The organism is Cypionkella sp. (assembly GCF_030652235.1).
Classification (GTDB): domain Bacteria; phylum Pseudomonadota; class Alphaproteobacteria; order Rhodobacterales; family Rhodobacteraceae; genus Cypionkella.
Genome location: NZ_JAUSBA010000042.1, coordinates 1 through 108,589, shown reverse-complemented (window position 1 = coordinate 108,589; position 108,589 = coordinate 1). Strand labels below are relative to the sequence as shown.

Genomic DNA, 108,589 nt, shown 5'->3' with positions numbered 1-108,589 from the left:
AATCGAGAACATGTTTGGCAAGCTGAAGGATTGGCGGCGCATCCACACCCGCTACGACCGCTGCGCCCACACCTTCATGTCAGCTATCGCCATCGCGGCCATCGTCATCTTCTGGATATGATCAATGAGTCCAGAGCCTAGTTGAGTATTTTATAATTCTACCCATTGACCTTGCAAACTCTGAGAGAAAGCCCTCCCAGGAATTTCGTAGTTCTTCCGAGTTCTGTGCAATGCCGATCTTACTCACAAATTCTTCTGCCAGTTTAATATGGCGCTTTATTTCAGCGTGAGCTCTGAGTTTGTCCATTTCTGCCTGTCCTACACCAACCGCTCAACCTCTTTCGCAGCCCGCACGAAATCCGCGAACAGCGGGTGCGGGGCGAACGGTTTGCTTTTCAGTTCCGGGTGGAACTGCACGCCGATAAACCATGGGTGGTCTTTGACCTCGACGATCTCGGGCAGGCGGCCATCCGGGCTCATGCCGGAGAAGATCAGGCCGCATTTTTCCAACTCGGTGATGTATTTGGCATCGACCTCGTAGCGGTGGCGGTGGCGTTCCTCAATCGTGGTGGTGCCGTAGATTTGGGCGACGTGGCTGCCGGGGGTGAGGGCGGCGGTGTAGGCGCCCAGCCGCATGGTGCCGCCTTTGTCGTCGGTGGTTTTGCGGGCGACGACGTGGTTGCCTTGGATCCACTCTTTCAGGTGGTAGACGACGGGGGTGAAGCGTTTGGCCCCAGCCTCGTGGTCGAATTCTTCCGATCCGGCGTTGGTGACGCCTGCGAGGTTGCGGGCGGATTCGATCACCGCCATTTGCATCCCCAAACAGATGCCGAGATAGGGGATTTTCTTTTCGCGCGCGAACTGGGCGGCTTTGATTTTGCCTTCAGTGCCGCGCTCGCCAAAGCCACCCGGAACAAGGATGGCGTGGAAGTTTTCAAGATAGGGGGCCGGGTCTTCGCGTTCAAAGATTTCGGCGTCGATCCATTCGGCTTTGACGCGGGTGCGGTTGGCCATGCCGCCGTGGGTGAGGGCCTCGGCGATCGACTTATAGGCGTCTTCCAGCTGGGTGTATTTGCCGACAATGGCAACCCGGACCTCGCCTTCGGCATGGGTCAGACGGTCCATCACGTCGATCCAGCGGGCAAGGTTGGGCTTGGGGGCGGGGGTGATGCCGAACGCATCCAGCACGGCTTGGTCCAGGCCCGCGCGGTGGTAGGCGAGCGGGGCCTCGTAGATGGTTTTCAGATCATAGGCCGGAATGACGTGTTCTTTGCGGACATTGCAGAACAGCGAGATCTTTTCCAGCTCGCGGTCGGGGATCGGGTGTTCGGAGCGGCAGACCAGCACGTCGGGGGCAAGACCGATGCTCTGCAGTTCTTTGACCGAGTGTTGGGTGGGTTTGGTTTTCAGCTCTCCGCTGGCCGCGAGGTAGGGCAGCAGGGTGAGGTGCATCAGGATCGACTGTCCGCGCGGGCGTTCGTGGATGAACTGGCGGATGGATTCGAAGAAAGGCAGGCCCTCGATATCGCCAACGGTACCGCCAATTTCGCACAGCATGAAATCAACTTCTTCGTCGCCGATGCGCAGGAAATCTTTGATCTCATTGGTGACATGCGGGATGACTTGGATGGTTTTGCCGAGGTAGTCGCCGCGGCGATCTATCTCGAGCACGGGGGAGTAGATGCGCCCTGACGAGATGCTGTCGGTCTGGCGGGCGGAGACCCCGGTGAAGCGCTCATAATGGCCCAGATCAAGGTCGGTTTCGGCGCCGTCATCGGTGACGAAAACTTCGCCATGTTCAAACGGGCTCATCGTGCCGGGGTCGACGTTCAGGTAGGGGTCGAGTTTGCGCAATCTTACGGTGTAGCCGCGGGCTTGCAGCAGTGCGCCAAGGGCGGCGGAGGCGAGGCCCTTGCCAAGCGAGGACACCACGCCGCCGGTGATGAAGATATAGCGTGCCATGTGGGGGCCCCCGTGAATTTGGTTAAAACGGCTCTGATTCGCAGCGTTGGAATCAGAGCATCACGGGAGTTGAGCAATAGCTTAAGCAAAGCGAGAGCGCAACCCGACCGCTAGATGCTGTCGGTTGGCGGTGTTGCGCTGCAACAGTTGGTGTTAGTTTGAGGCCGGAGCCGCAGGGGCTGTGGCATCCGGGGCTGCCGGAGGCGTTGTGGGTGCGGTGGCGGCCGGAGGCGCCGCGGGGCTGCCGTCATTCGACGGCGGCAGCAGATCACCACCCGCAGGCAATGCAGGGGCCGGGGTCTTCGCGGCGGGTTGTTCCGCGCCGATCTGGTCGATCACCGAAGCGGTCGAGGCAGAGCGCGAGGCCAGAATGGTCATGGTGATGGAGGTCACGATGAAGATCGCGGCCAGCACCCAAGTGACTTTGCCCAAGGCGGTGGCTGCCGCGCGGCCCGAAATTGCCCCGCCCGAGGAGCCCATGCCAAGCCCGCCACCTTCCGACCGTTGCAGCAGCACCACGCCGATCAACAGCAAAGCGAGGATGAGGTGGACGGTGAGAACGACGTTTTCCATGCGGGCCGGGCTTTCTAAGAGGTCGCGGCCTATCTAGGCGGATGCAGTCAGGCGTGCAAGCCCTTCGGGGCTTTTGGTCATCCTCTGTGCTTAAATATCCCAGCCGGAGGCACCTTAGGCTGGCAAAAGCAGCCTCCGGCGGGAGTATTTTTGCCAAGATGAATGGTTAAGGCAGCGCGTTATTCGGAAGCGGTGCAGACGGCGGAGAGTTTGTTGCCGTCGGGGTCGCGGACGTAGCAGCTGTAGAAGTTCGGGCTGTAGCGCAGGCCGGGGGGCCCTTCATCGCGGCCGCCGTGGGCGAGTGCGGCTTTATAGAACGCATCGACGGCGCTGCGCGTGGCGGCTGCGAAGGCGGGCATTGAGCCGTTGCCGATGGTGGCGGGGTTGCCGTCAAACGGTCGGTTGATCCAGACCAGCGGGTTTTCGGCAAGGGTAGGGCCATAGCCGATTTCGCCATCGTATTCGCCCATGAAATGCAGGCCGATGGGCGCAAGGGTGGCGTCGTAGAAGCGTTTGGCAGCGATAAGGTTGTTGGTGCCGAGGGTGATGTAGAGCAGCATTTGTCAGTTTCCTCGACGCCAGTTGCTTGTTTCAAAGGCGCTTGGCTTGAACATACTGCCCTTTTCCTTGTCTACCACGCAAAGATACATACTGCTGCTGCCGCCGAGGCTTGAGGGCGTAGCAATTTCGAACACGAGCATTCCATTTTTTGTCCAAGAGTCAGACATCGTGGTCGTCAGCAGTGTCAGAGCAGGGCTGTCTTTGTCACCAAATTCGCGCGCGATCCAAGCACGGCACGGGTCTCCAAATTCTTTGGCATCTGCTTCGCTTACCGTAGCTGCATTCAGCGCAGCTACGGCAGCAGCGCGTGCCTCGGCCTCTGTTTCGAATTGGTCCACTTTGGCTTGCAGGGCCGCCGCTTTTTCTGTGAGCTGGGTCTTTTCAGCTTCTAAAGCTGCAAGGGATTTTATTTTGTCATCCAGCAGGACTTCCAGAGCCGTGGATTTCTGACCTGTAGAGTATGCAGCAAACGCAAATGCCAGTGAGGTGACGGCAGAAATCGCGACGAGTGTATTTTTAAGCATTCATAGACCTTTAACTTGTCAGCGTTAGTGAGGTGAGTAGATTGGGTATTACTCCTGCACCTCATCCACCGTCGCCTGACCGGAGATGCGCTGGCGGATGATGCTCCATGACAAGCCGATGCCGAGCACCACCGAAAGCGCGAGGATGCCGAGCCAGAGGTTAAGCGAGGGGTTTTGCAGGGTGAAGATCTGATAGTCGATCAGCACCCAGACCAAGGCTGCTACGATGGCACCGACCAGCAGGATGCCGAAGGTGCCGATCGAGCGCAGGGTGGCGCCGATGTAGATCATGTAGCCGACACCGAGCAGCAGGCCGAGCAGGAGCGTAAGCGGCATTTGGGTCTGCCAGTTTGCCTCGGCCCAGCGGGTGAAGTTGATCTGTGTCGGGTTGTAGGTGGCAGACAGCAACAGAAATGCTCCAAGCCAGCGCAGGATAATGCCCATGGTTTCCCCCTTAATTTGGTCTTTGGTGGCGTATCTGCGGCGGCCTGTCCAGCGGCACACGTGATTTAGCGGTTTCATCGCGGCGCGTGTGTCGCTATAGATCGCGCGGTTTTTCCAAAACGCGAAGGATATGTCGTGGCCAATGTTGTCGTCGTCGGAGCCCAATGGGGTGACGAAGGTAAGGGGAAAATCGTCGACTGGCTCTCAGAGCGGGCCGATGTGATTGCGCGCTTTCAGGGCGGGCATAACGCCGGGCATACGTTGGTGATTGACGGCAAGGTTTATAAGCTGTCGCTGCTGCCCTCGGGGATTGTGCGCGGTGGTAAGCTGAGCGTGATCGGCAATGGTGTGGTGGTTGACCCCTGGCATCTGGTGACCGAGATCGACAAGCTGCGTGGGCAGGGCGTTGATATTAGCCCCGAAAACCTGATGGTTGCCGAGAATGCCTCGCTGATCCTGCCGATTCATGGCGAGTTGGATCGGGCGCGGGAAGGTCAGATGGGGGTCGCCAAGATCGGCACCACCGGGCGCGGGATTGGGCCGGCCTATGAGGATAAAGTGGGACGCAGGGCCATTCGGGTGGCCGATCTGGCCGATGAGTCGACGCTGGAAACCCGTGTGGATCGCTTGATGGGTCACCATGATGCGTTGCGTCGGGGCTTGGGGATTGCGCCGATTGACCGTGCTGCGCTGCTGGAAGCGCTGCGGGCGATTGCGCCGCAGATTTTGCCCTATGCAAAGCCGGTGTGGAAGGTTTTGACCGAGGCCCGCAAGGCCGGTAAGCGGATTTTGTTTGAGGGCGCGCAGGGCGCGTTGTTGGACATTGATTTCGGGACCTATCCGTTTGTGACGTCTTCGAATGTGATCGCGGGGCAGGCGGCGACGGGCACGGGGTTAGGGCCGACGGCGATTGATTTCGTGTTGGGCATCGTGAAGGCCTATACGACCAGGGTGGGCGAAGGCCCGTTCCCGGCTGAGCTGTTCGATGCCGATGGCGCGCGTTTGGGCGAGCGGGGCCATGAATTTGGCACCGTGACCGGGCGTAAGCGGCGTTGCGGCTGGTTTGATGCGGTGCTGGTGCGGCAGACTTGTGCGACCAGCGGCGTGTCGGGGATTGCTTTGACCAAATTGGATGTGTTGGATGGTTTTCCGGTGCTGAAGATTTGTGTGGGCTATGATCTGGACGGCGTGCGGCTGGATTATCTGCCGACCGCTGCCGATCAGCAGGCACGTTGCCAGCCTATCTACGAGGAAATGGAAGGTTGGAGCGAGAACACCGCAGGTGCTAGGTCTTGGGCGGATCTGCCGGGGGCTGCAATCAAGTATGTGCGGCGGATTGAAGAGTTGATCCAATGTCCGGTGGCGCTGTTGTCGACCAGCCCTGAGCGGGATGATACGATTCTGGTGACCGATCCCTTTGCGGATTGATCTTTCAGCTTAGTTTTCCACACGCCCCTTGCGACGAAGCAGGGGGCGTTTTGGTTTCAGGAGGGTGCGATGGCGCTGAGTTACAAGGCCCGAAAGCGGTGGTCTTTGCTGATCCTGTTGGTCGGGATGCCGATCTATGTCGTGGTGGCGGTCAATCTGATCGACAATATTGATCGCCTGCCGATTTGGGCCGAGGTTCCGGCCTACCTGCTGTTGGGTGTGGCGTGGATATTGCCGTTCAGATCGGTGTTTCTGGGCGTCGGGCAGCCCGATCCTGAGGCAAAACCGGTGCCTGATGCGCCAGTTGATCGCAAATCTTGATCAGAAATGAAAACAGCCGGAACATTCCCCAATGTTCCGGCTGTTTTGTGGGGCACGAGTGGCAGCCTCGGCCCTGTTCTCTTGACTTACGCGGTAAAGCGAAGCGCTTCCGCCAGCAAGGGCGAACGCTCGGTCATGGCAAATTGGCCACGCTTAATTTTCGCGATGCGACCTTGCCGCAGCAGGGTGCCGAAAGCGCGCAGACAGTCTTCGCGTTGGTGATCGGGCTTGTCGATCAGGGATTCCAGCTGACGCATCACCAAGGGGCGGCTGAAGTTCGGGCGGCCTAGTACCTGTGTGCAATAGACGGCTGAGGCTTCAAGAAGTTCGGTCAAGGAATGCGCGCCAAGTTTCTCGGCAAAATCGGTGAAGTTTTGGCCCTCGGCGAAGAAATTGCTGTCATCTTCGGCGGTGAGGATGTCTTCGTCGTCCAGATCGTCAGTTGCATCGCCGATCAGGCTATCTTCCTCGGGCATCGCTTGCATTGCAGCCATGCTGGCAGCACCGCTGACGCGGCGCGGGCGCACCGGCATCACCACGCGAGGGGTGGCCGGGGCTGAGGTGGGCTGGATCGCGGGAGTCACAAAGACGGCGGCGGTAGGCTTGGCGCGGTCGATTCGCTGTTCTGAGACCAGAACCAGCGGCGTCAGGCGTTCGGCGTTGGCGGCGGCGCGGGTCTCAATGCTGCTGTCGACGGGCTTGGGGCGGACAGCGCTTTCCAGATCATGGCGGTAGATGTCTTGGCGATCAGGCTGCGAATGGCCGGGACTGGCGGCTTTGATTTGGCGCTCAGCCTCGGTCGCGGCGACGGCGGCCTTCAGATGCGAGATCGCCGAGTGGCGGCGGCGGCTTTCTTCATCGTCCATCGCGGAATTGGTCGCGGCCATCAGGCGGGTGACCGCATCGTCATCCGATTCGGTTTCCAGCAGTTTGCGACCCTCGGCGTGATGGGTCGGCTGCGGTTGGGCTTCGGTTTCAGCTTCTGCGGGCGTTGTAGAAGCCAGCAAGGCTGCAACGGCGTCCGCTGCGGAGGTGATTTCGGGCAGGATTGCTGCGATTGGCGCGTCGGCCAGAGCGGCGGCGAGTTGATCGTCGTCGTCAAAACTGGTTTCCAGCGGGCGCGGCGTCAGTTGCCGCACGGGGCGGGTCGGGCGCACCGGGGCGGATGCCGCCGGGACCTCAGCCTCAAGGGCCGCGAGTTCGGCTTGTAGTGCTGCCTCGGCCTCGGGCGAGAGCAGCGAGGTTTGCGGCGCGGTTTGAGCAGGTTCGGCTTGAGGCGTTTCGGGCGCGCGCGGTGCATCGACGCGGCGGATTTTGATCACGCGGGCGCGGGCGCGCTGGATTTTTTCACCGGGTGCGCTGGCGGCTTCTGGGAAAGCGGCGGCTGCGGCCTGGGATTCTGGTTTCGGCTGGCTTTCAGGGGCTGCCGCGACTTTCGGGGTAGATTCCGGGGCTGCGGGCAGGCTGGCAAGCAGGATATCATCTTGCGCATCGACGTCTGCTGCGTCAACCGCTTCTGGCAGAGGATCTTCTGCCAAAGCTTCGGTAACCGCGGTCAGCGGCTCGGAAACAGACGCAACGGCATTGGTCTCAGGCTGGATTTGATCGTTTTCGGCGATCAGCGCGCCCAGCGTGGCCAACATGTCTTCATCGGCATAGGCCGCCGCTTCGGCAATCGGATCGTGTTCGGGCAACAGATCAGCGAGGATTTCGTTGTCATAATCTTCGGCGGCGGGCGCGTCTTGCACAGCCGCTGCAAAGTCTTCGGTCCTTGTGTCTTCGATCACAAGGTCTTCGATGGCGATCAGGCTTTCAGCGCTGGTCAGGCTCTCGGCTGCGGGCAGATCATCTGCGAAGGCGGCGGCAAGATCGGCAGAACTGTCGTTCTGCAAGGCAGGGTCTTCGTCATACCCGTCTTGGGCTGTGGGCAAAGCTGCGCTGGCGTCCGCTGCGGTGTAAAGGGGGACGTCATCAAGGGGGGCTGCGTCGGCGTTTGGCGCATTCAACGCGGCGAGATCGGCAAGATATTGTGGCTCGACTTTGGTCTCTGATGCATCTTGGTGATCAGATGTGTTGTTTTTCCCGATCAGATCGTCGGATTCGGCAACGTAGTGCGGCTCGGGTGCATCCGCTTCGACAGGTGTTTCCGAGTGAGATTCAGGCGCAGCCAAAGCGGCCATATTGGCCAGGATATCATCGGAGTGTTGATCTTCACTATAGCTGTCGTCGGCGATAGCGGCGGCTTCGGCGATGTGGTGAATGGTGGGTTCGGCAGCTATCGAAGCGGATTGGGCGGCGCGCAGACGGGACAGGCGTTCGGCGACGGATTCTCCATTGGCATCCACGTTCGCAGCGTGGGTGACGGCTGGGGCGGCAATCGGGGCGCCGCGCGCAGGCGCTACAGCATCACCCGCTCGCAGGATCACGCCATTGTCTTGGATTTTCGCCTCAACCCGGCGCTGAATTTCCCGCTCGGCAATGCGGTGCAGCATGGCGGCATCGGGAGTGGGCGGTTCAGCGCCAAAGTAGCGGTCTTCTGCGGCCAGATCACGGAAATATTCGGCGATCGCCTTCATGGTGTTGAAAGGCTCATCGAACCCTTCCAGCGTGCAGCTGAAAGTTCCATAAGATACGGTAAGAATTTTACTTGCACCGATCATCGGGATGCCGCCTTTACAAAGTTCACGTCGCCAACCTGCACTGCGATTTGTTCAATTCCGTGGACAGAACAGGGTAATTTGAAGGATTGATTGTGTTCACCGCACGGGGTTAGTGCCGCAATTAGAAGAACAGTATCGGGATTATGCAAGTGATTGTCGACTCTTTGCACGGGGTAACTTTGGCGGGCGGCGGGCCGTTCGACAAAGCGCAGCTTGCCCGTGCGCAGCGGTTTGCCCCAAGGATTGTTGGGGCCGATGGCGGCGCGGACCGGCTTTTGGCACTGGGGGTCGAGCCCGAGGCGGTGATTGGTGACTTCGATTCGATCAGTGCTGCAGCACAGGCGCGTCTGGCGGGACGTTTGTTTCCGATTGAGGAACAAATCACGACCGATTTCGACAAGGCTCTGCGCTCGATTCACGCGCCGTTCGTGCTGGGGATAGGATTCGCAGGGGCGCGGCTAGATCATAGTTTGGCGGTGCTGAACGCTTTGGTGCGCGCAGCCGATCAGCGCTGTCTGGTGCTGTCGCCGCAGGATGTGACCTTTCTGGCGCCTTTGCAGATGCGGTTGAATTTGCCATTGGGTTCGCGGTTTTCGCTGTTTCCTATGGCGCAGGTGACCGGGGAAAGCGAAGGCTTGCGCTGGCCGTTGCAGGGCTTGGATTTCGCGCCCGATGGCATGATCGGCACCTCGAATGAAGTGTCAGGCCCGGTGGAGTTGCGGTTCTCGGCGCAGAAGATGCTGGTGATCTTGCCAATCAAATCTCTGGCGGCAGCACTGAGCGGGCTTGGTGTAGCGTGATCCGCTCGCGGTGGATGATATACAGGCCCGAGGCGACGATGATCGCGATGCCCGCCCAAGTCAGCGCATTGGGGAAATCACCGAACACCAGATAGCCCAAGGCGACGGCGGTGACGATCTCCAGATAGTGCAGCGGCGCGAGGGTAGAGGCAGGGGCGCAGTTCAGCGCCACGGTCATGCACATATGGCTTGCCGCCGCCCAAAAGCCGACGCCGAACAACCACAGCCAGTTCAGACCCTGCGGCATCACCGGATCCAGTTCGATGATGCCCGTGCCATCGGCCCAAAGCATGATCGGCAGGCAGAGCAGGCTTCCGGCAATCGAGGTGTGTAACTGTTGGGTCACCGGATGCATCCTTGTGGCGATGGCTTGGGTGATCAGCATGTAGAAGGCAAAGCTGAATGCGGTGCCCAGTGGATAGAGCGCGGCAGTGCCGTAGTGCATGAGCGAGGGTTGGATCACCAGCAAAGCGCCGGCAAAGCCGACGATGGAGGCTGCGATGCGGCGCGGGCCGACCGGGTTGCCGAACAGGAAGTAGCCAAGGATCAGCAGGATGAACGGCTCGATGAACACGATGGCGAGGGCGTCGGCGATCGGCATCACCTGAACACCTGCGACAAAACCATAGGTCGAGGCGATCAGGAACACTGCGCGCAAGGTGATCAGGGCGGCGGTTTTGCCATTCATCTGCAAAGGCAGCCGCATCAGCAGGGCCACGGGCAGCATTAAAGCGCCTTGCACCAGAAAGCGGGCGGTGGTGATCTGGCCGATAGGGATCGCGGTGGTGGCGAGTTTTGAGGCGGTGTCGAGCAGCGGCGCCATCACACAAAAGGCCAGCATCAGCAGGATGCCACGAAGGATGCGATCATTGTTCATGGCGCATGGCTAGTCGGGCGGGCGGCAGGCGTCCTGTCTGAAAGCGACCTTGGATGCCGCTGTGGGTCTGGGAGTTGCTCTTTTGGAAATACTCAAAAACGTCCCGAACCCGACGCGCACGGCTTCAATTCCATCGCGGCGGCAGCCCCTTCATCCCGGCGCGAGCCGGGGGAAGGGAAAACCCTTGCCGCTTTGCGGCTCGACCAGATCACCCTCTCAGCAGTTCGGCACGTTGACCGCAAGGCCGCCGAGCGAGGTTTCCTTATACTTCTCATGCATGTCATTGCCGGTTTGGCGCATGGTTTCGATACAGACATCCAAGGACACGAGATGTTCGCCATCACCGCGCAGGGCCAGCGAGGCTGCCGAGACGGCTTTGATCGCACCCAGACCGTTGCGCTCGATGCAAGGGACTTGCACCAGCCCCGCGACCGGATCGCAGGTCATGCCAAGGTGATGCTCCAGCGCGATTTCGGCGGCGTTTTCAACTTGCATGACTGTACCGCCCAAAACAGCGGCGAGGGCGGCGGCGGCCATGGCGGCGGCAGAGCCTACTTCGGCTTGGCAACCACATTCCGCGCCGGAAATGCTAGCGTTGTGTTTGCAAAGCCCGCCGATGGCAGAGGCGGTCAGCAGGAATTCGGCGATTTTCGCGGTCGATGCGCCGGGGACGTGGTCGAGGTAGTAGCGCAGCACGGCAGGCAACACGCCAGCCGCGCCGTTGGTGGGCGCGGTGACGACTTGGCCACCTGCGGCATTTTCTTCGTTTACCGCCATCGCATAGAGGCTCATCCAGTCGTTGATGGTGTGGGGTGCGGTCATGTTCAAGCCGCGCTCGGCCAGCAGGGCATCATGGATGCCTTTGGCACGCCTGCGCACTTTCAACCCTCCGGGCAGGATGCCGGTGCCTTCCATGCCGCGCGAGATACAGTCGTTCATCACTTGCCACAGCCGGGCGATGCCGTGGTCGATCTCGGCCTTGCTGCGGAATTTCAGCTCGTTGGCGAGTTTCATTTGCGCGATGCTTAAGCCAGAGGCTTTCGCCATCGCCATCATTTCATCACCCGTCTCGAACGGGTAGGGGACATCGGCTTTGGTCTTGGATTTCCCCGCGCCTGCCTCTGTCAACTCTCCAGCGCTCAGAACGAAGCCACCACCAATGGAATAGTAGGTTTCCTGCAAGATCACGTCGCCTTGGGCGTCGGTGGCTTTCAGCACCATGCCATTGGCATGGCCGGGCAAAGCAGGGCCATAATCAAAAGTCAGATCGGCTTTCGGATTGAAGTGCAAAGGCGGTAGGCCGTCTGCGTGGATGGTGTTGGTCTCGGTGATTGCCGCGAGCACGGTGTCGGCTTTGGCTGCGTCATAGGTGGCGGGGTGAAAGCCTGCGAGGCCCAGTATGGTGGCGCGGTCGGTGGCATGGCCGATGCCGGTGAAGGCAAGCGAGCCGTGCAGCGAGGCTTTGACGCCGCCGAATTTGAACGGCGAGGCGCGCATCAGGTCCAGAAAGCGGGCGGCGGCGACCATCGGGCCCATGGTGTGCGACGAGGACGGGCCGACGCCGACTTTGAACATGTCGAAAACCGAGAGGAACATGAGGCTTGGGTCCGATCAATAAGGGTTCGAGAACATCGTGTTGCCCAAACCTTCGGCCTGCGCGCAAGTGATAGCGGCGGGGCGGGTTTCCAAGGCAAGCAGGATTTTATGCAAGGCGGGGTAGTCCTTGGCGGGGCAAGGCTCGGACAGCCAGCGCATCAGCACGGCGATGTAATAGCCAAGGATGGACGGCGAGGTTGAGAGCCAGTCAGGGGCCGCAACGGCAACCATATCTTCAAGGGTTTGCATCAGAGACTTCAGTGTGGCGCTGGCATGCGCCTTGGCGGCTTCGGCGTTTTCTTGGCCTGCGACGCGGTGCGGGTAGTAGTAGTTCATCGCCACTGGATGCAGGTTGCTGGAGGTGAAGAACAGCCATTTCAGGAATTGGCCGCGCTCGGGGGTGTTCGGGGCGGGCGCGAGTTTACCCGCGATCTCGGACAGGTGCAGCAGGATCGCGGCAGTCTCAAACATTGTGCCGTCGGGGGTTTCCAGCGCGGGGACTTTGCCCAGGGGTTGCAGTTTGCGGTAGCTGGCGCTGTCAAGCGCGCCGCCGTCCCGGTCGAGCGGGGCGATTTCATAGGGCAGGCCGAGTTCCTCTAGCACCAATCGGACGATCAGGGCTGCCGAGTCAGGGGTGTGGTGCAGGATATACATCGCGGGCTCCTCATTACGCGGCAGTATGGCGGAAGGTGGGAGGGATACCATGCGAAAACCGACACTATTTGGTGTGCAGCGGCGGAGGGGCGTTGGTTCTGCAGCAGCATGTTTGGCGGAAAGGTTCGCGGGGGTTTCACACCCCGCACCCCCGTGAAATATTTAAGCCAGTCTGAAAGCAAATTTTAGGTAAATTTTAGGGAACAGGAGGGGGCGCGCCTTGTCAGGGCTAGCCAAAGAAATCCCACAGCAGTTTCAAGTTCAGTGCGATGATCACCACTGCGATCAGGATGGCCAAGGCGACCAGCCAGCGCGGGGCGGCGAGCGCACCCATTTTGGCGCGGTTGGCGGTGAACATCACCAAAGGCACCACGGCGAAGGAGAGTTGCAGCGACAGCACCACTTGCGTCAGGATCAGCAGTTGGCCGGTGCCTGAGCTGCCGTAATAGAGCGTGACTCCGGCGGCGGGGACGATGGCGATGGCGCGGGTGATCAGGCGGCGCAACCATGGTGGCAGGCGGATTTGCAGGAAGCCTTCCATCACGGCTTGGCCTGCGAGGGTGGCGGTGACGGTGGAGTTCAACCCGCAGGCCAACAGGGCGATGGCAAAGAGGGAGGGCGCGATGCCAGAGCCGAGCAGCGGCCCCAGCAGTTGGTGGGCATCGCCCAGTTCGGCGACTTCGGTCTGGCCCGTGGTATGGAAGGCGGATGCGGCGAGGATCAGGATTGAGGCGTTGATCAGCAAAGCGAAAGTTAGAGCGACGGTCGAGTCGATGGTGGCGAATTTCAGCGCCTCACGTTTTTCCTCGATTGTGTCGCCGTAATTGCGGGTTTGCACGATGGCCGAGTGCAGATACAGGTTATGTGGCATGACGGTTGCACCAAGGATGCCAAGTGCGAGGTACAGCATTTCGGGGTTGCGCAGGATCTCGGTGGTGGGGGCGAAGCCCTTGATCACATCTGACCAGATCGGGTCAGCCATGGCGATTTGCAGGCCAAAGCAGACCGCGATCACGCCCAGAAGGGTGATGATGAAGGCCTCTAGCCAGCGAAAGCCCTTGGTTTGTAGCCACAGAATCAGGAACACGTCGAGCGCCGTGATCAGCACACCAAGTTCCAGCGGGATGCCGAACAGCAGGTTCAGGCCGATGGCGGTGCCGATCACCTCGGCGATGTCGGTGGCGATGATGGCGATTTCAGCCGCCAGCCAGAGCGGGATGCTGATGAAACGCGGGAAGGCGTCTCGGCAGGCTTGCGCAAGATCGCGGCCCGAAGCGATGGCAAGGCGAGCGCAGAGCGATTGCAGCACGACGGCCATCAGGTTGGAAACCAGCGCCACCACCAGCAGGGTGTAGCCGAATTTGGAACCACCCGCGAGCGAGGTCGCCCAGTTGCCGGGGTCCATATAGCCCACTGCCACCAGATAGCCCGGGCCAAGGAATGCGGCGAAGCGGCGCCATGTGCCTTTCGGCAGTTGTATCGAGCGATGGACATCGGCGAGGGCGGCATCGCCGCGCGGCTTCTTCCAGTCGGAGGTGAGATCAAACGGGGAGGACATGGCAGCTTTCTGATATTGAGAATTATTCGCAATTTAGCTTTGCGGATGCGTCTGTCAAGGGCCAAGTGATTCCCCTCTCGCTCCCTCGGCTTGCTTTGCCTATAAGGGCGCAACAGCCCAAGGACCCCGCCCCACCGGGCGCATCAGACTGAGGAAACCAGATGCCAGCCGATCTTTCCCCCATCGACAAAGCCAAGTTCGTCGCCGCCAAACGCGCGGTAGATTTCATTGAAAATGGCATGAAGGTGGGGTTGGGCACCGGATCGACCGCCGCGTGGATGGTGCGCTGTCTGGGCGAGCGGGTGCGCGAGGAGGGGTTGAAGATTGTGGGGGTGCCGACCTCGACCCGCACTGCCGAGTTGGCGCGGCAGGTTGGCATTCATGTCACCTCGCTGGATGAGGCGAAATGGCTAGACGTGACGATTGACGGCGCGGATGAGTTTGACCAGCAGTTGGCGCTGATCAAGGGCGGTGGGGCGGCTTTGTTGCAGGAAAAGATTGTGGCGACCGCGTCCGATCTGATGATCGTCATCGCGGATGCGGCGAAGGAAGTTCAGCAGTTGGGGGCGTTTCCACTGCCGATTGAGATCATTCCGTTTGGCTGGCAGACCTCGAAAGCCTTGGTCGAGGAAATGCTGGTGTCGATGGATGTGCTGGCGCGCGATGTAACCTTGCGGATGAATGGCGACCGGCCGTTGGTGACGGATGAGAGCAACTACATTCTGGACCTGCATCTGAAGCGGATCGGCAACCCGCGTCAGTTGGCACTGGTGTTGAACCAAATTCCGGGTGTGGTTGAAAACGGGCTGTTCATAGATATCTGTGACATTGTGATCATCGGCCACGGCGATGGCCGGGTGACGGTGCGGGATATCAACTCGGGGTCGGAAACGGATGATCTGATTATATTCGCACCGACGGATAATATCTTTGCTGATTTAGGGGAATAACGTGTTCGACTACGATCTTTTCGTCATCGGTGGTGGCTCTGGTGGGGTGCGGGCAGCGCGGATTGCGAGCACTGAGGGTGGTGCGAAGGTGGCGCTGGCCGAGGAAAGCCGGATGGGAGGCACCTGTGTGATCCGGGGCTGTGTGCCCAAGAAGCTGATGGTGTTTGCCTCGGAAATGCCCGAGGCGGTGGCGGATGCGCGGGCTTATGGCTGGGATGCTTCGGTGGGGGTGTTTGACTGGGGGCGGTTTCGCGGCGCGCTGGACGTTGAGTTGGATCGGCTGGAAGGCGCGTATCGCAGCACGCTTTTGAACGCGGGGGTGACAATTTATGATGCGCGCGCGGCGGTGGTCGATCCGCATCGGGTGCGGTTGGCCTCGGGAGAGGAATTCAGCGTCAAGCATATTCTGGTGGCCACCGGCGGGCGGCCCTTTGTGCCGGAGGTGCCGGGCGGTGAGTTGGCGGTGACCTCTAATGAGATGTTCCAACTGGAGGCTTTGCCGCAGCGGGCGTTGGTGGTGGGTGGCGGTTATATTGCTTCTGAGTTCGCCTGTATCCTGCGTGGTTTGGGCGTGCAGGTGACCATGATGTATCGCGGCGCTGCGATTTTGCGCGGTTTTGATGATGAGGCACGCGGGATGGTGGCGGGGGCGATGGTGGCGCGCGGGATTGATATTCATTGCGGTGTGGATGTGGCGCGGCTGGAAAAGGTGGCGGGCGGCATCTCAGTGCAGGGCACCGATGGTGCGGCGCGGGAATTTGATCTGGTGATGTATGCCACGGGCCGTAAGCCCAATTCCGGCGGGATGGGACTTGAGGCTTTGGGCGTTGGCATTGGCGCGCGCGGGCAGGTGTTGGTGGATGAGTGGAGCCAGACGGCAGTGCCCTCGATCTATGCAGTGGGGGATGTGACGGATCGGATCAATCTGACGCCAGTGGCGATCCGCGAGGGCCATGCGTTTGCCGATACGGTGTTTCGCGGCGTGCCGACCAAGGCCGATCACGAACTGGTTGCCTCGGCGGTGTTCACGCAGCCGGAATTGGGCTCGATTGGGTTGTCCGAGCAAGCGGCTGTTGGCCAGAATTCTGCTGAAGGTCGGGGCCCGATTGAGATATTCTCAGCCAGTTTCCGACCCATGCGCAGCTTGTTTGCGGGCCGGACAGAGGCTCGGGTGTTGATGAAACTGGTTGTGGATCAGGCCAGCCAGCGCGTTCTGGGCTGTCATATCGTCGGGCCGGGGGCGGGCGAGATGATCCAGCTTGCGGCGATTGCGATCAAGATGGGGGCGACCAAGGCCGATTTTGACCGCACGGTGGCGGTGCATCCGACGGTGTCGGAAGAACTGGTGACGATGCGAAAGCCGGTAAGAGTGGTCTGATGCGGCAATTTGCGCCGGGTATCTGCTTGATTTCCGCACCATTCATGCCCAATTCACCATCAAGGTAACAAATCGAAAGGTTAATCAATGGCGGGTAGTGGCGGCCCTTGGGGCGGAAATGGCGGTTCTGGTGGGGATGACCGGAATGGCCAGCGGCCAGAGGGCGACCGTCCGGGGCAGCGTCCGGGTGGGCGCAGACCGGGCGAGGGTCCGCAGATGCCGGAAATTGATGAGCTGATGAAGAAGGGCCAAGAACATCTGCGGGTGCTGATGGGCGGGCGCGGTGGTGGCAATGGTCGCGGGCCTGCGGGTGCGGGTGGACTTGGGCCGATGTTCAGCAAGCAGGGTATCGCGCTGGGCGTGATCGTGGCGCTGGGCGTCTGGGTCTGGTCCTCGGCTTATTCCGTCAAGCCTGAAGAACAAGCGGTGACACTGATGCTGGGCAAGTTCAGCGGTGTGACCGAAGAAGGTCTGCACTTTGCGCCTTGGCCGGTGATGACGGCTGAAATCGTTGAGGCGCGCAAGCAGCGCACCACCGATATTGGCAACGGCGTGGCGGGCGAATTGGACAATGGGCTGATGCTGACTCGCGATCAGAACATCGTCGATATTGAGTTTCAGGTGGTCTGGAACATCGCTGATCCATCGAAGTTCCTGTTCAACCTCGCCGACCCGGAAGACACTATTCGCGCGGTTTCCGAATCTGCGATGCGCGATATCATTGCGCGCTCGGAATTGTCGCCGGTGCTGAACCGCGATCGGGGCGTGATTGCTGCGGAAGTGACCTCGGCCATTCAGGGCACGCTGAACAGCTATGACGCCGGGATCAACGTGATCCGGGTGAACTTCGACAAGGCAGACCCGCCGCGCGAAGTCATCGACAGCTTCCGCAAAGTACAGGCGGCGCAGCAAGAGCGGGATCGGTTGGAAAAAGAAGCTGACGCCTATGCCAATACGATTGGCGCGGCCTCACGCGGGCAAGCGGCGCAGTTGTTGGAAGACGCGCGCGGTTATCAGGCGCAAGTGGTGAACAACGCCGAAGGTGAAGCCAGCCGCTTCTCGTCGATCTACGCCGAATACATCAAGGCCCCAGAAGTGACGCGCAAGCGGATGTATCTGGAAACGATGGAGAAAGTGCTGGGTGGCATGAACAAAGTGATCCTGGATGGCGTCTCTGGCGAAAACGGACAGGGTGTGTTGCCCTATCTGCCGCTGGAGGGTCTGGCGAAACCTGCAACCGCAACCGGAGGGTCGAACTGATGCGTGCGATCTATATTCTTCCCGGCCTGATCCTTGCAGGTGCCTTGCTGATGTCTTCGGTGTTCATCGTCGACGAGCGCGAAAAAGTGCTGGTCCTGCAGTTTGGTGAAGTGAAGCAAGTGGTGGACAAGCCAGGACTGGGCTTCAAAATCCCCTTCGTGCAGGAGGTTTACCGTTACGACGACCGCATCCTTGGCCTGCCGACGCAGCCTTTGGAAGTCACACCGCTGGATGATCGCCGTTTGGTGGTCGATGCGTTTGCGCGCTGGCGGATCGTTGATCTGGAAGCGTTCCGGCGTGCAGTTGGTTCGGGTGGCATTGAAGCTGCGCGCAGCAACCTTGACAAGATCATCAATGCCGAAATCCGTGAGGTTTTGGGCGGGGTGAACAGCCAGAAGGTATTGTCGGAAGATCGTACCTCGCTGATGAACCAGATCCGCGACAATTCGCGCGCCAAGGCGGCGGGGCTTGGGGTGGATGTGATTGACGTGCGATTGACGCGCACCGATCTGCCCGAACAAAACCTTGAAGCCACCTTTGCGCGGATGCGGGCAGAGCGGGATCGCGAAGCGGCGGATGAGATCGGCCGTGGTAACGAGGCCGCCCAGCGCGTGCGGGCTGCGGCGGAACGCTCTAAGGTTGAGATCGTCTCGCAGGCCAGCAAAGAGGCCGAAGTGATCCGCGGTGAGGCCGATGCCAAGCGCAACGCGATCTATGCTGAAGCCTTCGGCAAAGACCCCGAGTTCTTCGCCTTTACCCGGTCGCTGACCTCGTATGAGCGGGCGTTGCAGCCGGGGAATTCCTCGATGGTGATGCAGCCGGACAGCGAGTTCTTTGAGTATTTGCGCAGCGAGAAGCCTCCGGTTGCGGCCCCGGCTGCGCCTGCGGCACAGCCGTAGCGGGGACTGGGACTGATAAACTTGAAAGGGCTGGCGTCTGCGCTGGCCCTTTTTCATTGCGGCAAGGATTGGTGCAATGTGCCGATGCCGCTTGCACGCAGCTTCACGCAGGTGACAAATTCATTCACGTAGGGTTGAGGCGGCGCGATCTGGTTTGCATTGCGTATTTTGGCCCCTAAATGAATATGCGGATATGTTCCGATGCGGCGGGCGATGTGGATCGCGCCCCGCACTACGAAAAGGAGTTCGGACGTGCTTCAACTTATCAATGCCCGTAATGTTTTGAGTGGGCGCGCGCTGACTGTTCCAGCAATCGCCACTCCAAAGCGTCCCAGGTTGATGCTGGCCCTGGGTTTGGGTCTGTCGATGGCTTTGGCCGCTGGGCCTGCGCATCAGGCACTGGCGTTCGGCGCACCCGACAGCTTTGCCGATCTGGCCCAGCAAATCAGCCCCTCGGTCGTCAACATCACCACGTCTTCGATGATAGCCTCTGCCACCGATGGCGCGCCGATGGTGCCGCCGGGCTCGCCGTTTGAGGATTTCTTCAAAGATTTCATGGACCAGAACGGCCAAGGTGGCAACGAGCCGCAACGCTCGGAGGCTTTGGGGTCGGGCTTTGTGATCTCGGCGGACGGTTACATTGTGACCAACAACCACGTCATCGAGGGCGCGGATGACATTGAGATTGAGTTTTTCTCGGGCAAGAAACTGAAGGCCAAGCTTGTCGGTACGGATCTGAAGACCGATATCGCCTTACTGAAGGTCGAAAGCCCCGAGCCGCTGCCGTTCGTGGCGTTTGGCAATTCGGATGCGATGCGGGTCGGCGATTGGGTCATGGCGATGGGCAACCCGCTGGGGCAGGGCTTTTCGGTGTCTGCCGGGATCGTCTCGGCGCGTGGGCGTGAGCTGAGCGGCGCTTATGACGACTTTATCCAGACCGATGCCGCGATCAACAAGTGCAACTCGGGCGGACCGCTGTTCAATATGGAAGGCCAGGTTGTGGGGGTGAACACCGCCATTCTGTCGCCGACTGGCGGCTCGATTGGCATCGGCTTCTCGATGGGCTCGAACGTGGTGGCGCACGTGGTGGATCAGCTGAAAGAGTTCGGCGAAACCCGGCGCGGCTGGTTGGGTGTGCGGATTCAGGATGTAACGCCTGACGTGGCCGAAGCGATGGGATTGACCGAGGCCAAGGGTGCCTTAATCACCGATGTGCCGGATGGCCCGGCAAAGGCCAGCGGGATGCTGGCGGGCGACGTGATCTTGACCTTTAACGGCACGGAAATCACCGATGTGCGCAGCCTGACGCGGACGGTGGCGGATAGCCCGATTGGCGAGGAAGTGCCCGCCGTGGTGCTGCGCGATGGCAAGCAGCAGACCTTGCAGATCAAGCTGGGGCGCCGGGAAACCGATGAGGCTGGCAAGCCGGTGCCTGCGGCGCAGAAGGATACTCCGGTCGAGCCGCAAAAAGCCGAAGTGCTGGGGCTGACTTTGGTGCCAGTGGATGAACAGGTGGCCAAGGATCTGAAGCTGCCTGCCGGGGCGACCGGGCTTGCGGTGACGCATGTCGATGTTGCGTCTGAAGCGTCAGAGAAGGGGGTTAGTCCGGGCGACGTGATTGTCGAAGCCGGGCAGCAGAAGATCCTGAGCATCAGCGATCTGCAAGACCGTCTGTCAGAAGCCAAAGCGGCGGGGCGCAAGTCGATCTTGCTCTTGGTGCGGCGCGAGGGCGATCCGCGATTCGTCGCGCTGTCGGTCGAATAAGCGTTTGGGCTTTGAGAAGAACGGGCGGCGGGGAAACCTGCCGCCTTTTTATTTGCGCGGCAGCAAGCGGGTTTGCGCACGCGCGCCCAAGGCGAAGCCGGTGCTGGTGATCACAGCGCAGGTGGCGTAGCTGAGGCCCGCGACGGTCAGGATCGTCAGCGGGCGCTGGGTCAACATCTGCGCCGTCTCAGCCAGATTTTGCCCGATCCACAGCCGCAGCGCTATGCCGTGTAGCAGGAAGATGATCAAGGCGAGCAGGGCAAACCATGCACCATAGGCCAGCACGGGTTTGATCCCGGCGGGTGTTTGGTGACGGGTGACCCAAGTGCTGCCACAAGATCGCGCGGCGACCAGCAGCGGCAGCACGACGATCAGGGCGGTGCCAAAGCTGAGTTGGGCGCGGATCACCGCCTCGAACATGGTCAGCAAGGCGATGGTGACGGCGGCGGTCAGCACCAACACAAGCATGAAACGCAGGGAAAGCCGGGTCCGCATCGCTTAGCCAATCTCAAACAGCAGGCGGGTGCGGAACGACAGCATCCAGTCGGCGCGCTCGATGGCCATGGCGCGACCGGGGGCGGTCTGCATGGTATCGACCAGTTTCAGCAGTTTGGTCTCAATGTGGTCTAACGCGAAGGCGCGGTCGTCATGCGGGCGGTGCAGCGCCATCGGGTCTTCGGCATCAAACAGCCCGCCACCCATCGCGCCCGAAACATGAAACATCCGGGCGATGCCGATCGCGCCCAGAGCCTCCAGCCGGTCGGCGTCTTGCAGCACGCGGGCTTCGGCTGTTACGGGTGTGATTGCGGCAGAAAAGCTGTGCGCGGCGATGGCATGGCCGACGGCAGACAGTTTGGCCTCGGGGAAGCCATCCAAGCGCAGGAAATGGCCGGCGGCTTCAGCGGACAGCGTTGAAGCGCGGGCGCGCTCGGGGTGGGATTTCGGCAGGTTGACCAGATCATGGAAGATGCAAGCCGCCAGTAAGATGTCCAGATCGCAGGGTTCATCCATCGCGATCAGCTTGGCGCGCGCCCAGACGCGGCGCAGATGGCCCAGATCATGCGCGCCATCGGCAGGATGCGCGGACCATTGCCGGGCGACTTCGGCCTCGTAGCGGGATTGGGTGGCTGAATGGGTCATATTTTTGAGACATCCGTTGCGATGATGCCAAGCTCTTTGGCGGCGGAAAGCGAAAGTTCCGGGCTGTCGAGGCCGCGATCGGCTTGAAACTGCCGGACCGCTTCGGAGGTGGTTGCGTCCATCATTCCGGTGACCGGTGCTATATAGAGCCCACGCGCCTTCAAGGCGCGTTGTAGGGTGGCGACGAAGTTCACCGTCATGTCTTGCGGGCAGGGCGCGCGGAACCAGACCTCTTCATGATCTTGCAGCAGGCGCTGGTGGGTCTTGGTTTGATAGGTGGCGGGAGAGGTCACTTTTCCCAGCGCATCGCGTTGCTCATCCGTGACGACAAGCTGTTCGGTGGTGGTTTCAATCACGGCGGGGGTGGTGTCTTTTGCCCAGCACGTACCTTCAGACTGCGGTGGTTGCTGGCCTTCCTTCAGGCGCATCAATTCGATGCCAAGGTTACTTACGGCGGGTGCCGTTACCGAGACCTGCTGGGTACAGCCAGCCAAAATCAGAGCACAGCCAAAAATCAGACGAAAAATCATGCCATGCCCGTATTGCGCCCCGTTTGCTCCGGGCCCTGTTGGGGTCCAGCTTAACCGCAAATGGCGGCTGTGCAAAGATGCTTGGCCGCTGGGGCCTTGCAGGGGATCGGCGGGGGTGACGGAATTGCACCGAACTGTGACGGTGCTGCACTGGCAAAGGCTGTGACTTTGGCCTATGTCGGCGTCAGAGCCGTTGGGTATTAAGAAACAGGGAAAATAGCATGGCGAAGATCGTTTACGTCGAGTTTGGTGGCAAGGAACATGTGGTCAACGTCTCGAACGGCTTGACGGTGATGGAGGGCGCACGCGACAATGGCATCCCGGGTATTGAAGCCGATTGCGGCGGGGCCTGCGCTTGTTCAACCTGCCACGTCTATGTCGACCCGGCTTGGGTGGATAAGCTGCCCAAGAAGGACGCAATGGAAGAAGATATGCTGGATTTCGCATGGAATCCCGATCCGGTAACGTCGCGTCTGACCTGCCAGATCAAGGTCAGTGATGCGCTGGACGGTCTGCGCGTGCTGATGCCGCAAAAGCAGATCTGAGTATTTGCTCTTTTCGAAATACTCTCGGGGTTTGGGGGCGAGCCCCCAATTAAATTCGTCTTTCTATGAATTTCGACGTTCTGCTTAGAACGGATGCGCCCGGCCGTCCCAAGTCTCAAAACACCCGGTTGTCGCCAGTGAGAGGGCGGCAAAGCGGGCGGCGAGGCCCAGTGCGGATTGGGCTTCGGTGATATCCGCGCCCGCACCGCCCATCTCGGTCTGCACCCAGCCGGGGTGATAGATGCCCACCGCGATGCCCTGCGATTTCAGATCACTGGCAAGGTTACGGCCAAGGTTGAGCGCTGCGGCCTTTGACGCGCGGTAGATATAGCTGCCGCCGGGGGCTGTGGTATCGGACGCCATTTGCGACGAGATGATCGCGATTTTGCCGCCCGCGCGCCGCAAGGCAGGCAGCAGGGATTGTACGCTCAGAAACACCCCGACGACATTGGTGTTGAACCCCTCGGTCCAAAGCGCGGGCGCGTAACCGTCATCCAGCTGCTGGCCACGATCTGGATAGACCCCGGCGTTGCAGATCAAAAGATCAAGTGTCTCAATGCTTTGGCCGAGGGCGCGCTGGCCTGCGGGGTCGGTCACATCCAGCGTGAACAGCCCCGGCGTGGGCTTGCGGGCAGTGCCGATCACCACCGCACCTGCCGCTTGGTAATGCTGCAGCAGGGCGCGCCCGATGCCGCGGGTGGCCCCTGTGATCAAGGTGGTCATCAGTTGGCCTTTCTGGGTGGCATGAACGGCAAGGGCGCCACAGGCACGCCATCTTCGATCAAAGCCCGGGCCTCGGCGGGCTTGGCCTCGCCATAAATTGCGCGCTGGTCGATTTCACCGTCATGCATCCGGCGGGCTTCAGCGGCGAAGTTCAGCCCGACATATTCCGAGTTCGCCTCGACCTGTCGGCGCAACTCGGTCATGGCGGCTTCCAGCTCGGTGGTGGGTTCGCTGAGTTTGGGTTTGGCCCTGGCCTCGCCTGCGTTGCGGGCGGGGCGTACTGCCGGGGCCATCAGGGTTTTGTCAATGGCGCTATCGCCGCAGATCGGACAGTTGATCCGCCCCGCGCTCGCCAAGCTTTCATAACCTTCGGCAGACTGAAACCAGCTGTCAAAACCGTGGGAATTGCTGCATTGAAGGGAATAGCTGATCATGCTTGGGCCAAAACTGGGTAGGATTTTTACCTAAGCAGGCTGCGCCGCTTTTCAAGTGGTTGCAAGCGCTTGCTCGGCCCCAAGCTCGGGCAATTCGGCCAAAAGATTGGCGCTGAGCCCAAGTAGCAGCTGGCGCAATTCCGGCTCTATCACCATGCGGGCGGCTTTCTCGGCGGCAAACCATTTGCGCCGACGTTCCTTGCGTTCAGGGAATTTGTCGACAAGTTTCGAGACACGCAGCGCAAACACTTTGACCACACATTCGCTGCTGCGCTTTGAAGTCAGAAGTTTGACATAGTTGAACATCCCGATAGCAGTTTCGGCGATGTCACCGCGCACGCCGGCTTCTTCCCACGCCTCTTGCTGCGCCGCCTCGGACGCAGAGCGATTGTCCATTGGCCAACCCTTTGGGATCACCCAGCGCCCGGTGTCGCGGCTGGTGATCAACAACACCTCAACCTTGCTGCGGTGCATCCGCCAGCAGATCGCGCCGTATTGATCCGGGTGAACGGCAGCCTCGTCCAGAGGCGCTATGGGTTGGATCTGATTCATCTGCATCGGCCTTCAACGCGTACCTGATAAACTGCGGTTCTTCAGGGCCGCATTCAAGAGCACCTATCGCATATTGGTTAAGATTTGCATAGTATTGCAAAGGGTTGTTCAGTCAAAATCTGTTACAAAAGCGTTACAGTTCGGTAGCGGCGGGCAAAAGGGCGGAAATGGCAGTGACTGCCGCATTGTTCATCGGATCAGAGATTTATCGCGGTTCCAGCTATGGCGGTGGGCATCCGTTGCGGGTGCCAAGGGTGTCTACGGTGATGGATTTGGCGCGGGCTTTGGGGTGGCTGGAGGGCTGCTATCGGACCAGCCCATGTGCCAAGCCAGCGGCGCTTTTGGCGTTTCACACGGCGGAATATATCGCGGCCTTGAAAGCGGCAGAGGCGGGCGAGATCGCAGCTGCGGCGATGGCGCGGCATCACCTTGGCACCCTGTCCAATCCGGTCTTTCCGCAGATTTACCGCCGTCCGGCGACGGGGGCGGGCGGGGTGTTGCTGGCGTCGGAGTTGTTGGCTGCGGGTGGTGCGGTGCATGTGCCGGGCGGTGGCACCCATCACGGGCTGCCTGACCGTGCCAACGGGTTTTGCTATCTGAACGATCCGGTGCTGGCGATCATGGCGTTGCGGCGGATGGGGCTGCGGGTGGCCTATGTTGATCTGGACGCGCATCATTGCGATGGGGTGGAATTTGCCTTTGCGGGCGTGCCAGAGGTGCTGCTGATCTCGGTGCATGAGGAAGCGCGATGGCCGTTTACCGGAGCTTTGGGGGTGGCTGGGGGGAATTGCGTCAATCTGCCAGTGCCTGCGCAGTACAATGACTCTGAGGCGCGGCTGGTTCTGCAGGAGATGATTTTGCCGCGATTGCAGGCGTTTGGGCCGCAGGTGATCGTGCTGCAAGCCGGGGCGGATGCATTGCGGGAGGACCCGTTGTCGCGCTTGGCTTTGTCGAACAACTCTTACGTCGAGGCGTTGAGGGCGATCAGGCCGATGGCACCTCGGTTGATGCTGCTGGGGGGTGGCGGCTATAATCCGTGGTCGGTGGCGCGGTGCTGGACACTGCTCTGGGCGGAGTTGTCTGGGCGAGCGGTGCCCGATCTGTTGCCCGAGGCGGCGCAGTCGGTGTTGCGGGCTTTAAGTTGGGGTGGCGGCGGGCGGGCTTTGCCTGCGCCCGCGCTGCTGACGACTTTGCGGGATGCGCCACGCGAAGGGGGCATCCGCGATGAGTTGCGCGCGCGGATGGCGGTTTTGGCGCGGGCTTAAGCAGGGTTTCGCAGCTGGTGGGTGCCTCAAGTTGCGGTTTGTCTGGCCTTACGCTAAAGCCAAGCCTAGCTTTAGCCGGAGAAACCCGTGTCAGAAAACCCTGTGTCCGCCCTGCGTATGAAGGTCGCCTGCATCACCACGGTGCGCAATGACCGGATTTTTCTGCGCAAATGGATCGACTATTACGGCGGCAATTTCGGGCGGCAATCGCTGTTCGTGATCATCGATGGGCTGGATGAGACGATCCCGCAGGGCTTTGAGGGCGTGAACTTTCTGCATCTGCGTCACCGCGATTGGGCGGCGGAAATCAGCAACACCCCGATGCGGCGGGTGGTGATGGAGCATAACCGTTCGCGCGCTATTTCCGATCTGGCCCGCACGCTGTGGCGCTATGATTACGATGCGGTGATCGCCACCGATGTCGATGAGTTTTTGGTGGCGGACCCCGCGCGGCACGCCAGCCTGAACGCGTTCATTCAGGGTCATCAGGCGCGGACCTCGACTCTGTCGGGGCTGGGGTTGGATGTGGTGCAGGACTTGAAATCGGAACCTGCGATTGATCCGTCGCAGCCGTTTCTGGCGCAGCGCAGCGTGGCCGTGGTGTCAAATGCCTATACCAAGCCGGTTCTGGCGTTCAAACCTGTAACATGGGGCGCGGGTCTGCACCGGGTAAAGCGGCGGAATTTCCACATTCATCCGGACCTGTTTATGTTCCATTTCGGTATGATTGATTATGAGACCGCGATGGGGCGAGCGAATGATCCCAACCTGATCGCGGCAGGCTGGGGCCCGCACATGCAGCGCCGCGAAGTGCTGTTTCGCATGGTGGAAGCGGCGACTGCGGTGGAAGGTGAGCCTTTGTTTGACGGTGCCCGGCGGCGCATGACTTGGGTGCGCAGGCCCTTGGCGTGGAATAAGCCCGCCAAACTGCCGGGGCCGCCGGTGGTGACTATACCGGAGCGGCTGAGGGCGGTGCTGTGAGCCAGCCGATTGATGCGGTGCTGACATGGGTCGATGGTGAAGACCCTGCGCATCTGGCCAAGCGCCGTGCCTATGATCCGGGGTTTGGCGCTGCGGGCGTGGAAGCCACGCGCTTTGCCAGCCGGGATGAGATTCGGTTTAGCCTCAGGGCCTTGTTGAAATTTGCGCCGTGGTTGCGCTGTGTTCACATCGTAACCGACGGGCAAGTGCCGCGCGTGGTGCAAGAGCTGTGGGCTGACCCGGCGATGTGCGAACGGATCAAGATTGTTGATCACTCGGTGATCTATCGCGGGCATGAGAATTTGTTGCCGATTTTCTCGGGCCGCACGATTGAGACGGCGCTCTTTCGCATCCCCGATCTGGCGGAGCGTTATATCTATCTGAACGATGATTTTTTCTTGATCCGCCCAGTGCAGCCTGCGGATTTCTTTACCGATATCGGGCCTGTGCTGCGCGGCCATTGGATGACGCGGGCCTATGGTTTGGTACCATGGTTGCAACTGGCGCTGGGTCGGCTGAAACGCCGGGGCAAGAATTGGCAGCCGGTGGGGTTTAAGTTGCAACAGTTGCGCGCGGCGCGGCTGGTCGGCGGGGGGGGGCGGTTTTTCAGCATTGGCCACACGCCGCATCCCTTGCGCTGCTCGACCTTCCAGCGGTTTGAGGCGGCACATCCGGGTGTAATTGAGGCGAATATGGCGCCGCGCTTTCGGCATGGCAGTCAGTTTAACCCGGCGAGTTTGGCCAATCATCTGGAATTGGCGGCGGGGACGGCGACCATCGCGGCCTCGGATAACACCGTCTATTTCCGCGCGGATGTGGATAAGCCCGCGCGGGTGCGTGAAAAGATCGCTGAAGCCGAGGCGCGCGAGGATGCTTTGTTCATCTGCGTCAACAGTCTGGATCAGGCATCGTCGCAGGTGCAGGCGGATATTCTGGAATTCCTGCGGCGGCGGATACTATAGTGCAGGCGGGCGTTTGCCGGGCCAGTCGGTGGCCAAATGATAGGCTTGGCCGATCGCCAAAATCTTGTCATCCGCCCCCACCGGCCCCGCAATCTGCATCCCCATCGGCAGGCCACTGGCACCAAACCCCACCGGCACGTTGAGCGCGGGCAGGCCGATCAGGCTGACCGGGATCACCACTTCCATCCAGCGGTGATAAGTGTCCATCGCATGGCCGTTGATGCTTTGTGGCCAGCGGGTTTCCACCGGAAACGGCCAGACTTGCGCGGTTGGCAGAATAACTGCGTCATATTTGCTAAAGAGCCGCGCAATATGGGCATAGTAGCGGCTGCGGATCGTGCTGGCTTCATAGACCGCCTGCGCCGTCAGGCCGCGGCCCTGCTCGATTTCCCAGATGGTTTCGGGTTTCAACTGCAGGCGCATGGCCGGATCGTCGTAAAGTGGCTTCATGCCACCCGCGTTCAGCATGGCGCGCAGGGTGGTCCACGCCTGCCACAGTTTCTCAGCCGGGAAGGGGGCGGCGATGGCTTCGACCTTGGCACCCTGATCAGTGAACACGCGCAGGCCGGCTTCGCAAAGGTCGAGAATCCCTGGCTCGAATTGATACGCACCACCCCAATCGCCGAGCCAAGCTATGCGTTTGCAGCGCAGGTCGGTGGCAAGCTGGCTGGCGAAATTGCTGCCTGTGCGGCCAAATGGCACTTCCGGGTTAACCCCGGCCTGCACCGTCAGCAGGTTCGCCACATCCTCGACGGTGCGTGCCATCGGGCCTTCGGTGGCGAGGGTGGCCAGATGGGTGTCGCCCTCGGCATCACCGGGCACCAGACCCCATGAGGGCCGAAAGCCATAGACATTGCAGAACGCCGCTGGGTTGCGCAAAGATCCCATCATGTCCGAGCCATCCGCCACTGGCACCAGCCGCGCGGCCAGTGCTGCGGCGGCCCCGCCCGAAGAACCGCCCGCCGTCACCGCCAGATCATAGGGATTTCGGGTAACGCCATGCACCGGGTTGAAGGAATGGCTGCCATGGCCCCATTCCGGCGTGTTTGTTTTGCCGATGAAGATCGCCCCTGCCGCGCGCATGCGGGCGGCCAGTAGATCATCCTTTGCGGGGATGAAATCGGCAAACAAAGGTGAGCCATAGGTGGTGCGCAAGCCCTTGGTGGCGCAGAGATCTTTCACCGCCAGCGGCAGGCCGTGCAGCCAGCCTGTGGGGGCAGAATCATCTGCGCGCGTAGCCTCGGCCAGCAATTCATCGCGATCCCGCAACGAAATCACCGCGTTCAGCGCAGGATTAAGCGCTGCGATCTGGTCGAGGTGTGCTGCCATTACTTCAGAGGGGGCCACCTTGCGGGCAGCGATCAACCGCGACAGCTCGGAGGCTGACAATTCATGCAATGCCAATTGGGTCATCCTCTGGCTCTACCACCCCAAGGCGATATGCTGGGGAAGGTTTGGAGGGGGCGGAAAGCCCTCTCCATTCTTGCGTGCAAGCGCTTAATATAAGGATGCGGGGATTGTTCACCCCCGCATCGCACTCAGATCCGACGGGTTACTTCTGAAGTTCGGTCCAGATTGCGGTCATGTATTCCTGCGCCTTAGCCGAACAGGTCGGCAGGAAGTGTCCAGCCGCCTTGAACTCCTCGGGGATCACCACTTCCGGCGCGGTTTTCATGTCTTCAGGCATGAACGCATCCGAACCGGCAATACCGTTGGCATAGCGCGCGAAGCCGGAAATCATCGCGGCATTTTCCGGTAGCATGATGAAGTCGATGAACTTGTAGGCTTCTTCGACGTTCTGCGCGTCTTTCAACAGGCCGACCGAATCCATCCACAGCACATAGCCTTCCTTCGGATAGCCATATTTGACATCCGGGTTGGCCAGACGTGCCCGCATGGTCGAGCCATTCCAGTTCACGCTTGCCGCCCAATCATTGTTCGACAATTTTTCGGTGGCCCCGTAATCCATCGAAATCCAGTTTGGCTTGGCTGCAACCAGCGCATCACGCACCTTTTTCAACACGGCGGTGTCTTCGGTGCAGGGCTGACCGCCTGCCCACATGATCGCGAGGTTGACCACGTCGTTCATTTCGGGAACCACGTTGATCTTGCCGACCAGTTCCGGCGGCACATTCAGGAAAATGTCTGAAGTGTTGATATCGCCGCCGTAAACCTTGGTGTTGACCGCAACGCCCGTCGAGCCCCACTGCCATGGCACGGTGTAAACGCGGCCTTTGTCCCAAGCCACGTCTTTCCACTCGGGTGCGATATTGCCCTTGTGCGGAAGTTTGCTGTCATCCAGTGGCACGATCAGGCCTTTTTCGGCCCAGATCTGCACATAGTTGGCGGAAGGCACCACCAAATCGAAGCCCGAACCACCAGCTTCGACTTTGGCCAAGGCCGCGTCGTTGCTGTCGTAATCGGTGACCGTAACCTTGATGCCGGTTTCTTTTTCAAACTTTGCAAGCAGTTCGGGAGAGGTGTAGTTGCCCCAGTTGAACAGTTGCAGCGTGCCTTCGGCGGATGCCAGCGAGGTGCTGGCAAGTAAAAGCAGCGTGGCCGAGAACAATTTATTCATAGTCGTCTCCCTTGGTTTCTTGTGGTTATTTCTGCAAATCGGTCCAGATCGCCGTCATGTATTCCAGCGCCTTGCCAGAGCAGGCTGGCATGAAATGCCCAGCGGCCTTGACCTCGGCCGGAATGTTGACTTCTGGTGCGGTTGCCATGTCGGGCGGCATAAATTCTGCCGAGCCCGTGATGCCGTTAGGATAACGCGCGAAGGCAGAAATCAGCGCGGCATTTTCCGGCAGGCTGATGAAGTCGAGGAATTTATAGGCTTCATCCACGTTCTGAGCTTCGGTCAGAAGTGCCACCGAGTCCATCCACAAAGGATAGCCCTCTTTCGGATAGCCATAGACCACATTAGGGTTTTTCAGCCGTGCGCGGAAGGTTTCACCCGACCAGTTTACCGATGCCGCCCAATCGCCGTTGGCCATGCGTTCGGTGGTGCCGTAATCCATCGAGATCCAGTATTGCCGCGCATTGATCAGCGCATCATGGGCTTTTTTCAGCACTGCGACATCCTCGGTGCAGGGCTTGCCGCCCGCCCACATCACCGCAAGGCCGACGACTTCGTTCATTTCAGGAACGACGTTGATCTTGCCCTTCAACTCATCCGGCGGGTTCAGGAAAATTTCCGAGGTGTTGGGATCGCCTTTATAGACCGAGGTATCTACCGAAACCCCGGTGGTGCCCCATTGCCAGGGAATCGTATAGTTGCGGCCCTTGTCCCATTCCACATCCATCCATTCCGGCGCGATGTTGCCGTGGTGTGGCAGTTTGGTCAGATCCAGCTTTTGGATCAGGCCCTTTTCGACATAAATCTGCACGAAATGCGCCGAAGGCACCACCAGATCATAGCCGCCGCCACCCACCGAAACCTTGGCCAAAGCTGTATCATTGCTGTCGTAATCGGTGACGGTCACCTTGATACCCGTCTCTTTTTCGAACTTTTCCAGCAGTTCGGGAGAGGTGTAGTCGCCCCAGTTGAACAGGTTCAACTGGCCTTCGGCGAGGGCAGGCAGGGCGGTGGTCAGCGAAAGGGCGATAGCAAGAGCGGACTTTTTCATACGGCGAGGCTCCGATGGTTAAGGTTAATCGTTTTTGCGGGTGAGCAAGAAAAAGGCGGTCAGCAGCACGATGGTCAGCGCCAGCAGCATCGAGGAAATCGCATTGATTTCTGGCGTCAACTGGCGGCGCATCTGGCCGAGCATATAGGTGGGCAAAGTGTCTTGGCCGCCCGATTTAGTGAACTCGGTGATCACCACATCATCAAGGCTGATCACGAAAGCCAGCATCGCGCCCGCGATCACGCCGGGCAGCAGGATCGGCAGAGTGACATGGCGGAAGGTTTGCCATGGCGTTGCGTAAAGATCGGCCGCAGCAGTTTCCAGCGTCATATCCATGCCTTCAAGACGGGCGCGGATTGGCAGATAGGCAAAGGGGATGCAGAATGCGGCGTGTGCGAAGATCACATAGCCGATGCCTTGGATGCCGGTGGCCTGTTTCACCATGCCGAACAGGATTAACAAGGACACGGCGGTGACGATTTCCGGCACCATCAGGGGTTGGTTGATCATCACATAGATGAAGGTCTGGCCTTTGAACGCCTTGCGCCGTGTGGTTCCCAAGGCGGCCATGGTGGCGACAGCGGTGGAGATCACCGCCGCACAGACCGCGATCAGCAAGGATCGCACGGTAGCGTCTTTGACGGCGTCGTTGTTCCACGCCTTGACGTACCAATCCCAAGAAAATCCGCCCCACACCGCGACCGATTGGCTGGCGTTGAAGGAATAGGCCACCAGCGTCAGGATTGGCAAATACAGTGCGATGAAGACGATAATGGCGGTGGTGGTGAAGCCGGGAAGTTTGGCGACGGAGAAGGTTTTAGTGGCCATTGGATACATCCCGGTTGGCGTATTTCACATAGATCAGCAGGGCGGCCGTCACGATCACCAGCAGCGTCAGCGACAAAGCCGCGCCCAGCGGCCAGTTGCGGCCCTGACCAAATTGCAGATCAATAAAGTTGCCGATCATCATCTGCTTGCCGCCACCCAGCACGCGCGGGGTGACGTATGCGCCCAAGGAGGGCACGAACACGAGGATTGATCCGGCGATGATACCGGGTTTCACGATGGGCAGGATCACGCGCCGCAGCACCTGCATGCGGCTGGCGTAAAGGTCGTAGCCCGCCTCCAACAGCCTCATGTCAAATCGGTCGATGGCTGCGAACAACGGCAACACCATCAGCGGCAGATAGACATAAGCCATGCCGATGAACACGGCGGTGTCGGTGTAGATCAGCCGGATCGGCTCCGAGATCGCGCCGAGTTTCAGCAACACGGTGTTCATGAGACCTTCGTTGCGGATCACTTCATTGATCGCGTAGGTGCGGATCAACAGGTTGGTCCAGAACGGAATGGTTATCAGAAACAGCCACAGGGCGCGGGATTTCTGCGGGCGGGTGGCGATGAACCATGCTGTCGGAAAGCCCACGGCAAAGGTCAGAACGGTGGTCAGCACCGACAGTTTGATCGAGCGCCAAAAGATGCTGATATTGGCATCGGCAAGGCCATAGGTGTCGTCAAAGATGTCCTTGGTCCACAGGATGCCGCGCCAACCGTCCAGCGAGAATTGCCATTCGACATTGCCGTATTGGCCGGGGGCCAGGAAGGAATACACCACCACGATCATCAAGGGGCCAACGGCGAACAGCGTCAGGATCACAAGCGCCGGGGTCGAGAGCAACCAGCCGTTGCGGGTGGATTGCGCGGCTTGGGCTTTTTCAGCGGCGCTCATTCAATCCTCCAGCACTTGGGCGGAGCCGGGGGTAAACGTGACGCCCACGGTTTGGCCTGCTTGCAGTGCGGCCTCACCTGTCACGTCAGATACCACGCAAGCCTCTATCTCGGTGCCATCGGCGAGATGCAGTTGGTAGTTCATATCGGTGCCCATATAGACCACGCCACGCACGGTGGCGGGCAGGGTGCCGGGCTCGGCTGTGGGCGAAAGTTTCACCTGTTCGGGGCGAACGGTGACGGTCACAGTGCCGGACTTGGTCAAGACCGGGGCGGGCATTTGGTAGCCGCCCGCCAGCGTCAAAGTGGTGCCGTCCGAGGTGGCGGGCATGAAGTTGGTCTCGCCGATGAAGCTTGCAACAAACCGGTTCAGCGGGCGGGTGTAGATTTCACGCGGCGTGCCAACCTGTTGCAGCTTGCCCGCTGACATGACGCCGATGCGGTCGGACATCGTTAGGGCTTCTTCCTGATCGTGGGTCACGAAGATAAAGGTGATGCCTGTTTCGGTTTGCAGGCGTTTGAGTTCGCCCTGCATCTCGCGGCGCAATTTCAAATCGAGCGCAGAGAGCGGCTCGTCCAGCAGCAGCACTTTCGGCGCCGGGGCCAAAGCCCGCGCCAAGGCCACCCTTTGTTGCTGGCCACCGGAAAGCTGCGAGGTTTTGCGCGAGGCCAACTCCTCCAGCTTCACCAGCGCTAGCATGCGGTCCACTGTGGCCTTGACCTCGGCGCGCGGGCGGCCCTGCATTTCCAAACCGAAGCCGATGTTCTGAGCAACGGTCAGATGCGGGAACAGAGCGTAGGATTGAAATACCGTGTTCACCGGGCGCTTGTTTGGCGGCAGGTAGGTGATGTCTTGGCCATCGAGCAGGATGGTGCCCGAGGTTGGCATCTCAAACCCTGCGATCAGACGTAAAAGAGTGGTCTTGCCACAGCCCGATGGTCCAAGCAGGGTAAAGAATTCACCCTTGCGGATTTCGACAGACACATCGTTCAGTGCGCGGACGGCGTTGTCGCCCTGTCCGAATGCTTTGACGGCATTTCGGGCCTCGACGGCGTTGGTTTGGCTCAAGGTGACTCGCTCCCGTTGATTTTGATCATATTGTGCCGCGGGCAAGCCCGGGCGCAACATAAACTTCGCCTTATGTGCCGAAAGACTAGGCAGTTGCCGCTTAAGTTGTACAAATGCCTAAGCGCGCGGCAAGATGATAACACGCGCAAAGGCTTAGGCTTGGCAGTGCTTAGGCGTGGTTTAAGCCATTGCGGCGCGGCGGGCGGCCCAGGCGGATGCAGATTCGATTTCAGCGCAGAGAGAGATCAATTCTTCATCGTTCCCATAGGGTGCCGCCAGATGGATACCGATGGGCAAGCCTGCCGCAGATTGGCCTAATGGCAGCGAGGCGGCAGGCTGTCCGCTGGCGTTGAACACGGCGCAGAATGGCGAGTAGGAAAAGATACCGCCGGGGCCGATGCGGTAGTTCACATAGTCGTCGCGGTTGTGATGATAGCGGCCTACCTTGGCGGGTGGCTCGGCGAGGGTGGCAGACAGCAGGATATCGGGGCCACTGGCAAAGTATGCGGCCATCTGGCGACCGAAGGCATGGATTTCACCGACGGCTTCCAAATAGCGAGTGGGGGGTAGGGTGGCAGCGTAGGTGACGGCAGAGCGGCCGATGCCTTCGACCAGATCGGGGGTGAGCGGGCGTCCGTTAAGGGCCTTCTGGATCGAAAGGGCGGTGCCAACGCCAACGATATCCGTCCACGCCCGCATCATCATCTCGACATCCGCACTGGGGCGACCGGGTTCGACGTGATGGCCGAGGCTTTCCAGCAGTTTTGCGGTGTCGCGCACGGCCTGCGCCACTTCTGGATCAATCGCTTCGCCGGTAAATGTAGTATCGCAGAGAGCCACCCGCAGGCGGCGCGGCGGGCGGCTGATGGCGCTCGCATGGCCGTGATCCAGCGGTGGGGCGACATAGGGCGCGCCCAGATCGGGGCCTTCACAGGCATCCAGCATGATCGCGGTGTCGCGCACCGACCGCGTCAGAAAGCCGTCAATCGCCATGCCCGCCCAGCCTTCACCAGAATAGGGGCCATCGGGGAGGCGGGCGCGGGTGGATTTGAAGCCGAACAGCCCGCAGGATGCTGCCGGGATGCGCACTGAACCACCGCCGTCTGAGCCATGCGCGAAGGCGACGATCCCCGCCGCCACCGCAGCACCTGCGCCACCGGATGAGCCGCCGGACGTGTGATCCAGATTCCACGGGTTGCGGGTTGGGCCACCGTAAACGGCGGCTTCGGTGACGGTGCCAACGCCACCTTCCGGACTGGTGGTGCGGCCAAAGTTGACCACGCCTGTGGCCCGAATACGCTGCCAGATCGCGGAATCGCGGGCGTAGCTGGTGTTCATCAGCAGACGCGAACCGTTGTGGCCGGGGAAATCGACCGCCTCGCAGCCGAGGTCTTTCAGCAGGAACGGCACGCCCCGGAATGGCCCGCGCGGCAGACCATCGGCTATGGCGCGGCGGGCGGCGGCTTCTTGCACCAGCACCACGGCGTTGATCGCGGGGTTGCGGGCCTCGACCGCCGCAAGGGCTGCATCGAGCAGTTCGGTCGGCGTGACCTGCCCTGATGCCACCATCCCCGCCAGTTCGGTGGCGTCGCGTGCGCCCAGATCACCTATCATCCCGATTCTCCTGCTTGTTTGGCACAGTTGACGCCGTCAAAGCGGTGGCGTCCAGTCCCGTATGGCCAGCAATGTCGCAGTCAGGCGGCCGCTGGGGCAAGGGAGCAGGGCGCGTCAGATGTTTGGCAAGGCCGACGCGCAGCGCCTCCATCGTCAATGGTTTGGTCAGATAGCCGTCCAAGCCGGCAGAGAGATACAGCGCGCGGTCGGCGGCAGAGGCATCCGCCGTCATCGCTACCACCGGCAAATGCGGCCCCGGCAGGGCGCGGATCGCGGCCATAGTTTCAAGCCCGGACAGGCCGGGCATATGCAGATCCAGCAGCACCAGATCGGGGCGCTGTGCGGTGATGGCTTGCAGAGCAGCTGCACCGCTTTCCACCTCGTCGACACAGACTTGCATACCGCGCAGATAGGTCGCGGCAACCAAGCGGTTGGTGGCAATGTCATCGACCACCAAGATCCGGTGCCCGGACAAATTGGCCGCATGTGCGGGCAAGTGCGCGGGCGTTATAACCGGGCGGATCATCACGCTGAGCCGGAACAGCGCGCCGATCTGGCTGGGCAAATGCACCAGATCACCCTGCATCTGCTGGGCGATGCTGCGACTGATCGCCAGCCCGAGGCCGGTGCCGCTATACGCACCCGCGCCGCGCTGGAAGGGTTGGAACACAAGGCCTTTTTCATGCGCGGGGATGCCCTTGCCGGTGTCAGAGACATCAATCTGCAACTGATCGCCAATGACTTGGCTCGCGCGGGGCAAAGGTTGTGCGCGGTAGCTGACCCGCAACGTCGCACCGCCGGTCGCGGTGAATTTCAACGCATTGGACAGAAGGTTTGACAGGCATTGCCGCAAGCGCTGCGGATCAAACTCGGCGGTTTCTGGCAGATCTGGGGCAGGGCGGCCATCGGGTAGGCGATAGGCGGTAAACTCCAGCCGCAGCCAAAGCCCGGCTTTGGCAAAGACCGGCTGGAATAGCGCAACCGTTGCTTCGACCACCTCTTTCGGTCTGGCGATAATCGGGCGAAGCGGCAGTTGGTTTTCTTCAATCGCAGCCATTTGCAAAACATCATCGAGGATGGCCGCCAGATCCATCGCCGAGCTGACCAGCGTGTCCATCCGCGCCTTCGTGGCAGGGCTGGGCGTGTGCAGCAGTTCGGCCTCGCCCATGCCGACAATGGCGTTGAGCGGGGTGCGCAATTCATGACTCATCTGCGCCAGAAACCGGCCCTTGGCGCGGTTGGCGGCATCCGCCCTGATGCCGCGACTGCTGATTTCCCGATGCAGCGCATGATTGGATCGCATTGCCCCCAAGCCATAAGCGACGGCGGCCAGCAGGGCTATGGACGAGGCTGCAAAGCCCAGCCAATCCTGTTTCTCGAGCCAGTAAAATCCGTTGCCAATCAAAGCTGTCAGCGTGGCCGCAGTCAAACCTGCAATACCGAAGGGCATATGGATCGCCCGCACCGTGCTTAGTTGAAACAACGTCATGCTGAGCATGGACACCGCCGCTGCTTTGGCAAATTCGGTGTCCTGCTGCCAGATCAACACGCAACACAATGTGTAAGATGTCTCGGTAAGAAACACCGTCGCCACGGTGGCAATGTAGCGTCGCGCTTGGCTGATGGGATCAAGCGCGCGCAAAAGTTGGAAGTTCAGGCCCTCCAGCGTCATATCCACCCCCAGCGCCGCCAGCACCAGCCAAGATGGCAGAAATAGCGCCATCAGGCCAAACGCTGTGGATGTGCTGATCAGTCGTGCAGGCTCTACTGCAGTAAGCATCTGTAACTGAGTGCTGATCTGCGCAGCAGCATCGGTATCCGGCCTTAAAATCCGCAACATCTTCATCGCGCGGGCATCCCCAAACTCTATCGGGCTCAGCAGAGATCACTGACCGCATCTGGTCAAGACAAAGCTTGGCCTATGGCGCCGGAATTGGCGAAACAGCGATCTCTTGCTGCAACGTGCCTTGTGGCGTGAAAATCAGGATGCGGTTGTCGGTGGTGACAACGCCGATCCAGCCGGGGGCCATGGTGATCGCCCCTGCGGTGGCTCCGGCGGGCATTTGCAAGCTGGCTGGCAAAGTGGGGCGTAGGCTGTTTGCGTTCGGCATACGGGTGACAAGCAGCCCGACCACGGTTATGACACCGCCAATCATGGTGATCATCAGAACGATCACCAAAACTTTCAGCAAGCGCAGCGAGGGCGGCAAGCCCGGCTCGATCGGAGTGTCAGACATGGTGAGCCCTTATGAAGACGAAGATGCTGTGGATGGCGCAAAAATGGCGTACGGCGATGTGGCGGGCAACCGCCTGATTATCGTGATTGGCGCAGACGCAGCCCCCCGTCTTGATAAGGCGCTTGCGGCGGCTGTGCCAGAGCAAGCTGCCCTGTCACGATCGCGTTTGATGAAGATGATCGACGAAGGCGATGTTTTGCGCGGTGGGGTGGCGGTGACCAACCCCAAGACCAAGGTGAAAGCGGGCGAAGAATACACGCTGATCCTGGCCCCCGCGGTGGATGTGGCGACCCTGCCGGAAGATATTCCGCTGTCGGTGATCTGGGAAGACGGCGATCTGATCGTGATCGACAAGCCTGCGGGCATGGTGGTGCATCCCGCCCCAGGCACCCCGTCGGGCACTTTGGTGAACGCGTTGTTGCATCATTGCGGCGATACCTTGTCCGGCATCGGTGGCGAGCGTCGCCCCGGCATCGTGCATCGCATCGACAAGGATACCACGGGCCTGTTGGTGGTCGCCAAATCTGACCGCGCCCATCATGGGCTTGCTGCGCAGTTTGAGGCCCATACCGTCAACCGCCGTTACATCGCGGTGGTGAACGGCGTGCCCTCCGCCTACGATCCGCGCATCCGCGGCCTGAGGGGCATTACCTTTGAGGCCGGCGGCATCTTAAAAATCGCCACCCATCTGGAACGCCACAAAACCGACCGCCAACGCCAAGCCGTGGTTTGGAATTCGGGCCGCCACGCAGTTACGCGCACGCGGGTTATGGAAGATTTCAAGGGGGGCGCGGCTTTGATGGAGTGCTGGCTAGAAACCGGCCGCACCCACCAGATCCGCGTCCATATGGCCTACGCGGGCCACGGCTTGGTCGGCGATCAGACTTATGGCGGCAAGAAAAAAGTCTCGCCCAAGCTGTTCGGGGCCGAGGTGGCGGAAATGGGCAACAGCTTTCCGCGCCAAGCCCTGCACGCGGCGACCTTGGGCTTCGCGCATCCGGTGACGGGCGAGATGCTGGAATTCACCTCGCCCTTGCCTGCTGACCTAGAGGGGCTGCTGGCAGCTTTGCGTAAGGGCCAAGACTAAGCCCTTTGGCGCATTCACATTGGCTAAATACTCGGGCCGGAGGCTTCTGTGGCTTGCCGAGAATGCCTCTGGCGGGGATATTTTAGCGCAGAGGATGACCAAAGTGCGTCCGCGCACTAACATTCCCGTGACCGGAATGTTACAAACCTTCCCTTGCGACGGAAATGGAACCATCTTTCGTTGAGGAAGTTATGTGTCAGCTGCTTGAAGTCTGCGTCTGGCATATATCAATTCGACCGCCCGGGGGCGAAACTGCACCGGGCCAATGAGGGAGCGTCAAACATGAGCACCTATGCAAATCTGCCAGCACCCAGCCCGGAACAGGGGCTGAATCGCTATATGCAGGAAATCCGCAAATTTCCGCTGCTGGAACCTGAAGAAGAATACATGCTGGCCAAGCGCTGGGTAGATCACCAAGACAGCCCGGCCGCACACCGGATGGTCACGAGCCACCTGCGTCTGGCCGCCAAAATCGCCATGGGCTATCGCGGCTACGGTTTGCCGCAGGCTGAGGTAATTTCCGAAGCCAATGTTGGCCTTATGCAGGCCGTCAAGCGGTTTGATCCCGAAAAAGGCTTCCGCCTTGCGACTTACGCGATGTGGTGGATTCGGGCCAGCATTCAGGAATACATTCTGCGCTCGTGGTCGTTGGTCAAACTTGGCACCACCTCGGCGCAGAAAAAGCTGTTCTTCAACCTGCGCAAGGCCAAGGCCAAGGTCGGCGCGTTGGAGGAAGGCGATCTGAGGCCCGAAAACGTCACCCGAATTGCCACCGATCTGAACGTGTCCGAGCGTGAAGTTGTCGATATGAACCGCCGTTTGTCGGGGGGCGATGCTTCGCTGAATGCCACGGTCGGGTCGGACGGTGAAGGCACGACGCAGTGGCAGGATTGGCTGGAAGATGAAGACAGCGATCAGGCCGGAGATTACGAGGCGCGCGACGAATTCGATATTCGGATGGACCTGCTGCATGAGGCGATGTCGGCGCTGAATGATCGGGAAAAAGATGTGCTGATGAAGCGCCGCCTGTCGGAAACCCCGATCACGTTGGAAGAACTGTCGGAAATCTATGGCGTCAGCCGTGAGCGTATTCGTCAAATCGAAGTGCGCGCCTTTGAAAAGTTGCAAGAGCGGATGCGGTCATTGGCCGTCGGCAAGGGCATTGTGATCCCGGCTTAAAGCGAACCCCTTTGGGCGTATCTTGCGCCCAAAGGTTGCGCCACGCGTGCGCAAAGGCTAGATAGCTGGATCAAACTGATGCGCCATAAAAGGGCCACCCTATGACCATGCTGGAAACCTTTCTGAAGCCGATGCACCGCGAAGGCTATAAGTTTGTCGGCATCTTTGCCGTCATCACCTTGGTGTTGTTTTGGATATGGGATCCCCTGGGTTGGCTGGGTGTTGGTGCAACCGTCTGGTGCTATTACTTTTTTCGCGACCCAAAACGCTCGGTACCACAGGGACGTGGCCTGATCGTCTCTCCAGCTGATGGCGTGGTCAGCTTGATCGAACGCGCGGTGCCGCCGCCGGAACTGGGCGCGGGCAACGATGCGCTAACGCGGGTTTCGGTGTTCATGTCGGTGTTCAACTGCCATGTGAACCGCGCGCCGATTGCCGCACGCATCGCCAAAATGGCCTACCGCCCCGGTAAATTTCTCAATGCGTCGCTGGATAAGGCGTCGGAAGATAACGAGCGCAACTCGCTACTGCTGGAACTTACCGATGGTCGCCAGTTGATTGTGGTGCAGATTGCAGGCCTTGTGGCGCGGCGGATCGTGCCGTTTGTGTCCGAAGGTCAATCGCTGCGCACGGGTGAGCGCTTTGGTCTGATCCGTTTTGGCTCGCGTCTGGATGTTTATCTCCCCGATGGCGTTGAGCCGCTGGTGGCTTTGGGTCAAACCATGGTCGCCGGCGAAACCGTTCTTGCCGAGTTGGATCGCGACATGCTGCGCCGCGCGGCCGTGCGGGAATGAAGGTGCCCGCCGCGCCGCAGTCAGCAGAACCGCAGTCAGTCGAACTTCAGCCTGCAAAAATCGGTCGGCGGCCGCGCAAAAAGCTGCATATTGTGCAGTTGATCCCGAATTTTATGACCGTGGCTGCACTGTGTGCGGGGCTGACCGCGGTGCGCTTTGCGATTGAGGGGCGGTTTGGCCTTGCGGTGGCGCTAATCATCGCGGCTGCGGTGATGGACGGTCTTGATGGCCGCCTTGCGCGGTTTTTGAAAAGTGAATCCGATATGGGGGCCGAACTCGATAGCCTCTGTGATCTGGTCAACTTTGGCGTCGCTCCGGCGCTGATCACCTATCTTTGGGCGTTGCAAGGCATGCGGGCCGAGGGCTGGATCGCTTGCTTGATCTACGCCGTTGCCTGCCTGCTGCGGCTTGCCCGATTCAATATCGGTAACCGCCAACCTGACAATGATTCCAACAGCTTCCAAGGCGTGCCTTCGCCGGCAGGCGCATTGCTGGTGATGCTGCCGATGTTTCTGGCCTTTGCCTTGGACGATGGCCAGCCGCACGCCAACGGCCTTGTGGCGCTGTGGATGGCGCTGGTGGGCTGGCTCATGGTGGGGCGGTTTCGTACGCCGTCGTTCAAGCGCGCGACGATCTATGCCGAGAATGTCAGCTTTGTGCTGCTTGCCTTTGTTGGTCTGGTCGCGGCATTGCTGACCTATCCTTGGACCACTTTAGTCATCGTCGATTGTGCATATCTGGCGGCGCTGGTGTACACTTTCATCAAAAAACCGCGCAAAGCGGCGGAAGAGGCAGCCCCGGAAGCCTAAGCGATTGCGCTAACATGTCAGGCCCGCTAGTTTCCCGGCGAAACACTAAGGGGAATGACGATGAAACCAGTGCGTTGGGGTATTTTGGGAGCGGCGAATTTTGCCAAAGAGCAGATGGCTCCGGCAATTCATGCAGCAAAGGGCGCGGAGTTGGCGGCTTTGGCGACATCCAGTCTGGAAAAAGCCGCCGGGTTTCAGGCGTTTTGCCCAGGTTTGAAAATCCACGCGACGTATGAGGCACTGCTCGCCGACCCCACGATTGACGCAGTGTATGTGCCGCTGCCAAATCACCTGCATGTCGAATGGACCCTGAAGGCGCTGGCGGCGGGCAAGCATGTGCTGACCGAAAAGCCGATTGCGATGCAGGCGTCTGAGATCGACCAGATTATCGCCGCCCGCGATGCCTCGGGCTTGCTGGCCGCCGAAGCCTATATGATCGTGCATCATCCGCAGTGGCAGTTGGCCAAAAAATGGTTGGAGGCCGGCGAGATCGGCACACTGCGCCACGTCGATGCCGCCTTCACCTATTGCCTGACCGATATGGAGAACATCCGCAACCGTCCCGAGTCGGGCGGAGGGTCATTGCGCGATATCGGCGTCTATACCTTTGGCTCGGCGCGCTTTGTCACCGGATCAGAGCCCGTTGATATTGCAGCGCGGCTGATCCTTGAGAATGGCGTTGATACCTTTGCGCAAGTGTCGGGCATCATGGACGGCCCGCACGGCCGCTTCACCTATTCTTCGATTACTTCGATGCGGCTTTACAATCGGCAAGTGGTGACGTTTCAAGGCGACCGAGGCATGATCCGGTTGGATGGCGGCCCGTTCAACGCCAATTACAACGATATTGCCGAGATTGAGTTGCACCAAGATGGCAACAAGGTGATCACCGAACGCTTTCCAACCTCAAACCATTATGTGCTGCAAGTGGAGGCGTTTGGGCGTTCTGTGCGCGAGGGCGCGGCCTACCCTTGCCCGCTGGAATTCGTGAAGGGCACCCAGATGATGATCGACACTGTGTTCAAAGTTGGGGTCGAAATTACGTTGTGACGCGGGTTTCTGCCTTCCCTCTAAAGTTTCATGTGCCCAAACGGGTGCTGGAGTCAGAATTGGAACGCAGACAGGTTTACGGGCCGCTCCTTCAGGCGCTGACGTCTTTGGGTGCGGTTTGTGAACTTGCACACCACAATCGTGAATCTGCATCCGCAGACATAGAGTCTGATCGTGCTTTCCATATTTTTGATCGGGGGCATATGCAGCACCCACGGGCGTTAAACTGGGGCTCTGCCTATATTGCACCGTTTTACTACCTCGATCCGGTGGGCACGCGGTCCTTGTCGTCGATAGGGGCGGCGGCTTTTGATTCGGCGGCCATCGACCCAGTGGCTGCAAAAGCGTTTCAGGCGAAGCTTTATGCCAGTACCGCCGCCAAGCGCAAATCGCGCTATGACCAGCCGATCGAAAAGCTGCCTTTGCCGCTGGGTCACATCGCCGTATTTCTGCAAGCCGAAAGTCACCGCGGCGTCACTGAGGCGCTTTACGTCACGATGCGCCGGATGATCAAAGCCTTGTTATCGCGCACTGATCCGCGACCGATCATCGTGAAACCGCATCCGCTGGATATTGATTTCGACAGCTTGGGATGGCTGCTGCGGCAAAGCCAAAAGGACGCGCGGCTTCAGATCTCTTATGCCAATGTCCACGATATGCTGGATGCCTGTGCGTTAGTGGTCACGATCAGCTCCGCCGTTGGCATGGAGGCGCTGGTGCATGGCCGCCCGGTGATCACCTGTGGTCAGGCCGACTTTCATCATTGCACCGAAGTTGTGCGCAACAGGCACGATTTTGATGCCGCCATCGCCCGCGCCGAAGCCCGTGACTGGCCATATGCAGAATTTCTCTATTGGTTTTATAAGCAAAACTGCCTGTCACTGCGATCCCCTCGCCTTGGCGAAGAGGTTTTGGCCAAGATTGCAGCAACAGGCTACTTTGCGCAGCGTTAGTCTTCCATCGCTTCCAACTCGTCAATGAAGCCCGCGATCATCGACAGGCCCTTGTCCCAGAATTTTGGGTCAGACGCGTCCAGCCCAAATGGGGCCAACAATTCCTTATGGTGTTTTGAGCCGCCCGCTTTCAGCATCTGGAAGTACTTCTCTTGGAAATCCGGCAGACCATCGGCATAGGCGGCATAAAGCGCGTTGACCAAGCCGTCGCCAAACGCATAGGCGTAGACGTAGAACGGCGAGTGGACGAAATGCGGGATATAGGCCCAGAAGGTTTCATATCCATCCGCAAAATCAAACACTTCGCCCAAAGACTGCGCCTGCACTGACATCCAGAGCGCGTTGATATCGTCGGGCGTAAGTTCACCTTCGGCACGGGCGGCGTGGAGTTTACATTCGAAATCGTAGAATGCGATCTGGCGCACCACGGTGTTGATCATGTCTTCCACCTTGCCCGCGAGCAGAGTTTTGCGCTCGGCAGGCGTCTTGGCCCCGTCGAGCAGCTTACGGAAAGTCAGCATCTCGCCAAAAACGCTCGCGGTTTCCGCCAAAGTCAGCGGGGTCGAGGACAACAACTCGCCCTGACCCGCCGCCAAAACCTGATGCACGCCATGGCCCAACTCATGCGCCAGCGTCATCACATCGCGCGGTTTGCCCAAGTAGTTCAGCATCACATAGGGATGAACGGTGGTGACGGTCGGATGCGCAAACGCCCCCGGTGCCTTGCCGGGTTTTACCCCCGCATCAATCCAACCATCGGTGAAGAACGGTTTGGCAATCTCGGCCATGCGCGGATCAAAAGCGGCATAGGCCGACAGCACGGTTTCGGTGGCTTCCGCCCAGTTCACCAAGCGCGGCGCTTCGGTCAGCAAAGGCGCGTTGCGGTCCCAGGTTTGCAGGCGGTCAAGGCCCATCCATTTGGCTTTCAGCTTGTAATAGCGGTGGCTTAGCTTGGGATAGGCCGCCACAACCGCATTGCGCAACGCCTCGACCACCTCAGGCTCCACATGATTGGCTAGGTGGCGCGAGTACTGCGGGCTGGGCATCTTGCGCCAGCGGTCTTCGATTTCTTTTTCCTTCGCCAAGGTGTTGTGAACGCGGGCAAACAGTTTGATGTGTTTGTCAAAAACCTCGGCCAAAGCACGGCTTGCGGCCTCGCGCTTGGCGCGATCAGCGTCGGTCAAAAGGTTCAGCGTGGCCTCTAGGTTCAGGTCTTCTTCTTCCCCTGCAACGGTGAACATCAGGCCCGCCATCGTCTCATCAAATAGCTTGTTCCATGCCGATGCCCCCACAACCGAAGCGTCGTGCAGGTATTTTTCCATCTCATCCGACAATTGATGCGGCCGCATCGCGCGCATCCGGGCGAACACCGGATTGTAGCGGGCAAGCGCCGCGTTCTCGGCGGTCAGTTTCGCTAGAAGATCATCGTCCAAGCGGTTGAATTCAAGGCTGAAAAACACCAAAGGGGTGGTGAAATTGGTGATGTTGTCCTGCACATCGGCCATGAATTTGGCACGCTCGGAATCCATGGTGTTTTGGTAGTAACGCAGGCCCGCATAAGACCCGATCCGGCCAGCGATCACGTCAATCGCCTCATATTCCGTCACGCAGGCCAGCAGGTCTGCAGCCTTCAGACCCGCCAGTTTGCCTTCGTATTTCGCCGCAAAATCAACGCAAGCCTTGTCGAGCCACGCCAGATCCCGCGTCAGTTCTGGCGCATCCGGGGCAGGGTAAAGGTCGCTCAGATCCCAATCGGGCAGATCGCCAAACGAGTTCGAGCCGATGCGGGCATCAAAAACCGCGGCTTTGTGGCCGGGACGGGGCAGGGGAAGCGACATGGGAACCTCTTTGATTGTTGGATGTATCTAGGGGGCAAAGGGGGCGTTGTGCAAGGCAGCGCGCGGAAAGGTGAGCAAAGGTGTTTGCCTATAATTTAGGCGGCACCTTGCGGTTATTTCGGGCGGATATGTGAAAATCGAAGCGCTTTCAATCTTCTGCCCTTTACGGCGCAAATTCAGCGGCCTTTACTTGGATCAATCAGCACGAAAAGGCGGCACCGCATGACCCCTTATTTCAACGAAATGTTCCAAAATAACGCGGTGCGCCCGCCTTATGCCCGTTTGGAAGGCTGGAGCGCTGATATGCCCGCCAACATTCGGCTGGCCAAACAGGCAGAGGCCGAAGCGCTTTTCCGCCGCATCGGCATCACCTTCGCGGTTTACGGCGAGGGCGGCGACCCGGATAGGTTGATCCCGTTTGATATGTTCCCGCGCGTGTTCACTGCCAACGAATGGGCAAAACTAGAGCGCGGCATCAAACAGCGCGCGCGGGCTTTGAACGCGTTTTTGGTCGATGTCTATGGACGCGGCGAGATCGTGCGTGCGGGGCGGATTCCGGCAAAGCTGGTCTATCAGAACGCAGCCTATGAGAAATCAGTCTGCGGCTTTGTCCCGCCAAAAGGCGTGTATTCTCATATCGTTGGCATCGACATAGTGCGCACCGGGCCGAGCGAGTTTTACGTTCTGGAGGACAACTGCCGCACGCCGTCCGGGGTAAGTTACATGCTCGAATCCCGCGAGATGATGATGCGGATGTTCCCAGACCTCTTCCGCGAAAACCGCATCGAACCGATTGACAGCTACCCCTACAAACTCCGCCGCACCCTCGCCTCCGTCGCCCCCGCCAAATGCGACCGCGACCCGACCGTGGTGATCCTGACGCCCGGCCATTTCAACTCGGCCTATTATGAGCACAGCTTCCTTGCCGATCTGATGGGCGTGGAACTGGTCGAGGGGCAAGATTTGTTCGTCGATGGTGCCTTCGTCTATATGCGCACCACCGAGGGCCCAAAGCGCGTTGACGTGATCTATCGCCGCTTGGACGACGACTACATTGATCCTTTATGCTTCCGCCCCGATTCCATGCTGGGCGTGCCGGGACTGATGGATGTGTATCGCTCGGGAGGGGTGTCGATTTGCTCGGCACCGGGGGCAGGGGTGGCCGATGATAAGGCGGTCTACACCTATGTGCCCGAGATGATTAGGTTCTACCTCGGTGAAGAACCGATCCTGAGCAATGTCCCCACTTGGAAATGTGGTGAAGCGTCTGATCTGAAATATGTCACCGAGAATCTGCACGAACTGGTGGTGAAGGAAGTACACGGCTCGGGCGGCTACGGCATGCTCGTTGGCCCGAAATCGACCAAACAGCAGGTCGAAGATTTTCGCGCGCTGATCCTTGCCAATCCCGGCAATTACATCGCCCAGCCGACCTTGGCTTTGTCGACCACGCCCACCTTTGTCGAAGAAGGCATCGCGCCGCGCCACGTCGATCTGCGCCCCTATTGCTTGGTCGGTGAACGCATCGAATTGGTCCCTGGTGGCCTGACCCGCGTGGCTTTGCGCGAAGGTTCATTGGTAGTGAACTCTTCGCAAGGCGGCGGCGTTAAAGACACTTGGGTATTGGCGGAGTAAATCATGCTGAGCAGAACCGCCGACAACCTCTATTGGATCGCCCGCAATATGGAGCGCGCTGAAACCGCCGCTCGCCTGCTGGAAGTGGGCGCGCGTATCTCGCTACTGCCCACCGCCCAAGGCTACCGCAACGATTGGGACAGCCTGTTGCGTGCCTCGGGTAACGCCAACGGCTATGCCGCGAAATACGGGCATCCTGCGCAAGCGCAGATCGAATCTTATCTGTTTTTCGACCGCGACAATCCGAACTCGGTGGCGTCCTGCATCACCAATGCGCGCGAGAATGCCCGCATCATCCGCACCGCTTTGACCACGCAAGTTTGGGATGCTTTGAACACCGCGTTTCAGGAACTTCGCCAGCTTTCGGCGCAGACCACGCCGCATGAACTCTCGCGTCTGACCGATTGGGTGACGCGCCATACGGCGATGGTGCGGGGCGCTATTGATGCGACTCAGTTGCGCAACGACGGTTATAACGTGTTGAATATCGGCTATTATCTAGAACGCGGCGATAGCACCGCGCGCCTGATGGATGTGAAGTACTACGTTTTGCTGCCGCGCGCCGATTATGTCGGATCGGGGCTCGACAATGATCAGTGGGCGATGCTGCTGCGGGCGATGTCGGCCAATCGGGCGTTTCATTGGGCTTACGGCGGTGAGATCACCTCTGGCAAGATCGCGCATTTCCTAATTTTGAACCCGCAATGTCCGCGCAGTTTGATCACCTGCATGGCGGGGGTGAACAACCATTTGACCCGTCTGGCGAAGCTTTATGGCCGCGAAAGCGAGGCGCAATCGGTGGCCACCCGACTGCTGCATGATCTGGAGAAGCAGTCGACCGAGCAGATTTTTGAAGAAGGTCTGCACGAGTTTCTGACCCGCTTTATTGGTGAGGCCGCAGGCCTGGGCGCGATCATCCACAATTCTTATCTCTCGGGGGATATGCAATAATGTTGCTCAGCGTCGAACATGTCACGGTGTATCGCTATGACCGCCCGGTACGCGGCGTGGTGCAAAGCCACCGCTTGATGCCGTCAAAATTTGACGGCCAAAAGGTGCTGGATTGGTCGGTGACAATGACCGGCGGCGAGTTGGGTAGCGCGTTTCGCGATGGCGCAGGCGATTGGGTGCAGGGCTGGACAGTCGCAGGCCCTGTCGATGAAATTGAGGTCCGGGTGTCAGGCCGGGTGCTGACCACCGATCTAGCTGGGATTTTGCGCGGCCATAAAGAACTGGTGCCGCCAGAGGCCTATCTGCGCAACACCGAAGCCACCTTTGCCGACGCGGCGCTGCAAGAACTGGGTCAGATCATCGCCGCCGCCGAATCGCCCTTGGGGGGTTGCCACAACCTGACCGACGCGATTTCCGATGCGATTGCCTACAAGCCCGGCTCTACCCGTGCGCACACCACCGCGGCAGAGGCTTTGGCGCAAGGCGAGGGCGTGTGTCAGGATCACGCGCAGGCGCTGATTTCGGCTGCACGCTCGGGTGGGATTCCCGCCCGCTATGTCTCGGGCTACCTGCAATCGGGCCAAGACGGCATGGATCACGAAGCCGCTCATGCTTGGGGCGAGTTGTACATCGCCGGCATCGGCTGGATTGGATTTGATCCCGCGAACCGTTGCTGCCCGGACGATCGCTATATTCGGATCGGATCAGGACTTGATGCACAAGATGCAGCGCCCATTCGGGGGATTTCGCGCGGTTCGGGATCGGAAATCTTGTCGGTGACGGTTGCGGTCCAGACGCAGGAGCAATAGGGTCTCCCGACCTAAAATCGGAGCGTGCCATGACCTATTGCGTCGGACTTTTGTTGAATGCGGGCATGGTGTTGCTGTCGGATACCCGTACCAATGCGGGCTTGGACAACATCGCGACCTATCGCAAAATGTTCCATTTTGAAGAACCGGGCGAACGGGTGATCTCGATCGTCACCGCTGGGTCTTTGTCTGTGACGCAAACCACCATCGCGCGGCTGCGCGAAGCGATCGACGATCCGGACGCGACCGAGACGAGCTCAATTATGAAAGCCCCGACCATGCTAAAGGTGGCGCTGATCATCGGAAATACGCTGTCGAGCGTCCGGCAAGAGATTGATGAGAAAATGGCCACGATGAATCAGGGCGCTTCGGCCAGCATGATCGTCGCCGCGCAGCGTCGCGGCGGAGCGATGCGGTTGTTTTTGATCTATCCTGAGGGCAATTTCATCGAGGCCACCGAGGACACTCCGTTCTTGCAGATTGGTGAGCATAAGTATGGCAAACCGATTCTGGACCGGGTGGTAAACCCTGGCACGTCTTTGGCCGATGCCGAAAAAGCGGTGCTGCTGTCGATGGATTCGACGTTGCGCTCCAACCTTTCGGTGGGGATGCCGCTCGATCTCTGCGTGATCGAAAAAGACGCCTGCCGTGTCAGCCGCAAGCGGCGGATTGAGGCGGGGGATGAGAGTTTTCGGGCGATGTCCGAAGCTTGGTCCAAGGCTTTGCGCGATGGGTTCACACAGATCACCTTGTAAGGCGACGGTCCCGATTTCTGCGAAGAAATCGGATTCCGCGGGGACGCAACCGGCGGATTTTGAGAACATCTGCGCGCAGGGTCAGCGATGTTTCAGATACAACTCCGTTGATGTGTCAAAAAATCGGCTTCGAGATGCGGCGCGTTCCATCAGAATTTCATGCTCGCTGCCGGGGTAAAGATCCAACCTCCCCTCCGGCCAGATCGCCATGCGGGCATGGATCGGGGCGGTGTCTACAATCTTTTCTTGCGCGCCGAGGGCGGTGACGGTCGGCACTGTCGGCGAAGGCAGCAGGCTCAGCGCGTGGCATTCTGTCAATGCAGCTTTCAGCCAGCCAAGGCTGGGGCCGCCAAGGCCCAGTTCGGGATGCGCGAGCGCCTGCTTGCGCATATAATCCCACATTTCGGCATCTGTGGTTAGCGAATTGCCCGTGAAATCGGCGGTCAGCACATAGGATTTTGCCCCGGTTCCCGGCGCATAGCGGTCGTCAAACTTGAACCAACGTGACGCGGTGGTCAGCGCCAGTGCCATTGGGCGCATCCAAGCGGCGATCAGAATCCCCCACATTGGGGCCGAGAACGCAGCGGCTTTCACCGGAGCCCCGCGCATCAGTGCCCGCAATCCGATGCAACCACCCATCGAATGCGCCATCAGGTAATAGGGTTCCGGCAGACCTTGCGCGCGGGCAAAACCCAGCATTTCATCAAAATCCAGCTGATATTCGGCAAAATCACCGACATGGCCGCCCATTGGGTCATCCAAAGCACGGTCAGCCAGACCCTGACCACGCCAGTCGATCACCAAAGTCGTAAAACCGCGTGCGCGCAGATCGCCCGCCGCACGGCCGTACTTCTCGACATATTCCGTCCGCCCAGGCAGCAGCAGCACTGTTCCATGTGCGCCCACATGCGTCCACAGACCCACGCGCAGCCGCACGCCATCGGCGGTGGTCAGCCAGAAAGCCCGCCCGCCCGCAGGACCTTCGGCAACGTCGTAAAGGGGAGCCTCGCTCACGACATCGCCGCGCCGAGTTGCATTGCAAGGCCCATGCTGCCCTCAACGCTCAGTTTTCCCGTCATAAAAGCCGTGGTCGGGTTCATCTCACCCGCCAGCATGGCCTGAAAAACCTCGGGCTCAGCGGTCAGCGTCACATCCGAAGGCTCATCCCCCGCCCTTGCGCCCGAAGGATCGACCATGATCGAGCCTTCGCCCACCAGCACAAACTTCGCCACGCCATCAAAGCCATTTGGCAGCTTTTTCGCTAAAGCTTCCACGGCGGTCGAGATCACATCGCTCATCACATTCTCCGATCTGTGCAGGCGGGGCTGGAATTCCCTGCCCGTTGCGTTACTTATACCTTTATGAAAGCGCATTATTCGTTACACAATCGTATCGTAACGGCATTTATGCTGGTTTTTCTGTCATGCCTGCCTGTGTCCGCCCAAACCGACAAGCTGGACGATCTTTTTAAGCGTTTGCAAAAGGCAGATGCGGCCGAAGCGAGCCAAATCGAATCTGATATCTGGATGGAGTGGTCGCAATCCGGCTCGCCCGCGATGGATTTGTTGTTGCAGCGCGGCAAGGATGCGATGGCGAATGGTCAGCCCGATGTCGCGGTGCAGCATTTGACGGCGTTGGTCGATCACGCGCCGGATTTCGCTGAAGGTTGGAATGCGCGGGCAACCGCCTATTATCAGCTTGGGCAGTTTGGCCCGGCGATTGCGGATATTGGCCATGTGCTCACGCTGAACCCGAAACACTTCGGGGCGTTGTCGGGCTTGGGTTCAATCTTTGAAGAACTCGGCAAGCCGTCGCAGGCGCTGGAGGTCTATAACGCGGTGCTGGTGATTGATCCGCACGCGCCGGGGGTGGTTGAGACTGTTTCACGCATTGAAACCGAGCTTCAGGGCAAAGACCTATAGGGCAGGACCACAGATATGATGGCTGCCGGCCAGGTGACGGCGGTGCTTGGGCCGACCAACACCGGAAAAACTCATTACGCGATCGAGCGGATGTTGGGACATCGCACTGGGGTTATTGGCCTGCCGCTGCGGCTGTTGGCCCGCGAAGTTTACGACAGGATTGTCGCCTCGCGCGGCCCTTCAGTGGTGGCACTGGTCACGGGCGAAGAACGCATAGTGCCCGACCGCGCGCAGTATTGGGTCTGCACCGTTGAGGCAATGCCGCTGGACCTGGGTGCCGATTTTGTCGCGGTGGATGAGATTCAACTTTGTGCCGATCCAGAGCGGGGTCATGTGTTCACCGACCGTTTGCTGCGGGCGCGGGGCCTGCATGAGACGCTGTTTCTGGGGGCGGAAACCATGCGTCCGGCCATCGCTGGGTTGATCAAGAATGTGCAATTCATCAAGCGCGAACGGTTTTCCGAGCTGACCTATACCGGCTCGAAAAAAATCAGCCGGATGCCAGAACGCTCTGCCATCGTTGGGTTTTCGGTGGAAAACGTCTATGCGATTGCCGAGCTGATCCGCCGCACCAAGGGCGGTTGCGCGGTGGTGATGGGCGCGCTGAGCCCGCGCACCCGCAACGCGCAGGTGGCCTTGTATCAGAACGGCGATGTCGATTATCTGGTGGCGACCGATGCGATTGGCATGGGGCTGAATCTCGATATCAAGCACATCGCCTTTGCTGCCACGTCGAAGTTTGACGGCCGGCGGATGCGCGCGCTTTATCCGCAGGAACTCGCGCAGATTGCCGGACGGGCAGGGCGCTATCAGGAAAACGGCACCTTCGGGGTGACGGGCGAGGTGCGCCCGATGGAAGATGAGACTGTCGAGGCGATCCAAGAGCATCGCTTTGATCCGGTGCGTAAACTCGAATGGCGCAACCACGATCTAGAGTTTGGCAGCGTTGAGCGGCTGATTCGCAGCCTTGAGGCCCCGACGCAAAACAAATGGCTGGCCCGCGCCCGCGATGCCGATGACATGCTGGCGCTGAAATACCTGTCGGAACTGCCCGAGGTGAAAGAAAAGCTGAACACGCCGCAGCGGATAAAACTGTTGTGGGAGGTTTGCCGCATCCCCGATTTCCGCAACGCAGCGGGGAATGAGCATTTCACTTTGCTCGCGCGAATTTTCGATTTCCTGACCGGGCGCGGCCTTGCGCAAACCCGAATCCCGTCGGATTGGCTGGAAAAGGCCCTCGCGCGGATAGATAAAGCGGGCGGCGACATTGATACCATCTCGAAACGGCTGGCCTATATCCGCACCTGGACCTATGTTGCGCAGCGCAAGGGCTGGACTGATAACGAAAGCCATTGGCGCGCCGAGACGCGCGCTGTAGAAGACCGATTGTCGGATGCGCTGCATGGCGCTTTGACGCAACGATTTGTTGACCGGCGCACGTCCGTGCTGTTGCGGCGGTTGAAGCAGAAGGAGACCCTCGTGGCCGAGGTGAATGACAAGGGCGAAGTGACGGTTGCAGGCGAGTTCGTCGGCCGTCTTGAGGGGTTCCGTTTCCGTCAGGATGCGACCACTTCCAATGAAGAGGCGGCAACGCTGCGGCAAGCGGCCTTCGCGGCGCTAAAGCCGGAATTCCATCTGCGGGCGGATCGTTTTTATAACGCACCCGATACCGAGCTGGATTTCACCGAGCAGGGGGGCCTGATGTGGGGCACCCAAGCGATGGGCAAGCTGATCAAGGGCGCTGAACCTGCGCGTCCCGGCGTCGAAGCGTTTGTGGATGAAGAAGCTGGCCCGGATGTCGCCGATAAAGTGCGTCGGCGTTTGCAGCACTTCATCGACCGCAAGGTGGCCGCAAACTTTGAACCCTTGCTGGCGATGGGCCGCGATGAAACCCTGACCGGGCTTGCCCGCGGCTTTGCCTTCCGTCTGGCCGAAGGTCTGGGTGTGATCCCCCGCGAGAATATCGCCAATGAAGTTAAAGAACTGGACCAAGAAGCCCGTGGCGCGTTGCGCAAGCATGGCGTGCGGTTTGGTCAGTTCACCGTGTTCCTGCCCGCGTTGCTGAAACCCGCGCCGACACGGTTGCGGTTGGTGTTGTGGTCGCTGTGGAATGGCTTGGATGAATTTCCCGAAAGCCCGCCTCCGGGCCTTGTGACCATCCCGAACATCCCCGCCGTGCCGAAAATGCACTACACACTGGCGGGCTATCACCCTTCAGGCGCACGCGCGATCCGCATTGATATGCTGGAACGTCTGGCCGACATCCTGCGCACCAAAGATAGCCGTGCAGGATTTGAAGCGACGCCGGATATGCTGTCGATCACAGGCATGACGCTGGAGCAGTTCAACGACCTGATGGGTGGTTTGGGCTATAAGGGCGAAAAGGCCGAGCGTGCCAAGGTTAAGGCGGTTCCGATCCCGGTGGCGGTTGATCCTGCTGCCCCTGTGCAACCGATCCCGGAAGGCGAATCGGCGTTCGTTCTGCCCGACCCAGAAGCGGCGCCAGAGATGGAGTCGTTCTACACCTTCACTTGGGCGCCAAAACCGCGCCCGCGCCCGGAACGCCCCGCGCGTCCTGAGCGTGCGCCCCGTGCCGACGCGCCTGCTGCCGAGCGTGGTCCGCGCCCGGATCGTGGGCCTAGGCCAGATCGCGGCCCGAAGAAGGAGGGCGATACGCCCAGCGGCGACCGTGGCCCGCGTCCCGACCGCGCGCCGCGTGTTGAAGGTGACAAGCCTGCACAAGCAGATCGTGGCCCGCGTCGCGATGGTGAAAAGCGCGAAGGTTATAAGGGCAACAAACCGCATGGCGGCAAGCCAAATGACCGCGATACCAAGCCGAAAACCTACGAACAGCGCTCACCGCGCGCTGAAAAGCCGATCGATCCCGACAACCCCTTCGCCGCTTTGATGGCGTTGAAGGCCAAACTCTGATTTTCGGAATCTGATTGGCCGGGCAGGGGGCAAAGCCACAAAAAGACGTTCAGCCGAAACTTCGGCTGGACAAATGGCTTTTCGCGGCACGGTTCTTTAAGACAAGGGACCTCGCCTCCGAAATGATAGAAAGCGGCCATCTGCGGCTGAACGGCTAGCGTTGCCGCAAGCCGGGGCATAGCGTGATGGAAGTCGATACGCTGACCTTTTCGCAGGGCCGCGGTTTGCGCGTGGTCCGCGTGCTGGTGCTGTCGGAACGAACGCCGGGGGCCAGCCCAAGAAGCTCGAGCGCTTTATCACGATCTTGCACCATCCGCCGATGCACCGCTTGAATGATCGCTTCAGCTTTAGTAGTCAGACAGCGCGGAAAGAGGAGCCTGCCCCATGACCTACGTTGTGATCGACAACTGCATTGCGTGCAAATACACCGATTGCGTCGAAGTGTGCCCGGTAGATTGCTTCTATGAGGGCGAGAACATGCTGGTCATCCACCCGGATGAATGCATCGACTGCGGCGTGTGCGAGCCGGAATGCCCCGCAGACGCAATACGCCCGGATACCGAGCCGGATATGGACGCTTGGGTCACCTTCAATCGCAAATATTCCGAAATGTGGCCGGTGATCGTCACCAAAAAAGACCCGATGCCGGGATACGAAGACCGCGATGGCGAAACCGGCAAGCGTGAGAAGTACTTCTCGGAGGCGCCGGGGCAGGGCAACTGAGCCAATGATGCATTGCTGATTCGGCATAGCAGTCGTAACGAATCAGGCACAACCCGGAAAATACCGTGATTCCAACGGGTAAAGCGCTGGCGCTTATCTGTTGCAGTGGTTGGAATCAGTGCATTTTTGTGTTATACAGAAGTTACAAATAAACACGGACGCCTGAAAAACCTCAAAGCTGCCCGCTTGGGGTGAAAATCTAGCTGAAAACTTAAGCCGTTCGATCGGGGTGATTCCCCGGGACGGTGATGTTTTTTGCGGAACAGGCTCCTGCCGAGGAAGCGACTGAATGACCAAATCGAAGAAGCCTGATTTTCGTCCGAATGAGTTCGTTGTGTATCCTGCCCATGGCGTTGGCCGCATCATCTCGATCGAAGAACAAGAAATTGCCGGGTTCGTTTTGGAACTGTTCGTGATTTCCTTCGAAAAAGACAAGATGACATTGCGGGTTCCGACCCATAAGGCCACCGATGTGGGCATGCGCTCGCTGTCTTCGCCGGATCTCGTCACCAAAGCGCTGGATACCCTGAAGGGTAAGGCGCGCGTCAAACGTGCGATGTGGTCGCGTCGGGCGCAGGAATACGAACAAAAGATCAACTCGGGCGATCTGATGGCGATTGCAGAAGTCGTGCGTGACCTGCACCGCTGCGATGATCAGCGTGAGCAGTCATATTCTGAGCGTCAGCTTTACGAAGCAGCGTTGGAGCGTCTGACCCGTGAAGTTGCCGCCGTTTCTGGCGTTGATGAGGCGGGTGCGCAGAAGAAAGTCGGCGATGTGCTGATCAGCCGCGCTGCCTGATCTGGTTTGAAATTTCGGAAAAGGTGGTCTTCGGGCCGCCTTTTTTATTGCTCGGCCTGTCTGTCGCGTGGCTCGTCCATATCGGGGAACAGCATGGCTTCAATCACCTCGGCGGGTTCGTCTGCCGCCATTGGTTTAACATCGTGCAACTCTTCCATCAGCGCAATTTCCAGATCGCGGTCCAACTGCTTGGCGCGCGCAATGTAGGCGTCATTCAGATGGGTGGGCTGTCCTGGCACCCACACTTCGGCCAGATCGCGCATCGCGCCGCGATCCACCCGGTAATAGGCCTGCGACACTTTCGCGGCCTCGTACTCAGAAAACCCCATATTTTCCAGTACATAACGCCCCGCCCGTATCGAGCTGTCAAAGGTTTCGCGCACGATGTCATTGGCACCCGCCTGATACAACTCATAGACATGCACCCGATCCCGCGCGCGCGCGACGATATGGATGTCAGGGCGACGTGATCTGGCATAGCGCACGATCCGGATTGCAGTGTCGCTGTCATCAACGGCAATCACGATCACCTGTGCCTCGGCCAGACCTGCCGCCTCCAGCAATTCGGGCCGTGCAGGATCGCCGAAAAACCCTTTCACGCCAAATTTGCGCATCGTTTCAATCGTGGTCATGTCGTTATCGAGCACCACCGTCGGGATGCCCGAGGTGCGGATCAGGCGATTGACCACTTGGCCAAACCGCCCGATTCCCGCGATGATCACCTGGCCTTTTTCGTCGATCTCATCGGGGGCTTGATCGGGCGTGCGGTGGGCAAAGCGGGCGCTAAGCCAATCATAGCCGATGAACAGCAATGGCGTCAGCAGCATCGACAGGCTGATCACCAACAGCCCCATTTGGCCTGCCGCCAACGGTAGCGCGCTTTCTGAGCGGGCAAAGCTGACGATCAGAAACCCAAACTCGCCACCCTGCGCCAAACTCAGCGAAAACAACCAACGGTCTTGCCGCTTCAATTTGAACACCAGCGAAATCGCCACCAGAATCAGCGCCTTCAGCAGCATTAATCCAAGGGTCAGCCCCAGCACGGTCATCGGCTCTCGCGCCAGCATCTTAAAGTTGATCCCAACGCCAACGGTCATAAAGAACAACCCCAGCAGCAGGCCCTTGAATGGTTTCAAATCGGCCTCCAACTGATGGCGGAACTCCGAGTTCGCCAGCACCACGCCGGCCACAAAGGTGCCCAAAGCCGGGGACAGCCCGACCAGCATCATCAGAAACGCGATGCCCAGCACCATCAGCAGGCTGATAAACGTGCTCATCTCGGGCAGTTTCGCGGCATGGACAAAGCGGAAAATCGGCCGACTTAAGTAGTGGCCCGCCAGCACGATCCCCGCGACAATCGCCAGCGTCAGCAGCCCCGCGCCCCAACCCGGCAGCGATTGCACCGTGGTGATCAGTTCTGAGGTCGCGGCCTGTTCGACCAATTCCTGTGGATTGCTGACACCGTAAACCTCGGACGTCGTGCTAACCATTTCTGGCAGTGCCAGCAGCGGAATGATCGCCAGCATCGGGATCACCGCCATATCCTGCGTCAGCAGCACCGAGAACGCCGAGCGCCCACCTTGCGTGCGCATCAGGTTCTTTTCAGACAGGGTTTGCAGCACGATGGCGGTGGATGACAGTGAAGCCATCATACCCAGAACCAGAGCCACCGCAGGCGTAACACCGAACCAAATCAAACCCATAGCCACGCTTGCCGTGGTCAGAACCACCTGTGCGCCGCCCATCCCGAGCAGTTTATGCCGCATTTCCCACAAAGATTTTGGCTCTAGCTCTAGCCCAATCAGGAACAGCATCAGCACCACGCCGAACTCGGCGAAGTGCTGCAGATCGGCGGTTTCCGCACCTGCAACGCCCAAAATTGGGCCCATCAGAATTCCGGCGGCCAGATAGCCCAGCACCGATCCCAAACCCAAACGCACCGCCAAAGGCACTACGCAAACAGCGGCACCTAGATAGATTGAGGCTTGCAGCAGAAAACTTTCCATCACGCACTTTCAGATTGGCAGCGGCTTTACATCAGCAATAAATTTAGGTTGGCAACAGCATTAAGTCGGCAGCGGGGCATCCGCCTTGAATTGGTCCATCACAATTTGGCTCTGCACCCGCGCCACGGCCGGATGCGGCAGCAAAAGCGTGTGGATCACCCGGTTCAAATCCGGCAGATCGGCGCACCAGACCCGCAGCAGGTAATCGGCCTCACCAGTCAGCGTCCAAGCCGAGATAATCTCAGGGCAAGTCGACACCAGCGTGCCAAAACTGCGCGCGGCATCCGGCGAATGCGTGGCCATTTGCACCTGCACAAACGCCTGCACCGTCAGCCCAACCTTGGCTGGCGACAGCCGTGCCGCATAGCCGACCACAAAGCCTTCGGCCTCCAGACGCTGCCTGCGCCGCGCGGCTTGGCTGGGTGACAGGTTCAACCGCTCGCCCAGTTCCTGCGTTGTCAGCATCGCATTGGCCTGTATCTCGGCCAGCAGACGTGAGTCGATAGCATCCAACATGCGGGTTTCTCGCGTCAAATTCAGGTATGCTGCGTGTATCGCGCGCACATAGTGGCAAAGCAATCAAATTACGCGCAAACGGCGTGTCACTAATGCGTTATTATGATAAAATGCAATTAAAAGAGGCACGCCATGGGTCCGTTTCCGCACGCCGCCGCAAAAGCCAGCATCAGCCCAGCCAATCCGGCGGGCACCGATGGTATGGAGTTTGTCGAATTCGCCCACCCAAATCCGCAAGAGTTGCGCGATCTGTTCACCCGCATGGGTTACAACCTGACCGCGCGGCACAACAGCAAAGCGATCGAACTTTGGCAGCAGGGCGACATCACTTATATCCTGAACGATGAACCCGGCAGCCATGGCCGCGATTTCGTCGCGCAGCACGGCCCCTGCGCCCCCGCGATGGGTTGGCGCGTGGTTGATGCGGCGCAGGCGTTTGACCATGCTGTCGCGAGTGGGGCAGCCCCATTTGAAGGCGCAAAGACGCTAGAGGTTCCGGCGATTGTTGGTATTGGCGGCTCTCTGATCTATTTTATCGATCAATACGGCGCAGCAAACCCCTACAAGGACTTCACCTTCACCGATCATCACCCCAAGGGCGTCGGCTTTTATTATCTCGACCACCTCACCCACAATGTCCACAAAGGCAATATGGACAAGTGGTTTGATTTTTATGGCCGAATCTTTGGCTTCAAACAGATCCGCTTCTTTGACATCGCGGGCAAACACTCTGGCCTGTTCAGCCGCGCGCTGACCTCAGCCTGCGGGCGTATTCGCATCCCGATCAATGAAGATCGCGGGGAAACCGGGCAGATTGTCGAATACCTCAAGCGTTACAATGGCGAGGGCATCCAGCATATCGCGGTCGGCGCGCAGGACATTTACACAGCCACCGATGAGATTGCTGCACGTGGGCTGAAGTTCATGCCGAAGCCGCTGATGGCCTATTATGAGCTGTCGAAAACCCGCGTGGCTGGCCATCAAGAACCGCTGGAGGCGATGGCCAGGCATGGCATCCTGATTGATGGTGAAGGCGTGGTGGATGGCGGTGAGACTCGCATCCTGCTGCAAATCTTCTCCAAAACTGTGATCGGCCCGATCTTTTTCGAGTTCATTCAGCGCAAGGGAGATGATGGCTTTGGCGAGGGCAATTTCCGCGCCCTGTTTGAAAGCATAGAGCAGGATCAGATTGATCGTGGCGTGCTGACAGCCGGCTGATCAAGGCGGTTTGGTTCTATCTGACACAACACCATCACACTGCGCGCAGGTCTTGGCGCGCAGTGCCGTTGCAGTGCCGTTCAAGATAAGTGCAAACGCTCTAGCCCTTGGGCATCGCCAAGGCCACCAAACGGCCGCCTTTTTGATAGCGCACTTCGGTTGCGGTGATCGCGGCGACGCGGCCACCACCGTCAATGGTATCGCCAACCCGCACTTTCTTGTAGCGTCCAGCTGCGGTGCGCACCAAAGCGTAACGCTTTGATTGCGTGCCATATACCCCAATCAGATTCAGTTTTGATAGGTTGATTGCATTCTTGAACGTCGCCTGCTTGGCCACAGTCGCCTTGGTCGGAATCCTTGGTGCCGCAGAGGCCACATCCGGCTCACCATCGGCTTCGGCGCTAGAGTTCTTGTCAGGGATCGCCGCCAGTCTCGGCTGCGGTTCTGCGGCGGGTTCGGGCTCTGGTTCGCGGGCAACTGCTGCAACGGCGGCTTCGACGGCGCGGCTCAGGTCTCGCGGACGCGCGGCAGGCTTGCGGCTGATCGCCACCGCCAGCTTCGATCCGCTGGTTAAGGCCGCCTCTTGGTTCAGCATCTCGGCTTGCGCTGTCAGTGACGCCGCCGCCGAGGCTTGCTGCGCTTGGCGTCCCGCTGACAGGATCGTCGCCGGGCGGGCAGAGGGGCGCAGCCCGGCAAGGCGGCTGTCGACCTCGGGCGCCAACACGCCCTGATCGGCGGCGGTGGGTGGCGTCAGCCCCTCGGGCCGGGTTTTTGGCTTTTTGCCTGCCAAAGCGGGGTCGGCATAAACAGTTGGGGCAGTTTCAGCGCTGGCCACTGAACCGGGCAAAGCTGCGTCCTCAACTACCGGTTTTGCGGCAGCCGCTGCCGCGATCACTGCCTCGGTCCGCGCGGTTGGCACTCGTGACGGCTTGCCCGCCCGCAGAAAAACGCCCTCAGGCGTGATAATTCCCTCGGGCGTCGGCGTGATCGCGCCATTGGATTCAAACTGATACACCGTGCCAAATGGCGGCGGCGCGGGCTGTGCCGCGGGCATCTGGTCACCTTGCGCCAGCGGCTGCACCAGCGACAGGGGATCGGGCGGCAGCGGTGCTGCATCCATCGAAGCGAGGAAAATCTCATCATCGGTGCCCGTCGTCGGGTTCACCGGGGCTGTGGTCTCATCGGCAACATCCAGAGCGGGCGCAGGCTCGGGGTCGGTGCCACTTAGATCTGCCGCATCAGGCGAGGCCACGTCGCCGTCCACCATGGGCACAGCCGGATCGCTGGCCGAAGCCGTATCCGACAACTCTGCCGGGTCTTGCATATCGGCCAACATCTCATCATTGGCATCCGGCATTTCCGTCGCAGGAATCGCCGTGCCATCTGGATTGTCCGCGCCAACCTGCACCGGCGCATCTGCCCCGGTGTTCCACGCGCCCAGCGAATAAGAAGACCAAGCTGCAATCATCGCCAATAGAAACAGCAAGACCACCGTCAGCAGCAGCCCAAGATAACGCGGTTTGCCACGCACTGGTTCGCGGGCCGCAAATCCACCGGGGCCGCGTGCAGAAGCGGGGCGCGTCACTGGCGGCTTCGGCAGGCCTGCACCCGCAGAGTCTGTGGATTTCAGCGGCGGTAGCGCCGAAGGGATCGCGACCTTGCTGCGGGGTTTGGCAGCAGTGGCACTTGATCCCGAGACCAAAGCCGACAGGCCGCGCAAACCGGGTTTGCTGGGCTTTGCTGACTTTACAGTCAGATCCGGTTTTGACATCGACGCGCGCGCTATACCCGATCCTTGCGCCCCAAACCCTTGCATCCCGGCCAGTGGTTTTGCCGCCGCCGGGCGCGGCACCCCAGATTTTGCCGCCCCCAGCGCCGGGGCCTTGTTCAACAGCGGCTCATTGCCCTGACGGCGGCTGGAGAACGCACCCAAAGCCGCAGCCGCAGGCATCGGCGGCAAATCATCGGCGATAACCGGATCAATCACCCGTGCCGCCTTGGCCGAAATCGCGGCCCGGATCACATCGGCACCCTGCGGCTCGTCATCACCCTCAGCCGCCTCATCGAAGACATCCAAAGCCATCGGCGCTTCTTCCACCTCGACCACCGGCTTGCGGGGTGCAGGCGGAGGCAGTGCAGGCTGCGGGATCGGGGCCGACAGCGTATCGGCGAGGGCTGCGATCAACGCGTTGTCGTCATCTAATGATGCGGCGGGCTCGGATCGCGCGGGCCGCGTATTATCTACATGTGCGGCACGCGAAGCATAATCTGTAGGCAGCCAGGTTTCTTCCGCCGCAACCGCTGCCGGCGGGATATCATTGGGTGCCGCGACAAGGGCTTCGGGCTCAACCACCTCGTCCAACGCGCGCAGGTCTTCGGGCGTGGGGCTGACTTCCGTCTTGGACAGATCGTCAGCTGCGATGACAGTTTCCGGCTCAACCACAACTTTGGGCTCAACCGCGGCCGCAGGTACCGCAACCATAGGGTCCAAAACCTCAGGCTGCAAAACCTCAGGCTCACTCACAACCTCAAACTCGGGCGCACTCTTCAGTATCGGTGCCAGCGCTTCAACTGGCGTCTGAACGACAGGCTCAACGGCCTGCGCCGCAGCGCCGAAGCTGCGCGCCACGATCATCACTGGGCCGCTGTCGCGCTCGACCTTTGCCCCTTTCGGGATCAGTGAGGCGGCCATCGCCGACAGGCCAAACCAAGGCTCTGCCGCAAAGCTGTCGGGCTCGGGGGCTGCGACGAAGGCAATCGGGTTCAAGCGATGCTCGGCGGCAAAACTTTCCGCCTCGGCCAAGGTCTCTTTGGCGATCACCGCCACCTGCACTTCTGACCCCGTCCCGGTGTAATCAAACGCCAGATCGGCGACATCGTATGGCGTGCGGCCTTCTAGCGCCGCCACAACCTGCGCGTGGCGCGTGGCCTCATCCGGCCCTGGCGCGTGGACGGTGAGATACAGGATCTGTTCATTCGGGATCACCAGCTTGGTGGTCATCCCGCGCGGCGACAGGCCAAGGGCTGTAGCGCGCAGATAGCCCAAAGCCTCGGTCAGATCGGGCGTGTCAAGCGGAACAGTCCCCACCAACTGCCAGCCACCGCCAGAGCGGTGCAGCAAGCTGATGGTTTCATCCCGGAAGTCGAGTGCAAAAGCTGGTTTCATTTCACGGGTCTAGCACATTGGGGGTACCGCCGGAAACGCTCTACGGCTGGTTTTGCTCTTCCTATAGCAGCTTTTTGCCGAAGGAAAGAAAAAGGCAGGTAGACCGCCAAGGAATGGCTTGCGGCGCCCGTCATAGCATTACACCTAAGACGTATAACATTTGGAGGTTCCCATGCGTGTTCTTAATGCCCTGCTGCTGTCTGCCGCTTTCGTCCTGCCGATTGCGGCCCCGGCCCTTGCCGAAAATGTGATCACCGTGACGGGTGAAGGCACGGTTCAGGTCACCCCCGATATGGCGACGATCTCGCTGGGTGTCACCACAGATGGTTCGTCGGCAGCCGAGGCGATGGCGGCCAATTCCAAGGCGCTGCAAGCCGTGATTGACCGTTTGAAATCGGCGGGGATCGAAGACCGCGATCTGCAAACCTCAAACCTGTCGCTGAACCCGAATTGGGTCGGCTATGATGCGGGCCAAACCCCGAAAATCGCAGGCTATGTGGCCTCGAACATGCTCAGCGTGCGGGTGCGGGCGTTGGATACGCTGGGCACTGTGCTGGATGCCAGCATCACCGATGGCGCGAACACGCTGAACGGCATCACCTTTGATCTTGCGGCCCCGCGCCCGGCGCAAGATGAAGCCCGCAAAGCCGCTGTCGCTGACGCGAAGGCCCGCGCTGAATTACTGACCACGGCAGCAGGTGTGAAACTGGGCAAGATCGAGACGATCGCCGAAAGCGCAGGTTACGGTGCGCCGATGCCGATGTTCCGCGACGAATCCAAAGCGGCTTCGGCGGTGCCTGTGGCCTCTGGTCAGATCGGTATGACGGCTTCCGTGACGATCACCTACGCGATCGTGGAGTAACTTTGCGTTTCATCTGTTCATAAATATCCCCGCCGGAGGCATCCGAGACTTGCCTTAGAAGCCTCCGGCGGGAGTATTTCAAAAAGAGCAAGCCCAGACGGGATAACGGTCTGGGCTTGCTGGTTTTTACGCTGTAGCCGCCGTCAGGGCCTGATCCAGATCGGCGATGATATCGCGCACATCCTCAATCCCGATCGACAGACGCACCACATTCGGCGCGGCTCCCGAGCGGATTTTTGCCTCATCGTCCAACTGGCTGTGGGTGGTCGAGGCCGGATGGATGATCAGGCTGCGGGTATCGCCGAGGTTGGCAACATGGCTGAACAGTTTCACATTATCCACCAGCTTGACGCAGGCGTCATAGCCGCCATTCACCGCGAAGGTGAACAACGCCCCTGCACCCTTAGGGGTGATTGACTCGGCGCGTTTGCGGTAGGGCGAGGAATCCAGGCCAGCATAGGTCACGAACTCCACCCGAGGGTCTTGCTCCAGATATTCCGCGACGATCTTGGCGTTCTCAACATGGCGCTGCATCCGCAGGCCAAGGGTTTCAATCCCCATCAGCGTGTAATGCGCGCCCTGCGGGTTCATCGTCATCCCGAGATCGCGCAGGCCGACAGCGATGGAGTGGAAGGTAAAGGCCATCGCGCCCAATGCCGCATGGAAGGTAAGGCCGTGATAAGCGGGTTCGGGTTGGCTGAGGCTGGGGAATTTATCGCTCGCCGACCAGTCGAATTTGCCGCTGTCGACGACGACCCCACCGGTGACCGTGCCGTTGCCGGTCAGGTATTTGGTGGCGGAATGGACCACCAGGGTGGCCCCATGTTCGATGGGTTTGCAGAGATAAGGTGTGGCGGTGGTGTTGTCGACGATCAAGGGGATGCCCGCCTGATCGGCGATGCGGGCGAGAGCATCGAGGTCGCTGACATAGCCGCCGGGATTGGCGATGGTTTCGCAGAAAATCGCGCGGGTGTTGGCGTCAATGGCGTGTTCGACCGCCAGCAGGTCTTCGGTATCAACGAATTTTGCCGACCAGCCGAAGCGTTTTATGGTCTGGCTGAATTGGGTGATCGTGCCGCCATAAAGCCGCGACGAGGCGACGATGTTAAGGCCCGGCCCCATCAGGGGAAACAGCGCCATGATTTGCGCTGCATGACCTGAGGAGCAGCAGATCGCCCCCGCGCCGCCTTCAAGAGCGCAGACCCGGTCGGCCAGCGCCGAGACGGTGGGGTTGGTCAGGCGGGAATAGATGTAGCCGATTTCTTGCAGGCCGAAAAGTTTGCGGGCGTGTTCGGCGTCGCGGAAAACGTAGGCCGTGGTTTGGTAGATCGGGACCTGCCGCGCGCCCGTCGCGGGGTCGGGGGCGGTGCCTGCGTGGATGGCAAGGGTATCGAAGCCTAGGGGTGCGGTCATGGTATCCTCCGGGAATGAATGGGCGCAGGGTAGGCTGGCCAGCAGAGTCGGGCAACGGGAAAGTATGACGAAGTCCCGCGTTGGGACCGTTTGGAAAATTGTTGTTTATCAAAGGGGTGGTTTTGGGCGTTTAGGGTTTGTTAAGGCTTTGGCGGAAGGGGTCTGTTCTGCGCCGGGGGTTTTTGGTGGGAGGTTGAAGCCTCCGGCGGGAGTATTTTTGCCAAGGTGAATGGTTAAGGGCGCAGCAGTTTTGTCAGCGCCGCGATCAGGGTTTCGGTGCCTGCCATCGTCGTCAAATTGCCGGGTGAGAGGCGAAGGGTTTGGCTGCGGGCGTCGGTGGTGATGCGTTGGGCGCGCAGGATGCCGACGATTTCGGCGGCTTTGTGGGTTTCTGGCAGGCGCAACATGATCGAGCCGCCGCGTTTTTCAGGCGCGCGGGGGGTGAGCAGGGTGAGGTTTAGATCATCGGCGGCCTTGATCAGGCGGGCGGTGAGGTGGCGGTTGTGGGCCAGCAGGTCAGCTTGGTTTTGGGTCGCGTGCCAGTCCAATGCGGGTAGGCTGGCCAATGCTGCCATGGTGCCGGGGGTGCCGCTGTCGTAACGGCGAATGTCGGGGGCGTATTGGAACGCAGTGATGTCCCAGTTGAACGGGTTTTCCTGGCTGAACCAGCCGCGCAGTTCGGGATGACAATGTGGCGTCAGGCGGGGGCTGACGTAGAGGATCCCTGCGCCGGGGGTGCCGCACATCCATTTGAGACTGGTGGAGACGGTGAAATCCACCTCGGGCGCCATCACGTCATAGGGGAGCAGGCCAGCGGCTTGGGTGATATCGGTGCCGATCAGGCTGCCCATGCGCCGACCGTGGGCCACCATGCGTTTGAGATCAATGCGGTGCGAGGTGAGCGAGGACACCCATGTCAGCAGCGCGAGGCCAACGTCTGGCGTCCATGCTTCGAGGAAATCGTCATCCTCGACATAGCCCATGCCTTGGCGCAGGGGCACGGTGTGCAGGGTGAAGCCGTATTTCTCGGCCATGCCATTGAGCAGGAAGTGGTTGGACGGGAAGCAATCGGCCCCGATCAGCACTTTGCGGCCCTTCAGGTGGCTTTCCGGTAGCGAGGTCAACAGCGCGTGGAAACCGGCGGTGACGTTTTCGGTGGCGGTGATGGATTGGCTGGCGGCGTTCAGGATAGCGCGCCAGCGGTCGATGAAATTCTGCCGTTTTCCAAGGGCATAGGCCCATTGGCTGTCATCGGGCTTGCCCCAAACACCCGCAAATTCGGTCATTGCGGCTGCGAGATCGGCGGTCTTGCCGGGATACATGCCGATGGAATGGTAAAGGAAATAGGCGTCAGACATGGGGATCACCGGGTGAGGAAGGGGGCGGGGGCGTAGCGGGGTTTCAGGGCCTCGGGGGCGTTTTCTGCAAGGCTTTGCAGGGTGGCGAGGACTTTTGGGGTTGTGTGAAGGGCGAGGGTCTCGAACGGGCCGCGCGGGAAGTTGAGGCCAAGCTTCAAAGCGGTGTCGATGCCTTCGGGCGTGGTGCCGCCTTCGGCGAGCAGCCATGCGGCCTCGTTGACTAAGGTGGCTTCGATGCGCAGGGCGATTTTGGGGTTGGCTTTTGCAATGGCTTGCGCGGGGTATAGGAAGCCTTGGCTGGATTTGCGACCCAAGTTGCCGCTGGCGACTTGGGCTTTCAGGGCTGCGAAGACGTGGTAGCGGGGATGGTTTTGCATAGCGCTTGCAAGGCCCTCGGTGGCCGCAAGGTTGATGTCGGCACCGATCAGGTCAATCAGCGCGAAGGGGCCAAGACGGTAGCCTGCGGCCATCATCGCGGCGTCGATGTCTTGCACGGCGTGGCCTTCTTCCAGTAGGGCGAGGGCTTCGCCGTAATAGGGGCGCGCACAGCGGTTGACGATGAAGCCGGGGCGGTCAGGGCATTGGATGACGGTCTTGCCAGCCGCTTCGGTGATCTGGCGGGCGAGCGTGAGGGCGGCGGCAGAAGTGCCTGCGTGGGGGGCGAGTTCGACCAATTTCATCGCGGTGGGCGGGTTGAAGAAGTGCAGCGCAAGGATGCGGTCAGGGTGTCGGGCGGTGCTGGCGATGCTTGCTACGGGGATTGAGGAGGTGTTGGTGGCGAGCACGGCATTTGGCGTCAGGATGGTTTCAAGTTCGGCAAAGAGCGCCTGTTTGGCATCGAGGCGCTCGATGATGGCCTCGATCACCAGATCGCAGGGCGCGATCTCGGCTATGCTTGCGGTGATGTGCAGGTTGGACAGCGTCGCATCGCGGGCCTCTGGCGTGAGTTTTTCAGCGCTGACGCGGGCGTTCAGGGCGTCGGACATGCGTTGACGGGCACTGGCGCGCGCAAGCGGCTGGGCATCGGTGGCGATGGTGAAAAAACCAGCCTGTACAAAGATTTGCGCGATCCCTAAGCCCATTGTGCCGAGACCGATGATGCCGATTTTGGGGCTATTGCTGGGCTGCATCAGGTGCCTGTGAAGCTGGGTTTGCGCTTGTCGCGGAAGGCGCGGATGCCTTCGGCTTTGTCGGCGGTGTCCATCAGGGATTCAAAATTTGCGCGTTCCAAGGCGAAGGCGCGAGCGGTTTCGTCGCCTGCGACAAGGGCGGCTTTGGCGGCTTGCAGCGCGAGGGGCGCGCGTTGGCTGAGTTTTGCGGTAAGGTTGATGGCGTCGGGCAGGGCGGAGCCTTCCGTGAGGTAGGCAGCGATGCCCCAGGCGTGGGCGGTTTGCGCGTCGATGATTTCCCCGGTCAGGATCATCCGGCTGGCGCGGGCGCGGCCTGCAAGCGCCAGCAACCGCTGGGTGCCGCCTGCGCCGGGGATCAGGCCAAGGTTGGTTTCGGGCAGGCCGAGTTTTGCGGTTTCGCCCAGAACGATAAGGTCGGCCATCAGGGCGAGTTCCAGCCCGCCACCTAAAGCAAAGCCGTCGATTGCGGCGATCAGCGGTTTGGGGAAGGCGCGGATCGTGGCCCAATAGGCTTTGCGGGGGTCGGCGACGGCCTGCGCGCTGGTTTTGGCCTCGATTTCGGTGATGTCGGCGCCTGCCGCAAAATTGCCCTCGGTGCCGGAGAGCAGGACTGCGCGGATCTTGGGGTCGGTGGCGGCTTGGGTCAGCGTATCGGCCAAAGCCGCAAGCGTCGCGGTGTTCAGCGCGTTCTTTACCGCAGGGCGGTTCAGCGCGATGTGCAGCCAGAATGGGTGCGGGGTGATAGCCAAGTTTTCCATGGACGCACTATGCGGGGTGGGCGAAAAATTTCAAGCGAGAAATTTCAAGCTTGAAATTGTTTTGCCGTGATGGCAGGCTGATGCAAACGCATTGGAGGGATTGCCATGAAGGTTCTGTGTTTGGGCGGTGGTCCGGCGGGCTTGTATTTCGCGATCTCGATGAAGCTGCGCGATGCCTCACACGACGTTGTGGTGATGGAGCGTAACAAAGCCAATGATACCTTTGGCTGGGGGGTGGTGTTGTCGGATGATGCTTTGGGGCGGATGGCTGCGAACGATCCGATCTCGACACAGGCCATTCGCGATCAGTTCGCCTATTGGGACGATATTGCGGTCGTACATAACGGTGTGCGCACGGTGTCGGGCGGGCATGGCTTTGCCGGGATTGGCCGTAAGGCGCTGCTGATCCTGCTGCAAGCGCGGGCGCGGGAATTGGGCGTCGATCTGCGGTTTGAGACAGAGTTCAAATCGGCGGAAGAATACCGCAAGGACTATGATCTTGTGGTGGCGACGGATGGTCTTAACAGTCTTGTGCGGCGCGAATATGCCGAGGTGTTTCAGCCGGATATTGATGTGCGCAAGTGTAAGTTTGTTTGGCTGGGGACGCACGCCAAATTTGAGGACGCCTTTACCTTCATCTTCGAGAAAACCGAATACGGCTGGGTCTGGGCGCATGTTTACCAGTTTGACGCCGATACCGCGACCTTCATCGTCGAATGTAGCCCGGATACTTGGGAGCTGTGGGGCTTCGAGGATATGACCAAAGAGGAAACGGTGGAAACCTGCCGCAAGATCTTTGAACGGCATCTCGGCGGCCATGATCTGATGTCGAACGCGGCGCATTTGCGCGGCTCGGCGGTGTGGATGCAGTTTCCACGGGTGATTTGCGCGCAATGGTATCATGAGAATGTGGTGCTGATGGGCGATGCGACGGCGACCAGCCATTTCTCAATCGGTTCTGGCACCCGGCTGGCGTTTGATAGCGCGATTGCTTTGGCGGAATATCTGCATTCGGAGCCGACCAAAGAGGCGGCGTTTGAGCGCTATCAGGCAGAGCGACGGGTGGAAGTGTTGCGGCTGCAATCGGCGGCGCGCAATTCGCTGGAGTGGTTTGAGGAGGTCGAGCGTTATCTCGATATGCCCGCGCCGCAGTTTGCCTATTCGCTGCTGACGCGTTCGCAGCGGATCAGCCATGAGAATTTGCGGATGCGCGATCCGGCGTGGCTGCGATCGGCCGAGGATTGGTTTGCAGCACAATATGGCGGTGCGCCTGGCCGTGCGCCGATGTTCACGCCGTTTCAGTTGCGCGGCATGACGCTGGAAAACCGCGTGGTGGTGTCGCCGATGGCGCAATATCGTGCGGTCGAAGGCGTGCCGGGCGATTGGCATTTCGTACATTACGCAGAGCGCGCCAAAGGCGGCGCTGGGCTGGTGTATACCGAGATGACCTGCGTGTCCGCCAATGGCCGGATCACGCCGGGTTGCACGGGGCTGTATACGCCCAAGCACGAATTGGCGTGGAAGCGGATCAACGATTTTATCCATGCTGAGACAAAAGCCAAGACCTGCTGCCAGATTGGTCATTCCGGGCGCAAGGGATCGACGCAAGTCGGCTGGGCCGATGCCGATGCACCGCTGGTGTCGGGGAATTGGCCGTTGCTCAGCGCTTCTGCAATCCCGTGGCAAGAGGGCAATGCGACCCCGAAAGCCATGGACCGCGATGATATGGACAGCGTTCTGCGCCAGTTCATCAAGGCAACCGAGATGGCCGAGGGCTCGGATTTCGACATGATCGAGCTTCACGCGGCGCATGGCTATCTGATCTCGTCGTTCATCTCGCCGTTGTCGAATGTGCGGGAAGATGAATACGGCGGCAGTTTGGAAAACCGGATGCGTTATCCGCTGGAAGTGTTCCGCGAGATGCGGCGCTATTGGCCGGGGCATAAGCCGATGTCGGTGCGGATTTCTGCCAATGACTGGGCGGAAGGTGGGGTGACGCCTGCGGAGGCTGTGCAGATTGCCCAGATGTTCGCGGCAGAAGGCGCTGATATTATTGACGTATCGGCGGGGCAGACCTCGATGGACGCGAAGCCTGTATATGGTCGGATGTTCCAGACGCCCTTCTCGGACCGCATCAAGAATGAGGCGGGACTTGCGACGATGGCGGTTGGCAATATCACTGAGGCCGATCAGGTGAACCAGATATTGCTTGCGGGGCGGGCGGATTTGGTCTGCTTGGCACGGGTGCATCTGGCCGATCCGTATTGGACTTTGCATCAGTCGGTGGCCTTGGGCGACACAGGCACCGCATGGCCGAAACCCTATCTTGCGGGCCGTGATCAGGCACGGCGGTTGGTGCAGAAGTCGGAAGGCCCGATCCGGGTATGACTGGGCCGGGTATGATCCTCTCGGGTAACAGTCTGGCTGGCAAACGCGTTTTGATCACCGGGGGCGGCTCGGGTGCAGGCGAGAACCTTGCGCTGGGCTTTGCGCAAGCGGGGGCCGAAGTGGTGATCGCGGGGCGTCGGATCGAGGCGTTGCAGGCGGTGGCTTTGTTGTCGCCGGGTATCCGGGCGGTGCAGGCGGATGTGACCGATGAAGCCTCGGTGCGGGCGATGTTTGCGCAAGCCGGGCCATGCGATGTGGTGATCGCCAATGCCGGGGCCGCGGATTCGACGGTGATGGCGAAGACCTCGCTTGCCCAGTGGAATACGATGATTGCGGTGAACCTGACGGGGGTGTTTTTGACCCTGCGCGACGGCTTGAACCAGATGCCGGGCTGGGGGCGGTTGATCTCGGTGGCGTCAACAGCGGGGCTGAAGGGCTATGCCAAGGTCGCCCCCTATGCGGCGGCAAAGCACGGGGTGATTGGGCTGACGCGGTCTTTGGCCTTGGAAATTGCCAAGCGTCCGGTGACGGTGAATGCGATTTGTCCGGGGTTTCTCGACACGCCGATGACCGATCACTCGGTTGAGGTGATTGCCGAGAAAACCGGGAAATCCTTGGATGAAGCGCGGGCCGTTTTGGCGGCGATGAACCCGCAGGGGCGGCTGATCGCGCCTTCGGAAGTCACCGCGATGGCGTTGTTTCTGTGTGGGCCGGGCTCGGAAGGGGTGAACGGGCAGGCTTTGACGATTGCGGGGGGGGAATTGTGAGTGATCTGTCAAAGCGGCGTCTGAAGATGTGGATCCGGATGTTGGGGGTGACGCGCAGTTCCGAGTCGCACCTGCGCGAGTTTCTGCGGGTGAAACACGACACCACTTTGCCGCGTTTTGACGTGCTGGCAGCTCTGTACCGGCGGCGGGATGGCGTGACGATGTCAGAGCTTTCCCGGATGCTGCTGGTCTCTAACGGCAACGCGACGGCGGTGGTGGATCGGCTGGAAAAAGACGGCCTCGTTCTGCGCACCCAAAGCGATCAGGACCGTCGCACGGTGTTTGTGGCGCTGACGCCGCAGGGTCTGGCGGATTTTGAGGGGCTGGCGAGCGACCACGAGCGCGAGGTGGATCGGCTGTTTGGTGGGCTGTCAGAGCCAGATTTGGACAGCCTGACCGAGATTTTGAAAAGGATGGGCCGAGCATGACCGAAGGCATCAAACTGGCGGATTTTAAGCCCGCGCATTTTCTGTGGGACGTCACCGACCGGGTCGCTGTGCTGCGGTTGAACCGACCCGAGCGCAAGAACCCGCTGACGTTTGAGAGCTATGCCGAGCTGCGCGATTTGTTTCGCAATCTGGTCTACGCGACGGATGTCGATGTGGTGGTGCTGGCGTCGAACGGTGGTAATTTCTGCTCGGGCGGCGATGTGCATGATATCATCGGGCCGCTGATCGGGCTGCCGATGAAGGATTTGCTGGCGTTTACCCGGATGACCGGAGATTTGGTCAAGGCGATGATTTCCTGCGGCAAACCGATCATTGCGGCGGTGGATGGCGTGGCCGTGGGCGCAGGGGCGATCCTTGCGATGGCCGCCGATCTGCGGCTGGCGACGCCGGAGGCGAAATGCGCATTTTTGTTCACCCGGGTCGGGCTTGCGGGCTGCGATATGGGGGCGTGCGCGATGCTGCCGCGGATTATCGGGCAGGGTCGGGCTGCGGAATTGCTGTACACGGGCCGGGTGATGACGGCGGCAGAAGGCGAGCGCTGGGGCTTCTGGAATGCTTTGCACGGTGTCGATGCGCTGGAAGCCGAGGCGCTGGTGCTGGCGCGGCGCTTGGCGGCGGGTCCGTGCTTTGCGCATGGCGTGACCAAGACGCAATTGTTGCAGGAATGGGACATGGGTCTGCTGGCGGCGATTGAAGCCGAAGCGCAGGCGCAAGCGATCTGTATGCAGACGAAAGATTTTGAACGCGCTTATCGCGCGTTCGTGGCCAAGCAAAAGCCGGTTTTCGCGGGGGATTGATGCGCCTTTGGCAAGCCCCGGGGTACTGCCCCCGTCTATTGGTTTCTTGAGCCAATGGCAAAACCAATAGGCACCTGGAATATTTGAGCGCAGAGGATGAACTATGTCGGACCAAAGTTTTCTAAGCTGGCCGTTTTTTGAGGACCGTCATCGGGCGTTGGCGGCGGCTTTGGAGGCTTGGGCTGCGGTGCATCTGCCCGTTGATCATGGTGATGTCGATGCGGCGTGCCGGGGGCTGGTGGCGATGCTGGGGGCGGGCGGTTGGCTGCAGCACTCTGGCGCAGGGATCGGCGAAAACCTGGACGTGCGCAGTCTGTGTCTGATCCGCGAGATTTTGGCCCGCCATGATGGGTTGGCAGATTTTGCCTTTGCAATGCAGGGGCTTGGCATGGGGGCGGTGTCGCTGTTTGGTTCGGATGTGCAGCGCGAATGGTTGGGGCGGACGCGCGCGGGAACGGCGATTTCGGGATTTGCTTTGACTGAACCGGCATCGGGGTCGGATGTGGCGGCGACCAGCACCACTGCGGTGCCGGGGCCGCAGGGCTGGGTGCTGAACGGCGAGAAGACCTATATCTCGAACGGCGGGATTGCCGATGTCTATGTGATCATCGCGCGGACGGGCGAGGCTCTGGGCGCGAAGGGGCTATCGGCGTTTTTGTTGCCTGCCGATACGCCTGGGTTGCGGGTGGTAGAGCGGATCGAAGTGATTGCGCCGCATCCACTGGCGCATTTGGCGTTGCAGGAAGTTGTGTTGCCGGAAACCGCGCTGATCGGGCGGGCCGGGGACGGCTTTAAGATCGCGATGTCGGTGTTGGATGTGTTCCGCTCTACCGTTGGCGCTGCGGCTTTGGGCTTTGCGCGGCGCGCACTGGATGAGGCTTTGACACGCGTTCAAAACCGTCGGATTCAGGGTGCGGCGTTAAGCGAATTGCAGATGGTGCAGGGGCATCTGGCGGATATGGCGTTGCAGGTTGATGCCTCGGCGCTGCTGATCTACCGCGCGGCTTGGGTGAAGGATCAAGGCGCAGCGCGGATCAGCCGGGAGGCCGCAATGGCTAAGCTTTATGCCACCGAAGCGGCGCAGAAGGTGATTGATATGGCGGTGCAGCTGCATGGCGGTGATGGCGTGCGGCATGGCTTTGCAGTCGAGGCTTTGTACCGCGAAATCAGGGCGCTGCGGATTTATGAAGGTGCGTCAGATGTGCAGCGCATCGTGATCGCGCGGAGTATTTTGGGATGACTTATACCCGCGAGATTCAGATCGAGTTCAACCACTGCGACCCGGCGGGGATCGTGTTTTATCCGCGCTATTTTGAGATGACCAACTCGGTCGTGGAGAACTTTTTCAACGATGTGGTCGGGCGCAGTTTTGCCTCGATGCATCGGGGTGCCGCGAACGGTGTGCCGACGGTGGCGCTTGCGGCGGAATTTGTAGCCCCGTCCCGTCTTGGCGATAAGGTGCTGTTTTCACTGACGATTGAGAAAATCGGGCGCTCTTCGGTCAGTTTGAAGATTGCGGGCCATATGGGCGCCGAATTGCGACTGCGCGTGGCGCTGACTTTGGTGTGGATCGACGGCATGAAAGCGGCGGCTTGGCCCGACGCGATGCGGGCGCGCCTGATGGCATATATGGAGGACGCGGCATGAGTCATGAGGTTTTGCACCCGAAAAACTGGAAGCCTGCACGGGGCTATGCCAATGGCATGGCGGCCTCGGGACGGATGGTTTTCACTGGCGGCCTGATCGGTTGGAACGTCGATCAAGAGTTTGAAACCGATGATTTTGTGGGCCAGGTTGAGACGGCGTTGCGGGGGATTGTCGAAGTGCTGGCTTGCGCCGGGGCGCGGCCCGAGCATCTTGTACGTTTGACGTGGTATGTCACCGATAAGAACGAATATCTAAGCAATCTGAAGGGCCTGGGTGCGATTTACAAAGACGTGATCGGGCGGCATTATCCGGCGATGGCGCTGGTGCAGGTGGTGGCTTTGGTCGAGGACCGCGCGAAAGTTGAGATTGAGGCGACCGCCGTTATTCCGGAGGCTGTGTGATGTTGGGGCCGACTGGGCATAGTGATACGTTCACCCGTGACCGTTTGCCACCTGCTGATCAGCAGCCAGAGTTTCTGCTGGAGGGCTTTGATTACCCCGAGTATCTGAACGCAGCGGTCGAGCTGACGGATCGGATGGTCGAAAAGGGCTTTGGCGACCACACGGCTTTGATCGGAAACGGGCGGCAGCGTACCTATAAAGAACTGACTGATTGGTCGAACCGTTTGGCGCATGTGTTGGTTGAGGATTACGGCATAAAACCCGGCAATCGTGTGCTTATTCGCTCTGCCAACAATCCTGCGATGGTGGCCTGTTGGTTGGCCGCGACCAAGGCCGGGGCGGTGGTGGTCAACACCATGCCGATGCTGCGGGCGGGCGAGCTGGTGCAGATTGTCGATAAAGCCGAGATCGCTTTGGCCCTGTGCGACACAAGGTTGATGGAGGAGTTGGTGACTTGCGCCAAGACCTCGGGGTTTCTGAAAACCGTGGTCGGCTTTGACGGCACGGCGAACCATGATGCGGAGCTGGACCGGGCAGCTTTGTCGAAATCGGTACGGTTTAGCCCGCCGCCGGTGGGGCGTGATGATGTGGCGCTGATCGGGTTTACCTCGGGGACGACCGGAGAGCCGAAGGGCGCGATGGCGTTTCACCGCGATATTCTGATCATCGCGGATGGGTATGCGAAAGAGGTTTTGAACGTCACGCCGGAAGATGTGTTTGTAGGCAGCCCGCCTCTGGCGTTCACTTTTGGTCTGGGCGGTCTTGCGGTGTTCCCCTTGCGGTTTGGTGCGGCGGCGGCTTTGTTGGAGCAGGCGACGCCGGGCAATATGATTGAGCTGATCCAGACCCACAAAGCGACAGTGTGTTTTACCGCGCCCACGGCCTATCGGGTGATGCTGAAGGCGATGGCGGAGGGGGCGGATTTGTCATCTTTGCGCGCGGCGGTCTCTGCGGGGGAGACTTTGCCTGCGCCGGTCTATGAAGAATGGATGGCGAAGACCGGCAAGCCGATGCTGGATGGCATTGGTGCCACCGAGATGTTGCACATTTTCCTGACCAATCGGTTTGAAGATCACCAACCGGGTTGCACGGGGCGGCCGGTTAAGGGCTATGAAGCGCGGGTTGTGGGGCCGGATATGGCAGAACTGCCGCGCGGTGAAGTGGGCCGCTTGGCGGTGCGCGGGCCTACGGGGTGTCGGTACTTGGCGGATGATCGGCAAGGGAAATATGTGCGGGATGGCTGGAACCTGACCGGGGATAGCTTCTGGCAGGATGACGAGGGGCGGTTCCACTTTGCCGCGCGCTCGGACGATATGATTATCTCGTCGGGCTATAACATCGCGGGGCCAGAGGTGGAGGCGGCACTGTTGTCGCACCCCGATGTGCTGGAATGTGCGGTGATCGGGCGGGCGGATGAGGAACGTGGGCAGATTGTCGAGGCGCATGTGGTGTTGGCGCAGGGGCGAGTGGGCGATGCTGTGATGATCAAGGCGTTGCAGGATCATGTGAAGCGGGTGATTGCGCCGTATAAATATCCACGCGCGGTGCATTTTGTGCAGGCTTTGCCGAAAACCCAAACCGGGAAAATTCAGCGGTTCCGGCTGAGGGACGGGGCTTAGGGTGCTGCCTTCCAGAGTGTTGCCTTCCGAAGTGTTGCCCATGTTTGCAGACCGGGTGCTGTTCGCCTGAACGTCTTCCCAGCTGGGAGTGGCTTGTATTTCTGGGCAGTTTTGAGGGCATTTTCCACAACATATTGTGGTTGTGCCGCTTGGGCTGCGATTTTGCACCGCCGGGAACAGCGTTTTGCGCAGATCGCTTAATGCAATTCTGCCGCGTTACGCCGGATCGGCCAGCCGGGGCGGGGCGTGGGCAGCGTTGGTGTTTGGGCCGCGTGTTGCAGGGTGGCGCAAAGGCTCGCCTCACGCGCTTGCAGGCGCGCGACGGCGGCGCGGATTTCGCAGAGTTCATCGGCGGGACTTAGGTTTTGCATAGGATTCTCCTGTTGCGGCTTTGTCTGAATAGGATGTGGGGCAGGGGTTAAGGATCGGTTTCGATCTGCCCTTGCGCGAAGACTTGCCCTGAAATCGCGATGATAAATTTTCTTGCATTGCACGCCGCTCAGGCAGATTCTAGCCGGGTATTCGGCAGACAGTTTTGGAGCTTTATCTGTGAGATTTTTCGCTGGCGCAGGCGCTTGGGCTGATGCGCAAGACCGCGCTTCTTGCGCTGGATCGGTTGATCAAGGGCGTGGTGGGGGTGATCATCGGGCTGATGCAGGGGATTTTGGGTATCGTGCCTATCCCAAAAGCGGATCAAACGATGGGGGTGGTGCGGGCCGATCTGAAAGTCTCGGTTGGGCTGATCGATGAGGTGATTTTGGCGCATGGCATCAGGACCGAGGCAGAAAATCCTTGGAGTCCGGCGCAGGACGGCTTGGTGCTGTATGCGCAGAACGCCAAGCCCTTGTTGATCAATGCGGCTTGGCTGACCCTGTTCAGCTGTGGGCTGTCGTTCGTGGTGTTTCTGGTGATGCTGGCCCCGGCGGCTTTGGTGGTTTGCCTGATCTCCGGGTCATGGTCGGCGGGCGGGTTTGTGTTTGCCATTTTGTTTGACTGGGCGGTGACAGCGGCGCTGATTGAGCCCTTTGCGATTGCCTGCCTGTTGCAGGTGTTCTTCAAAGTGACGCAAGGCCAGCAGCCTGATCCGGTCTGGCGGGCGAAGTTGGAGGCTGCAACGGTGAAATTCAAAGAGTTGGACACACGGGCGGCAACTTGGGCGGGTGCCAAATTTAGCGGCGCACCTGCGGTTTAACGGGCAACACTTCGTCACAATCTATGCGCGGTTGCGATGGGCCGTTGCTCTGTCGGGTCAGATGTGGCAAGACAAAACAGACGCAATCTAGACTGGTGAGTTTAGCCAAATGAGCGATTTTTCTGCCCGCCGCGTGATGATGGTCGACACTCAGGTGCGCCCGTCCGACGTCACAAAATTTCCCATTATCGCGGCGATGCTTGCGGTGCCGCGCGAGGCCTATGTGCCACACTCAAAATCCGAAGCGGCTTACGTCGGTGAGAACCTTGAGATCGGCAATGGTCGGGTGATGGTGGAAGCCCGCACTTTGGCCAAGATGCTGGAGGCGCTGGATGTGCAACCAAGCGACCGCGCTTTGTATATCGCGGGTGGTCTGGGCTATGGCGCTGCGGTGCTGGGGCGGATGCTGGCTTCGGTGGTGATGGTTGAGTCCGATGCGGGGCTGGCGGGCGCGGCGCAGGCGACTTTTGGCGCGGGCAAAGTCTCGGTGGTGACCGGGCCGCTGGAGGATGGCGCGGCGGGATCGTATGATGTGATCCTGATTGAGGGCGGCGTGCAGCAGGTGCCCGAGGCGCTGCTTGCGCAACTGGCCGAAGGTGGCCGGATTGCCGCGATTTTCATGCAGGGCGCGCTTGGGTCGGTGAAAATCGGCCATAAGGCTGACGGTCGGGTGACTTGGCGGTTTTCGTTTAACGCTACGGCACCGATTTTGCCGGGATTTGCCAAGGCTTCGGCCTTTGCGCTGTAAACAATAGACGTGGCGGCTGGACCGGGTCTGGCCGCTGACAACAAGCGCAAAACGCGCAGCTACATATGAGGTCGTGATGCAGAAGTTTTGGGCAGCAGTGGCGGTGACGGCGGCGATGGTGGCGGCCCCCGCCGCGGAGTCAGAGACTTTGGCGGATGCGCTGATCTCTGCCTACAAGACATCGCATCTGCTGGATAGAAATCAGGCTGTGTTACGGGCGGCGGATGAAGATGCCGCGGTGGCTTTGGCGCAACTGCGCCCTGTGATCAGTTTTGCCACGCAGGCGACATGGACCAAGCAGGACAATGACTTGCCATTTCGCAGTACTTTGGGGCAAAGCCTTCCAGCCTATGCTGAATCCGCCGATGCCTCGGCACAACTGAGCGCGACGTTTCTGATCTATGCGGGCGGGCGTGGCAAGATGGCCATCGATGTGGCGCGGGAAAGTGTGCTGTCGACGCGGGAGGCTTTGGTGAATGTCGAGCAGCAAGTGTTGCTGTCGGCGGTTTCAGCCTATGTGGATGTGCGTTTGCAGATCGAGACTGTGGCTTTGCGCGAATCCAACGTGCGGCTGATCAGCCAGGAATTGCAGGCGGCAAAAGATCGTTTTGATGTTGGCGAAGTGACGCTGACCGATGTGTCTTTGGCCGAAGCGCGGCAGGCTGCGGCGCAATCGGGTCTGGCTGCGGCGCAAGGGGCGCTGGAAGCCGCGCGGGAACGCTATAAAGCGACGATTGGCCATTATCCCGGCAAGCTGGCGGGCCTGCCGAAGCTGCCGGTTGCCGCAAAATCCGAAGAAGCCGCGCGCGCGATTGCGGTGCGCAACCATCCGGTGATCAAACAGGCCGGGCATGAGGTGAAGATTTCAGACATTCGGGTCAAAATCGCCGAAGCCGCTTTCCTGCCGACGGTCAGCAGCTCTTTGATGGTCAGCGAGGATTGGCTGTCGGGCTCGGGCAATGCCGTGGCCGGGGTGAAGTTCAGCGATACACTCTATCAGGGCGGCGAACGCTCGGCTTTGTATCGGCGAGCCTTGGCGGGCAAAGAATCTTCGGCGGCGGCGCAGTTGCAGGCGGTGGTCGAAGTGTCGGAAGCCGTTGGCAATGCCTGGTCGAACGTGATCGTGCAGCAGGCCTCGATCCAAGCCGGGGGCTTGCAAGTGACGGCGGCACAAAAGGCATTTGACGGCGTGCGCGAGGAAGCCACGTTGGGCGCGCGCACCACTTTGGACGTGCTGGACGCCGAACAGGAACTGCTGAGCGCGCGCGCCGACAAGCTGCAATCGGAAGCCAGCCGCTATGTGGGCGTTTATCAACTGCTGTCCACCATGGGGCAGTTGACGGCGGAGCAGTTGAACCTTGGCATCACCACTTATGATCCAGAAGCTTATTACACCGCCATCAAGAAAGCCCCGCTGACTTCGACGCGCGGCAAGCGGCTGGACAAGATCCTAGAGAAAATCGGCAACTGAGCCGTTTCAGATTTGCTTAAGGTGTCAGCGGCCCCTGCCCGGATGCGGTGCGGGGGCCGTTTTCGTTAAACTCGTCAGCAGTCTATCCGCTTGATCGTTCTCGGTAATGCGCCAATTCCTTGTCAGGCGTGGCTTCTGTCGCTAGACTGACGATGAATAACTGGGTTTGAAATGCGTAGGGCGCCGTTGATGTCAGAGCCGTTGAGTTCGACCGAAATTGAGGATGTGCTGTCCTCTATCCGCAGGCTGGTGTCGGATGACATGCGGCCCACCCCAAAGCTGGCGGCGGCTGCGGGAGATAAACTGATCCTGACCCCGGCGTTGCGGGTGGTGCAGACCGAGGCTGAGGTGCCAGAGCCTTTGGCAGCCCCGCTGCCGATGTTCGTGGCGGTGCCGCGCACAAATCTGATGGATGCGCCGCGCAGTGGTTTGGGCGACGTCGTTGCCAGCGTAGGGGCTGCGGTCGACGCAAGCCCGGATGATTGGGAAGCCGAAACCGGCGATTGTGCACCCCAGCCGGATATGGGTTTGGTCAATCCATGGTCGCTGCCTGCTGATGACGTGTTGGTGGATGAGCCGCTGGCGTCGAATGAGGACGACTTGGAGCCGCATGATCCCTTTGAGTATCACGCGGCCGAGGCGGCTGCCCCGGCGCAAACTCCGGCTTGGGCGCAAGAGGATGAGATCGCGCAAGACGATGAGGCTGAAGCCACCACCGCGCCGCTGCGTGGCACGGTAGAGCCAGACCCAGTCTGGGCCGATGCCGCCGAAGCCAGCGTGCTGGCGGCACTTGCGAAGCCGGATGCGGCGGACGACGACGAAGCGTTCGATCAGGCAATGCGGTTTGATGAAGATGTACTGCGTGAGTTGGTGCGCGACATGCTGCGCGAAGAACTTGCGGGCAAAATGGGCGAGCGGATCACCCGGAATATTCGCAAGCTGGTGCGGGCCGAAATCGCGCGGGCGCTGGCCGCGCAAGAGTTTGAATAGATTCAGGTGGCGCAGGCGGGGGCTGACTGTAACCCAATGATCCCAAATAAAAAACGCGCCACAAGGCGCGTTTTTCTATTCTTAATGCAGAGACAGCTTATGCCGCTTCTGCATGCTCCAACTCCAGCGCATGACGGCGCTCGGATTCTTCGCGCGACAGTGCCACCGAAGTGCGCACGCCTTTTGACACGAATTCCATCAGCCCCTTGACCACGCGTTCATTCGGGTCGATCCCGGCGCAGGACAACACTTCACGACCATCGCGCGAGCGTGCCCAACGGGCGATTTGATCGGGGCCGTTGCCGTATTTCTTGTCATCTGCAATGGCATCATCCAAAGCAGCCAAAACCACCGCCGCAAAAAGCTTGCGCGCCCGCTGGCCTTGTTCAAAGTTGAAGGCTGTGCTGTCAACCGTACCCAACATCACATGTTCCTTTTTTCTTGCTCTTGTATTTCCGTAACTTCGTGCTTGTAACGTTTTGATAACGATTCGGGGGTTTATCTTTCGCATATCTGTCATGCGCATGGCGCATGGCTTGCGAGTGTGTCTACCGTATCTAGTCGTCTTGCTTGCAAACGTAACACGTTATATAGGGGGCGCTTGTTTAACTTCAACCTTTTGACAAGGTTTTACCACAAATGCCGAAGATCAACGGAAACGAAATCAAACCGGGCTTCATCATGGAACATGACGGCGGGCTTTGGGCTGCGGTCAAGGTCAACCATGTCAAACCCGGCAAAGGCGGCGCTTTCGCTCAGGTAGAGTTGAAAAATCTGCGCGATGGCCGCAAGTTGAACGAGCGGTTCCGCTCGGAAGACAAGGTCGAAAGGGTCGAGTTGGAAAACAAGGACCAGCAGTTTTTGTATGAGACCGATGGGCGTTTGGTGTTCATGGACTCTGAGACCTACGAGCAAGTTGAAATTGATGCCGAATTGCTGGGCGACCGTCGCCCCTTCTTGCAAGATGGCATGATGGCGACGGTGAACTATTACGGCGAAGAGCCGCTGAACGTCAGCCTGCCGCAAAAAGTGCGTTGCAAGGTGGTCGATACCGAGCCTGTGCAAAAGGGCCAGACGGCGACGAGCAGCTTTAAGCCTGCGATCTTGGACAACGGCGTGCGGATCATGATCCCGCCATTTATCGGGCCGGACGAAGATATCATCGTGCATACCGAATTGATGGAATATTCTGAGAGGGCGTAAGCTTTGGCGATTGCTTGGTGAAGGATTTGGGGCCGTCCTTTTGGGGCGGCCTTTTGTTTGGAGGTTTGTGATGGACGTGATTTTGCAAGCGCTGCGGGCGGCGGGCAAGGCGGCAGTGGCGCCGCGATTTCGGGCCTTGGGCGCGGATCAGATTTCGCAGAAAACCGATTTTGCCGATCTGGTGACGGTGGCGGATACCGAAGCCGAGGCTTTGATTGGGGCGATTTTGGCAGAAACTTGGCCAGAGGCGCGGGTGCTGGGCGAAGAAGCTGTTGCGGCAGATCCACGCCTTCGCGCTGCGATGGCGGGTGCGGGGTGGCAGGTGATCGTCGATCCTGTCGATGGCACTTGGAATTTCGCCAAGGGCATCTCGACCTTTGGCATGATCGCGGTGGCGGTGCAGGATGGGGTGACGCAATATGGGCTGCTGTATGATCCTTTACTGGATGACTGGGTTGAGGTGAGCGCGGGCGGGCCTGCGCGGTTCGTACAGGCGAATGGGCGGGCGCAGGTGTTGGCGGTGTCTGGGGTCAGCGATCCGGCGCAGATGTGTGGCTTCATTCCGGTGGGGCTGTTTGCGGCGGATCGAAAGCGGGCGGCGGTGCTGGCGGGGTTGTCTTATGGCCGCGTGACCAGTTTGCGCTGCTCGTGCCATGAATATCGGCTGATGGCGCAGGGGCATGTGGAATTCGTGATCTCGGGGCCGCAGCCGCATCCGTGGGACCATGCGGCCGGCGTGCTGGCGGTGCAGGCGGCGGGCGGCGTGGCGCGGTTTCTGGATGGCGGCGCGTATGATCTGGCGCGGCGGGCTGGGGTGTTGGTGGTGGCCAATTCGGAAGCGACTTGGAGCCGGGTGGCGCGGGATTATGTGGCTTTGGAAGATTGATCTGTTGCGCGGCCTGAGGCGGCGGATGCCTGAGGCGGGGATATTTGGGCAGAGAGGATGACCTTCAGCGCAGAGCTTTTACAGTGAGATTTTGGCGCTGCCTGCGGTGAGGTTATCGACGCGATCAAAGCGCAGATAGGCGATGGCACGGCCCTGGCTTTGCGTGAACAGGGTGCCTGCGGGTTTGTCGTCTTGCACGATTGGCGTGCCGGGGGGGGCCTCGCCTGCGATGCTGACGGTGATCAGGCCCTTTTTCAACTCAGTCTTGTGTTTCATCCGGGCGGTGACTTCTTGACCGACATAGCAGCCCTTGCGGAAATCGACGCCGTGCAGCCGTTCAAAACCGGATTCGAGCAGGTAGCTGTCATCCGGGATCAACTCGATGCCAGTTTCGGGGATGCAATGGGTCACGCGGATGGCATCCCAGTCGATGCTGGGGCCGGTGCCTGAGGGGCCGTAAGCGCGCCAGCCGAGGGCGGGGTGGCGCGGGTCGGGGAGGGCATCCGCTGGGGCATCGCCCAAGCCGCGCGTCACATTTAGGTCGGTGGCGGCAAATTGCACATCGGCGCGCAGGCGGTACATCGAAAGACGGCGGATTGTGGCGTCTGCACTGCTGGCTTTGATGTCCAACAGCAGGCGGTCGCCTTGCGCCACCAGCAGGAAATCGGCGAGGTACTTGCCTTGCGGCGTCAACAGCGCCGCCCAAACCATGCCATCGCCGCGCGCCAAGGCCAGCACATCATTGCTGACCATGCCTTGCAGGAAGCTTAGCCGATCCGCTCCGGTGATGGTATAGACGCGGCGGTCAGCGGCGGTTTCGCCCCCGCTTGTTTGTCTGGGCATGATTTAGTCCTTGAATTGCAAGCGGTAGAGCCCGGCATAAAGCCCGCCCTGTGCCAGAAGTTGGTCATGTGTGCCGGTTTCCGCAACCCTGCCATGGTCCATCACCACGATTTTGTCGGCATTGCGCACAGTGGCCAATCGGTGCGCGATCACCAAAGTGGTGCGGCCTTGGCTGCCGAGCGCGAGGGCTTCGGCCACGATGGATTCGGATTGCGCGTCCAAGGCCGAGGTGGCCTCATCCAGCAGCAGCACGGGCGCGTCCTGCACCAAAGCCCGCGCAATCGCCACGCGTTGGCGCTGGCCGCCCGACAGGGCAGAGCCGCGCGGACCGACCGGGGTATCGACGCCGCGCGCCAAAGCCGACAGGAAATCTGCAACATGGGCTGCGCGCAGGGCGGCCTCCAGCGCATCCGGTGCCACGTTGCGGCCCAAGGCGATGTTCTCGGCGAGGGTTTCGTCAAACAGGGACGAGTCTTGCGTGACGGTGGCAAACAGCGCGCGTTGATCGGCCAAAGCGAGGCCAGAGGCGGCGACACCTCCGATATGAATCACGCCACTGGCGGGCTCCAAAAGGCCGGTCAGCAGGTGGAACACCGTGCTTTTGCCTGCACCAGAGGACCCGACCAGCGCTGTGGTCTTGCCTGCCTCAGCCGTGAAGGTCAGCCCGCGCAGCACGGGTTGGTCGCCATGCGCGAAGCTGACATCCTCAAACCGGATTTCTGGTGCGCCGGCGGCGGGCAGCGCAAGGCTGACTTCCGGGCGCGGATAGGCGGGGCGGGCATCGAACAGCGCGTAGATCCGCTCTAGACTGGCAGAGGCGACTTGCCAGGTGCCCGCCATCTCGCCCAACCGGCGCAAAGGTTGGAAGGTCAGCGACATCGCGGTGAAGAACGACATGAAATCGCCGGTGGTGCGCTGACCAGACGAAATTTCATCCCCCGCCATCAGCAGCACGGCGAAAAAGCCAAGGCCGGTGACCAGATCAATCATCCCCGGCATCAGGCTGCGCGCGAAGATCGAGCGCACTTCGGCGCGGCGGATTGACTTTAGCACCGTGCGGAAGCGCCCGGTTTGGTAATCTTCCATCCGGTTCAGTTTGACCGCATTGATGCCGTGGAAAATTTCATCCAATCTTGTGGCGCGCTGGCCTGCCTGATCGCGCAACTCATTGGATTTGCGCCGCACATAGCGTTGCAACATCGCGGCGGGCAGGATCAGCAAAGGCGCGCCGATCAGCGCCGCCAGTGTCCAGCGCAGATCAATCGAGACGGCCACCGCAAGCAGCGCGGCCAGCCCCAAAAGGTCGCGGCCAATGCCGGTGACCAAGGCGCTCCAGATGCCCTGCACCGCCCCTGTGTCGCCCTGCACGCGTTCAATCAGCACGCCGGGCGGGTTGGTTTGGAAAAACGGCGCGTCCAGTGTCAGGATATGGCGCAAAAGGTCGGATTGCATTGCCGCAGACACCCGCTGCGAGATCGACCAGATCAGCGTGCGCGACACCACCACAGTGAAGGCACGGGTGGCGAACAGGCCGAAAATCGCAAAGCCGACCCCGTAAAGGGCAGCCTCGCCTCCGGGAGTGAACACCACGTCGAACAGCGGTTTTAGAAGGTACGACAGCCCACCCAGCGCGCTGCCCTCGATGATCATCAACAGCAGGCACAGCAGGATGCCCCATGTGTGCTGACGGATATAGCTTGACCAAAATCGCCGGAGTAGGCTGGGCCCATGTTGACTGGTTTTGGTTTTGGTCAAAACGGGCACTTTCGATTGCGAACGATTGGCGATTGCGAACGATTGGCGATTGCGAATGGCTGATTTGGTCTAGCTTGCGCAGGCGGTAAGGGCAAGCCTAGCTGCGGCTGCGCGGGCGGGGCGGTGTCGGCGGCGATTGACGCGGCATATCGGCCCGGATAGCCATGTCAGGTTTGTATTTGGAGCCTGACATGACCCTAGCCAACGGCCGTCCTTACCTTGCCATTCCCGGCCCCTCGGTGATGCCCGACCGGGTGCTTGCGGCGATGCACCGGGCGGCGCCGAACATCTATGAGGGGGCTTTGTATGATCTGGTGGCCTCGCTTTGGCCGGATCTGAAGGCGCTGGCGGGGACCAAAGCTTCGGTTGCGGCCTATATCGGCAACGGTCATGCGATCTGGGAGGCGGCGAACGCCAACATGTTCTCGCGCGGCGAGAAGGCTTTGGTGCTGGCGACCGGGCAATTTGGGCTGTCTTGGGCCAATTCGGCGCGCGCGATGGCGATTGATGTGGACGTGCTGGATTTCGGCAAATCCGCGCCTGTCGATATGAGCCGCGTGGAGGCGGTGCTGCGCGCGGATAAGGCGGGCCGGATCAAGGCGGTGCTGACGACGCAGGTGGATACGGCGAGCACGATCCGCACCGATGTGGCGGCACTGCGGGCCGTGATGGATAGCGCCGGGCATGGCGCGCTGTTGGCGGTGGATTGCATCGCATCACTGGGGTGTGATGAATACCGCATGGATGATTGGGGGGTCGATGTCACGGTGGCGGCGAGCCAGAAGGGGCTGATGACGCCGCCGGGGATGGGGTTCATCTGGTTTTCCGATAAGGCGCGGGCGCGGACTTTGGGCGCGGATTTGCGCACGCCGTATTGGGATTGGACCCCGCGCGCGGACGGCGAGGAGTTCTGGCAGTTGTGGAACGGCACCGCCCCGACGCATCATCTTTATGGGCTGCGCGAGGCGTTGACGATGATCGGCGAGGAGGGGCTGCCTGCGGTTTGGGCGCGGCATGACTGCCTCGCGCGCACAGTTTGGGCGGCGTTTGACTGCTGGGCGGCGGGCAATCCTTTGATCGGGCTGAATGTGGCGGACGCTGTGCATCGCGGGCGGTCGGTGACGGCGGCGCGGTTTGGCGCACCACATGCGACGCGGCTGCGGGAATGGTGCGAGCATCGCGCCGGGGTGACTTTGGGGATCGGGCTTGGCATGGCCCCGAGTTCGGACCCGGCTTATCACGGGTTTTTGCGGGTGGCTCATATGGGGCATGTGAACGCCCATATGACCCTGGGCGCGCTGGCGGTGATGGAGGCCGGGATGATCGCTTTGGATATCCCGCATGGGCCGGGGGCCTTGGCGGCAGCGGCGCAGGTGGTCGCGGCGGGGGCTGGGGTTTGAGGGCTGTTTGCGTGTGGACAGGTTTGCGGGCGTGGGATTTCAACGGGTGAGCCTTGGGTCGTTCACAGGGTGTTAATCTCTGCTGGGCGTGACCTGAACCGGGTGCGGTCTCGGCCCCCATCGAGGGGGCGCTTGACCGCGCTGCCGGGCGATGGTTTTGCCACGCGGTGCCTGGTTTCGATGGTGGATCGCTCCGCGGGGAGTATTTGGCAAAGAGCAAATCATGGCGAGATTGAGGGAATGGACTTTAATGTGTCCGGACGGGGCGGTTTTGGATTTCGCGAAAAACACAAAAATTGAAAAAATGCGGTCGCACATCGCGAGAGGCAGCAATTTTCGATTTCTGATACTCCGCAACGGCGATAGCCTGCTTTGACGCAAGGGGAGGCTGGTGCGATGACGGATGAAGCGGGCGGGATGTTGGAGGCGGCCTGTCATTGCGGGGCGGTGCAGTTTCTGGTGCGGCTGAGCGATGGGGTGGCCAGCGCGCGCCGCTGTGATTGCTCGCTGTGCCGGATGCGTGGGGCGGTTGTGGTCTCGGCGCAGGTTGGCGAGATTGTGTTTGTGCGCGGTGAGGAGAATTTGAACCTTTACCAGTTCAACACGAGGGTGGCGCGGCATTATTTCTGCAAGACCTGTGGCATCTACACCCATCATCAGCGCCGGTCGGACCCTGGGCAGTTTGGTGTCAATGTGGCCTGTATTGCGGGGATGTCACCGTTTGATTTTGCTGAGATTTTGGTGTTGAACGGGGTGGCGCATCCTGCGGATTCTGGCGGCGGAAACCGAGTGGCGGGGGTGTTGCGGTTCTCAAAGACCTGAGCGGGTGTTTGGGATGACGGGCGGTCTTGGCCGCAATCGCGGCGGCGCTTAACCGCGCTGCCGGGAATGGCTTTGCAGGCTTGGGTCGGGGTAGGATGTTGGACGCTCTGCGGGAAGTATTTGGCAAACAGCAATGTCTGTCTGCGGAGGCTCGGGTCGAAGCTGGGCATGTTTGAGGGGTTATGGACGCGGTTTATCCGGGGCAGGCCTGATACCGAGCACGGCTGCTGACAGCACCCAGCACGATCCGCAATTGATCCAGCATGTCATCGCTGCGATGCGACCCATGTGAAAGTGCGATTGGCTTGCTGACCAGAGTCTCACTTGACCCGAGCCAATCGACGGCATTTTTCAGCCCGCCCGGAATTGAGCTTACATATTCAGGGCTTGCGATGAGTATTTCATATGCCTCCTAGATGGCTTTGACGAAATCGTCAACCGGAGCGGGTGGGGCAAGAAGCTTAAGATCGGGTGAAAATATCAGTGATCTAGAGATGTGATCCGAGATCGCAATGCTGTGTTCGGGCCCCGCCGCGGTTTGCAGCGGCGCAGCAGTGCCGTGTTGGACGCGTTCGCGCGCAGGCTTCCTGAGATGACAATAAATTTCATGTCAGGCAAAAGGGAGTTGTTTTTCCGAATGTCAACGACGGCTGCGGTTCGCACGCCCCAGGTTGGCCCTTGCCACGCTTCCTTTCGCAACGGCGGTATCGTGCTCGGCAGCATCAAGATCGCCCGTCCATGCGCAAACACGAAGTCTATCTGTGGACGCGGCCGATGTTTCCCTGCAACGGCTGATGTTTCCCTCGGACGATGTTGGCCATCGTCGGCGCCTATATCTGTCTGCGTCAGGGTCGGGTCGAACCGATCTGGACGGTGCCGGCGCTGGGTGGCGTGACCCATTTGTGTGGCGCACCCATCGTGAACGACTGGCACGAAAATCGGTCCTTTTTGCCCGCAGCCCGGCAAGCCGCACCGAGGTCCCGCCAAGGCGTGTGCTGTCTGCCCTTGGAGCGCGTGGATGTGCTGGACCCCGAAACCTTGCAAGCCGTGCCGCGTGAAGACCAAACCATGGGCGCGGCGATGTTTCGCGGCATTGTCGTGATGAAGGGCTATTTCCGTAACCCTAAAGCCATCGTTAAGGCCTTTTCTGACGGCTGGTTTCACTCTGGCGATCTGGGCGTGATGCACCCAGACGGATGATCGTCGTCAGCCGCGATGAAGCAATTCGCGATGTATGCGATTTTCGGCATCCCTTAGCGCTTGGCGCGGGGGTTTTTTGCCAAAAACAGCGTCATGTATTTCTGTGCCTAGAATGGTCTCGATCAGGTTGAACTCTGGAATTGGTGGGCGAGCCCATGTGACCAGTTCATTCCTGCGCGCCATTTGATCCACCATGCTGACGATGGGCGACGAGGCAAGAGCCTCGGGGTCGGCACAAACGGAAAAGCGGGGAGCGACGGGAAAGCCATTCTTAACATGGGCTTTCATCGCTTCGGGCGAGACCATCCAGGCTATGGCGTTCATGATCTGGCGTTGGCGGGCAGGCTGGACGTTGGCTGGAATGGTCATCAGAAAGCCGCCGATCGGGGCGGCTATCTTTCGCAACCGGCGCGATGGGGGCGGCAGATAGGCCACCCGGCGCGCGACTTTTGAGCTGAGTTCATGTTCAAAACGTGCAGCACGCATCGTCCAGCAATAGGCCAGCCCAACCTGTCCATACATAAAGTACGACAGCCCACGTTCCCAATCGACCTCGGCAATATCAGGCGGCGAAACCTCGGCCAGTTGCCGCATGTAGTCGATGGCGTCTATCGAGTCAGTCGTATCGATCTGCAGTTTCAGCTTTTCAAACCGACGTGCATGCAAACTTTCGTGGTTGTGCATCGGCATTTCGATGATCGTTTTTTGGCAGGCTGCAAGAAAGAACATGAAGGAATTGGCAATCGGCATGCCCCTTTGGCCATTCCAGGCGATTCCATAAAACTCTTTCGCGGGATTGTGCAGCGCTCGTGCCGCGCGAATTGTTTCATCAAACGTCGTTGGGTAGGACAGCCGCTTTTCTTCGAACAGATCACTGCGTGCCGCCAGAATCTCAACTGTGCAATACAGCGGGATACCGTATTGGGTGCCTTTCCAATTGCCCGTGCCCCAGACGGATGGATGGAAATCAAGCGGGTTGATGGCGGCATCGGTCAACAGACCATCCAGCGGGGCAAGGCAGCCTTTTTCTACGAATTCGCCCAGCCAAGGCATGTTCAGGGCGACAACATCATGGTCGGGTGCGGCTGCGGCAAAGGCCTTGTGGGCACTGGTATAAAGGTCGGGCAGGCGCAGCAATTGAAAGCTGCTTTTGCGGCCCAGATCATTGCGGAAGTCAGACCACATATTCCGCATTGCCGAGAAATAGTTGTCGTCGTTCAGAAGGAACCGAATATCGCCCAACACCTTTGAGGAAATGTCATCGCCCCGCACAGGAGAGATGATTTGCGCCGCAAAGTAGCTGCCGCCAAAGTAGTATTCGTTGGCCTCCGACCCTTGGCGCAGCCCGAATGTTTTGGCCAGATGGCCTTTCACATGGGTGGCATAGTTCACAAAGCTGTGCTGCAACACATCCGTTGGTTCCAGAAAATGGGTTTTCAGCCCGCCACCGCGGGGCACCTGACGGATCAGGTTATCTGCGATCATGGTTGTGATCAGACGGTTTCCGGTGCTGTAAGGCACACCAGCCAGCGTCACCAAGCCGGATTTGTCTATCGGTCGCCTGCGCAAGTGGGCATCGACCAGTTCCAGGACCACATTCCAGAACACGTCCTTTGTCGCACCCGGCATATGCGTATCAAACGGCGCGCGCAGTTTGCGCAGAAAATCAACGATCCGAGACAGCTCGTGGCTGGTCAGTTCTGACGTGGGGGCAATGGATGTGTTGACCTGCTGCAAGAGTGTGATCCAGCTAAGCGGAGATTTCGGACTGCCATTTCACCAAAGCGAAGAAATCCTGATCCCGCAAGCCTGAATTGGCCGCCGCACGGTACAATTCAAGGATAAGCCCCGTGGTGAGCAGCGGCACGCCGTTGGCACGGCCTGCATCGCTGATCAGGCTGAAATCCTTGATCATCTGTTGCACACTAAAGGCGGGGGCATAGTCTTGAGCGACAACGGCGGCGGCCTTGTATTTCAACAGGGGCGAGGCGACGGCGCTTTCGCAAATCACCTCCATCATGCTGGCCGGGCTGAGGCCGCCACTGGCCCCAAGGGCAATGGCCTCGGCCAGAATCGCAGAGGTGGCACCGACCAACGTATTGATCACCAGCTTCATGTATCGGGCTTCTTCGGCTTGCCCCAGGTAGAACTGACGCGATGACAACAGCCTGATCGCAGGAATTGCTGTATCCCAGCCTTGTTGATCGCCAGAGGCCAAAACCGTCAGGGTGGCCGTTTCTGCCATGGCCGTGCTTCCAGAAAGTGGCGCGCGCAGGTAGAAAATCCGTTTATCTTTCAATGCGTATGCAACTTCAGCAGAACATTCTGGCGAAACCGTGCTCATCTCGACAAGAACCGATCCGGCAGCCATATGCTGCGCAAGCCCTGCGGCGCCCAACACAACGTCACGCAGCACCTTGTCGTTTGGCAAGGTGGCAAAGACGATGCTGTTGCTGCTGTGCGCTGACAGGTTTTCCGCAGCCGTTGCCCCGGCGCGCACCAGATCATCACGGGCATCGTCATCAGGCTCGCTCACGGACAACCTTGCGCCAGCGGCCAGCAGATTGCGGATCATGGGCGCACCCATTTTACCCGCACCGATCCAACCAATACCCATGCCCGCGACACCCAAGCGCGATATCTCTGCAACGTCTTTGTTCATGCTGCGCCCCGAGCTAACTTCATCTTGTGTGTAAAACTTCGCAATGACGGTGTTTGCGATAATTTATTCGAAACGGATAAATTTGCGCATTCGGTCCGAGCAGGATTTGTTATCGATTTGGCAGGGAGTGAATTTGCGTCATTTCGACCCGCCAAGAATACGCGACTGGCGAGGGTGCTGCTGTACCTTCGCCGCCAACCGAGAAACTGGCGGGTTGTTGACGACAGACCATGACGGGACGACGGGGAGCGCCTGCCGCATGCAAAGCGGCGCGCGACAGACGCAGGGAGCACGCGAATGAGAGCAGTTCGGTTTCACGGAGCAAGAGATATCCGTGTCGAAGACGTGGCAGAGCCATCAGGCACGCTTGCGCCCGATGATGTCTTGATTGCGCCTGCAGTTACCGGCATTTGCGGCACTGATCTGCATGAATACCTTGCAGGCCCCATCGTCACGCCGAAAGAACCGCATATCTACACCGGAGCCACCAATCCACAGATCCTTGGCCACGAATTTTCCGCCCGCGTTTTGGCAGTGGGGGATGCGGTGTCCCATGTGTCCGCCGGAGATCGCATTTCGATCCAACCGCTGTTGTCGCCGCGCAATGACTATTACGGCAAGCGGGGCCTGTATCATCTGTCACCGTCGATGGGCTGTGTCGGCCTAAGCTGGGCATGGGGTGGCATGGCGGAAAAGGCCGTGATCAAGGATTATAACGCGCAACCCGTGCCCGACAGCATCACCGATGATCAGGCCGCTATGATCGAGCCTGCAGCGGTCGCCCTGTACGGCGTTGACCGGGGTGGGATCACCGCCGGATCGACGGTTCTGGTTTCCGGCGCGGGTCCGATCGGGGCGCTGACGGTGCTTGCGGCCAAGGCGGCGGGAGCGGCTATCATCATCGTGTCGGAACCCAACCCTAACCGCCGCCGCATCATATCGGAAATCGCGCCCTATGCGGTGGTGGTTGATCCGCGCAGCGCCAATCTGGCGCAAGTGGTCGGCGACCTGACCGAGGAAGGCGTCGGCGTAGATGTGGCGCTGGAATGTGTGGGGCTGGAAGCATCTTTGAACGCCTGTGTGCAGGCCGTGCGGCGGCAAGGCCGTGTGGTGCAGGTCGGCCTGCACATGAAACCCGCCAGCATTGATGCCATGCTTTGGGCGCTGAAGGACATCACGGTCGAGGCGACATGGTGCTACCCCACCCACATGTGGCCGCGCATCGCCCGCATGATCGCCGCAGGCACATTCCCAGTGGAAAAAGTCATCACCGCCCGCATCGACGCCGCCGATGTGGTGGCCAAGGGATTTGAGGCTCTGCTGGACCCAGCGGGCGAACATCTGAAAATACTGGTCACGACTTGACCAAGCACCAAAGCAAGAAAGACAACAAGATGAGCAAGAACAACGTCGCCCTAATCGTGGGTGCCACGGGACTATCTGGCAGCTATACGGGCCAGTTGTTGAAAGAACAGGGCTGGACCGTGGTCACCCTGTCGCGCAGTGCCGCTGATCTGGAGTTTTCAGATCGCCATATCTCGGCGGATTTGCAAGATGCAGCGGCGTCGGCGATTGCGCTAAAGGCCGCGGGCGATGTGACCCATGTGTTCTTTTGCACATGGTCGCGTCAGGCCAATGAGGCTGAAAACGTGCGCGTCAATGCCCTGATGATCCGCAATCTTTTTGACGGTCTGTCCGCCGCCCCCATCCGCCACGCGGCACTTGTGACCGGGCTGAAGCATTATCTTGGATCGTTCGACGACTATGCAAAGGTCAAACCCTATACGCCGTTTCTGGAAAGCAGCCCGCGTTTGCCTGGCCTGAATTTTTATTACGCCCAAGAAGACGTGCTGTTTGAGATGGCGGAAAAGCGCGGCTTTACTTGGTCTGTGCATCGCCCGCATACGATGATCGGTTTTGTCATCGGCAATGCGATGAACATGGCGGTAACGCTGGCTGTTTATGCCAGCATCTGCAAACACACCGGACGGCCTTTCGTCTATCCCGGCTCGCCAGAGCAGTTGAACGCTGTGGCCGACGTGACCGACGCGCGCCTGTTGGCAAAGCAGTTGCACTGGGCCGCGACAACGCCCGAGGCGGCGAATACCCCCTTTAACACCGCAAATGGGGATGTGTTCCGTTGGTATTGGCTTTGGCAGCAGATCGCCGATTATTTTGAGATCGAGGCTGCCCCCTATCCGGGCAATCCGACCCCGCTGGAAGGCCAGATGGCCGATGCGCAAACAATCTGGTCGCAGATCGTGGCGCAGCATGGCTTGCAGGATATTGCGGTGAGCAAGCTGGCCTCATGGTGGCATAGCGACGCCGATCTGGGCCGCACGTTGGAATGTTTCACCGACATGACCAACAGTCGGAGCCTTGGCTTTGACGCCTATCAATCCAGCCGCAACAGCTTCACCGATGTGTTCGACGAGCTGCGCGCCCGTCGCATCATCCCCGCGTAAGGAGGCAAAAATGCATTACGTCGTCCATTGCCTTGACCATGACGGTGCCATCGATTTGCGGCTGTCTCATTATGACGCGCACAAGGCCTATCTGGCTGCCGCTGCGGTGAAAACCGTGATCTCTGGCCCCCTTTTGGCCGATGATGAGGCGACGATGATCGGCAGTTGTTTCGTGCTGGAGGCCGCAAACCTAGGCGAGGTTGTGGCGTTCAACAGCAATGATCCCTTCGCCAAGGCGGGCCTGTGGAAAACCGTTTCCATCCGTCCGTTTGCCAAGCGCGTGGATAACCGCTGATGGCCCATCCTGTCAAAATCGCGCTGGTCGGCATGGGCTGGTGGGGCCAGAAAATGCTGGCCGTCCTGCAATCGGCACCAGATGACATTCAGGTGGTCCGCGCTGTTGAGCCCAATGTTGAAAGCGTGCGCGAGCTGTGCGCGGGCAAAGGCATTGCCCTGTCGGCAGACTACGCTGATGCGCTGAACGATCCAAGCGTCGAGGCGGTGGTGCTGGCCACGCCCCATTCGCTGCATACCGACCAGATCGCGGCGGCGGTGGCGGCGGGCAAGCACATCTTCTGTGAAAAACCACTGGCGTTGACCAAGGCCGAGGCGGAGCGGTCGGTCGCACTGTGTCGCGCGGCGGGGCTGGTGCTGGGCATGGGCCATGAGCGGCGGTTTGAACCTCCGGTGGCAGACATGCTGGCGATGGCGGATGCCGGGTCGCTGGGCCGGATCCACCAGATTGAGGCGAACTTCAGCCATGATAAATTCCTGTCACTGGCGCGTGACAACTGGCGGCTGAAGGCCGATCAGGCCCCGGCAGGGGGCATGACGGCCACGGGCATCCATTTGTTGGACCTGTCAGTGCGGCTTTTGGGGGCGGCAGAGTCGGTGCTGTGCATTTGCGAGCAGTTGTCGTCCGATCTGCCTCAGGGCGATACGGTGGCTGCGTTCATAAAGTTCAAGGGCGGTGGCACGTCTTATGTGTCGGCATCGCTGGCCAACCCGTTCATCTCGCGCTTTGCGGTGTTCGGGTCCAAAGGCTGGATCGATATTCGGGATAAGGCGCATGTCGAGGCCCCCGATGGCTGGATCGTCACATCTGCGATGGCGGGCGGCCCGATCATCACCACCGAAATCGGCAATGCTGAACCGGTGAAAGACAACCTTGTGGCCTTTGCGCGTGCTGTGCGCGGGGCCGGTTATCCCATCACTGCCGACCATCTGATCAACAATATTGCGTTGCTGGAAGCGGTATTCGCCTCGGCCCGCAGTGGCCGCATCGAAACCGTGGCCTGAACCAGACACTCTTACGAGGACCAAGATGAAAGCCCTTATCTTCGATCAGCCGAACAAGCCTGTCGTCACCAACGTGTCGATACCGACGATCACTGACAACGAGGTGATGATCCGCTCGCGCCGCGTGGGCATTTGCCATTCGGATTATGAACTTATGTCGGGCAATTACATCATCCCAATCTCTTATCCGGTGACGCCCGGTCATGAATGGGTGGGCGAGGTGGTCGAGGTTGGGCGCAACGTCAAGGGTCTGGCGCGTGGTGACCGTGTGGTGGGCGAATGTGTGATCCGCACGCCAGAGCGTATCCACCATTTTGGCTTTTCGATGGACGGTGCAAACCGTGAGTTTTTTGCCGCCCGCCCGGAATGGTTGCACAAACTGCCCGACGGGGTGGATGACGCCAAGGGCGCGCTGATCGAACCCTTCACTTGCGGCTATTATGCGGTGCTGCGCCATGGCGGCGTGGATGCGTCGCAGACCGTGGTGGTCTCGGGCGGCGGCACCATTGGGCTGGTATCGGCAGCAGCGGCGATTGGCATGGGAGCGAAGGTGATCGTCGTTGATCCAGTGCCGCTGCGCCGTGAAATAGCAATGAAGTTAGGCGCTTATGGCACTGTTGACCCATCTGAAGGCCACGCTGTTGAGGCCGTGACTGACATCACCAAGGGCGGTGCTGATCTGGTGGTCGAGGCGGCAGGGCACGCTGCGTCGCTGGCCAATGTCTTCGACTACGCCCGGCCTGAGGGTTTTGTGTCAATGGTTGGCATCAACATCGGCCAGAAATTTCCGGTCGAGTTGGGCAAGATCCAGATCAAGGATCTGACAGTACGCGGCTGTATCGGATCCCCCGGTGTGTGGCCTGCCGCGATCCGGTTTCTGGAACGCACGGCGATCGATCTGTCGCCGATCCAGACCCATAGCTTTGGCTTGGATGATGCGATCACAGCTTACGCGCTGGGCAAAGACCCGGCCCGTGCGGTGAAAATAACATTGGAAATTGCCTGAGATAATCGGGCGCAGAAAGGGAGGGGCCATGGCGCAGTACGACCAATCAGCAGACCCAACCGGGTTTGCGCTTAATCTGGTGTCACTAAAACCCGCACGGGGCTTTGTTACGGTGGTGGTTTCGACAATTGCGCTGATCGTGGTCTGCGCCTTCTTTGCGCCGTCAGCGATTTCGGCAGGGGGGCTGGCGGGTAGCCTACCATTTGCGGCGATCATTGCGATAGTGGGCTTGGGCCAGATGCTGGTGGTGCAGCAGGGCGGGTTCGATCTGTCACTGGCAGGGGGCGTGTCGCTGGCGGTGGTGATCACCACGCATATGTCGGGCGGCAGTGACGCACACCTGCTCGGAGCCATCGCGCTTGCCTTTGCCTGCGCAATTTTGGCGGGGGTGGCGAATGGCATTCTTGTCGGCGTGCTGCGGCTGAACGCGATTGTCGCCACCATCGGGATGAACGCCCTGATGTATGGCGCGGTTTTTGCAGTGTCGGGCGGGGTGCCTCGCATCACCACACCCATGATGGCGCAGATCGCAGGCGGCAAGATCATGGGCATCCCGAACTCGATCCTGTTTGTGATAGCCATCCTGGTGCTGGTCAGCTTTGTGCTGAAGAAAACCGTGGTTGGCCGCCGGTTTGAGGCGATTGGGGCAAACCCTGCCGCTGCCCACGCGGCTGGGCTGCGGGTACGGCTCTATCAGGCGATGGCTTATGTCTTTGCCCAATTGCACTACTGCATGGCCGGGATCCTGATTTCCGGGATCACCCGCGAACCCACCGCGTTTCAGGGCGACAGCCTGTTGTTGCCATCGGTTGCGGTGGTTGTGCTGGCAGGAACGTCCTTGCTGGGGGGGCGCGGATTTCCAGTCTCGACCGTCATCGCGGCGTTCTTTCTGAACCAGTTAAGTCAGTTTGCGCTGGCTGTCGGTGTGCCCTTTTCGGCCCAGACCATCATTCAGGCTTTGGCCTTGGTGTTTGGGATCGGTGTTTACTCGCTGCGCTGGAAACAGGCGGCAACCAAGACTGCACAAAAGTCCAAAACGGAGGAAACGGACAATGTTTAAATCAAAAACGATGACTGCGGCATTCGCTGCAGCAACCTTGACTATGGCCCTTGCCGGGACAACGGCGCTGGCTGAAACCCCGTCGTGGTGCGGGCCAAAGCAAGCATCGCTTGCGCTGCTGGATGGCTTTGGCGGCAACAGCTGGCGTTTGGTGACCACCGCGTCGGGCGCAGAAGAGGCCGCAAAGTGCCCTTCGATCACGCAGTATGAATATGCTGATGGTCAGGGCGACACCCAAAAGGCCATCTCGGACATCAACTCGATGGCCGCGCGCGGGATCAATGCGATGGTGGTGTTTGGCGACGCGGGCCCCGCTGTTCTGCCAGCCCTGACCAATGCGCACCGTGCAGGCACCATCGTTGTGCCGTACCGCGTGAACGTTGGTGGCGTGGAGGGTGAAAACTACGCGAAATTCATCGGCTCGTCCTTTGTCGAGGACGGTGTCAGCTGGGGCAACTGGATCAAGGAAGTCTTGCCCGAAGGCGGCAATGTTCTGTTCCTAAGCGGTCCGGCCGGCAACAGCCAAGGCACAGACGAGTTGGCAGGCATGAAACAGGTGTTGGACGACAAATACGTCTTCATCAACCCCGAGCCCTTTGCCGTCACCAACTGGGACCCGTCCCTGACCCAGCAGGTTCTGTCGGCTGAAATCGCCAAGAATGACAAGATCGACGTGATCGTATCTGACTTTGGTCCGTCATTGGTGGGGGCACTGCCGGTGTTTGCCGAATTCAAGCGGTCGATCCCGGCGCTGGCCACGTCTGACGGCAACTCGCTGTCCTGCTTCTGGGCGCAGAACCACGCGGCCAACCCAGACTTCAAACTGTTCACTGTTGCCACTGGCAACGATAACGTCCGTCTGGCCGTGCAGTGGGCTGTTGCCTTGGCAACCGACGGCACCCCGCCCGCCGATAACATCTTCAAGGCTCCGGTTTATGAAGACTCGGTCTCGGGCACCCCGAACCCCGTAACCTGCCGTGAAGATCTGCCCGGCTCGATCTATCTGTCGGCTGAAATGGCCGATGACGCGCAGGCCAAGGCGGTCGGTCAGTAAAAATAGCTTTGGTCCCGGGCAGGTCATGCCCGGGGCCGACCCCGTAAGATTGCACCGCAAGGACAGCAGGATAAGACATGCCCGAGGGAGCTGCGATGAAAGATCAGGAAACCGAACGGCTTGCAGGCACGGTGACGGCACGGCCCACTATCCGGCTGTCAGGTATCACCAAAAGGTTCGGCGGTGTTGTGGCGCTGTCCAATGTGTCGCTCGACATCTATCCCGGCGAGGTTCACGCGATTCTGGGCGAGAATGGGGCGGGCAAGACCACCCTGATGAACATTATCTCGGGCGTGTTCCGCCCAACATCTGGCACGATCGAATTCAACGGCGAGGTCATCGCCGCAATGACGCCAGAACGCTCAGCCGCGCTGGGCGTGTCGATTTCTTTTCAGCATCCTGCAGTGCTGGATGACCTGTCGGTTCTGGAAAACCTGCGTGTGGCGCTTCCGCCCCGGGTTTTTGCGGCGGGGGACCCTTCAGAGATTGCCCGCGCCATGCTGGATGATGTGGGGCTGCATGTCGCGCTGAATGCGCGGGCTGACAGCCTGACAGTAGCGCAAAAGCACCTGCTGGAGATTGCCAAGGCGTTGGCCACGCGGCCACCCGTGCTGATCCTTGACGAACCAACAGCGGCGCTGGATCTGGACGCCACCGAAATGCTGTTTGCCCGTATCCGCAGCGTGGTGGCGGGGGGGACGGCGGTAATCTACATCACCCACCGGCTGGCAGAATTGCGCCAGATCGCCCACCGCGTCACAGTGTTGCGCGATGGGCGGCTTGAAGGCGGCGCGCTGGTCAGGGATGTCAGCGATGATGATTTGTTGGGAATGATTGTCGGACGCAGCCTTGCATCGGCTTTTCCGCCGAAATGCAGTGAGGCAGCCCCCGCAATCAACCTTGCTGTTCAGCGCCTGTCGGGGCGCACGATTCATGATGTCAGCTTTGCTGTTGGGCGTGGCCAGATCATCGGCATCGCCGGGGTTGAGGGCAACGGGCAATCAGGCGTGATGCGCGCCCTTGCGGGGCTAGAGCCGTGGAAAGGGGAGGTGCGCCTGAACGATACGCTCTTGTCGGCGGCCGAGGTGAAGGCCAAGACCGCTTACATGCCGTCAGACCGCCATCAGGAAGGCATCATTTCCGACCTGACCGTGCGCGAAAATGCGACCTTTTCGGCGCTGGACCAGTTTAGCACTCTTGGTATTCTAAGCCGCCGCAGGGAATTGGGCGCGGTTGGCCAAGTGTTCGGCGCGTTGGCGGTCAAGACGCCGGGACTTGATGCGGGTATCCTGTCGCTGTCGGGCGGCAACCAGCAAAAGGTGGTGATGGCGCGGGCGCTGATGTCAAAACCCGGCTTCATTCTGGCCGATGAACCCACCCAAGGCGTTGATGTGGGCGCACGGTTCGAGATTTACCGCATCCTGCGCGAGGTGTCGCAATCTGGTACACCGGTGATCGTGAATTCATCCGATGCGGCCGAGTTGGAGGGGCTTTGCGATGTGGTGATCGTGATGTCGCGCGGGCGTGTGGCCGAAACCCTGCGCGGGGAAGATATCACCGAAGGCCGCATTGTGGGCGCTGCGGTCAGGGCGCAATCCCATGTCGACGGCGTGGGGGCGGCGACCAAGGCCGCGCAGACCGCAGGGCACAGGTTGCGTCAGTTCATCCAAAGCGACAATGCCACCGTCGTTCCGCTGGCAGCGGTGATCGTGATGCTGGGGCTGTATGTGTTCGGACAGAACGCGAATTATCTTTCGGCCTTCAACCTCTCGAACATTCTTTTGCTGGCGACGGCACTTGGGTTTATCGCCCTTGGGCAAACGATTGCGCTTTTGATGGGGGGGATTGACCTGTCCGTTGGGCCGCTGGCCGGGTTTCTGGTGGTGATTGCGTCGTTCTTTATAAATGATGGACAATCGCCGCAGACCTTCGCGCTAGGATTTGCGTTGATGTTTCTGGCAGCACTGGTGGTGGGCACGATCAACGGCGTTCTGATCCGGTTTGCCAATTTCACCCCGATTGCGGCCACCTTGGCAATGTATATCGGTTTGCAGGGCCTTAGCTTCGTTCTGCGCGACGGGCCGGGGGGCTATATCAGCTTTGCCGTCATGGACACGATCGGCTGGAAACTGGGGCCGTTGCCGGTGGCGTTTATCGTGCTGGTTATCGTGGCACTGCTGGCGGAATACATTCTGCGCAAGCGTCGCTTGGGCTGGCAATTCCGCGCGGTCGGCTCGCATGAGGAATCTGCCCGGCGGATGGGTATTCGGGTGAACCGGGTGATCATTGGCGGCTATATCGCGGTGTCCCTGTTCACCGCACTGGGGGCGATCATGCTGATGGTGCAGATCGGCGTGGGCGACCCGGCACAGGGCGTCAACTATACGCTGGGCAGCATCACGGCGGTGGTGCTTGGCGGCACCAGCCTGCGCGGCGGGCGGGGCACGTTCATTGGCACGGTGATGGGGGCTGTTCTGCTGACCGAGGTTTTGAACGCGGTTTCCTTCCTTGGGCTGTCGCAAACCTATCAATATGTTTTTCAAGGCGCGCTGATCCTTGCGGCAGCGCTGATCTATTCGACCGCCCGTAAACAGGCCGAGGCATGACGATGGAACAGACCTTTATCTACCAATCCGCCCCTGTGCGGGTGCGGTTTGGTGCGGGATCACAGCGTCACGTTGCCGACGAGATTGCAGCGATCGGTGGCACCCGCGCCCTGATCCTGTCGACCCCATTCCAGAAGGATGACGCAGATCGGCTGGCGGCCCGGCTTGGTCCTATGGCCGCGGGCGTCTTTGCCGAGGCCCGGATGCACACGCCGGTTGACGTCACCGCCCGCGCGCTGACGGCCTATGATCAAAGTGGGGCGGATTGCATCGTTTCCTTGGGCGGCGGGTCCACCATCGGGTTGGGCAAAGCGATTGCATGGCGCAATGACGCAGCACACCTTGTGGTGGCGACCACCTATGCCGGGTCCGAGGTGACCGATATCCTTGGCGAAACCGAAGGTGGCGTGAAATCCACCCGCCGTGACCCCCGCATCCGTCCCGAGGCGGTGATCTATGACCCCGAACTGACCCTTGGCCTGCCGGTGGCGATGAGCGTGGCCAGCGGGCTGAACGCCATGGCCCATGCGGCGGAGGGGCTTTACGCTGCCGATGCCAACCCGGTGACATCGCTTATTGCGGTCGAAGGCATTGCCGCTTTGCAACGGGCCTTGCCTGCGATTTACCGCGATCCGGCAGATTTGGCCGCGCGCGGTGATGCGCTTTATGGGTCTTGGCTGTGTGGCACGGTGCTGGGCGCGGTGGCGATGGCGCTGCACCACAAGCTTTGCCACACGCTTGGTGGGGCGCTGGATTTGCCCCATGCCGAAACCCATGCGATCCTGCTGCCGCACACGATGGCGTTCAACGCGGCAGCCGCGCACAGCGCCTTGCGGCCGGCGGCCGCCCTGTTTGGCGGCGATCTGGGCGGCGGGCTTTATGATCTGGCGCTGTCGCTGGGGGCGCCCACGGCTTTGAAAGACTTGGGCGTGAGTCAAAGCGATCTGGCTCGCCTGGCTGATCTGGCCGTGAAAAACCCCTATGCCAACCCGCGCGACGTGACGCGTGATGGTGTGCTGGCGCTGTTGCAGGCCGCTTGGGCCGGAACCCGGCCCGCATCACCCGGACCCGAAAGGACAAGGCTATGACCGCAATTGACTATTTCACCGAAAGCCATTCGGTCGAGGCTGTGAACGGCCGGATGGGCCCGGCCACGGATGCCCGTCTTGCCCATGTCATGGCGCGTCTGGTCACGCATCTGCACGCCTTTATCAAGGATGTGGAGTTGACGCAGGAAGAATGGGCCAATGCCATCGGGTTTCTGACCCGAACAGGCCAGATCTGCGATGGCAACCGGCAGGAATACATCTTGCTTTCGGACGTTCTGGGTGTGTCGATGTTGGTGGACGCTATCAACAATCGCCGCCCGACCGGAGCCACAGAAAACACCGTTCTGGGGCCGTTCCATGTCGACGGCGTGCCGGAATATCCGATGGGTGCGACGATCACCCAAGAGGGCGGCAAGGAAACCTGCCTGTTTGAAGGCACCGTTACTGACCTTGCCGGCACCCCCTTGCAGGGCGTCCGCATCGACGTCTGGTCCGACAACGAGGATGGTTTTTACGACGTTCAGCAACCGGGGCTGCAGCCGACCCACAACAATCGCGGCATCTTTGTCACCGGCCCGGACGGGCGCTATTGGTTCCGTGGGATCAAGCCTGTGGCCTACCCCATTCCAGATGATGGTCCCGTAGGCCAGATGCTGGGCCATCTGGGCCGCCACCCTTACCGCCCGGCGCATATGCACTTCATCATCAGCCGCGCGGGATTTGACACCATCGTCACCCATACTTTCGTGGAGGGTGATAAGTATCTACACTCTGATGCCGTCTTTGGCGTGAAACAATCCCTGATCGCGCCGTTTGATCCAGTACCTGAAGGCGAAACAAAATGGCGATCGACCTTTGATTTCGTGATGCACAAAGGTGCCGCATGACCGGCCCTCGTATTGCGTTTATGGGGACTGGCGCGCAAGGCGCGTCGATTGCGGCTGATTTTGCGCTTGCAGGGCTGGATGTGACGTTCATCGACCAATGGCCCGCGCACATCGAGGCGATCCGCGCGAATGGAATTACCGTCAACCTGCCCACGCGGCAGATCAACGTGCAGGTGCCTGCCCTGCACTTATGTCAGGTGGCCGAGGTCAAGCAGCCTTTCGATCTGATCTTTCTGGTGGTCAAAGCCTATGACACCACATGGGCCACGCAACTGATCAAGCCGGTTCTGGCCGCCGATGGTTTCGTGATCGGCCTGCAAAACGGCATGACCCATGAAGACATCGCCGCCGTCGTAGGCCGTCACCGCACCATCGGCGCGGTGATTGAAATTGCGTCGAACATGTGGGTGCCGGGTGTCACCAACCGCCAGAACGATCATGACGAATCGTGGTTTGCCATGGGCGCGCTGGACCCCGCCCAACAGCACCGGGTTGAAGGCGTGGCCGATCTGTTGCGCCATTCCGGCCATGTCGAGGTGACGACGGATATCCGATCTGCCAAGTGGATGAAACTGGTGGTCAACGCCGCCGAACTGATCCCCTCGGCCATTATCGACACCGCGCTGAACGATGCTGCGCGCGCGCCGGGTATGCTGGATGTGATGCGCGCCGCTGGGTACGAGGCGATGCAGGCGGCCCTTGCCGATGGCGCCACGATCATGCCCATCATCGGAATGCCACCCACCATGAGCAATGATCCAGAACGCTATGTCGATGAGATTTTTGAAAAGGTGCTGTCAACCTTTTCGCGCGAAGACACGCTGACCACCTCGTTGCAAGATTGGCGCAAGGGACGGCGGGCCGAGGTGCAAGAGGTGAATGGCTGGGTGGTGCAGATACTACAGGCCCATGGCCGCAGCGCCCCGGTCAATCAACGCGTGGTCGAGGTTGCGCTTCAGATCGAGGCAGGGGTTTTGGCGGCACACCCCGACAACGCCCGCCTGTTGTTTGAACACCCGCCCGCCTGAACCCATCGGTCCCACGAACAGCAACGAGGGCAACGATGCCAAACGTAAAGATCTATGTTGACGATGCGCTGTATCCCGATTGCCGGGAAAGGCTTTCAAACGCCCTTGGTCCGATCCGCGACATGCTGTGCCGCGATCTGAGGGTTGATGCGCCCGCGTGTCAGTTTGCGGTGATCCCGGTTTGCGCCATGCCCGACTTGCCAAGGGTAAATGTTGAAATGCAGATCATGCCCAAATCGGAACGCAGCCGAGAGGTGGTTCTGGCCGTTTGCACCCATCTGCGCCGCATGGTGCAGGCCGCCACCGATACCCATGTTGCCATCCGTGTTATGGCGCTGGACCCTGAAACATACATTGCGCTGAAATAGGACTGGCCCATGGATAAGACACTTCCCGATCTTGCCGCCGCGGTCGCGGGTATCCCGGATGGCGCGACAGTGATGATCGGCGGCTTTGGCGGATCAGGCGCACCGATTGAGTTGATCCATGCCTTGATCGACCGCTTTCTCGCGACGGGTCATCCCCGTGGCTTGACGGTGGTCAACAACAACGCAGGCAACGGTCATGTCGGCCTTGCTGCGCTGATCGAGGCGGGGATGATGGCCAAGCTGATCTGTTCTTTCCCACGCTCGGCTGATCCGGTGGTGTTCACGCAGATGTATCTTGCGGGCAGGTTGGAGCTGGAACTGGTGCCGCAGGGCACTTTGGCCGAACGCATCCGCGCAGGCGGCGCTGGGATACCGGCGTTTTACACGCCGACCAGCTATGGCACCGACCTTGCCATTGGTAAACCGGTCGAGGTGTTCGACGGGCGACCTTATGTGCAGGAACGCTGGCTGAAGGCAGATTTTGCACTGATCAAGGCACATCTGGGCGACCCTTTGGGCAACCTGACCTACCGGATGGCGGCGCGCAATTTCAACCCCTTGATGTGCATGGCGGCGGCCGTCACCATCGTGCAGGTCAGCCGGATTGTGGCAGCAGGCGAGATTGACCCCGAGGCTGTCATCACCCCCGGCATCTTTGTGCAGGGCGTGGTCGAGACACCAAATCCCGCGCAGGAAGAAGACCTGAACCGCGCCGGGGCAGTTTACCCAGAGGTGGCCGCATGAAACTTTCACCCACGCAAATGGCATGGCGCGCAGCGCAAGACATCGAAGACGGGGCCTATGTCAACCTTGGCATCGGCTTTCCTGAAATGGTGGCCAAGTTCCAACCTCTTGGCCGCGAGGCGATTTTCCATACTGAAAACGGCATCCTTGGCTTTGGAAAAGCCCCCGATCCGGGCCTTGAGGATTGGGATCTGATCAATGCCGGAAAAAAGGCGGTGACACTGAAACCCGGCACCGCGTTCTTTCATCATGCCGACAGCTTTGCCATGGTGCGCGGCGGGCATCTGGATGTCGCAATTTTGGGGGCCTATGAGGTGGCCGAAACGGGCGATCTGGCGAATTGGTCCACCGGGCCCAAAGGGGTGCCTGCGGTGGGTGGCGCGATGGATCTTGTGCATGGGGCCAAGCGGGTGGCGGTGATGACCGATCACGTCACCAAAGACGGCAAGCCCAAACTGCTGCAGCGCTGTTCCTTGCCACTGACGGGCGTTGCTTGCGTGACGCGGATTTACTCCAGCCTTGCGGTGATCGATATTGTTGGTGGCCGCTTTGTGCTGCGCGAAAAGCTGGCGGCGCTGTCGCTGGACGCATTGCAGGCAATGACGGCCGCCACCCTGCATCTTGAGGGCACCGTGGCCGATTTGATCGTACCGGAGCTTTGAGATGACCGAGGTTTTCATCTGCGACTATATCCGCACGCCTATCGGTCGCTATGGCGGAGCGCTTGCATCAGTCCGGCCTGACGATCTGGGCGCAGTGCCTTTGCGGGCGTTGATGACGCGCAATCCGGGCGTGGATTGGGCGGCGGTGGATGATGTGATCTTTGGCTGCGCCAACCAGGCGGGTGAAGACAACCGCAACGTCGCCCGCATGTCGGCGCTGCTGGCAGGCCTACCGCTAGAGGTGAGCGGCACCACGATCAACCGACTTTGTGGCTCTGGCATGGACGCGGTGCTGATGGCGGCGCGGACGATTGCGGCGGACGAGGCCGGGCTGATGATCGCGGGCGGCGTAGAATCGATGTCGCGGGCACCGTTTGTGATGCCCAAGGCCGATGCGGCCTTCTCGCGGCAGGCCGAAATTTACGACACCACCATCGGCTGGCGTTTTATAAACCCGTTGATGGACAAGGCGTATGGCACCCACTCGATGCCACAAACCGGGCAGAATGTGGCTGATGACTATGGTATCAGCCGCGAAGCGCAAGACGTCATGGCGCTGGCCTCGCAGGCCAAGGCAGCAACCGCACAGTCCAACGGGCGGCTGGCCCAAGAAATTGCCGCGGTGACCGTCCCGCAGCGCAAAGGCGAGGCGTTGGTGGTGGCGCGGGACGAACATCCCCGCGCCACCACATCCGAGGCGCTGGCAAAACTGCGGCCAATCTTCGCCAATGGATCAGTGACGGCAGGCAACGCCAGTGGCGTCAACGATGGGGCGGCGGCGCTACTTCTGGCCAATGCCGAAACGGCTGCGCGTTACGGACTGACCCCGATTGCGCGGGTATTGGGTGGGGCCACGGCGGGGGTACCGCCGCGTATCATGGGCATTGGCCCTGCACCCGCCAGCCAAAAACTGATGGCGCGGCTGGGCCTTACCGCCGCCGATTTCGACGTGATCGAGTTGAACGAGGCCTTCGCCGCCCAAGGCATCGCCACGTTGCGGCACTTGGGTATCGCCGACGATGACCTCCGCGTGAACCGCAACGGTGGCGCAATCGCCTTGGGTCATCCTCTTGGCATGTCTGGCGCGCGCATCACTGGCACAGCAGCGCTGGAATTGGCTTTGACGGGGGGCAGGCGGTCACTGTCGACCATGTGCATCGGCGTCGGACAGGGTATCGCCATTGCGCTAGAGCGGGTCTGAATCCGCTTGCTATAAGTGCGCTACCTTTGACGTGAAACAAGGAAAAGATAACTCGCAGAAGGAGAAATCGAATGGCAGAACATGTTTTCGGGATGCACCATATCGGCATCACAGTGCCCGACATCGAGGAAGGCATCGCTTTCTTCAAAGCCGTCTTTGGCGCGGTCGAGGTGTTTCGCACTGGCCCGTTTGATGTGGATGACGCTTTCATGCAGCGCAAGCTTGGAACACCGGCACATACCCGCATCCGCGATCTAGTTTTCCTGCGGTGTGGTGACAGCACCAATGTCGAGCTTTTCGAATACATCGGCGAAGACAGTTCAGCCCGCCCAAAGCGGAATTCCGAAGTCGGGGGCACCCATCTTTGTTTCGAAGTCGAAGATGTGTTTGCCTCGGCAGACCGATTGAAAGCGCAAGGCATCGAACTGCTTGAAGGCCCCAACACTGTGACCGACGGCCCGTTGGCTGGGTTCTCTTGGGTCTATTTCAATGCGCCATGGGGCCAGTCCCTTGAAATCGCCAGCTTTTCATCGTTGGGCTATGAGAAAGACACACCCAAACGTATCTGGCGGGCGAAACCTGCGAGCTGAGAACGGTAAAATTCGACAGCCAAGGTATCGTGGTTGTCCACAAACTCGACCGCGCTCGCTATGGGCGCCTGGGCTGTGTACGCAATACCGTCTCATCACGGAAGGCTGTTTTGCCGAGGGGTGCAATAGAGGAAGACTTTTTGCGCCCTGTGACTTTTTAACCTTTGCTTAAGCTGGTCGTCTGCAAGGGGCCAGTTCGCACTTTAGAAGGCAGGGAGGTTGCGCCTGCTGGCCTTTATGTTTGCTTAGATGAGTTGTGCTGGCCTGCGCCCGTGGAACCGTTTGGGGTGATCACGGTACCGGGTTTGCGGCTTGTGTTTTAATCTTTTGTGAAGATTCTGGATTTACGCCGCGGCGGCCTGTCTTTAGGCCAACGCAGGGCACACAGGGCCTGCGCCAAAAGTGAAAAACCATCCCAAAGCCGCAAAGAACAAAGTGTCTCGCCCCCTAACAATGCTGAGTTTCGGGGGCATCCTTGATCTGGCTGTCCAGATTGGGCTTGACCCAGCCGCCTTAAAAGCTGCCCGGTTGCGGAATTCTGTGCAGATCGCCGACCCAGGCCTCGTCGATCTGTCCAGCATAGATCGCGACATAATCTGCTAGGGCGGCAAAGCGGGCGGCCTTACCGGTAAATGCACGACTTCTCAATATTGTCACCCACCATCTTTCACGCACGCCCATCACCATCGTCTTTTTTCCGGCGTTCTCAATGCTTTGGGTAGTCATACGCTCTTTTCACTTGAGATGACAAAGGTAGTTCCGCCCTACAGTTTGAGGTTTTCGCAGAGGCTGCGCTCTGCGGTTTTTTTTTGAGATGGGGATACCAGGACTGAGTTGCGTCTGCAGCGAAAGGAATGCTTTTGCATTCCGGTCTGGATATTTAAGCTAATGTGAAGGCCGAGATACGTATAATACCAACGGCCATTGTTTCTGACTCTGAGGGGATTCCCAAAGCGTTCAGATTCTGATTCTCTTGTTCCGACGGCAGGGAGGATCGAATGGCAATCGAGGTCACGCGGAAGGAATTGACGGCGGCGGAGCTGCGGGCGG

105 protein-coding genes and 1 pseudogene are annotated in these 108,589 nt (G+C 60.0%); 63 read left to right on the top strand and 43 right to left on the bottom strand.

Translation table 11 applies throughout. The features are described from left to right. Positions 1 to 121 (top strand): annotated as a pseudogene (locus Q7V03_RS14505) (IS5/IS1182 family transposase); the annotation flags it as partial. A 197-nt stretch (positions 122 to 318) separates the two neighbouring features. Here Q7V03_RS14505 and Q7V03_RS14500 read toward each other — a convergent pair. The 5 genes from Q7V03_RS14500 to Q7V03_RS14480 form a co-directional block, all read right to left on the bottom strand. Next, on the bottom strand, positions 319 to 1,962 hold the full coding sequence (locus Q7V03_RS14500) for a CTP synthase (RefSeq protein WP_304926307.1): 1,644 nt from the start codon (positions 1,960 to 1,962) through the stop codon (positions 319 to 321). Between the two features lie 153 nt (positions 1,963 to 2,115). Then, positions 2,116 to 2,535, bottom strand: coding sequence for a preprotein translocase subunit SecG (gene secG / locus Q7V03_RS14495; RefSeq protein WP_304926306.1), 420 nt, complete (start codon positions 2,533 to 2,535; stop codon positions 2,116 to 2,118). A gap of 179 nt (positions 2,536 to 2,714) precedes the next feature. Then, the gene (locus Q7V03_RS14490; protein ID WP_304926305.1) at positions 2,715 to 3,095 is read right to left on the bottom strand and encodes a VOC family protein; all 381 of its coding nucleotides are present in this window, start codon (positions 3,093 to 3,095) and stop codon (positions 2,715 to 2,717) included. A gap of 3 nt (positions 3,096 to 3,098) precedes the next feature. Then, the gene (locus Q7V03_RS14485) at positions 3,099 to 3,620 is read right to left on the bottom strand and encodes a hypothetical protein (RefSeq protein WP_304926304.1); all 522 of its coding nucleotides are present in this window, start codon (positions 3,618 to 3,620) and stop codon (positions 3,099 to 3,101) included. Between the two features lie 48 nt (positions 3,621 to 3,668). Further along, entirely contained in the window at positions 3,669 to 4,064 is a 396-nt protein-coding gene (locus tag Q7V03_RS14480; protein WP_304926303.1) for a DUF6524 family protein, read from the bottom strand. Between the two features lie 135 nt (positions 4,065 to 4,199). Here Q7V03_RS14480 and Q7V03_RS14475 point away from each other — a divergent pair, with 135 nt between their 5' ends. Further along, positions 4,200 to 5,492, top strand: coding sequence for an adenylosuccinate synthase (locus Q7V03_RS14475; RefSeq protein ID WP_304926302.1), 1,293 nt, complete (start codon positions 4,200 to 4,202; stop codon positions 5,490 to 5,492). 69 nt (positions 5,493 to 5,561) lie between these two features. After that, positions 5,562 to 5,813 (top strand): DUF2842 domain-containing protein, encoded by a 252-nt coding sequence (locus tag Q7V03_RS14470; RefSeq protein ID WP_304926301.1) that lies wholly within the window; start codon positions 5,562 to 5,564, stop codon positions 5,811 to 5,813. 86 nt (positions 5,814 to 5,899) lie between these two features. On the opposite strand, the gene Q7V03_RS14465 is transcribed toward Q7V03_RS14470, so the two are convergent. Further along, positions 5,900 to 8,473, bottom strand: coding sequence for a hypothetical protein (locus Q7V03_RS14465; protein ID WP_304926300.1), 2,574 nt, complete (start codon positions 8,471 to 8,473; stop codon positions 5,900 to 5,902). 143 nt (positions 8,474 to 8,616) lie between these two features. On the opposite strand from Q7V03_RS14465, the gene Q7V03_RS14460 reads away from it, so the two are divergent. Beyond that, positions 8,617 to 9,273: a thiamine diphosphokinase gene (locus Q7V03_RS14460; protein ID WP_370651131.1), complete on the top strand. Its 657-nt coding sequence runs from the start codon at positions 8,617 to 8,619 to the stop codon at positions 9,271 to 9,273. Here the strand turns inward: Q7V03_RS14460 and Q7V03_RS14455 are convergent. The 4 genes from Q7V03_RS14455 to Q7V03_RS14440 all read right to left on the bottom strand — a co-directional run bounded on the left by Q7V03_RS14455 (position 9,230) and on the right by Q7V03_RS14440 (position 13,958). Beyond that, the gene (locus Q7V03_RS14455) at positions 9,230 to 10,150 is read right to left on the bottom strand and encodes a DMT family transporter (protein WP_304926299.1); all 921 of its coding nucleotides are present in this window, start codon (positions 10,148 to 10,150) and stop codon (positions 9,230 to 9,232) included. The two genes, Q7V03_RS14460 and Q7V03_RS14455, sit on opposite strands and share 44 nt — an antisense overlap. Positions 10,151 to 10,366: 216 nt before the next feature. Further along, positions 10,367 to 11,746 (bottom strand): L-serine ammonia-lyase, encoded by a 1,380-nt coding sequence (locus Q7V03_RS14450; RefSeq protein ID WP_304926298.1) that lies wholly within the window; start codon positions 11,744 to 11,746, stop codon positions 10,367 to 10,369. Between the two features lie 15 nt (positions 11,747 to 11,761). Then, positions 11,762 to 12,400 carry a glutathione S-transferase family protein gene (locus tag Q7V03_RS14445; RefSeq protein WP_304926297.1) on the bottom strand — a complete coding sequence of 213 codons (639 nt, stop codon included), beginning with the start codon at positions 12,398 to 12,400 and terminating at the stop codon, positions 11,762 to 11,764. Between the two features lie 229 nt (positions 12,401 to 12,629). Beyond that, positions 12,630 to 13,958 carry an Nramp family divalent metal transporter gene (locus tag Q7V03_RS14440; RefSeq protein WP_304926296.1) on the bottom strand — a complete coding sequence of 443 codons (1,329 nt, stop codon included), beginning with the start codon at positions 13,956 to 13,958 and terminating at the stop codon, positions 12,630 to 12,632. 161 nt (positions 13,959 to 14,119) lie between these two features. On the opposite strand from Q7V03_RS14440, the gene rpiA reads away from it, so the two are divergent. The 5 genes from rpiA to Q7V03_RS14415 all read left to right on the top strand — a co-directional run bounded on the left by rpiA (position 14,120) and on the right by Q7V03_RS14415 (position 20,209). Continuing rightward, positions 14,120 to 14,908, top strand: a complete 789-nt coding sequence (gene rpiA / locus Q7V03_RS14435; protein WP_304926295.1) for a ribose-5-phosphate isomerase RpiA — start codon at positions 14,120 to 14,122, stop codon at positions 14,906 to 14,908. 1 nt (position 14,909) lies between these two features. Further along, positions 14,910 to 16,286, top strand: a complete 1,377-nt coding sequence (gorA, locus tag Q7V03_RS14430; RefSeq protein WP_304926294.1) for a glutathione-disulfide reductase — start codon at positions 14,910 to 14,912, stop codon at positions 16,284 to 16,286. An 87-nt stretch (positions 16,287 to 16,373) separates the two neighbouring features. Further along, positions 16,374 to 17,546, top strand: coding sequence for an FtsH protease activity modulator HflK (hflK, locus tag Q7V03_RS14425; RefSeq protein ID WP_304926293.1), 1,173 nt, complete (start codon positions 16,374 to 16,376; stop codon positions 17,544 to 17,546). After that, positions 17,546 to 18,445, top strand: coding sequence for a protease modulator HflC (gene hflC / locus Q7V03_RS14420; protein ID WP_304926292.1), 900 nt, complete (start codon positions 17,546 to 17,548; stop codon positions 18,443 to 18,445). The genes hflK and hflC overlap by 1 nt, the downstream gene beginning before the upstream one ends. 339 nt (positions 18,446 to 18,784) lie before the next feature. Beyond that, on the top strand, positions 18,785 to 20,209 hold the full coding sequence (locus Q7V03_RS14415; RefSeq protein ID WP_304926291.1) for a Do family serine endopeptidase: 1,425 nt from the start codon (positions 18,785 to 18,787) through the stop codon (positions 20,207 to 20,209). Between the two features lie 48 nt (positions 20,210 to 20,257). On the opposite strand, the gene Q7V03_RS14410 is transcribed toward Q7V03_RS14415, so the two are convergent. Genes Q7V03_RS14410 through Q7V03_RS14400 form a run of 3 tightly spaced genes read right to left on the bottom strand, consistent with a single transcriptional unit; the run spans position 20,258 to position 21,879 of the window. Beyond that, positions 20,258 to 20,704 (bottom strand): hypothetical protein, encoded by a 447-nt coding sequence (locus tag Q7V03_RS14410; RefSeq protein ID WP_304926290.1) that lies wholly within the window; start codon positions 20,702 to 20,704, stop codon positions 20,258 to 20,260. Positions 20,705 to 20,707: 3 nt separating this feature from the next. Continuing rightward, positions 20,708 to 21,349, bottom strand: coding sequence for an HD domain-containing protein (locus Q7V03_RS14405; protein WP_304926289.1), 642 nt, complete (start codon positions 21,347 to 21,349; stop codon positions 20,708 to 20,710). Beyond that, on the bottom strand, positions 21,346 to 21,879 hold the full coding sequence (locus Q7V03_RS14400) for a peptidoglycan-binding protein (RefSeq protein ID WP_304926288.1): 534 nt from the start codon (positions 21,877 to 21,879) through the stop codon (positions 21,346 to 21,348). Before Q7V03_RS14400 ends, Q7V03_RS14405 begins: the two co-directional genes overlap by 4 nt. Before the next feature lie 221 nt (positions 21,880 to 22,100). Between Q7V03_RS14400 and Q7V03_RS14395 the strand changes: the two genes are divergently transcribed. Next, a complete protein-coding gene (locus tag Q7V03_RS14395) occupies positions 22,101 to 22,424 on the top strand; it encodes a 2Fe-2S iron-sulfur cluster-binding protein (RefSeq protein ID WP_304926287.1) in 324 nt (107 codons plus the stop codon). Positions 22,425 to 22,508: 84 nt separating this feature from the next. Here Q7V03_RS14395 and Q7V03_RS14390 read toward each other — a convergent pair whose 3' ends face one another. Genes Q7V03_RS14390 through Q7V03_RS14380 form a run of 3 tightly spaced genes read right to left on the bottom strand, consistent with a single transcriptional unit; the run spans position 22,509 to position 24,139 of the window. Then, complete coding sequence (locus Q7V03_RS14390; protein ID WP_304926286.1) at positions 22,509 to 23,147, bottom strand: SDR family NAD(P)-dependent oxidoreductase; 639 nt, start codon at positions 23,145 to 23,147, stop codon at positions 22,509 to 22,511. Next, a complete protein-coding gene (locus tag Q7V03_RS14385) occupies positions 23,147 to 23,581 on the bottom strand; it encodes a DUF1178 family protein (protein ID WP_304926285.1) in 435 nt (144 codons plus the stop codon). Before Q7V03_RS14385 ends, Q7V03_RS14390 begins: the two co-directional genes overlap by 1 nt. A 51-nt stretch (positions 23,582 to 23,632) precedes the next feature. Then, complete coding sequence (locus Q7V03_RS14380) at positions 23,633 to 24,139, bottom strand: NUDIX hydrolase (RefSeq protein WP_304926284.1); 507 nt, start codon at positions 24,137 to 24,139, stop codon at positions 23,633 to 23,635. A gap of 161 nt (positions 24,140 to 24,300) precedes the next feature. On the opposite strand from Q7V03_RS14380, the gene Q7V03_RS14375 reads away from it, so the two are divergent. From Q7V03_RS14375 to Q7V03_RS14365, 3 genes are all read left to right on the top strand, one after another. After that, the gene (locus Q7V03_RS14375) at positions 24,301 to 25,398 is read left to right on the top strand and encodes an acetoin utilization protein AcuC (protein WP_304926283.1); all 1,098 of its coding nucleotides are present in this window, start codon (positions 24,301 to 24,303) and stop codon (positions 25,396 to 25,398) included. An 87-nt stretch (positions 25,399 to 25,485) separates the two neighbouring features. After that, complete coding sequence (locus Q7V03_RS14370; RefSeq protein ID WP_304926282.1) at positions 25,486 to 26,379, top strand: glycosyltransferase family 2 protein; 894 nt, start codon at positions 25,486 to 25,488, stop codon at positions 26,377 to 26,379. Further along, positions 26,376 to 27,341, top strand: a complete 966-nt coding sequence (locus Q7V03_RS14365; RefSeq protein WP_304926281.1) for a Stealth CR1 domain-containing protein — start codon at positions 26,376 to 26,378, stop codon at positions 27,339 to 27,341. Before Q7V03_RS14370 ends, Q7V03_RS14365 begins: the two co-directional genes overlap by 4 nt. Here the strand turns inward: Q7V03_RS14365 and Q7V03_RS14360 are convergent. The 9 genes from Q7V03_RS14360 to Q7V03_RS14320 form a co-directional block, all read right to left on the bottom strand. Beyond that, positions 27,336 to 28,754, bottom strand: coding sequence for an amidase (locus Q7V03_RS14360; protein WP_304926280.1), 1,419 nt, complete (start codon positions 28,752 to 28,754; stop codon positions 27,336 to 27,338). The two genes, Q7V03_RS14365 and Q7V03_RS14360, sit on opposite strands and share 6 nt — an antisense overlap. Before the next feature lie 139 nt (positions 28,755 to 28,893). Continuing rightward, positions 28,894 to 29,919, bottom strand: coding sequence for an extracellular solute-binding protein (locus Q7V03_RS14355; protein ID WP_304926279.1), 1,026 nt, complete (start codon positions 29,917 to 29,919; stop codon positions 28,894 to 28,896). Between the two features lie 25 nt (positions 29,920 to 29,944). Next, a complete protein-coding gene (locus Q7V03_RS14350) occupies positions 29,945 to 30,970 on the bottom strand; it encodes an extracellular solute-binding protein (RefSeq protein WP_304926278.1) in 1,026 nt (341 codons plus the stop codon). Between the two features lie 24 nt (positions 30,971 to 30,994). Continuing rightward, positions 30,995 to 31,798 carry an ABC transporter permease gene (locus Q7V03_RS14345; protein ID WP_304926277.1) on the bottom strand — a complete coding sequence of 268 codons (804 nt, stop codon included), beginning with the start codon at positions 31,796 to 31,798 and terminating at the stop codon, positions 30,995 to 30,997. Next, the gene (locus Q7V03_RS14340) at positions 31,788 to 32,699 is read right to left on the bottom strand and encodes an ABC transporter permease (protein WP_304926276.1); all 912 of its coding nucleotides are present in this window, start codon (positions 32,697 to 32,699) and stop codon (positions 31,788 to 31,790) included. Before Q7V03_RS14340 ends, Q7V03_RS14345 begins: the two co-directional genes overlap by 11 nt. Continuing rightward, positions 32,700 to 33,767: an ABC transporter ATP-binding protein gene (locus tag Q7V03_RS14335; RefSeq protein ID WP_304926275.1), complete on the bottom strand. Its 1,068-nt coding sequence runs from the start codon at positions 33,765 to 33,767 to the stop codon at positions 32,700 to 32,702. A 180-nt stretch (positions 33,768 to 33,947) separates the two neighbouring features. Further along, complete coding sequence (locus Q7V03_RS14330; RefSeq protein WP_304926274.1) at positions 33,948 to 35,381, bottom strand: amidase; 1,434 nt, start codon at positions 35,379 to 35,381, stop codon at positions 33,948 to 33,950. Then, on the bottom strand, positions 35,371 to 37,161 hold the full coding sequence (locus Q7V03_RS14325; RefSeq protein ID WP_304926273.1) for a response regulator: 1,791 nt from the start codon (positions 37,159 to 37,161) through the stop codon (positions 35,371 to 35,373). Before Q7V03_RS14325 ends, Q7V03_RS14330 begins: the two co-directional genes overlap by 11 nt. Before the next feature lie 139 nt (positions 37,162 to 37,300). Further along, a complete protein-coding gene (locus Q7V03_RS14320) occupies positions 37,301 to 37,618 on the bottom strand; it encodes a DUF6476 family protein (protein ID WP_304926272.1) in 318 nt (105 codons plus the stop codon). A 43-nt stretch (positions 37,619 to 37,661) separates the two neighbouring features. On the opposite strand from Q7V03_RS14320, the gene Q7V03_RS14315 reads away from it, so the two are divergent. From Q7V03_RS14315 to Q7V03_RS14290, 6 genes are all read left to right on the top strand, one after another. Continuing rightward, entirely contained in the window at positions 37,662 to 38,705 is a 1,044-nt protein-coding gene (locus tag Q7V03_RS14315; protein WP_304926309.1) for an RluA family pseudouridine synthase, read from the top strand. A gap of 282 nt (positions 38,706 to 38,987) precedes the next feature. Then, complete coding sequence (gene rpoH, locus Q7V03_RS14310) at positions 38,988 to 39,884, top strand: RNA polymerase sigma factor RpoH (protein WP_304926271.1); 897 nt, start codon at positions 38,988 to 38,990, stop codon at positions 39,882 to 39,884. A gap of 101 nt (positions 39,885 to 39,985) precedes the next feature. After that, a complete protein-coding gene (locus Q7V03_RS14305; RefSeq protein WP_304926270.1) occupies positions 39,986 to 40,678 on the top strand; it encodes a phosphatidylserine decarboxylase in 693 nt (230 codons plus the stop codon). Further along, positions 40,675 to 41,487, top strand: coding sequence for a CDP-diacylglycerol--serine O-phosphatidyltransferase (gene pssA / locus Q7V03_RS14300; RefSeq protein WP_304926269.1), 813 nt, complete (start codon positions 40,675 to 40,677; stop codon positions 41,485 to 41,487). Before Q7V03_RS14305 ends, pssA begins: the two co-directional genes overlap by 4 nt. A gap of 60 nt (positions 41,488 to 41,547) precedes the next feature. Beyond that, complete coding sequence (locus Q7V03_RS14295; protein ID WP_370651130.1) at positions 41,548 to 42,537, top strand: Gfo/Idh/MocA family protein; 990 nt, start codon at positions 41,548 to 41,550, stop codon at positions 42,535 to 42,537. Between the two features lie 203 nt (positions 42,538 to 42,740). Continuing rightward, the gene (locus Q7V03_RS14290; protein ID WP_304926267.1) at positions 42,741 to 43,490 is read left to right on the top strand and encodes a hypothetical protein; all 750 of its coding nucleotides are present in this window, start codon (positions 42,741 to 42,743) and stop codon (positions 43,488 to 43,490) included. Here Q7V03_RS14290 and Q7V03_RS14285 read toward each other — a convergent pair. Next, positions 43,487 to 45,328, bottom strand: coding sequence for a M3 family oligoendopeptidase (locus Q7V03_RS14285; protein ID WP_304926266.1), 1,842 nt, complete (start codon positions 45,326 to 45,328; stop codon positions 43,487 to 43,489). The genes Q7V03_RS14290 and Q7V03_RS14285 overlap by 4 nt on opposite strands. 222 nt (positions 45,329 to 45,550) lie before the next feature. Between Q7V03_RS14285 and Q7V03_RS14280 the strand changes: the two genes are divergently transcribed. From Q7V03_RS14280 to Q7V03_RS14265, 4 genes are read left to right on the top strand one after another with little or no spacing between them, the layout of a single operon-like run. After that, entirely contained in the window at positions 45,551 to 46,963 is a 1,413-nt protein-coding gene (locus Q7V03_RS14280) for a circularly permuted type 2 ATP-grasp protein (protein ID WP_304926265.1), read from the top strand. Positions 46,964 to 46,966: 3 nt separating this feature from the next. Then, a complete protein-coding gene (locus tag Q7V03_RS14275; RefSeq protein ID WP_304926264.1) occupies positions 46,967 to 47,914 on the top strand; it encodes an alpha-E domain-containing protein in 948 nt (315 codons plus the stop codon). Beyond that, on the top strand, positions 47,914 to 48,723 hold the full coding sequence (locus tag Q7V03_RS14270) for a transglutaminase family protein (RefSeq protein ID WP_304926263.1): 810 nt from the start codon (positions 47,914 to 47,916) through the stop codon (positions 48,721 to 48,723). Before Q7V03_RS14275 ends, Q7V03_RS14270 begins: the two co-directional genes overlap by 1 nt. A gap of 29 nt (positions 48,724 to 48,752) precedes the next feature. Beyond that, positions 48,753 to 49,478: a proteasome-type protease gene (locus Q7V03_RS14265; RefSeq protein ID WP_304926262.1), complete on the top strand. Its 726-nt coding sequence runs from the start codon at positions 48,753 to 48,755 to the stop codon at positions 49,476 to 49,478. 81 nt (positions 49,479 to 49,559) lie between these two features. Here the strand turns inward: Q7V03_RS14265 and Q7V03_RS14260 are convergent, their stop codons facing one another. Next, positions 49,560 to 50,492: an alpha/beta fold hydrolase gene (locus Q7V03_RS14260; protein WP_304926261.1), complete on the bottom strand. Its 933-nt coding sequence runs from the start codon at positions 50,490 to 50,492 to the stop codon at positions 49,560 to 49,562. Beyond that, positions 50,489 to 50,776 (bottom strand): SCP2 sterol-binding domain-containing protein, encoded by a 288-nt coding sequence (locus Q7V03_RS14255; RefSeq protein ID WP_304926260.1) that lies wholly within the window; start codon positions 50,774 to 50,776, stop codon positions 50,489 to 50,491. The genes Q7V03_RS14260 and Q7V03_RS14255 overlap by 4 nt, the downstream gene beginning before the upstream one ends. A gap of 108 nt (positions 50,777 to 50,884) precedes the next feature. On the opposite strand from Q7V03_RS14255, the gene Q7V03_RS14250 reads away from it, so the two are divergent. From Q7V03_RS14250 to Q7V03_RS14230, 5 genes are all read left to right on the top strand, one after another. Then, positions 50,885 to 51,400 (top strand): tetratricopeptide repeat protein, encoded by a 516-nt coding sequence (locus Q7V03_RS14250; protein ID WP_304926259.1) that lies wholly within the window; start codon positions 50,885 to 50,887, stop codon positions 51,398 to 51,400. A gap of 15 nt (positions 51,401 to 51,415) precedes the next feature. Next, positions 51,416 to 54,331: a helicase-related protein gene (locus tag Q7V03_RS14245; protein WP_304926258.1), complete on the top strand. Its 2,916-nt coding sequence runs from the start codon at positions 51,416 to 51,418 to the stop codon at positions 54,329 to 54,331. A gap of 14 nt (positions 54,332 to 54,345) precedes the next feature. Further along, positions 54,346 to 54,489 (top strand): S4 domain-containing protein, encoded by a 144-nt coding sequence (locus Q7V03_RS14240; protein ID WP_304926257.1) that lies wholly within the window; start codon positions 54,346 to 54,348, stop codon positions 54,487 to 54,489. A 226-nt stretch (positions 54,490 to 54,715) separates the two neighbouring features. Beyond that, positions 54,716 to 55,054, top strand: a complete 339-nt coding sequence (gene fdxA / locus Q7V03_RS14235) for a ferredoxin FdxA (RefSeq protein ID WP_304926256.1) — start codon at positions 54,716 to 54,718, stop codon at positions 55,052 to 55,054. Positions 55,055 to 55,343: 289 nt separating this feature from the next. After that, the gene (locus Q7V03_RS14230) at positions 55,344 to 55,853 is read left to right on the top strand and encodes a CarD family transcriptional regulator (RefSeq protein WP_304926255.1); all 510 of its coding nucleotides are present in this window, start codon (positions 55,344 to 55,346) and stop codon (positions 55,851 to 55,853) included. 44 nt (positions 55,854 to 55,897) lie between these two features. On the opposite strand, the gene Q7V03_RS14225 is transcribed toward Q7V03_RS14230, so the two are convergent. Then, positions 55,898 to 57,859, bottom strand: a complete 1,962-nt coding sequence (locus Q7V03_RS14225; protein ID WP_304926254.1) for a cation:proton antiporter — start codon at positions 57,857 to 57,859, stop codon at positions 55,898 to 55,900. A 60-nt stretch (positions 57,860 to 57,919) separates the two neighbouring features. Continuing rightward, the gene (locus Q7V03_RS14220) at positions 57,920 to 58,375 is read right to left on the bottom strand and encodes an Lrp/AsnC family transcriptional regulator (RefSeq protein WP_304926253.1); all 456 of its coding nucleotides are present in this window, start codon (positions 58,373 to 58,375) and stop codon (positions 57,920 to 57,922) included. A gap of 132 nt (positions 58,376 to 58,507) precedes the next feature. Between Q7V03_RS14220 and hppD the strand changes: the two genes are divergently transcribed. Continuing rightward, the gene (gene hppD, locus Q7V03_RS14215) at positions 58,508 to 59,593 is read left to right on the top strand and encodes a 4-hydroxyphenylpyruvate dioxygenase (RefSeq protein ID WP_304926252.1); all 1,086 of its coding nucleotides are present in this window, start codon (positions 58,508 to 58,510) and stop codon (positions 59,591 to 59,593) included. Positions 59,594 to 59,693: 100 nt separating this feature from the next. Here hppD and Q7V03_RS14210 read toward each other — a convergent pair whose 3' ends face one another. Continuing rightward, on the bottom strand, positions 59,694 to 62,759 hold the full coding sequence (locus Q7V03_RS14210) for a hypothetical protein (RefSeq protein ID WP_304926251.1): 3,066 nt from the start codon (positions 62,757 to 62,759) through the stop codon (positions 59,694 to 59,696). A gap of 172 nt (positions 62,760 to 62,931) precedes the next feature. Between Q7V03_RS14210 and Q7V03_RS14205 the strand changes: the two genes are divergently transcribed. Continuing rightward, positions 62,932 to 63,621, top strand: a complete 690-nt coding sequence (locus Q7V03_RS14205) for an SIMPL domain-containing protein (protein ID WP_304926250.1) — start codon at positions 62,932 to 62,934, stop codon at positions 63,619 to 63,621. A 126-nt stretch (positions 63,622 to 63,747) separates the two neighbouring features. Here Q7V03_RS14205 and Q7V03_RS14200 read toward each other — a convergent pair whose 3' ends face one another. The 4 genes from Q7V03_RS14200 to Q7V03_RS14185 form a co-directional block, all read right to left on the bottom strand. Beyond that, complete coding sequence (locus tag Q7V03_RS14200) at positions 63,748 to 65,034, bottom strand: O-acetylhomoserine aminocarboxypropyltransferase/cysteine synthase family protein (protein WP_304926249.1); 1,287 nt, start codon at positions 65,032 to 65,034, stop codon at positions 63,748 to 63,750. 233 nt (positions 65,035 to 65,267) lie between these two features. After that, the gene (locus tag Q7V03_RS14195; protein ID WP_304926248.1) at positions 65,268 to 66,392 is read right to left on the bottom strand and encodes an aminotransferase class V-fold PLP-dependent enzyme; all 1,125 of its coding nucleotides are present in this window, start codon (positions 66,390 to 66,392) and stop codon (positions 65,268 to 65,270) included. A 5-nt stretch (positions 66,393 to 66,397) separates the two neighbouring features. Continuing rightward, complete coding sequence (locus tag Q7V03_RS14190) at positions 66,398 to 67,522, bottom strand: 3-hydroxyacyl-CoA dehydrogenase NAD-binding domain-containing protein (RefSeq protein WP_304926247.1); 1,125 nt, start codon at positions 67,520 to 67,522, stop codon at positions 66,398 to 66,400. After that, entirely contained in the window at positions 67,522 to 68,280 is a 759-nt protein-coding gene (locus Q7V03_RS14185) for an enoyl-CoA hydratase-related protein (protein ID WP_304926246.1), read from the bottom strand. Before Q7V03_RS14185 ends, Q7V03_RS14190 begins: the two co-directional genes overlap by 1 nt. A 105-nt stretch (positions 68,281 to 68,385) precedes the next feature. On the opposite strand from Q7V03_RS14185, the gene Q7V03_RS14180 reads away from it, so the two are divergent. From Q7V03_RS14180 to Q7V03_RS14145, 8 genes are all read left to right on the top strand, one after another. Further along, positions 68,386 to 70,668: a bifunctional salicylyl-CoA 5-hydroxylase/oxidoreductase gene (locus Q7V03_RS14180; protein ID WP_304926245.1), complete on the top strand. Its 2,283-nt coding sequence runs from the start codon at positions 68,386 to 68,388 to the stop codon at positions 70,666 to 70,668. Then, entirely contained in the window at positions 70,665 to 71,435 is a 771-nt protein-coding gene (locus Q7V03_RS14175; protein ID WP_304926244.1) for an SDR family NAD(P)-dependent oxidoreductase, read from the top strand. The genes Q7V03_RS14180 and Q7V03_RS14175 overlap by 4 nt, the downstream gene beginning before the upstream one ends. Continuing rightward, on the top strand, positions 71,432 to 71,863 hold the full coding sequence (locus tag Q7V03_RS14170; RefSeq protein WP_304926243.1) for a MarR family winged helix-turn-helix transcriptional regulator: 432 nt from the start codon (positions 71,432 to 71,434) through the stop codon (positions 71,861 to 71,863). Before Q7V03_RS14175 ends, Q7V03_RS14170 begins: the two co-directional genes overlap by 4 nt. After that, on the top strand, positions 71,860 to 72,681 hold the full coding sequence (locus tag Q7V03_RS14165) for an enoyl-CoA hydratase family protein (RefSeq protein ID WP_304926242.1): 822 nt from the start codon (positions 71,860 to 71,862) through the stop codon (positions 72,679 to 72,681). Before Q7V03_RS14170 ends, Q7V03_RS14165 begins: the two co-directional genes overlap by 4 nt. A gap of 103 nt (positions 72,682 to 72,784) precedes the next feature. Next, positions 72,785 to 73,921, top strand: a complete 1,137-nt coding sequence (locus Q7V03_RS14160; RefSeq protein ID WP_304926241.1) for an acyl-CoA dehydrogenase family protein — start codon at positions 72,785 to 72,787, stop codon at positions 73,919 to 73,921. Further along, positions 73,918 to 74,328: a thioesterase family protein gene (locus Q7V03_RS14155; protein WP_304926240.1), complete on the top strand. Its 411-nt coding sequence runs from the start codon at positions 73,918 to 73,920 to the stop codon at positions 74,326 to 74,328. Before Q7V03_RS14160 ends, Q7V03_RS14155 begins: the two co-directional genes overlap by 4 nt. Continuing rightward, entirely contained in the window at positions 74,325 to 74,729 is a 405-nt protein-coding gene (locus Q7V03_RS14150; RefSeq protein WP_304926239.1) for a RidA family protein, read from the top strand. Before Q7V03_RS14155 ends, Q7V03_RS14150 begins: the two co-directional genes overlap by 4 nt. After that, positions 74,729 to 76,348: an AMP-binding protein gene (locus tag Q7V03_RS14145; protein WP_304926238.1), complete on the top strand. Its 1,620-nt coding sequence runs from the start codon at positions 74,729 to 74,731 to the stop codon at positions 76,346 to 76,348. Before Q7V03_RS14150 ends, Q7V03_RS14145 begins: the two co-directional genes overlap by 1 nt. A 197-nt stretch (positions 76,349 to 76,545) precedes the next feature. Here the strand turns inward: Q7V03_RS14145 and Q7V03_RS14140 are convergent, their stop codons facing one another. Beyond that, on the bottom strand, positions 76,546 to 76,719 hold the full coding sequence (locus Q7V03_RS14140) for a hypothetical protein (protein ID WP_304926237.1): 174 nt from the start codon (positions 76,717 to 76,719) through the stop codon (positions 76,546 to 76,548). Between the two features lie 212 nt (positions 76,720 to 76,931). Between Q7V03_RS14140 and Q7V03_RS14135 the strand changes: the two genes are divergently transcribed. From Q7V03_RS14135 to Q7V03_RS14120, 4 genes are all read left to right on the top strand, one after another. Further along, on the top strand, positions 76,932 to 77,540 hold the full coding sequence (locus tag Q7V03_RS14135) for a hypothetical protein (protein WP_304926236.1): 609 nt from the start codon (positions 76,932 to 76,934) through the stop codon (positions 77,538 to 77,540). A 109-nt stretch (positions 77,541 to 77,649) separates the two neighbouring features. Then, positions 77,650 to 78,288, top strand: coding sequence for a protein-L-isoaspartate O-methyltransferase (locus Q7V03_RS14130; RefSeq protein ID WP_304926235.1), 639 nt, complete (start codon positions 77,650 to 77,652; stop codon positions 78,286 to 78,288). A 76-nt stretch (positions 78,289 to 78,364) separates the two neighbouring features. Continuing rightward, complete coding sequence (locus Q7V03_RS14125) at positions 78,365 to 79,759, top strand: TolC family outer membrane protein (protein ID WP_304926234.1); 1,395 nt, start codon at positions 78,365 to 78,367, stop codon at positions 79,757 to 79,759. A 189-nt stretch (positions 79,760 to 79,948) separates the two neighbouring features. Continuing rightward, positions 79,949 to 80,749: a hypothetical protein gene (locus tag Q7V03_RS14120; RefSeq protein ID WP_304926233.1), complete on the top strand. Its 801-nt coding sequence runs from the start codon at positions 79,949 to 79,951 to the stop codon at positions 80,747 to 80,749. 97 nt (positions 80,750 to 80,846) lie between these two features. Here Q7V03_RS14120 and Q7V03_RS14115 read toward each other — a convergent pair whose 3' ends face one another. Then, positions 80,847 to 81,173, bottom strand: coding sequence for a DUF6280 family protein (locus Q7V03_RS14115; RefSeq protein WP_299482235.1), 327 nt, complete (start codon positions 81,171 to 81,173; stop codon positions 80,847 to 80,849). Between the two features lie 215 nt (positions 81,174 to 81,388). Between Q7V03_RS14115 and efp the strand changes: the two genes are divergently transcribed. Then, a complete protein-coding gene (gene efp / locus Q7V03_RS14110; protein WP_304926232.1) occupies positions 81,389 to 81,952 on the top strand; it encodes an elongation factor P in 564 nt (187 codons plus the stop codon). A 70-nt stretch (positions 81,953 to 82,022) separates the two neighbouring features. Next, the gene (locus tag Q7V03_RS14105) at positions 82,023 to 82,838 is read left to right on the top strand and encodes an inositol monophosphatase (protein WP_304926231.1); all 816 of its coding nucleotides are present in this window, start codon (positions 82,023 to 82,025) and stop codon (positions 82,836 to 82,838) included. A 78-nt stretch (positions 82,839 to 82,916) separates the two neighbouring features. On the opposite strand, the gene Q7V03_RS14100 is transcribed toward Q7V03_RS14105, so the two are convergent. Both Q7V03_RS14100 and Q7V03_RS14095 read right to left on the bottom strand, forming a co-directional pair. Then, entirely contained in the window at positions 82,917 to 83,681 is a 765-nt protein-coding gene (locus Q7V03_RS14100) for a folate-binding protein YgfZ (RefSeq protein ID WP_304926230.1), read from the bottom strand. A gap of 3 nt (positions 83,682 to 83,684) precedes the next feature. Then, complete coding sequence (locus Q7V03_RS14095) at positions 83,685 to 85,436, bottom strand: ABC transporter ATP-binding protein (RefSeq protein WP_304926229.1); 1,752 nt, start codon at positions 85,434 to 85,436, stop codon at positions 83,685 to 83,687. A gap of 191 nt (positions 85,437 to 85,627) precedes the next feature. Between Q7V03_RS14095 and Q7V03_RS14090 the strand changes: the two genes are divergently transcribed. Beyond that, positions 85,628 to 86,836, top strand: coding sequence for an alanine--glyoxylate aminotransferase family protein (locus Q7V03_RS14090; RefSeq protein ID WP_304926228.1), 1,209 nt, complete (start codon positions 85,628 to 85,630; stop codon positions 86,834 to 86,836). Positions 86,837 to 87,232: 396 nt separating this feature from the next. Further along, positions 87,233 to 87,658: a GFA family protein gene (locus Q7V03_RS14085; protein WP_304926227.1), complete on the top strand. Its 426-nt coding sequence runs from the start codon at positions 87,233 to 87,235 to the stop codon at positions 87,656 to 87,658. 193 nt (positions 87,659 to 87,851) lie between these two features. Here the strand turns inward: Q7V03_RS14085 and Q7V03_RS23910 are convergent, their stop codons facing one another. Further along, complete coding sequence (locus Q7V03_RS23910) at positions 87,852 to 88,052, bottom strand: NADPH-dependent FMN reductase (protein WP_370651132.1); 201 nt, start codon at positions 88,050 to 88,052, stop codon at positions 87,852 to 87,854. A 416-nt stretch (positions 88,053 to 88,468) separates the two neighbouring features. Here Q7V03_RS23910 and Q7V03_RS14080 point away from each other — a divergent pair, with 416 nt between their 5' ends. Then, positions 88,469 to 88,858, top strand: a complete 390-nt coding sequence (locus Q7V03_RS14080; RefSeq protein WP_370651129.1) for a hypothetical protein — start codon at positions 88,469 to 88,471, stop codon at positions 88,856 to 88,858. A gap of 6 nt (positions 88,859 to 88,864) precedes the next feature. Here Q7V03_RS14080 and Q7V03_RS14075 read toward each other — a convergent pair whose 3' ends face one another. After that, positions 88,865 to 90,595: an extracellular solute-binding protein gene (locus Q7V03_RS14075; RefSeq protein WP_304926226.1), complete on the bottom strand. Its 1,731-nt coding sequence runs from the start codon at positions 90,593 to 90,595 to the stop codon at positions 88,865 to 88,867. Positions 90,596 to 90,608: 13 nt separating this feature from the next. Further along, positions 90,609 to 91,520, bottom strand: coding sequence for an NAD(P)-dependent oxidoreductase (locus tag Q7V03_RS14070; RefSeq protein ID WP_304926225.1), 912 nt, complete (start codon positions 91,518 to 91,520; stop codon positions 90,609 to 90,611). A 297-nt stretch (positions 91,521 to 91,817) separates the two neighbouring features. On the opposite strand from Q7V03_RS14070, the gene Q7V03_RS14065 reads away from it, so the two are divergent. The 16 genes from Q7V03_RS14065 (at position 91,818) to Q7V03_RS13990 (ending at position 107,539) form a co-directional block, all read left to right on the top strand. Continuing rightward, positions 91,818 to 92,885 (top strand): 2,3-butanediol dehydrogenase, encoded by a 1,068-nt coding sequence (locus Q7V03_RS14065; RefSeq protein WP_304926224.1) that lies wholly within the window; start codon positions 91,818 to 91,820, stop codon positions 92,883 to 92,885. 29 nt (positions 92,886 to 92,914) lie between these two features. Next, a complete protein-coding gene (locus tag Q7V03_RS14060) occupies positions 92,915 to 93,985 on the top strand; it encodes an SDR family oxidoreductase (RefSeq protein WP_304926223.1) in 1,071 nt (356 codons plus the stop codon). Positions 93,986 to 93,995: 10 nt separating this feature from the next. Further along, a complete protein-coding gene (locus Q7V03_RS14055; protein WP_304926222.1) occupies positions 93,996 to 94,280 on the top strand; it encodes a YciI family protein in 285 nt (94 codons plus the stop codon). After that, positions 94,280 to 95,284: a Gfo/Idh/MocA family protein gene (locus Q7V03_RS14050; RefSeq protein ID WP_304926221.1), complete on the top strand. Its 1,005-nt coding sequence runs from the start codon at positions 94,280 to 94,282 to the stop codon at positions 95,282 to 95,284. Before Q7V03_RS14055 ends, Q7V03_RS14050 begins: the two co-directional genes overlap by 1 nt. A 25-nt stretch (positions 95,285 to 95,309) precedes the next feature. Further along, positions 95,310 to 96,290, top strand: a complete 981-nt coding sequence (locus Q7V03_RS14045; RefSeq protein ID WP_304926220.1) for a zinc-binding dehydrogenase — start codon at positions 95,310 to 95,312, stop codon at positions 96,288 to 96,290. Between the two features lie 28 nt (positions 96,291 to 96,318). Continuing rightward, positions 96,319 to 97,350: an ABC transporter permease gene (locus tag Q7V03_RS14040; RefSeq protein ID WP_304926219.1), complete on the top strand. Its 1,032-nt coding sequence runs from the start codon at positions 96,319 to 96,321 to the stop codon at positions 97,348 to 97,350. Next, a complete protein-coding gene (locus Q7V03_RS14035; protein ID WP_304926218.1) occupies positions 97,343 to 98,404 on the top strand; it encodes a substrate-binding domain-containing protein in 1,062 nt (353 codons plus the stop codon). The genes Q7V03_RS14040 and Q7V03_RS14035 overlap by 8 nt, the downstream gene beginning before the upstream one ends. A 77-nt stretch (positions 98,405 to 98,481) precedes the next feature. Next, positions 98,482 to 101,010, top strand: coding sequence for an ATP-binding cassette domain-containing protein (locus Q7V03_RS14030; RefSeq protein ID WP_304926217.1), 2,529 nt, complete (start codon positions 98,482 to 98,484; stop codon positions 101,008 to 101,010). Beyond that, positions 101,007 to 102,098 carry a maleylacetate reductase gene (locus Q7V03_RS14025; RefSeq protein ID WP_370651128.1) on the top strand — a complete coding sequence of 364 codons (1,092 nt, stop codon included), beginning with the start codon at positions 101,007 to 101,009 and terminating at the stop codon, positions 102,096 to 102,098. Before Q7V03_RS14030 ends, Q7V03_RS14025 begins: the two co-directional genes overlap by 4 nt. Continuing rightward, positions 102,095 to 102,946, top strand: coding sequence for a dioxygenase (locus Q7V03_RS14020; RefSeq protein ID WP_304926216.1), 852 nt, complete (start codon positions 102,095 to 102,097; stop codon positions 102,944 to 102,946). The genes Q7V03_RS14025 and Q7V03_RS14020 overlap by 4 nt, the downstream gene beginning before the upstream one ends. Beyond that, on the top strand, positions 102,943 to 103,974 hold the full coding sequence (locus tag Q7V03_RS14015) for a ketopantoate reductase family protein (RefSeq protein WP_304926215.1): 1,032 nt from the start codon (positions 102,943 to 102,945) through the stop codon (positions 103,972 to 103,974). Before Q7V03_RS14020 ends, Q7V03_RS14015 begins: the two co-directional genes overlap by 4 nt. A gap of 35 nt (positions 103,975 to 104,009) precedes the next feature. Further along, a complete protein-coding gene (locus Q7V03_RS14010) occupies positions 104,010 to 104,342 on the top strand; it encodes a hypothetical protein (RefSeq protein ID WP_304926214.1) in 333 nt (110 codons plus the stop codon). A 9-nt stretch (positions 104,343 to 104,351) separates the two neighbouring features. After that, entirely contained in the window at positions 104,352 to 105,086 is a 735-nt protein-coding gene (locus Q7V03_RS14005; protein WP_304926213.1) for a 3-oxoacid CoA-transferase subunit A, read from the top strand. Continuing rightward, positions 105,083 to 105,748, top strand: coding sequence for a 3-oxoacid CoA-transferase subunit B (locus tag Q7V03_RS14000; protein WP_304926212.1), 666 nt, complete (start codon positions 105,083 to 105,085; stop codon positions 105,746 to 105,748). The genes Q7V03_RS14005 and Q7V03_RS14000 overlap by 4 nt, the downstream gene beginning before the upstream one ends. A gap of 1 nt (position 105,749) precedes the next feature. Beyond that, positions 105,750 to 106,949 (top strand): 3-oxoadipyl-CoA thiolase, encoded by a 1,200-nt coding sequence (gene pcaF, locus Q7V03_RS13995; RefSeq protein WP_304926211.1) that lies wholly within the window; start codon positions 105,750 to 105,752, stop codon positions 106,947 to 106,949. A gap of 71 nt (positions 106,950 to 107,020) precedes the next feature. Beyond that, positions 107,021 to 107,539: a VOC family protein gene (locus tag Q7V03_RS13990; RefSeq protein WP_304926210.1), complete on the top strand. Its 519-nt coding sequence runs from the start codon at positions 107,021 to 107,023 to the stop codon at positions 107,537 to 107,539. Between the two features lie 513 nt (positions 107,540 to 108,052). Here the strand turns inward: Q7V03_RS13990 and Q7V03_RS13985 are convergent. After that, positions 108,053 to 108,265 carry a hypothetical protein gene (locus Q7V03_RS13985; RefSeq protein WP_304926209.1) on the bottom strand — a complete coding sequence of 71 codons (213 nt, stop codon included), beginning with the start codon at positions 108,263 to 108,265 and terminating at the stop codon, positions 108,053 to 108,055. Between the last annotated feature and the right edge of the window lie 324 nt (positions 108,266 to 108,589).

Coding starts and splice junctions, on each gene's coding strand:
- Q7V03_RS14155 (WP_304926240.1), top strand. CDS start 73,918: ATGACTTATACCCGCGAGATTCAGATCGAGTTCAACCACTGCGACCCG.
- Q7V03_RS14290 (WP_304926267.1), top strand. CDS start 42,741: ATGCAGCACCCACGGGCGTTAAACTGGGGCTCTGCCTATATTGCACCG.
- Q7V03_RS14050 (WP_304926221.1), top strand. CDS start 94,280: ATGGCCCATCCTGTCAAAATCGCGCTGGTCGGCATGGGCTGGTGGGGC.
- Q7V03_RS14355 (WP_304926279.1), bottom strand. CDS start 29,919: ATGAATAAATTGTTCTCGGCCACGCTGCTTTTACTTGCCAGCACCTCG.
- Q7V03_RS14145 (WP_304926238.1), top strand. CDS start 74,729: ATGTTGGGGCCGACTGGGCATAGTGATACGTTCACCCGTGACCGTTTG.
- Q7V03_RS14020 (WP_304926216.1), top strand. CDS start 102,095: ATGACCGCAATTGACTATTTCACCGAAAGCCATTCGGTCGAGGCTGTG.
- Q7V03_RS14200 (WP_304926249.1), bottom strand. CDS start 65,034: ATGACCGCACCCCTAGGCTTCGATACCCTTGCCATCCACGCAGGCACC.
- Q7V03_RS14325 (WP_304926273.1), bottom strand. CDS start 37,161: ATGCTTACTGCAGTAGAGCCTGCACGACTGATCAGCACATCCACAGCG.
- Q7V03_RS14040 (WP_304926219.1), top strand. CDS start 96,319: ATGGCGCAGTACGACCAATCAGCAGACCCAACCGGGTTTGCGCTTAAT.
- Q7V03_RS14065 (WP_304926224.1), top strand. CDS start 91,818: ATGAGAGCAGTTCGGTTTCACGGAGCAAGAGATATCCGTGTCGAAGAC.
- Q7V03_RS14100 (WP_304926230.1), bottom strand. CDS start 83,681: ATGCCCAGACAAACAAGCGGGGGCGAAACCGCCGCTGACCGCCGCGTC.
- Q7V03_RS14315 (WP_304926309.1), top strand. CDS start 37,662: ATGGCGTACGGCGATGTGGCGGGCAACCGCCTGATTATCGTGATTGGC.
- Q7V03_RS14165 (WP_304926242.1), top strand. CDS start 71,860: ATGACCGAAGGCATCAAACTGGCGGATTTTAAGCCCGCGCATTTTCTG.
- Q7V03_RS14305 (WP_304926270.1), top strand. CDS start 39,986: ATGACCATGCTGGAAACCTTTCTGAAGCCGATGCACCGCGAAGGCTAT.
- pssA (WP_304926269.1), top strand. CDS start 40,675: ATGAAGGTGCCCGCCGCGCCGCAGTCAGCAGAACCGCAGTCAGTCGAA.
- Q7V03_RS14150 (WP_304926239.1), top strand. CDS start 74,325: ATGAGTCATGAGGTTTTGCACCCGAAAAACTGGAAGCCTGCACGGGGC.
- Q7V03_RS14250 (WP_304926259.1), top strand. CDS start 50,885: ATGCTGGTTTTTCTGTCATGCCTGCCTGTGTCCGCCCAAACCGACAAG.
- secG (WP_304926306.1), bottom strand. CDS start 2,535: ATGGAAAACGTCGTTCTCACCGTCCACCTCATCCTCGCTTTGCTGTTG.
- Q7V03_RS14470 (WP_304926301.1), top strand. CDS start 5,562: ATGGCGCTGAGTTACAAGGCCCGAAAGCGGTGGTCTTTGCTGATCCTG.
- Q7V03_RS14225 (WP_304926254.1), bottom strand. CDS start 57,859: ATGGAAAGTTTTCTGCTGCAAGCCTCAATCTATCTAGGTGCCGCTGTT.
- Q7V03_RS14415 (WP_304926291.1), top strand. CDS start 18,785: ATGCTGGCCCTGGGTTTGGGTCTGTCGATGGCTTTGGCCGCTGGGCCT.
- Q7V03_RS13985 (WP_304926209.1), bottom strand. CDS start 108,265: ATGACTACCCAAAGCATTGAGAACGCCGGAAAAAAGACGATGGTGATG.
- Q7V03_RS14220 (WP_304926253.1), bottom strand. CDS start 58,375: ATGTTGGATGCTATCGACTCACGTCTGCTGGCCGAGATACAGGCCAAT.
- Q7V03_RS14115 (WP_299482235.1), bottom strand. CDS start 81,173: ATGTTGGGTACGGTTGACAGCACAGCCTTCAACTTTGAACAAGGCCAG.
- Q7V03_RS14205 (WP_304926250.1), top strand. CDS start 62,932: ATGCGTGTTCTTAATGCCCTGCTGCTGTCTGCCGCTTTCGTCCTGCCG.
- Q7V03_RS14285 (WP_304926266.1), bottom strand. CDS start 45,328: ATGTCGCTTCCCCTGCCCCGTCCCGGCCACAAAGCCGCGGTTTTTGAT.
- hflK (WP_304926293.1), top strand. CDS start 16,374: ATGGCGGGTAGTGGCGGCCCTTGGGGCGGAAATGGCGGTTCTGGTGGG.
- Q7V03_RS14485 (WP_304926304.1), bottom strand. CDS start 3,620: ATGCTTAAAAATACACTCGTCGCGATTTCTGCCGTCACCTCACTGGCA.
- Q7V03_RS14090 (WP_304926228.1), top strand. CDS start 85,628: ATGACCCTAGCCAACGGCCGTCCTTACCTTGCCATTCCCGGCCCCTCG.
- Q7V03_RS14195 (WP_304926248.1), bottom strand. CDS start 66,392: ATGTCTGACGCCTATTTCCTTTACCATTCCATCGGCATGTATCCCGGC.
- Q7V03_RS14130 (WP_304926235.1), top strand. CDS start 77,650: ATGAGCGATTTTTCTGCCCGCCGCGTGATGATGGTCGACACTCAGGTG.
- Q7V03_RS14275 (WP_304926264.1), top strand. CDS start 46,967: ATGCTGAGCAGAACCGCCGACAACCTCTATTGGATCGCCCGCAATATG.
- Q7V03_RS14180 (WP_304926245.1), top strand. CDS start 68,386: ATGAAGGTTCTGTGTTTGGGCGGTGGTCCGGCGGGCTTGTATTTCGCG.
- Q7V03_RS14405 (WP_304926289.1), bottom strand. CDS start 21,349: ATGACCCATTCAGCCACCCAATCCCGCTACGAGGCCGAAGTCGCCCGG.
- Q7V03_RS14000 (WP_304926212.1), top strand. CDS start 105,083: ATGAAACTTTCACCCACGCAAATGGCATGGCGCGCAGCGCAAGACATC.
- Q7V03_RS14465 (WP_304926300.1), bottom strand. CDS start 8,473: ATGATCGGTGCAAGTAAAATTCTTACCGTATCTTATGGAACTTTCAGC.
- Q7V03_RS14140 (WP_304926237.1), bottom strand. CDS start 76,719: ATGCAAAACCTAAGTCCCGCCGATGAACTCTGCGAAATCCGCGCCGCC.
- rpoH (WP_304926271.1), top strand. CDS start 38,988: ATGAGCACCTATGCAAATCTGCCAGCACCCAGCCCGGAACAGGGGCTG.
- efp (WP_304926232.1), top strand. CDS start 81,389: ATGCCGAAGATCAACGGAAACGAAATCAAACCGGGCTTCATCATGGAA.
- Q7V03_RS14185 (WP_304926246.1), bottom strand. CDS start 68,280: ATGGAAAACTTGGCTATCACCCCGCACCCATTCTGGCTGCACATCGCG.
- Q7V03_RS14455 (WP_304926299.1), bottom strand. CDS start 10,150: ATGAACAATGATCGCATCCTTCGTGGCATCCTGCTGATGCTGGCCTTT.
- Q7V03_RS14015 (WP_304926215.1), top strand. CDS start 102,943: ATGACCGGCCCTCGTATTGCGTTTATGGGGACTGGCGCGCAAGGCGCG.
- Q7V03_RS14295 (WP_370651130.1), top strand. CDS start 41,548: ATGAAACCAGTGCGTTGGGGTATTTTGGGAGCGGCGAATTTTGCCAAA.
- Q7V03_RS14460 (WP_370651131.1), top strand. CDS start 8,617: ATGCAAGTGATTGTCGACTCTTTGCACGGGGTAACTTTGGCGGGCGGC.
- Q7V03_RS14410 (WP_304926290.1), bottom strand. CDS start 20,704: ATGCGGACCCGGCTTTCCCTGCGTTTCATGCTTGTGTTGGTGCTGACC.
- Q7V03_RS14385 (WP_304926285.1), bottom strand. CDS start 23,581: ATGATCAGCTATTCCCTTCAATGCAGCAATTCCCACGGTTTTGACAGC.
- Q7V03_RS14440 (WP_304926296.1), bottom strand. CDS start 13,958: ATGTCCTCCCCGTTTGATCTCACCTCCGACTGGAAGAAGCCGCGCGGC.
- Q7V03_RS14245 (WP_304926258.1), top strand. CDS start 51,416: ATGATGGCTGCCGGCCAGGTGACGGCGGTGCTTGGGCCGACCAACACC.
- Q7V03_RS14255 (WP_304926260.1), bottom strand. CDS start 50,776: ATGAGCGATGTGATCTCGACCGCCGTGGAAGCTTTAGCGAAAAAGCTG.
- Q7V03_RS14055 (WP_304926222.1), top strand. CDS start 93,996: ATGCATTACGTCGTCCATTGCCTTGACCATGACGGTGCCATCGATTTG.
- Q7V03_RS14490 (WP_304926305.1), bottom strand. CDS start 3,095: ATGCTGCTCTACATCACCCTCGGCACCAACAACCTTATCGCTGCCAAA.
- Q7V03_RS14375 (WP_304926283.1), top strand. CDS start 24,301: ATGGCAGTGACTGCCGCATTGTTCATCGGATCAGAGATTTATCGCGGT.
- Q7V03_RS14190 (WP_304926247.1), bottom strand. CDS start 67,522: ATGCAGCCCAGCAATAGCCCCAAAATCGGCATCATCGGTCTCGGCACA.
- Q7V03_RS14500 (WP_304926307.1), bottom strand. CDS start 1,962: ATGGCACGCTATATCTTCATCACCGGCGGCGTGGTGTCCTCGCTTGGC.
- Q7V03_RS14395 (WP_304926287.1), top strand. CDS start 22,101: ATGGCGAAGATCGTTTACGTCGAGTTTGGTGGCAAGGAACATGTGGTC.
- Q7V03_RS14390 (WP_304926286.1), bottom strand. CDS start 23,147: ATGACCACCTTGATCACAGGGGCCACCCGCGGCATCGGGCGCGCCCTG.
- Q7V03_RS14105 (WP_304926231.1), top strand. CDS start 82,023: ATGGACGTGATTTTGCAAGCGCTGCGGGCGGCGGGCAAGGCGGCAGTG.
- Q7V03_RS14025 (WP_370651128.1), top strand. CDS start 101,007: ATGACGATGGAACAGACCTTTATCTACCAATCCGCCCCTGTGCGGGTG.
- Q7V03_RS14360 (WP_304926280.1), bottom strand. CDS start 28,754: ATGACCCAATTGGCATTGCATGAATTGTCAGCCTCCGAGCTGTCGCGG.
- Q7V03_RS14210 (WP_304926251.1), bottom strand. CDS start 62,759: ATGAAACCAGCTTTTGCACTCGACTTCCGGGATGAAACCATCAGCTTG.
- Q7V03_RS14030 (WP_304926217.1), top strand. CDS start 98,482: ATGCCCGAGGGAGCTGCGATGAAAGATCAGGAAACCGAACGGCTTGCA.
- Q7V03_RS14175 (WP_304926244.1), top strand. CDS start 70,665: ATGACTGGGCCGGGTATGATCCTCTCGGGTAACAGTCTGGCTGGCAAA.
- Q7V03_RS14445 (WP_304926297.1), bottom strand. CDS start 12,400: ATGTATATCCTGCACCACACCCCTGACTCGGCAGCCCTGATCGTCCGA.
- hppD (WP_304926252.1), top strand. CDS start 58,508: ATGGGTCCGTTTCCGCACGCCGCCGCAAAAGCCAGCATCAGCCCAGCC.
- hflC (WP_304926292.1), top strand. CDS start 17,546: ATGCGTGCGATCTATATTCTTCCCGGCCTGATCCTTGCAGGTGCCTTG.
- Q7V03_RS14085 (WP_304926227.1), top strand. CDS start 87,233: ATGACGGATGAAGCGGGCGGGATGTTGGAGGCGGCCTGTCATTGCGGG.
- Q7V03_RS14270 (WP_304926263.1), top strand. CDS start 47,914: ATGTTGCTCAGCGTCGAACATGTCACGGTGTATCGCTATGACCGCCCG.
- Q7V03_RS14010 (WP_304926214.1), top strand. CDS start 104,010: ATGCCAAACGTAAAGATCTATGTTGACGATGCGCTGTATCCCGATTGC.
- Q7V03_RS14070 (WP_304926225.1), bottom strand. CDS start 91,520: ATGAACAAAGACGTTGCAGAGATATCGCGCTTGGGTGTCGCGGGCATG.
- Q7V03_RS13990 (WP_304926210.1), top strand. CDS start 107,021: ATGGCAGAACATGTTTTCGGGATGCACCATATCGGCATCACAGTGCCC.
- Q7V03_RS14450 (WP_304926298.1), bottom strand. CDS start 11,746: ATGTTCCTCTCGGTTTTCGACATGTTCAAAGTCGGCGTCGGCCCGTCC.
- Q7V03_RS14400 (WP_304926288.1), bottom strand. CDS start 21,879: ATGATTTTTCGTCTGATTTTTGGCTGTGCTCTGATTTTGGCTGGCTGT.
- Q7V03_RS14265 (WP_304926262.1), top strand. CDS start 48,753: ATGACCTATTGCGTCGGACTTTTGTTGAATGCGGGCATGGTGTTGCTG.
- pcaF (WP_304926211.1), top strand. CDS start 105,750: ATGACCGAGGTTTTCATCTGCGACTATATCCGCACGCCTATCGGTCGC.
- Q7V03_RS14005 (WP_304926213.1), top strand. CDS start 104,352: ATGGATAAGACACTTCCCGATCTTGCCGCCGCGGTCGCGGGTATCCCG.
- Q7V03_RS14350 (WP_304926278.1), bottom strand. CDS start 30,970: ATGAAAAAGTCCGCTCTTGCTATCGCCCTTTCGCTGACCACCGCCCTG.
- Q7V03_RS14480 (WP_304926303.1), bottom strand. CDS start 4,064: ATGGGCATTATCCTGCGCTGGCTTGGAGCATTTCTGTTGCTGTCTGCC.
- Q7V03_RS14280 (WP_304926265.1), top strand. CDS start 45,551: ATGACCCCTTATTTCAACGAAATGTTCCAAAATAACGCGGTGCGCCCG.
- Q7V03_RS14120 (WP_304926233.1), top strand. CDS start 79,949: ATGTCAGAGCCGTTGAGTTCGACCGAAATTGAGGATGTGCTGTCCTCT.
- Q7V03_RS14135 (WP_304926236.1), top strand. CDS start 76,932: ATGCGCAAGACCGCGCTTCTTGCGCTGGATCGGTTGATCAAGGGCGTG.
- Q7V03_RS14320 (WP_304926272.1), bottom strand. CDS start 37,618: ATGTCTGACACTCCGATCGAGCCGGGCTTGCCGCCCTCGCTGCGCTTG.
- Q7V03_RS14080 (WP_370651129.1), top strand. CDS start 88,469: ATGTTGGCCATCGTCGGCGCCTATATCTGTCTGCGTCAGGGTCGGGTC.
- Q7V03_RS14230 (WP_304926255.1), top strand. CDS start 55,344: ATGACCAAATCGAAGAAGCCTGATTTTCGTCCGAATGAGTTCGTTGTG.
- Q7V03_RS14035 (WP_304926218.1), top strand. CDS start 97,343: ATGTTTAAATCAAAAACGATGACTGCGGCATTCGCTGCAGCAACCTTG.
- Q7V03_RS14045 (WP_304926220.1), top strand. CDS start 95,310: ATGAAAGCCCTTATCTTCGATCAGCCGAACAAGCCTGTCGTCACCAAC.
- fdxA (WP_304926256.1), top strand. CDS start 54,716: ATGACCTACGTTGTGATCGACAACTGCATTGCGTGCAAATACACCGAT.
- Q7V03_RS14125 (WP_304926234.1), top strand. CDS start 78,365: ATGCAGAAGTTTTGGGCAGCAGTGGCGGTGACGGCGGCGATGGTGGCG.
- rpiA (WP_304926295.1), top strand. CDS start 14,120: ATGCCAGCCGATCTTTCCCCCATCGACAAAGCCAAGTTCGTCGCCGCC.
- Q7V03_RS14160 (WP_304926241.1), top strand. CDS start 72,785: ATGTCGGACCAAAGTTTTCTAAGCTGGCCGTTTTTTGAGGACCGTCAT.
- Q7V03_RS14060 (WP_304926223.1), top strand. CDS start 92,915: ATGAGCAAGAACAACGTCGCCCTAATCGTGGGTGCCACGGGACTATCT.
- Q7V03_RS14330 (WP_304926274.1), bottom strand. CDS start 35,381: ATGATAGGTGATCTGGGCGCACGCGACGCCACCGAACTGGCGGGGATG.
- Q7V03_RS14380 (WP_304926284.1), bottom strand. CDS start 24,139: ATGCAGATGAATCAGATCCAACCCATAGCGCCTCTGGACGAGGCTGCC.
- Q7V03_RS14345 (WP_304926277.1), bottom strand. CDS start 31,798: ATGGCCACTAAAACCTTCTCCGTCGCCAAACTTCCCGGCTTCACCACC.
- Q7V03_RS14340 (WP_304926276.1), bottom strand. CDS start 32,699: ATGAGCGCCGCTGAAAAAGCCCAAGCCGCGCAATCCACCCGCAACGGC.